This is a genomic window from Thalassotalea euphylliae, from assembly GCF_042682785.1.
In the GTDB taxonomy this organism is placed as follows: Bacteria; Pseudomonadota; Gammaproteobacteria; order Enterobacterales; family Alteromonadaceae; genus Thalassotalea_F; species Thalassotalea_F euphylliae.
In genome coordinates, this window is sequence record NZ_JBHUIB010000003.1 from 403,701 (window position 1) to 519,043 (window position 115,343).

108 protein-coding genes and 6 tRNA genes (2 of these 114 cut by a window edge) are annotated in these 115,343 nt (G+C 42.4%); 70 read left to right on the top strand and 44 right to left on the bottom strand.

Annotated features, from left to right (window positions below; all coding sequences use genetic code 11):
* Nucleotides 1-619, bottom strand: the 5' portion of a protein-coding gene (locus ACFSJY_RS09060) for a YciK family oxidoreductase (protein ID WP_386033459.1). 128 nt of this gene lie to the left of the window's left edge; 619 of the gene's 747 nt are visible here — the first part of the coding sequence; it begins with the start codon at nucleotides 617-619; the stop codon falls past the left edge of the window.
* A gap of 251 nt (nucleotides 620-870) precedes the next feature.
* On the opposite strand from ACFSJY_RS09060, the gene ACFSJY_RS09065 reads away from it, so the two are divergent.
* From ACFSJY_RS09065 to ACFSJY_RS09075, 3 genes are all read left to right on the top strand, one after another.
* Entirely contained in the window at nucleotides 871-3,294 is a 2,424-nt protein-coding gene (locus ACFSJY_RS09065; RefSeq protein WP_386033461.1) for a VolA/Pla-1 family phospholipase, read from the top strand.
* Nucleotides 3,295-3,420: 126 nt separating this feature from the next.
* Nucleotides 3,421-4,464: a protease SohB gene (gene sohB, locus ACFSJY_RS09070; protein ID WP_386034997.1), complete on the top strand. Its 1,044-nt coding sequence runs from the start codon at nucleotides 3,421-3,423 to the stop codon at nucleotides 4,462-4,464.
* A gap of 3 nt (nucleotides 4,465-4,467) precedes the next feature.
* Nucleotides 4,468-5,151 (top strand): class I SAM-dependent methyltransferase, encoded by a 684-nt coding sequence (locus ACFSJY_RS09075; RefSeq protein WP_386033463.1) that lies wholly within the window; start codon nucleotides 4,468-4,470, stop codon nucleotides 5,149-5,151.
* 23 nt (nucleotides 5,152-5,174) lie between these two features.
* Here ACFSJY_RS09075 and ACFSJY_RS09080 read toward each other — a convergent pair whose 3' ends face one another.
* On the bottom strand, nucleotides 5,175-6,482 hold the full coding sequence (locus tag ACFSJY_RS09080; protein WP_386033465.1) for a Na+/H+ antiporter NhaC family protein: 1,308 nt from the start codon (nucleotides 6,480-6,482) through the stop codon (nucleotides 5,175-5,177).
* A gap of 259 nt (nucleotides 6,483-6,741) precedes the next feature.
* On the opposite strand from ACFSJY_RS09080, the gene ACFSJY_RS09085 reads away from it, so the two are divergent.
* The 7 genes from ACFSJY_RS09085 to ACFSJY_RS09115 all read left to right on the top strand — a co-directional run bounded on the left by ACFSJY_RS09085 (nucleotide 6,742) and on the right by ACFSJY_RS09115 (nucleotide 15,051).
* Complete coding sequence (locus ACFSJY_RS09085) at nucleotides 6,742-7,362, top strand: FKBP-type peptidyl-prolyl cis-trans isomerase (protein ID WP_386033467.1); 621 nt, start codon at nucleotides 6,742-6,744, stop codon at nucleotides 7,360-7,362.
* 197 nt (nucleotides 7,363-7,559) lie between these two features.
* Nucleotides 7,560-7,988: a hypothetical protein gene (locus ACFSJY_RS09090; protein WP_386033469.1), complete on the top strand. Its 429-nt coding sequence runs from the start codon at nucleotides 7,560-7,562 to the stop codon at nucleotides 7,986-7,988.
* A 3-nt stretch (nucleotides 7,989-7,991) separates the two neighbouring features.
* Complete coding sequence (gene dapB, locus ACFSJY_RS09095; protein WP_386033471.1) at nucleotides 7,992-8,795, top strand: 4-hydroxy-tetrahydrodipicolinate reductase; 804 nt, start codon at nucleotides 7,992-7,994, stop codon at nucleotides 8,793-8,795.
* 269 nt (nucleotides 8,796-9,064) lie between these two features.
* Entirely contained in the window at nucleotides 9,065-10,192 is a 1,128-nt protein-coding gene (gene carA / locus ACFSJY_RS09100) for a glutamine-hydrolyzing carbamoyl-phosphate synthase small subunit (protein WP_386033473.1), read from the top strand.
* Nucleotides 10,193-10,212: 20 nt separating this feature from the next.
* Nucleotides 10,213-13,431, top strand: a complete 3,219-nt coding sequence (carB, locus tag ACFSJY_RS09105; protein WP_386033475.1) for a carbamoyl-phosphate synthase large subunit — start codon at nucleotides 10,213-10,215, stop codon at nucleotides 13,429-13,431.
* Nucleotides 13,432-13,573: 142 nt separating this feature from the next.
* Complete coding sequence (greA, locus tag ACFSJY_RS09110; RefSeq protein ID WP_386033477.1) at nucleotides 13,574-14,050, top strand: transcription elongation factor GreA; 477 nt, start codon at nucleotides 13,574-13,576, stop codon at nucleotides 14,048-14,050.
* A 350-nt stretch (nucleotides 14,051-14,400) separates the two neighbouring features.
* Nucleotides 14,401-15,051 (top strand): hypothetical protein, encoded by a 651-nt coding sequence (locus tag ACFSJY_RS09115; RefSeq protein ID WP_386033479.1) that lies wholly within the window; start codon nucleotides 14,401-14,403, stop codon nucleotides 15,049-15,051.
* A 56-nt stretch (nucleotides 15,052-15,107) separates the two neighbouring features.
* Here ACFSJY_RS09115 and yhbY read toward each other — a convergent pair whose 3' ends face one another.
* A complete protein-coding gene (gene yhbY, locus ACFSJY_RS09120) occupies nucleotides 15,108-15,404 on the bottom strand; it encodes a ribosome assembly RNA-binding protein YhbY (RefSeq protein WP_386033481.1) in 297 nt (98 codons plus the stop codon).
* Between the two features lie 108 nt (nucleotides 15,405-15,512).
* On the opposite strand from yhbY, the gene rlmE reads away from it, so the two are divergent.
* The 19 genes from rlmE (at nucleotide 15,513) to ACFSJY_RS09215 (ending at nucleotide 30,820) form a co-directional block, all read left to right on the top strand.
* Nucleotides 15,513-16,142 (top strand): 23S rRNA (uridine(2552)-2'-O)-methyltransferase RlmE, encoded by a 630-nt coding sequence (rlmE, locus tag ACFSJY_RS09125; protein WP_386033483.1) that lies wholly within the window; start codon nucleotides 15,513-15,515, stop codon nucleotides 16,140-16,142.
* Nucleotides 16,143-16,208: 66 nt separating this feature from the next.
* Complete coding sequence (gene ftsH / locus ACFSJY_RS09130) at nucleotides 16,209-18,149, top strand: ATP-dependent zinc metalloprotease FtsH (RefSeq protein ID WP_386033485.1); 1,941 nt, start codon at nucleotides 16,209-16,211, stop codon at nucleotides 18,147-18,149.
* 62 nt (nucleotides 18,150-18,211) lie between these two features.
* Nucleotides 18,212-19,063 (top strand): dihydropteroate synthase, encoded by an 852-nt coding sequence (gene folP / locus ACFSJY_RS09135; protein ID WP_386033487.1) that lies wholly within the window; start codon nucleotides 18,212-18,214, stop codon nucleotides 19,061-19,063.
* A 2-nt stretch (nucleotides 19,064-19,065) separates the two neighbouring features.
* A complete protein-coding gene (glmM, locus tag ACFSJY_RS09140; RefSeq protein WP_386033489.1) occupies nucleotides 19,066-20,406 on the top strand; it encodes a phosphoglucosamine mutase in 1,341 nt (446 codons plus the stop codon).
* A 99-nt stretch (nucleotides 20,407-20,505) separates the two neighbouring features.
* Entirely contained in the window at nucleotides 20,506-21,279 is a 774-nt protein-coding gene (gene tpiA / locus ACFSJY_RS09145) for a triose-phosphate isomerase (RefSeq protein WP_386033491.1), read from the top strand.
* 4 nt (nucleotides 21,280-21,283) lie between these two features.
* The gene (secG, locus tag ACFSJY_RS09150; RefSeq protein ID WP_386034999.1) at nucleotides 21,284-21,667 is read left to right on the top strand and encodes a preprotein translocase subunit SecG; all 384 of its coding nucleotides are present in this window, start codon (nucleotides 21,284-21,286) and stop codon (nucleotides 21,665-21,667) included.
* A 20-nt stretch (nucleotides 21,668-21,687) separates the two neighbouring features.
* Nucleotides 21,688-21,772: transfer RNA gene (locus ACFSJY_RS09155), tRNA-Leu, on the top strand.
* Between the two features lie 351 nt (nucleotides 21,773-22,123).
* Nucleotides 22,124-22,849, top strand: coding sequence for a hypothetical protein (locus ACFSJY_RS09160; protein ID WP_386033493.1), 726 nt, complete (start codon nucleotides 22,124-22,126; stop codon nucleotides 22,847-22,849).
* A 305-nt stretch (nucleotides 22,850-23,154) separates the two neighbouring features.
* A complete protein-coding gene (locus ACFSJY_RS09165) occupies nucleotides 23,155-23,577 on the top strand; it encodes an ATP-binding protein (protein ID WP_386033495.1) in 423 nt (140 codons plus the stop codon).
* 1 nt (nucleotide 23,578) lies between these two features.
* Nucleotides 23,579-23,905: an STAS domain-containing protein gene (locus ACFSJY_RS09170; RefSeq protein ID WP_386033497.1), complete on the top strand. Its 327-nt coding sequence runs from the start codon at nucleotides 23,579-23,581 to the stop codon at nucleotides 23,903-23,905.
* Nucleotides 23,898-24,689, top strand: coding sequence for an ABC transporter ATP-binding protein (locus ACFSJY_RS09175; RefSeq protein WP_386033499.1), 792 nt, complete (start codon nucleotides 23,898-23,900; stop codon nucleotides 24,687-24,689). The genes ACFSJY_RS09170 and ACFSJY_RS09175 overlap by 8 nt, the downstream gene beginning before the upstream one ends.
* 8 nt (nucleotides 24,690-24,697) lie before the next feature.
* Nucleotides 24,698-25,480 (top strand): MlaE family ABC transporter permease, encoded by a 783-nt coding sequence (locus ACFSJY_RS09180; RefSeq protein WP_386033502.1) that lies wholly within the window; start codon nucleotides 24,698-24,700, stop codon nucleotides 25,478-25,480.
* Nucleotides 25,481-25,495: 15 nt separating this feature from the next.
* Complete coding sequence (mlaD, locus tag ACFSJY_RS09185) at nucleotides 25,496-25,942, top strand: outer membrane lipid asymmetry maintenance protein MlaD (RefSeq protein ID WP_386033504.1); 447 nt, start codon at nucleotides 25,496-25,498, stop codon at nucleotides 25,940-25,942.
* 4 nt (nucleotides 25,943-25,946) lie between these two features.
* Nucleotides 25,947-26,534, top strand: a complete 588-nt coding sequence (locus tag ACFSJY_RS09190) for an MlaC/ttg2D family ABC transporter substrate-binding protein (RefSeq protein ID WP_386033506.1) — start codon at nucleotides 25,947-25,949, stop codon at nucleotides 26,532-26,534.
* A complete protein-coding gene (locus ACFSJY_RS09195) occupies nucleotides 26,531-27,673 on the top strand; it encodes a PP2C family protein-serine/threonine phosphatase (RefSeq protein ID WP_386033508.1) in 1,143 nt (380 codons plus the stop codon). Before ACFSJY_RS09190 ends, ACFSJY_RS09195 begins: the two co-directional genes overlap by 4 nt.
* Before the next feature lie 146 nt (nucleotides 27,674-27,819).
* A complete protein-coding gene (locus tag ACFSJY_RS09200) occupies nucleotides 27,820-29,226 on the top strand; it encodes a COG3014 family protein (protein WP_386033510.1) in 1,407 nt (468 codons plus the stop codon).
* A gap of 33 nt (nucleotides 29,227-29,259) precedes the next feature.
* Nucleotides 29,260-29,712, top strand: coding sequence for a YcfL family putative periplasmic lipoprotein (locus tag ACFSJY_RS09205; protein WP_386033512.1), 453 nt, complete (start codon nucleotides 29,260-29,262; stop codon nucleotides 29,710-29,712).
* A gap of 2 nt (nucleotides 29,713-29,714) precedes the next feature.
* A complete protein-coding gene (gene lpoB, locus ACFSJY_RS09210; RefSeq protein WP_386033514.1) occupies nucleotides 29,715-30,314 on the top strand; it encodes a penicillin-binding protein activator LpoB in 600 nt (199 codons plus the stop codon).
* Nucleotides 30,315-30,346: 32 nt separating this feature from the next.
* The gene (locus tag ACFSJY_RS09215; RefSeq protein WP_386033516.1) at nucleotides 30,347-30,820 is read left to right on the top strand and encodes an outer membrane lipoprotein; all 474 of its coding nucleotides are present in this window, start codon (nucleotides 30,347-30,349) and stop codon (nucleotides 30,818-30,820) included.
* 65 nt (nucleotides 30,821-30,885) lie between these two features.
* Here ACFSJY_RS09215 and ACFSJY_RS09220 read toward each other — a convergent pair whose 3' ends face one another.
* Nucleotides 30,886-33,858, bottom strand: a complete 2,973-nt coding sequence (locus ACFSJY_RS09220; protein ID WP_386033518.1) for a TonB-dependent receptor domain-containing protein — start codon at nucleotides 33,856-33,858, stop codon at nucleotides 30,886-30,888.
* Between the two features lie 347 nt (nucleotides 33,859-34,205).
* On the opposite strand from ACFSJY_RS09220, the gene ACFSJY_RS09225 reads away from it, so the two are divergent.
* Together ACFSJY_RS09225 and ACFSJY_RS09230 are read left to right on the top strand one after the other, a co-directional pair.
* Nucleotides 34,206-35,303 (top strand): sensor histidine kinase, encoded by a 1,098-nt coding sequence (locus ACFSJY_RS09225; protein WP_386033521.1) that lies wholly within the window; start codon nucleotides 34,206-34,208, stop codon nucleotides 35,301-35,303.
* A complete protein-coding gene (locus ACFSJY_RS09230) occupies nucleotides 35,296-36,057 on the top strand; it encodes a LytR/AlgR family response regulator transcription factor (protein WP_386033523.1) in 762 nt (253 codons plus the stop codon). Before ACFSJY_RS09225 ends, ACFSJY_RS09230 begins: the two co-directional genes overlap by 8 nt.
* Before the next feature lie 282 nt (nucleotides 36,058-36,339).
* Here the strand turns inward: ACFSJY_RS09230 and ACFSJY_RS09235 are convergent, their stop codons facing one another.
* On the bottom strand, nucleotides 36,340-36,795 hold the full coding sequence (locus ACFSJY_RS09235; RefSeq protein WP_386033525.1) for a methylglyoxal synthase: 456 nt from the start codon (nucleotides 36,793-36,795) through the stop codon (nucleotides 36,340-36,342).
* Nucleotides 36,796-36,850: 55 nt separating this feature from the next.
* On the opposite strand from ACFSJY_RS09235, the gene ACFSJY_RS09240 reads away from it, so the two are divergent.
* Together ACFSJY_RS09240 and ACFSJY_RS09245 are read left to right on the top strand one after the other, a co-directional pair.
* Entirely contained in the window at nucleotides 36,851-37,774 is a 924-nt protein-coding gene (locus tag ACFSJY_RS09240; RefSeq protein ID WP_386033527.1) for a glucosaminidase domain-containing protein, read from the top strand.
* 27 nt (nucleotides 37,775-37,801) lie between these two features.
* Nucleotides 37,802-38,833 (top strand): zinc-binding dehydrogenase, encoded by a 1,032-nt coding sequence (locus ACFSJY_RS09245; RefSeq protein WP_386033529.1) that lies wholly within the window; start codon nucleotides 37,802-37,804, stop codon nucleotides 38,831-38,833.
* A 48-nt stretch (nucleotides 38,834-38,881) separates the two neighbouring features.
* Here ACFSJY_RS09245 and ACFSJY_RS09250 read toward each other — a convergent pair whose 3' ends face one another.
* A complete protein-coding gene (locus tag ACFSJY_RS09250; protein WP_386033531.1) occupies nucleotides 38,882-39,274 on the bottom strand; it encodes a DUF1761 domain-containing protein in 393 nt (130 codons plus the stop codon).
* A 183-nt stretch (nucleotides 39,275-39,457) separates the two neighbouring features.
* Here ACFSJY_RS09250 and ACFSJY_RS09255 point away from each other — a divergent pair, with 183 nt between their 5' ends.
* The 4 genes from ACFSJY_RS09255 to ACFSJY_RS09270 all read left to right on the top strand — a co-directional run bounded on the left by ACFSJY_RS09255 (nucleotide 39,458) and on the right by ACFSJY_RS09270 (nucleotide 45,316).
* Nucleotides 39,458-40,603: an exonuclease SbcCD subunit D gene (locus ACFSJY_RS09255; protein ID WP_386033533.1), complete on the top strand. Its 1,146-nt coding sequence runs from the start codon at nucleotides 39,458-39,460 to the stop codon at nucleotides 40,601-40,603.
* A gap of 12 nt (nucleotides 40,604-40,615) precedes the next feature.
* Complete coding sequence (locus ACFSJY_RS09260) at nucleotides 40,616-43,663, top strand: AAA family ATPase (protein ID WP_386033535.1); 3,048 nt, start codon at nucleotides 40,616-40,618, stop codon at nucleotides 43,661-43,663.
* A gap of 122 nt (nucleotides 43,664-43,785) precedes the next feature.
* Nucleotides 43,786-44,673, top strand: a complete 888-nt coding sequence (locus ACFSJY_RS09265; RefSeq protein WP_386033537.1) for a DMT family transporter — start codon at nucleotides 43,786-43,788, stop codon at nucleotides 44,671-44,673.
* A gap of 160 nt (nucleotides 44,674-44,833) precedes the next feature.
* Nucleotides 44,834-45,316 (top strand): FKBP-type peptidyl-prolyl cis-trans isomerase, encoded by a 483-nt coding sequence (locus ACFSJY_RS09270; protein WP_386033539.1) that lies wholly within the window; start codon nucleotides 44,834-44,836, stop codon nucleotides 45,314-45,316.
* Nucleotides 45,317-45,419: 103 nt separating this feature from the next.
* Here the strand turns inward: ACFSJY_RS09270 and ACFSJY_RS09275 are convergent, their stop codons facing one another.
* Nucleotides 45,420-46,094, bottom strand: a complete 675-nt coding sequence (locus ACFSJY_RS09275; protein WP_386033541.1) for a hypothetical protein — start codon at nucleotides 46,092-46,094, stop codon at nucleotides 45,420-45,422.
* A 125-nt stretch (nucleotides 46,095-46,219) separates the two neighbouring features.
* On the opposite strand from ACFSJY_RS09275, the gene ACFSJY_RS09280 reads away from it, so the two are divergent.
* The 3 genes from ACFSJY_RS09280 to ACFSJY_RS09290 all read left to right on the top strand — a co-directional run bounded on the left by ACFSJY_RS09280 (nucleotide 46,220) and on the right by ACFSJY_RS09290 (nucleotide 49,785).
* Nucleotides 46,220-47,071: a LysR family transcriptional regulator gene (locus ACFSJY_RS09280; RefSeq protein WP_386033543.1), complete on the top strand. Its 852-nt coding sequence runs from the start codon at nucleotides 46,220-46,222 to the stop codon at nucleotides 47,069-47,071.
* Nucleotides 47,072-47,211: 140 nt separating this feature from the next.
* The gene (locus ACFSJY_RS09285) at nucleotides 47,212-48,510 is read left to right on the top strand and encodes a metal-dependent hydrolase family protein (RefSeq protein ID WP_386033545.1); all 1,299 of its coding nucleotides are present in this window, start codon (nucleotides 47,212-47,214) and stop codon (nucleotides 48,508-48,510) included.
* Between the two features lie 111 nt (nucleotides 48,511-48,621).
* Complete coding sequence (locus ACFSJY_RS09290; protein ID WP_386033547.1) at nucleotides 48,622-49,785, top strand: GNAT family N-acetyltransferase; 1,164 nt, start codon at nucleotides 48,622-48,624, stop codon at nucleotides 49,783-49,785.
* Here the strand turns inward: ACFSJY_RS09290 and ACFSJY_RS09295 are convergent.
* Genes ACFSJY_RS09295 through ACFSJY_RS09310 form a run of 4 tightly spaced genes read right to left on the bottom strand, consistent with a single transcriptional unit; the run spans nucleotide 49,766 to nucleotide 53,924 of the window.
* Nucleotides 49,766-50,635 (bottom strand): DMT family transporter, encoded by an 870-nt coding sequence (locus tag ACFSJY_RS09295; RefSeq protein WP_386033549.1) that lies wholly within the window; start codon nucleotides 50,633-50,635, stop codon nucleotides 49,766-49,768. The genes ACFSJY_RS09290 and ACFSJY_RS09295 overlap by 20 nt on opposite strands.
* Nucleotides 50,636-50,680: 45 nt before the next feature.
* Nucleotides 50,681-51,379 carry a tRNA (N6-threonylcarbamoyladenosine(37)-N6)-methyltransferase TrmO gene (gene tsaA / locus ACFSJY_RS09300; RefSeq protein WP_386033551.1) on the bottom strand — a complete coding sequence of 233 codons (699 nt, stop codon included), beginning with the start codon at nucleotides 51,377-51,379 and terminating at the stop codon, nucleotides 50,681-50,683.
* A gap of 3 nt (nucleotides 51,380-51,382) precedes the next feature.
* A complete protein-coding gene (gene rcsF / locus ACFSJY_RS09305) occupies nucleotides 51,383-51,787 on the bottom strand; it encodes an Rcs stress response system protein RcsF (RefSeq protein ID WP_386033553.1) in 405 nt (134 codons plus the stop codon).
* A gap of 7 nt (nucleotides 51,788-51,794) precedes the next feature.
* Entirely contained in the window at nucleotides 51,795-53,924 is a 2,130-nt protein-coding gene (locus ACFSJY_RS09310) for a cation:dicarboxylate symporter family transporter (RefSeq protein ID WP_386033555.1), read from the bottom strand.
* Nucleotides 53,925-54,099: 175 nt separating this feature from the next.
* Here ACFSJY_RS09310 and ACFSJY_RS09315 point away from each other — a divergent pair, with 175 nt between their 5' ends.
* Complete coding sequence (locus ACFSJY_RS09315) at nucleotides 54,100-54,261, top strand: DUF3012 domain-containing protein (protein ID WP_386033557.1); 162 nt, start codon at nucleotides 54,100-54,102, stop codon at nucleotides 54,259-54,261.
* Between the two features lie 44 nt (nucleotides 54,262-54,305).
* On the opposite strand, the gene ACFSJY_RS09320 is transcribed toward ACFSJY_RS09315, so the two are convergent.
* The 3 genes from ACFSJY_RS09320 to ACFSJY_RS09330 form a co-directional block, all read right to left on the bottom strand.
* The gene (locus ACFSJY_RS09320) at nucleotides 54,306-54,938 is read right to left on the bottom strand and encodes a LysE family translocator (protein ID WP_386033559.1); all 633 of its coding nucleotides are present in this window, start codon (nucleotides 54,936-54,938) and stop codon (nucleotides 54,306-54,308) included.
* Nucleotides 54,939-55,090: 152 nt separating this feature from the next.
* A complete protein-coding gene (locus ACFSJY_RS09325) occupies nucleotides 55,091-55,291 on the bottom strand; it encodes a DUF1737 domain-containing protein (protein ID WP_386033561.1) in 201 nt (66 codons plus the stop codon).
* A 41-nt stretch (nucleotides 55,292-55,332) separates the two neighbouring features.
* Nucleotides 55,333-55,923, bottom strand: a complete 591-nt coding sequence (locus ACFSJY_RS09330) for a LysE family translocator (protein WP_386033563.1) — start codon at nucleotides 55,921-55,923, stop codon at nucleotides 55,333-55,335.
* A 107-nt stretch (nucleotides 55,924-56,030) separates the two neighbouring features.
* Here ACFSJY_RS09330 and ACFSJY_RS09335 point away from each other — a divergent pair, with 107 nt between their 5' ends.
* Complete coding sequence (locus ACFSJY_RS09335) at nucleotides 56,031-56,903, top strand: LysR family transcriptional regulator (protein WP_386033565.1); 873 nt, start codon at nucleotides 56,031-56,033, stop codon at nucleotides 56,901-56,903.
* A gap of 4 nt (nucleotides 56,904-56,907) precedes the next feature.
* Here ACFSJY_RS09335 and ACFSJY_RS09340 read toward each other — a convergent pair whose 3' ends face one another.
* The 16 genes from ACFSJY_RS09340 to metG form a co-directional block, all read right to left on the bottom strand.
* On the bottom strand, nucleotides 56,908-57,942 hold the full coding sequence (locus ACFSJY_RS09340) for an alpha/beta hydrolase family protein (RefSeq protein WP_386033567.1): 1,035 nt from the start codon (nucleotides 57,940-57,942) through the stop codon (nucleotides 56,908-56,910).
* An 89-nt stretch (nucleotides 57,943-58,031) separates the two neighbouring features.
* Entirely contained in the window at nucleotides 58,032-58,919 is an 888-nt protein-coding gene (locus ACFSJY_RS09345) for a helix-turn-helix domain-containing protein (RefSeq protein ID WP_386033569.1), read from the bottom strand.
* Nucleotides 58,920-59,027: 108 nt separating this feature from the next.
* Nucleotides 59,028-60,506 carry a sensor domain-containing diguanylate cyclase gene (locus ACFSJY_RS09350; RefSeq protein ID WP_386033571.1) on the bottom strand — a complete coding sequence of 493 codons (1,479 nt, stop codon included), beginning with the start codon at nucleotides 60,504-60,506 and terminating at the stop codon, nucleotides 59,028-59,030.
* Nucleotides 60,507-60,697: 191 nt separating this feature from the next.
* A complete protein-coding gene (locus ACFSJY_RS09355; RefSeq protein WP_386033573.1) occupies nucleotides 60,698-61,237 on the bottom strand; it encodes a DUF924 family protein in 540 nt (179 codons plus the stop codon).
* Nucleotides 61,238-61,256: 19 nt separating this feature from the next.
* Nucleotides 61,257-61,850, bottom strand: coding sequence for a LysE family translocator (locus tag ACFSJY_RS09360; RefSeq protein ID WP_386033575.1), 594 nt, complete (start codon nucleotides 61,848-61,850; stop codon nucleotides 61,257-61,259).
* 3 nt (nucleotides 61,851-61,853) lie between these two features.
* Nucleotides 61,854-62,144 carry a YciI family protein gene (locus ACFSJY_RS09365; RefSeq protein ID WP_386033577.1) on the bottom strand — a complete coding sequence of 97 codons (291 nt, stop codon included), beginning with the start codon at nucleotides 62,142-62,144 and terminating at the stop codon, nucleotides 61,854-61,856.
* Between the two features lie 40 nt (nucleotides 62,145-62,184).
* Nucleotides 62,185-62,550 (bottom strand): cupin domain-containing protein, encoded by a 366-nt coding sequence (locus ACFSJY_RS09370; RefSeq protein WP_386033579.1) that lies wholly within the window; start codon nucleotides 62,548-62,550, stop codon nucleotides 62,185-62,187.
* A gap of 14 nt (nucleotides 62,551-62,564) precedes the next feature.
* The gene (locus tag ACFSJY_RS09375) at nucleotides 62,565-62,966 is read right to left on the bottom strand and encodes an NUDIX hydrolase (protein WP_386033581.1); all 402 of its coding nucleotides are present in this window, start codon (nucleotides 62,964-62,966) and stop codon (nucleotides 62,565-62,567) included.
* Nucleotides 62,967-63,127: 161 nt separating this feature from the next.
* Complete coding sequence (gene trhO, locus ACFSJY_RS09380) at nucleotides 63,128-64,111, bottom strand: oxygen-dependent tRNA uridine(34) hydroxylase TrhO (protein WP_386033583.1); 984 nt, start codon at nucleotides 64,109-64,111, stop codon at nucleotides 63,128-63,130.
* 155 nt (nucleotides 64,112-64,266) lie between these two features.
* The gene (locus ACFSJY_RS09385) at nucleotides 64,267-64,644 is read right to left on the bottom strand and encodes a VOC family protein (RefSeq protein WP_386033585.1); all 378 of its coding nucleotides are present in this window, start codon (nucleotides 64,642-64,644) and stop codon (nucleotides 64,267-64,269) included.
* 104 nt (nucleotides 64,645-64,748) lie between these two features.
* The gene (locus ACFSJY_RS09390) at nucleotides 64,749-65,372 is read right to left on the bottom strand and encodes a thiol:disulfide interchange protein DsbA/DsbL (protein WP_386033587.1); all 624 of its coding nucleotides are present in this window, start codon (nucleotides 65,370-65,372) and stop codon (nucleotides 64,749-64,751) included.
* Between the two features lie 173 nt (nucleotides 65,373-65,545).
* Entirely contained in the window at nucleotides 65,546-66,031 is a 486-nt protein-coding gene (locus ACFSJY_RS09395; RefSeq protein WP_386033589.1) for a hypothetical protein, read from the bottom strand.
* A 235-nt stretch (nucleotides 66,032-66,266) separates the two neighbouring features.
* Complete coding sequence (locus ACFSJY_RS09400) at nucleotides 66,267-66,716, bottom strand: nuclear transport factor 2 family protein (protein ID WP_386033591.1); 450 nt, start codon at nucleotides 66,714-66,716, stop codon at nucleotides 66,267-66,269.
* 33 nt (nucleotides 66,717-66,749) lie between these two features.
* Nucleotides 66,750-67,100: a GFA family protein gene (locus ACFSJY_RS09405; RefSeq protein ID WP_386033593.1), complete on the bottom strand. Its 351-nt coding sequence runs from the start codon at nucleotides 67,098-67,100 to the stop codon at nucleotides 66,750-66,752.
* Nucleotides 67,101-67,183: 83 nt separating this feature from the next.
* Nucleotides 67,184-67,615, bottom strand: a complete 432-nt coding sequence (locus tag ACFSJY_RS09410; RefSeq protein WP_386033595.1) for a hypothetical protein — start codon at nucleotides 67,613-67,615, stop codon at nucleotides 67,184-67,186.
* A gap of 115 nt (nucleotides 67,616-67,730) precedes the next feature.
* Nucleotides 67,731-69,764, bottom strand: a complete 2,034-nt coding sequence (gene metG / locus ACFSJY_RS09415; RefSeq protein ID WP_386033597.1) for a methionine--tRNA ligase — start codon at nucleotides 69,762-69,764, stop codon at nucleotides 67,731-67,733.
* A 106-nt stretch (nucleotides 69,765-69,870) separates the two neighbouring features.
* On the opposite strand from metG, the gene apbC reads away from it, so the two are divergent.
* Together apbC and dcd are read left to right on the top strand one after the other, a co-directional pair.
* Nucleotides 69,871-70,968, top strand: a complete 1,098-nt coding sequence (gene apbC / locus ACFSJY_RS09420) for an iron-sulfur cluster carrier protein ApbC (protein ID WP_386033599.1) — start codon at nucleotides 69,871-69,873, stop codon at nucleotides 70,966-70,968.
* Nucleotides 70,969-71,003: 35 nt separating this feature from the next.
* Nucleotides 71,004-71,597: a dCTP deaminase gene (dcd, locus tag ACFSJY_RS09425; protein ID WP_386033601.1), complete on the top strand. Its 594-nt coding sequence runs from the start codon at nucleotides 71,004-71,006 to the stop codon at nucleotides 71,595-71,597.
* Between the two features lie 56 nt (nucleotides 71,598-71,653).
* Here the strand turns inward: dcd and ACFSJY_RS09430 are convergent, their stop codons facing one another.
* Entirely contained in the window at nucleotides 71,654-72,586 is a 933-nt protein-coding gene (locus ACFSJY_RS09430; RefSeq protein WP_386033603.1) for a gluconeogenesis factor YvcK family protein, read from the bottom strand.
* A gap of 299 nt (nucleotides 72,587-72,885) precedes the next feature.
* On the opposite strand from ACFSJY_RS09430, the gene ACFSJY_RS09435 reads away from it, so the two are divergent.
* From ACFSJY_RS09435 to ACFSJY_RS09455, 5 genes are all read left to right on the top strand, one after another.
* Nucleotides 72,886-72,961, top strand: a tRNA-Ala gene (locus tag ACFSJY_RS09435).
* Nucleotides 72,962-73,051: 90 nt separating this feature from the next.
* Nucleotides 73,052-73,127, top strand: a tRNA-Glu gene (locus ACFSJY_RS09440).
* A 148-nt stretch (nucleotides 73,128-73,275) separates the two neighbouring features.
* Nucleotides 73,276-73,351, top strand: a tRNA-Glu gene (locus ACFSJY_RS09445).
* Between the two features lie 148 nt (nucleotides 73,352-73,499).
* A tRNA-Glu gene (locus ACFSJY_RS09450) sits at nucleotides 73,500-73,575 on the top strand.
* A gap of 148 nt (nucleotides 73,576-73,723) precedes the next feature.
* Nucleotides 73,724-73,799: transfer RNA gene (locus ACFSJY_RS09455), tRNA-Glu, on the top strand.
* A gap of 121 nt (nucleotides 73,800-73,920) precedes the next feature.
* Here the strand turns inward: ACFSJY_RS09455 and ACFSJY_RS09460 are convergent.
* The gene (locus tag ACFSJY_RS09460; RefSeq protein ID WP_386033605.1) at nucleotides 73,921-75,504 is read right to left on the bottom strand and encodes a cation:proton antiporter domain-containing protein; all 1,584 of its coding nucleotides are present in this window, start codon (nucleotides 75,502-75,504) and stop codon (nucleotides 73,921-73,923) included.
* Nucleotides 75,504-76,127, bottom strand: a complete 624-nt coding sequence (locus tag ACFSJY_RS09465; protein ID WP_386033607.1) for an arylesterase — start codon at nucleotides 76,125-76,127, stop codon at nucleotides 75,504-75,506. Before ACFSJY_RS09465 ends, ACFSJY_RS09460 begins: the two co-directional genes overlap by 1 nt.
* Between ACFSJY_RS09465 and ACFSJY_RS09470 the strand changes: the two genes are divergently transcribed.
* Both ACFSJY_RS09470 and ACFSJY_RS09475 read left to right on the top strand, forming a co-directional pair.
* Nucleotides 76,126-76,848 carry an ABC transporter ATP-binding protein gene (locus ACFSJY_RS09470; RefSeq protein ID WP_386033609.1) on the top strand — a complete coding sequence of 241 codons (723 nt, stop codon included), beginning with the start codon at nucleotides 76,126-76,128 and terminating at the stop codon, nucleotides 76,846-76,848. The two genes, ACFSJY_RS09465 and ACFSJY_RS09470, sit on opposite strands and share 2 nt — an antisense overlap.
* Nucleotides 76,841-79,342 carry an ABC transporter permease gene (locus ACFSJY_RS09475; protein ID WP_386033611.1) on the top strand — a complete coding sequence of 834 codons (2,502 nt, stop codon included), beginning with the start codon at nucleotides 76,841-76,843 and terminating at the stop codon, nucleotides 79,340-79,342. Before ACFSJY_RS09470 ends, ACFSJY_RS09475 begins: the two co-directional genes overlap by 8 nt.
* Nucleotides 79,343-79,417: 75 nt before the next feature.
* Here the strand turns inward: ACFSJY_RS09475 and ACFSJY_RS09480 are convergent, their stop codons facing one another.
* On the bottom strand, nucleotides 79,418-80,308 hold the full coding sequence (locus ACFSJY_RS09480; RefSeq protein WP_386033613.1) for a TIGR01777 family oxidoreductase: 891 nt from the start codon (nucleotides 80,306-80,308) through the stop codon (nucleotides 79,418-79,420).
* A 131-nt stretch (nucleotides 80,309-80,439) separates the two neighbouring features.
* Here ACFSJY_RS09480 and ACFSJY_RS09485 point away from each other — a divergent pair, with 131 nt between their 5' ends.
* Nucleotides 80,440-81,492 carry an AI-2E family transporter gene (locus ACFSJY_RS09485; RefSeq protein WP_386033615.1) on the top strand — a complete coding sequence of 351 codons (1,053 nt, stop codon included), beginning with the start codon at nucleotides 80,440-80,442 and terminating at the stop codon, nucleotides 81,490-81,492.
* A 128-nt stretch (nucleotides 81,493-81,620) separates the two neighbouring features.
* Here the strand turns inward: ACFSJY_RS09485 and ACFSJY_RS09490 are convergent, their stop codons facing one another.
* The 4 genes from ACFSJY_RS09490 to ACFSJY_RS09505 all read right to left on the bottom strand — a co-directional run bounded on the left by ACFSJY_RS09490 (nucleotide 81,621) and on the right by ACFSJY_RS09505 (nucleotide 83,854).
* Nucleotides 81,621-82,019: a lysozyme inhibitor LprI family protein gene (locus tag ACFSJY_RS09490; RefSeq protein ID WP_386033617.1), complete on the bottom strand. Its 399-nt coding sequence runs from the start codon at nucleotides 82,017-82,019 to the stop codon at nucleotides 81,621-81,623.
* A gap of 1 nt (nucleotide 82,020) precedes the next feature.
* Nucleotides 82,021-82,323, bottom strand: coding sequence for a YciI family protein (locus ACFSJY_RS09495; RefSeq protein ID WP_386035001.1), 303 nt, complete (start codon nucleotides 82,321-82,323; stop codon nucleotides 82,021-82,023).
* 12 nt (nucleotides 82,324-82,335) lie between these two features.
* A complete protein-coding gene (locus ACFSJY_RS09500; RefSeq protein ID WP_386033619.1) occupies nucleotides 82,336-82,896 on the bottom strand; it encodes a septation protein A in 561 nt (186 codons plus the stop codon).
* Between the two features lie 100 nt (nucleotides 82,897-82,996).
* On the bottom strand, nucleotides 82,997-83,854 hold the full coding sequence (locus ACFSJY_RS09505) for an SEL1-like repeat protein (protein WP_386033621.1): 858 nt from the start codon (nucleotides 83,852-83,854) through the stop codon (nucleotides 82,997-82,999).
* A 345-nt stretch (nucleotides 83,855-84,199) separates the two neighbouring features.
* On the opposite strand from ACFSJY_RS09505, the gene ACFSJY_RS09510 reads away from it, so the two are divergent.
* From ACFSJY_RS09510 to ACFSJY_RS09575, 14 genes are all read left to right on the top strand, one after another.
* The gene (locus tag ACFSJY_RS09510; RefSeq protein WP_386033623.1) at nucleotides 84,200-84,475 is read left to right on the top strand and encodes an STAS domain-containing protein; all 276 of its coding nucleotides are present in this window, start codon (nucleotides 84,200-84,202) and stop codon (nucleotides 84,473-84,475) included.
* 23 nt (nucleotides 84,476-84,498) lie between these two features.
* A complete protein-coding gene (locus ACFSJY_RS09515; protein WP_386033625.1) occupies nucleotides 84,499-84,861 on the top strand; it encodes a response regulator in 363 nt (120 codons plus the stop codon).
* A gap of 5 nt (nucleotides 84,862-84,866) precedes the next feature.
* A complete protein-coding gene (locus ACFSJY_RS09520) occupies nucleotides 84,867-87,101 on the top strand; it encodes a chemotaxis protein CheA (protein WP_386033627.1) in 2,235 nt (744 codons plus the stop codon).
* Nucleotides 87,101-87,631, top strand: a complete 531-nt coding sequence (locus tag ACFSJY_RS09525) for a chemotaxis protein CheW (RefSeq protein ID WP_386033629.1) — start codon at nucleotides 87,101-87,103, stop codon at nucleotides 87,629-87,631. The genes ACFSJY_RS09520 and ACFSJY_RS09525 overlap by 1 nt, the downstream gene beginning before the upstream one ends.
* A gap of 5 nt (nucleotides 87,632-87,636) precedes the next feature.
* Nucleotides 87,637-88,116, top strand: coding sequence for a chemotaxis protein CheW (locus ACFSJY_RS09530; protein ID WP_386033631.1), 480 nt, complete (start codon nucleotides 87,637-87,639; stop codon nucleotides 88,114-88,116).
* Between the two features lie 19 nt (nucleotides 88,117-88,135).
* A complete protein-coding gene (locus tag ACFSJY_RS09535) occupies nucleotides 88,136-90,892 on the top strand; it encodes a methyl-accepting chemotaxis protein (protein ID WP_386033633.1) in 2,757 nt (918 codons plus the stop codon).
* Between the two features lie 6 nt (nucleotides 90,893-90,898).
* Nucleotides 90,899-91,750, top strand: coding sequence for a CheR family methyltransferase (locus ACFSJY_RS09540; protein WP_386033635.1), 852 nt, complete (start codon nucleotides 90,899-90,901; stop codon nucleotides 91,748-91,750).
* Nucleotides 91,751-91,764: 14 nt separating this feature from the next.
* The gene (cheD, locus tag ACFSJY_RS09545) at nucleotides 91,765-92,427 is read left to right on the top strand and encodes a chemoreceptor glutamine deamidase CheD (RefSeq protein ID WP_386033637.1); all 663 of its coding nucleotides are present in this window, start codon (nucleotides 91,765-91,767) and stop codon (nucleotides 92,425-92,427) included.
* A gap of 3 nt (nucleotides 92,428-92,430) precedes the next feature.
* Entirely contained in the window at nucleotides 92,431-93,519 is a 1,089-nt protein-coding gene (locus ACFSJY_RS09550) for a protein-glutamate methylesterase/protein-glutamine glutaminase (protein ID WP_386033639.1), read from the top strand.
* Entirely contained in the window at nucleotides 93,506-94,684 is a 1,179-nt protein-coding gene (locus ACFSJY_RS09555; protein ID WP_386033641.1) for a methyl-accepting chemotaxis protein, read from the top strand. The genes ACFSJY_RS09550 and ACFSJY_RS09555 overlap by 14 nt, the downstream gene beginning before the upstream one ends.
* A 17-nt stretch (nucleotides 94,685-94,701) precedes the next feature.
* Nucleotides 94,702-95,010, top strand: a complete 309-nt coding sequence (locus ACFSJY_RS09560) for an STAS domain-containing protein (protein ID WP_386033643.1) — start codon at nucleotides 94,702-94,704, stop codon at nucleotides 95,008-95,010.
* A 3-nt stretch (nucleotides 95,011-95,013) separates the two neighbouring features.
* The gene (locus tag ACFSJY_RS09565) at nucleotides 95,014-96,741 is read left to right on the top strand and encodes an ATP-binding SpoIIE family protein phosphatase (protein WP_386033645.1); all 1,728 of its coding nucleotides are present in this window, start codon (nucleotides 95,014-95,016) and stop codon (nucleotides 96,739-96,741) included.
* Between the two features lie 514 nt (nucleotides 96,742-97,255).
* Nucleotides 97,256-102,163, top strand: a complete 4,908-nt coding sequence (locus ACFSJY_RS09570) for a response regulator (RefSeq protein ID WP_386033647.1) — start codon at nucleotides 97,256-97,258, stop codon at nucleotides 102,161-102,163.
* Between the two features lie 53 nt (nucleotides 102,164-102,216).
* Nucleotides 102,217-103,527 carry a diguanylate cyclase gene (locus ACFSJY_RS09575; RefSeq protein WP_386033649.1) on the top strand — a complete coding sequence of 437 codons (1,311 nt, stop codon included), beginning with the start codon at nucleotides 102,217-102,219 and terminating at the stop codon, nucleotides 103,525-103,527.
* A gap of 36 nt (nucleotides 103,528-103,563) precedes the next feature.
* Here ACFSJY_RS09575 and yfaE read toward each other — a convergent pair whose 3' ends face one another.
* From yfaE to ubiG, 5 genes are all read right to left on the bottom strand, one after another.
* Complete coding sequence (gene yfaE, locus ACFSJY_RS09580) at nucleotides 103,564-103,836, bottom strand: class I ribonucleotide reductase maintenance protein YfaE (RefSeq protein WP_386033651.1); 273 nt, start codon at nucleotides 103,834-103,836, stop codon at nucleotides 103,564-103,566.
* A 49-nt stretch (nucleotides 103,837-103,885) separates the two neighbouring features.
* Nucleotides 103,886-105,016 (bottom strand): class Ia ribonucleoside-diphosphate reductase subunit beta, encoded by a 1,131-nt coding sequence (gene nrdB / locus ACFSJY_RS09585; RefSeq protein ID WP_386033653.1) that lies wholly within the window; start codon nucleotides 105,014-105,016, stop codon nucleotides 103,886-103,888.
* Nucleotides 105,017-105,171: 155 nt separating this feature from the next.
* Nucleotides 105,172-107,442 (bottom strand): class 1a ribonucleoside-diphosphate reductase subunit alpha, encoded by a 2,271-nt coding sequence (gene nrdA / locus ACFSJY_RS09590; RefSeq protein WP_386033655.1) that lies wholly within the window; start codon nucleotides 107,440-107,442, stop codon nucleotides 105,172-105,174.
* Between the two features lie 412 nt (nucleotides 107,443-107,854).
* On the bottom strand, nucleotides 107,855-108,526 hold the full coding sequence (locus tag ACFSJY_RS09595) for an HAD family hydrolase (RefSeq protein ID WP_386033657.1): 672 nt from the start codon (nucleotides 108,524-108,526) through the stop codon (nucleotides 107,855-107,857).
* A 1-nt stretch (nucleotide 108,527) separates the two neighbouring features.
* Nucleotides 108,528-109,238: a bifunctional 2-polyprenyl-6-hydroxyphenol methylase/3-demethylubiquinol 3-O-methyltransferase UbiG gene (gene ubiG / locus ACFSJY_RS09600; protein WP_386033659.1), complete on the bottom strand. Its 711-nt coding sequence runs from the start codon at nucleotides 109,236-109,238 to the stop codon at nucleotides 108,528-108,530.
* A gap of 94 nt (nucleotides 109,239-109,332) precedes the next feature.
* Between ubiG and ACFSJY_RS09605 the strand changes: the two genes are divergently transcribed.
* Both ACFSJY_RS09605 and ACFSJY_RS09610 read left to right on the top strand, forming a co-directional pair.
* On the top strand, nucleotides 109,333-110,607 hold the full coding sequence (locus tag ACFSJY_RS09605; RefSeq protein WP_386033661.1) for an APC family permease: 1,275 nt from the start codon (nucleotides 109,333-109,335) through the stop codon (nucleotides 110,605-110,607).
* A 58-nt stretch (nucleotides 110,608-110,665) separates the two neighbouring features.
* The gene (locus ACFSJY_RS09610; RefSeq protein WP_386033663.1) at nucleotides 110,666-111,199 is read left to right on the top strand and encodes an Mpo1 family 2-hydroxy fatty acid dioxygenase; all 534 of its coding nucleotides are present in this window, start codon (nucleotides 110,666-110,668) and stop codon (nucleotides 111,197-111,199) included.
* A gap of 40 nt (nucleotides 111,200-111,239) precedes the next feature.
* On the opposite strand, the gene ACFSJY_RS09615 is transcribed toward ACFSJY_RS09610, so the two are convergent.
* On the bottom strand, nucleotides 111,240-111,485 hold the full coding sequence (locus ACFSJY_RS09615; RefSeq protein ID WP_386033665.1) for a TIGR02922 family protein: 246 nt from the start codon (nucleotides 111,483-111,485) through the stop codon (nucleotides 111,240-111,242).
* A gap of 393 nt (nucleotides 111,486-111,878) precedes the next feature.
* Here ACFSJY_RS09615 and gyrA point away from each other — a divergent pair, with 393 nt between their 5' ends.
* Both gyrA and serC read left to right on the top strand, forming a co-directional pair.
* Nucleotides 111,879-114,587, top strand: coding sequence for a DNA topoisomerase (ATP-hydrolyzing) subunit A (gyrA, locus tag ACFSJY_RS09620; protein WP_386033667.1), 2,709 nt, complete (start codon nucleotides 111,879-111,881; stop codon nucleotides 114,585-114,587).
* A gap of 102 nt (nucleotides 114,588-114,689) precedes the next feature.
* A protein-coding gene (gene serC, locus ACFSJY_RS09625; protein WP_386033669.1) for a 3-phosphoserine/phosphohydroxythreonine transaminase crosses the window boundary here: on the top strand, nucleotides 114,690-115,343 show its 5' portion. 435 nt of this gene lie beyond the right edge of the window; only the first 654 of its 1,089 coding nucleotides appear in the window; the start codon lies at nucleotides 114,690-114,692; its stop codon lies beyond the right edge, outside the window.

The following is a 115,343-nucleotide window of genomic DNA, read 5'->3' on the forward strand; positions in this document are numbered from 1 at the left end:
AGGCTGTTGCGCGCATTGGTGTTTTTGTGCCACCCGGATTTATCGCGTTTGTGCGCAAACCGGTATCTTCATACTCATCAGCGATGAGTTCCATCATGCTCTCAGTCGCAAATTTAGACATACTGTAAGGTCCCCAATATGCACGGCCCTTATTACCTACACCAGAAGAGGTGAAAACAAGCGAGCCTTTTGATTCGACAAGAGCAGGGATCAACGCTTGTGAGATGAGCATTTGGGCTTTTACGTTTACTTGCATTACATCGTCAAACGTTTGCTCATGTATGGTAGTAAAAGGCGTTAACTCACCTAATATTGATGCGTTGAGTAGTGCACCATCAAGTTTTCCAAACTGATCGACAATCGTATTTACCAAGTCAATATAGTTTTGCTTGGTTGCACCTTTCATATCTAGAGGAACGATAGCTGGCTCAGGGTGACCTGCTTCAACAATTTCGTCATATACTTTTTCTAGCTTGTCAACGGTGCGGCCCAGCAAGATTACGGTAGCCCCTAATTGCGCGTAGGTTTTGGCAGCTTGCTTGCCTATACCATCTCCTGCGCCTGTGACTAAAATAACTTTATTATGAAGGCTGTTTTCTTTGATTTCGTAATCGAACATTAGTAACCGATTCAATAGTTTCTTTTGCGTGGCGCAATTTTACTCTGCTCTGAAAGCAGTGACGAGTATTAATTATCAAAATTCATACTATTTATGGAAATAAGTCCATGAAATCTAAAAAAGCGCTAGCACTTGACCCCATCTTGGGGTAAGTTTAACTGGTCTAACTAGTTAACTTGGTCGTGTTACACGGCAAAGAAAATAACAGTTTTAAATATAAAAATAAGTAGACTAGTCTCTGGGGAGATATAATGAAAAAGCTAGTTCTTTGTATGGCGATCGCAGGTGCACTCGGATTAAGTGGCTGTGACGATGAAACCATAAAAGATGTTGAAAAAGACGTTGCTGAGAACGGACCAGTAACTACACCAACATCACGTGTTATTTTTGATCCAACAAATGGCGTTCTTTCAGTACCAAATGACTTACTTTTCCAAGGTACAACAGACGGCACTCTTAATTTTCCTGTTGACGACCCAACAGACTTCTCTGACCCTCTAGTTGCTGCAAGCGCGCTAGATGGCTGGTCAACGGTTCAGCCTTTCGTTTTAGATATTGATTTGCCAGAAGGCGTTAGTCTTGACGGTAATACAGTATTCAACCCTGCGTCTGTGCGCGTTTTTGAAACCGAATTTGGTGGTCCAACAGCTGCTTCTGAAGACTGCGCAACGTTACCTTCTGGTATCGCTTGTCGCGTTGTTGAAGAGCTAACATTTGGGTCTGACTTTGTCGCTCAAAAATCGGGTAACAGCATTGCAGTTGTTCCGTTGAAACCACTCAAAGCGAAAACCTCTTATATTGTTGTGTTGACGGACTCGTTGGCCGATGACCGCGGTAAAGCGATTGCGGGCTCTACAACATACGAGCTAGTGCAACAAGACGTGAATACTAAGCCTCTTGGCTCAGAAGCACAGTTGGCACTTCAATCAACAGTAAATAGTTACGAAGCAGCGGTTGCTGCTGCAGGTGTAGATCAATCTACGATTATTTACACGATGGCAATGACAACCCAGTCAACTATTGATGCATTAGGTACGTTGAAACAAGTGATGGCACAAAATGCTCAGCTTGGTAACGTACCAACTATTGGTATTGCTGACACATCTATCTCAGTATACGAAGCGCTTTTATCACAAGGTATTTCTATTCCAGCTGAACTAGAGTTCGTTTATCGCTCTGCAAATTACATGCAAGGCTCTATTACCTTGCCATACTACTTGGGTACGCCAAGTGCTGAAAACCCATTAGCACCGGTGAATGATTGGTGGAAAGCACAGTGTGATTCAGCGGTCATGTTAGCTGGTTTAGCTGCACAAAACCCTGAAGCTATTCCTTCTGATCCAGTAAGTGAATCAGACGCGTTGTGTATGGCGTTATCTGCAGCTGCCGGTTTACCAGCTCCTGGCTTGCGTGACCTAAGTGCTGCGTTCCCGCTAGATACAGAGCGTAACATCACTAAGTTTAATCCGTTACCTGCTAAACGTGCAGATATGAGCCTAACGGTTCAAGTAACAACCCCAGACTTAACGTATGCTAATGCTGTACGACCAGCATTTGGTTTACCAGCAGACTTAGTTGAGCCTGAAGGCGGTTGGCCAGTAGCTATTCTTCAACACGGCATTACGTCTAAGAAAGAAGATATGTTAGCAATTACTGGTATCTTATCTGTGATGGGTATTGCAACTGCTGCCATTGACCATCCAATTCACGGTAGTCGTGGTTTTGATTTAGATGGCGATGGTGTTGACGAACTAAATGCATCGACAGTTTCAGCTACTCACTACATGAACCTGGCGAATTTATTGACGACACGTGACAACCTTCGTCAAAGTACGATTGATACGCTTGGTTTGCGTTTTGGTCTAAACTTCGCTGGCGGTGTTGATGCTGGCGGTAACCCTATCAGCCTGAATGGCTCTCAAGTTTACTTCTTGGGTCACTCTTTAGGTGCTATCAGTGGTATCAATACAGTTGCAATGGCAAATGCACCATTAGACCCTGCAGTAGACGGTTTATTCAGAGTATCTGCAGCGTCATTAGGTATGCCGGGTGTCGGTGTTGCTAACCTACTAATGGAATCTCCTTCATTTGGTGGTTTGATCAAAGCAAACCTAACGTTGTCAGTTTCTGAAGAGTTCCAGGCCTTTGTTGCTCAAATGTATCCAGAAGGTCCGACAGAAGCTGAGTTAGTGGCAGCCTACAATCAATTCTATGCGTTACTAACGCCAGAACAGCAAGCTGAACTAGAAGGTTCATTTGCACAATTTACCTTTGCTGCGCAGTCAGTAACTGATGCTGGTGACCCAGCAAACTACGCTGGTATCATGGCAGCAACGCAAACGGCAACTCATTTGATTGAAGTCGTTGGTAATGGAATGGACAACTTGTCTGACCAAGTTATCCCTAATGTCGTGTCGACTTCACCACTTTCGGGTACGGAAGCTGCTATTGCGCTTCTTGGTTTACCTGGCGTAAGCGAAACAACGCCAGGATCAGGTGCGGTGCGTTTCGTAAATGGTCATCATAGCTCATTGCTTGACCCATCAGCACGCCCTGAGTCACCAGACCCACTGGCAAGTGCTGCAGCGACTCAAGAAATGCAATCTCAAGTAGCTACTTTCTTCGCTACAATGGGACAGCTGATTTCGGTAACTAACACTGACGTTGTTCAGTAAAAGTAATAAAAAATACACATAGATATAAAAAGCTCCCAATCGGGAGCTTTTTTTTTATGTGTTTACCCTTATATAGTGTTACAAAGGCATGAATGCCAAAGCGTTTACTACTCATTGGAGATGATGTTGGAATTTTTATACGAATACGGTTTGTTTCTCGCAAAAGCGATTACCTTTGTCGTGGCTGTAATTGCCATAGTGGCTGTAGTCGCTGGTGAAGCAATGAAACAGAAGGGCAAAAAGGGTCACCTTGAGATTGACGACTTATCAGAGCACTTTGAAGATGTAGAGCAAGAAATTGTACATGCATTGCTAAGCAAGGATGAGTTGAAAGAAAAAGAAAAAGCTGACAAAAAAGCGGAAAAGGAAAAGGCTAAAGCAGCTAAAAAACAAAAAGACGACGATAAGCCTCAAGAAAAGCCTCGTTTATTTGTCTTAGACTTTAATGGCAGCATAGATGCAAAAGAAGTTGCTGGCTTACGAGAAGAAGTATCTGCGGTACTTTCTGTTGCCACTCCAGCGGATGAAGTATTCATTCGATTGGAAAGTGGTGGCGGTATGGTGCATGGCTATGGCCTAGCATCATCTCAGTTAGATAGAATTCGCCAGAAAGAAATACCGCTAACCATTGCCGTCGACAAAGTAGCGGCAAGCGGTGGTTACATGATGGCCTGTGTGGCAAATAAAATTATTGCGGCACCGTTTTCTATTCTTGGCTCTATTGGTGTTCTTGCCCAAGTTCCCAATTTCAACAAACTGTTGAAAAAGAATGATATTGAATTTGAGCAACTTACAGCGGGCGAGTATAAGCGCACATTAACTATGTTTGGTGAAAACACTGACAAAGGGCGTGAAAAGTTCGTAGAGGAACTAGAAGAAACGCATCAATTGTTTAAAGACTTTGTTGGCGAGCGACGTCCATCATTAGATATGGATAAAGTTGCAACAGGTGAACATTGGTTCGGTACTAAAGCGCTCGAATTAGGTTTGGTTGATAAAATACAAACGAGTGATGATTATCTGTATGAAGCAGCGAAAACTCGAAAAGTTATTGCCTTGAAGTTTGAGACAAAAAAAGGCTTAGCTGAAAAACTTTCTAAAGCTGCGTCTTTGTCTTTCGACAGTATTTTGGGCAAATTGATGCAGCGTAATCGCGTATTCCCGGAGTAGTCGTTGGAAGCTGCATTTTGGCATGGGGTCTGGGAAAGAAACACGATAGGTTTCCACCAGGACTCCATTCATCCATTTTTATCTGGTGCCCTTGAAAAGCACTTACTGCAAGATAAGATAGCTAGGAAGTCTAAGTCAGATTTACAGCGCGCGGTGTTTGTTCCTTTGTGCGGGAAGTCCCTTGATATGTTTTGGTGGGCAGAGCGCGCAAAAGTGGTCGGTAATGAACTGAGCGGTATTGCTTGTCGCGATTTCTTTACTGAACAATCACTTGATTATACCTCTCATCAAGCAGGTAAGTTTACCGTATATTCCTATGAAGAAATCACGCTATATCAGGGTGATTTCTTTTCATTGAAAGCTGATGAGCTTCCCTCGTTCACCTACATTTATGACAGAGCAGCATTGATTGCTCTTCCAGAAGCAATGCAACAAGCTTATTGCGATCATTTGTCGTCATTTATTGAGGATGGAACGACGTTATATTTAATCAGTGTGGAGTTCCCAGAAGAAGAGCTCAAAGGGCCGCCATTTCCGATAGTTTCAAAAGATGTAGAGTCGCTATTTAGTGGTTTTGATATAGAATTAGTTGCGGAACGCGATGTACCTAACAAGCAGTTTGCGAGAAGGACTTTCGATGTCAGCTTTTTGAAAGAAAAGCTTTATGCAATAAAAAAGGCGCTTTAAGCGCCTTTTTTATATAGACATAATCACTTAGTTATCTTCCAAAACGCAATCAGCGCAGCGAAAAACAATATCATTGGATAAAAAGCAAATACGACAACACTTGCCGGTGAAATGCCAATCGTGGCCCCTAACAACAACGCTTGTGCACCATATGGTAAAAGGCCTTGGTTTATACATGCGAATATATCAAGCAAACTTGCGGACTCTGCTGGTGTTAGTTTGCCATCGGTAGCAAGATCTTTTGCGGTTTCACCGGTCACGATTATCGATACGGTGTTATTCGCTGTGAAAAAGTTGGCGCTAAATGCCAGAGAAGCGATACCTAGCCCAGCAGCACGTTTAGGGTTGTTCGGGCTTAAACGGCTTGCGGTTGCTTTAATTTTTGCTGTCAACGCTGCCAAGCCACCTTGCTGGCGAACCAATTCGCTTAAACCACCAATAAATAGCGCGAGAATGAACACATCCTGCACGTTGGAAAAACCTTTGTTAATGTCAGTCACTAGGGCTGTCATCTCGTAACCGTTTGTGATTAAACCAACAAAAGCCGCTAATAAAATACCGACCAATAGCACAACGAAAACGTTAATACCATACAAGGCAAGCCCTAAAATTACGATGTAAGGTAAGAGCCCAATAACGTCTATATCTTTTTCTGCTTGGTAGTCCGCGCTGCCGCCCAACAACGAAAAAATAACCAAAGATAGAATAGCTGCTGGCAGTGCAAACTTAAAGTTTACTCTGAATTTGTCTTTCATGTGTGCGCCTTGGCTACGGGTAGAGGCGATAGTTGTATCTGAAATAATCGATAAGTTGTCGCCGAAAATTGCGCCTGAAAGAATAGAGCCTGCTACAAGAGCAGGGCTTAAACCGGCAGTTTCGATAAAGCCAGCAGCAATAGGCGCTATTGCGGCAATGGTGCCAACAGATGTACCCATTGCTGTTGACAGAAAAGCAGCGACAATAAATAAGCCTGGGATAATTAAATACTCGGGGAGTATAGCTAGCCCAAGTTGGACACTAGCATCTACGCTGCCCGTTGCTTTCGCTACCACGGCAAAAGCGCCGGCTAGCAAGTAAATCAGACACATCGTAATGATATTGTTATGACCAGCACCAGCGATAAATTGTTGCACTTGCTCGTTGATGCTTGATTTCCCCATTGCAATAGCAACAACGATTGCAGGAATGATAGCTACAGATGCGGGTAGCTGGTAAAAAGCAAACTCTACGCCTTGTAAAGATAGGACAATACCTGTGCCAAGGAATAGCACCAAAAATACACCAAAAGGGATAAGACTTTTGAGCTGAGGTGCAGATGCGTTGTTAACCATGTGTTCTCTCAGTTTCTTGTTGTTATGGTGTTGTTATAACACCCAAACATAAAAATCGATAGTGATTGGCGGCATTATAAGGGGTTAATTAAAAGTGTCAATCTAGATGTTTAGATGGCTAAACTGGGTTGAAAAATTGCACAATAATCAATGAAGCGACTCTGCAGAAAGAAATACAAGTCAGTACAACTAACTACTACTTAATCGGTTGAGTCTATGCTATTCTTGCCGCCAATTTTTTAATCGAAAAGATAAGCTAATGTCAGATAACAAATTTGAATCTATCGAACAACGTGTAAGCTACGGTGTAGGTCGTCAACTAGGTGACCAGCTTCGCAATAACCCTTTTAAAGACTTCGACGTAACGGCTGTTCAAGCTGGTTTAGCAGACGCACTTGCAGGTGCTGCTAGTCAAGTTAACGATCAAGAGTTAAACGAAGCATTTGCAGTAGTGTCTAAGAAACTTCAAGAAGAAGAGCAAGCAGCAGCGAAAGTAAAAGCGGCTGAAGGCGAAGAGTTCTTAGCTAAGAATGCTGAACGTGAAGAAGTAACAGTTACAGAATCTGGCTTACAGTACGAAATTATTACGGATGCTGAAGGCGACAAGCCAACTGCGGCGTCTACTGTTCGCACACACTACCACGGTACATTCATCAATGGCGACGTTTTTGACAGTTCATACGATCGTGGACAACCTGCAGAATTCCCTGTTGGCGGAGTTATCGCTGGTTGGACTGAAGCGCTACAGTTAATGAGCGTGGGTGCAAAATGGCGTTTATACATTCCTTACAACCTAGCGTATGGCGAGCGTGGCTCACAGGGTGCTATCCCTCCGTACTCTGCGTTAGTATTTGATGTTGAGTTACTAGACATCCTTTAAATAAAAAAGCCGGGTTTTCCCGGCTTTTTTGTGCTTATAGCATAGAACTCTAGCACGTAGCTTTAGCGGTGCTATAAATAAAAATTGTGAAGCTTAGCGAACATGTTCGTTAAACCATAAAGTCGCATTGCTTCATTCGTTTTAGCCGCAACTGCTCGGCTAGCATTAAGAATATTGAAACTAGTTAAGGGGATTACTTGCAAACCGAATTAGCGGTATTGTTCAGTCAATACATCAAAGCTTTCGCCCAATGCTCTATGGCGGGCGTCAAATCTTGCTATCAAATACCTTGTGTTATGTCGACACCCGAAAAACTCTTGCTGCTAAACAATGAGAAAAGTTTTGAACAAGAATTCGAACAAATATTTTCGATGGTGAGAAGCGCTAAGCTGACAGCGTTTAAAGTAAGCGCCGCGAGTTTTGAGGAAATTAATGAAAATACAGCGTTAGTTGCAATCGATTGGGAGTTTATTGATAGCACTAATAACGTTTTTGCACAGTTTACGGCAATTTATCATTTAACAAATTCGCCAAGCGGTTTTAAAATCTTCAACGTCATTTCTCATGACGTACCGCAAGGAAATTCCTTGAATAATCCGCTAAAAATAACAATGGAGCAGGCATAACCAATGACAATTAAAGTCGCTATTTTAGGCTGTAGTGGCCGTATGGGAAGAAACTTAATTCAGGCTGCGCACGAGCATGAGCAGATAGAGCTTGTTGGTGGCACGGTAAGGCCAAGTTCTTCGTTTGTGAACTTTGATTTGGGTGAACTTGCTGGAATTGGCGCTATTGGAATTAAAACGCAAACAACAATAGACGCAGTTGAGCATGCTGATGTGTTAATCGACTTTACCAGCATTGAGTCTACACTCGAAAACCTTGCGTGGTGTAAAGCACGTAACAAAGCAATAGTTATCGGCACGACAGGATTTAGTGACGAACAGGTTAATGAAATAACAAATGCAGGGCAGTCAGCACCAGTTTTGTTAGCACCGAATACTAGTGTAGGCGTCAATTTATTGTTCAAGTTGCTAGAAATTACCGCAAAAGCAATTGGCGACTATACTGATATAGAAATTTTTGAAGCGCATCACCGCTTTAAGAAAGATGCTCCGTCAGGCACTGCAGTAAAAATGGGACAAGTTATTGCTGAAACCTTAGGCAGAGACTTAAACGAATGTGCTGTTTATGGTCGTGAAGGGATTACAGAAGAGCGTGATCCTAAAACAATCGGTTTTGCAACTGTCAGAGCAGGGGATGTGGTTGGAGAACATACGGCATTCTTTGCAGATTTGGGCGAAAGACTCGAAATCACCCATAAAGCCAGTTCGAGGATGACATTTGCGTTGGGAGCAATGCGCGCAGCGCTATGGCTAGCAAGCGCTGAAAACGGGTATTACGATATGCAAGATGTGCTTGGCTTAAAGTAAAAAGGTAAGGCTTATTGTCATAAAATACGAATAAGTAAAATTAGAAAAGGTACACTTTTGGCCGTTTAGTTAAGAAAAGGAATTAAACAGCTAATTTTCTATGATTTTACTAGACGTAAGATGAGAATGGGCGTAGAATGCGCGGAATTTGTCAAAAATTTGCATTTGCAAGCCAAAAGACGGATTACAGACCAATTTTCGCGCTTAATGAATTTGGCTAAAAATCAGCCAAAAATTGTTGAGTTTATTTTCTTCTTTCGGAGGTTAAATTGACTAAATCTGCCATTTTGGTGCTCGAAGACGGCACTATATTTAACGGCACCGCCATTGGTGCAGAAGGTGTAGCAGTTGGTGAAGTGGTGTTCAACACTTCAATGACCGGTTACCAAGAAATCCTTACTGATCCTTCCTACGCAGAACAAATAGTTACCCTCACTTATCCCCACATTGGCAATACTGGTACTAATAAAGAAGACGAAGAGTCTAGCACCATTTGGGCAAAAGGCTTGGTGATTCGTGACTTACCATTATTGGCAAGTAATTTTAGAAATGAAGAAAATTTGAGCGACTATCTAAAGCGCAATAACATTTTAGGTATTGCTGATATTGATACGCGTAAGCTGACGCGTATTTTACGTGAAAAAGGTGCTCAAAACGGCTGTATCTTAGCAGGCGACAACATTGATGAAGCCAAGGCTCTAGCTGAAGCAAAGGGGTTCCCAGGCTTAAAGGGAATGGACCTTGCAAAAGTTGTTTCAACAAAAGAACAATATGAGTGGACAGAAGGCAGTTGGCAGCTAGGCAAAGGCCATGTAACACCAGAAAACTTCGACTTTCACGTAGTTGCTTACGATTTCGGTGCGAAGCACAATATTTTACGTATGTTAGTGGATCGTGGCTGTAAGCTAACTGTAGTACCTGCGCAAACGCCTGCCGCTGATGTACTCGCCATGAACCCTGACGGGATTTTCCTTTCAAATGGTCCTGGTGACCCAGAACCATGTGATTACGCTATTGCTGCAATTCAATCATTTCTAGAAACTGATATTCCAGTGTTTGGTATTTGTTTAGGACACCAACTTCTCGGCTTAGCAAGTGGCGCTAAGACAATAAAAATGAAGTTTGGTCACCATGGTGGTAACCACCCGGTTAAAGATATTGACCGTGATGTTGTGATGATCACAGCACAGAACCATGGTTTTGCTGTTGATGAAAACAATATGTCTGACAATTTACGTGTGACACATACTTCGTTATTCGACGGCACTATCCAAGGTATTCATCGTACAGACAAGCCAGCATTCAGCTTCCAAGGTCACCCTGAAGCAAGCCCTGGTCCACATGACGCTGCGCCGTTATTTGACCACTTCATCGATTTAATAAAAGCATCTAAATAAGGTTAGGAGAGAAAAACACTATGCCAAAACGTACTGACATAAAAAGTATTCTAATCTTAGGTGCAGGCCCAATTGTAATTGGCCAAGCATGTGAGTTTGACTACTCAGGTGCTCAAGCATGTAAAGCGCTTCGTGAAGAAGGCTACCGTGTAATCTTGGTTAACTCTAACCCTGCAACTATCATGACCGACCCAGAAATGGCAGATTCGACCTACATCGAACCTATTCACTGGGAAGTTGTTCGTAAAATTATTGAGAAAGAGCGTCCAGATGCCATTCTACCGACTATGGGTGGTCAAACTGCGCTTAACTGTGCACTAGAACTTGAGTCAAATGGTGTCTTAGCCGAATTCGACGTTGAGATGATCGGTGCAACGGCTGATGCGATTGATAAAGCGGAAAACCGTGAACGTTTTGACCAAGCTATGAAGAATATTGGCTTAGAATGTCCTCGCGCTGAAATTGTTCATTCAATGGAAGAAGCGAAGGAAACAGCTAAGCGTATCGGCTTCCCATGTATTATTCGTCCATCGTTTACCATGGGGGGTACAGGTGGCGGTATCGCGTACAACCAAGAAGAGTTCGAAACTATCTGTACGCGCGGTCTAGACCTATCACCAACAAATGAATTGTTGATTGATGAGTCGCTCATCGGTTGGAAAGAGTACGAGATGGAAGTTGTTCGTGACAAAAACGACAACTGTATCATCATTTGTTCGATTGAAAACTTCGACCCAATGGGTATTCATACGGGTGACTCGATCACTGTCGCACCAGCACAAACCTTAACGGATAAAGAATACCAATTGATGCGTAACGCCTCACTTGCTGTACTTCGTGAGATTGGTGTTGAAACCGGTGGTTCAAACGTGCAGTTTGGCGTTAACCCGAAAGATGGTCGTATGGTTATCATCGAGATGAACCCACGTGTTTCTCGTTCATCGGCATTAGCATCTAAAGCAACAGGTTTCCCTATTGCGAAAGTAGCAGCAAAACTTGCTGTTGGTTTCACATTAGATGAGCTTCAGAATGACATCACAGGTGGTGCAACTCCTGCTTCATTCGAACCAACAATTGATTACGTTGTAACGAAGATTCCTCGCTTTAACTTTGAGAAGTTCGCAGGTTCTGAAGATCGCTTAACCACACAGATGAAGTCGGTTGGTGAAGTGATGGCAATTGGTCGTAATCAACAAGAGTCATTGCAAAAAGCATTGCGTGGCTTAGAAGTTGGTGCAAATGGCTTTGACCCGAAAGTCGACGTGAATGACCCTGAAGCCCGTTCTGAAATTATGCATGAGCTTCAAGAAGCTGGTGCAGACCGTATCTGGTATGTAGCTGACGCATTCCGCCTTGGTATGTCTGTTGACGACGTGTTTAATGCAACGAAAATTGACCGTTGGTTCTTAGTTCAAATTGAAGACATAGTGAATGAAGAGAAAGCATTAGCAGAAAGCGGTATGGCGGGCTTAGATGCAGCTGCACTTCGTCGCTTGAAACGCAAAGGTTTTGCTGACAAACGTTTGGCTGATGTTATTGGTGTTAACGAGTCAGAGATTCGTAAGAAGCGTCATGCTTCTGATATTCGTCCAGTTTACAAACGTGTAGATACTTGTGCAGCGGAGTTTAGCTCTGATACGGCTTACATGTATTCGACATACGATGAAGAGTGTGAGTCAGCACCTTCAGACAAAGAAAAAATCATGATTATCGGCGGTGGCCCAAACCGCATCGGTCAAGGTATCGAGTTTGATTACTGTTGTGTTCACGCTGCACTAGCAATGCGAGAAGACGGTTACGAGACAATTATGGTTAACTGTAACCCAGAAACCGTGTCTACAGACTACGATACATCAGACCGTTTATACTTTGAGCCAGTAACGTTTGAAGACGTTTTGGAAATCGTAAATGTAGAAAAACCAAAAGGCGTCATCGTACAATACGGTGGTCAAACTCCACTTAAATTGGCACGTGCGCTAGAAGCTGCTGGTGTGCCAATTATCGGTACATCTCCAGATGCCATTGACCGAGCTGAAGACCGTGAACGTTTCCAGCAAGCTGTCGATCGCTTAGGTCTTTTAACACCTCAAAACGCAACAGTAACGTCTTTAGAAGAAGCAGTTTCTGAAGCGAAGAACATCGGTTTCCCACTTGTTGTACGTCCATCTTATGTACTTGGTGGCCGCGCAATGGAAATTGTGTATGACGAGGATGACTTACGTCGTTACATGAACGAAGCGGTAAGCGTTTCGAACGACTCTCCAGTATTGCTTGATCACTTCCTAGATGACGCGGTTGAAGTTGATATTGATGCAATTTGTGACGGCGAGAATGTTGTCATTGGTGGTATCATGCAACACATTGAACAAGCAGGTGTCCACTCAGGTGACTCAGCATGTTCTTTACCTGCATACAGCCTCAGCCAGGAAGTACAAGACGTAATGCGTGAGCAAGTGACTAAACTTGCTTTTGAATTAGGCGTAATAGGCCTGATGAACACGCAAATGGCGGTAAAAGATGGCAAGGTTTACCTTATCGAAGTTAACCCGCGTGCTGCACGTACGGTTCCATTTGTATCGAAAGCAACGTCAGTACCGTTAGCAAAAGTTGCCGCTCGTGTTATGTCAGGTAAGTCTTTGGCTGAACAGGGCGTTACTAAAGAAACGATTCCACCGTTCTTCTCAGTAAAAGAAGTGGTTATTCCTTTCAACAAGTTCCACGGTTCTGACCCATTAGTAGGTCCAGAAATGCGCTCAACTGGTGAAGTTATGGGCGTAGGTGACACATTCGAAGAAGCGTACGCTAAAGCGAACCTAGGTGCTGGTGTTGTGATTCCTAAGTCGGGTCGTGCACTTATTTCTGTACGTAACAGTGATAAAGAGCGCGTAGTTGAGCTTGGTAAGCAACTTGTTGCTTTAGGTTATGAGTTAGATGCTACGCACGGTACTGCTGTTGTATTGGGTGAAGCTGGCGTTCCATGCCGCCTAGTGAATAAAGTTCACGAGGGTCGACCGCATATTCTTGACCGTATTAAGAACAGCGAATACAGCTACATTATCAACACGACGGAAGGCCGTAAGGCTATTGAAGACTCTAAAGTACTTCGTGGTGGCGCATTGCGTTACAAAGTGCCTTACACGACAACGTTAAATGCTGCATTTGCTTCTTGTCAGGCCCATGCTGCAGACGACCGTAATACCGTGACTTCAATTCAAGAGTTACACAAACGTTGTAGCTAAATATAACGTAATGATATTCGGCAAGGTGAAACTTCACTTTGTCGAATCATGACAGTTTTGTTATGCTAATAATCATTACCGTAAATTATGCATAAAGGTGGTTCATAGCCACCTTTATCTTTTTCTAGGATTAGACGTTTAGATGAACCAGTATCCAATGACCTTGCAAGGCGCTGAAGCTTTGCGTGAAGAGTTGAACGAATTAAAAACTGTAAAGCGCCCGCAAATTGTTGAAGCTATTGCTGAAGCGCGTGAGCACGGCGATTTGAAAGAGAATGCCGAATACCATGCCGCACGTGAGCAGCAGGGTTTTTGTGAAGGCCGTATTCAAGATATTGAAGGCAAGTTAGGCAATGCACAAATCATCGATGTCACGAAGATTCCTAATTCAGGGAAAGTGATCTTCGGTGTAACTGTTGGTTTGTTGAATATTGAAACTGACGAAGAAGTGACCTATCAAATTGTTGGTGATGATGAAGCGGATATTAAAAATAACCGCATTTCTGTCAACTCTCCAATTGCGCGTGGTCTAATCGGCAAGACAGTCGACTCTGAAGTAGAGATCAAGACACCAGCTGGCTTAGTGGAATATGAAATTATTTCGGTAGAGCACATTTAGAAGCCCGTTAGAGTTTCGTTAAAAAGGCGCCAATAGGCGCCTTTTTTGGGTTGTGTAATAGGGAGTCAACTGCTGACTTGTTTTTATGAGCAAGCATATATAGTCTTTTAGGTGTCAATTACCTTTAAACTAGTCGCCCTGTTGATATGCTAAAAGGACTTTTCTTATTTCTTTTCTGTTTGCCTTGTCTTGCGATGGATGTTGTCAATTACTCATCGTACGGCAGGGACAATTTACCGTATGACACTTACTATCAAGATCTTCTCAGAGCCGCACTAGAAAATTCAAAAGATAAATTCGGCGACTATCAACTTAATGGTGTCGATGTCGGAAAGTCACAAGCAAACCAAGTGAGCCTTATTAAAAATCAAAAAGTGATTAATGTTGTTTGGACAATGACGTCTAAAGAGCGAGAAAGAGAGTTGCTGCCCGTACGAGTGCCTTTATTTATGGGTCTAGGCGGCTGTAGAGTGTTTTTGATAAAGAAGGGGAATCAACCTGAATTTAACAATATTCACTCTGAACAAGCGTTGAAAAGACTATATGCCGGCCAAGGCGCTGATTGGCCAGATACTGAAATTTTAGAATTTAATGAATATAACGTTGTAAAGGCGGCCGTACATGACACGCTGTTTTCTATGTTAGAGAAAGGGCGCTTCGATTATTTTCCTCGGGCAATGCATGAGGCATTTGTCGAAGTAAATCACTTTGAGGGGTTGGCTGTTGAAGAAACTATTCTTCTTAAGTATACCGCTCCCTTTTTCTTTTTTGTGAGTAATGAAAATAAGAGACTGGCTGAGCGTTTGGAATATGGTTTGGTTAAAATGTATCAGGATGGCAGCTTTGCGCAATTTTTTGAGAGCAACCCATATAGCAGTGGAGTCTTGAGTCGTGCTGGTGATTTTAAAAGAAAAGTGTTTAACCTCAAAAACCCCTTACTTTCAAAAGAGACAAGTGAGGCACTTGAAAATCCACATTATGAAATGAACTGCGGATTGTGAGCATTAAAAAGCCACCATGATAGGTGGCTTTTTCTGTAACGACAGTTACTTGTTATTTAGATTCGTGGTAACTGAATTTTTTTATCTTCAGATTGACGATAAATAATCAATGTTTTACCGATCACTTGAATCTTAATTGCGTCAGTCTCGCGCACGATAGCCTCTACAATTAAGCCTTTCGTTTCACGGTCGTCCGTTGGGATCTTTACTTTAATAAGCTCATGGTGGCTAAGGGCTGCGTCGATTTCCGCAACGACACCTTCAGTCAAACCATTGCTGCCTAATAACACCACTGGCTTTAAATCATGTGCCAATGCTTTTAGGTGTTGGGTTTGTTTTTTGCTTAAGTTCATTAATACTTTTCGTTACAAGTTGCTTGAATAATTATATTTTACCCTTATCTAGTCTGTAATACTATGTTTAACCCACGTTAGATTGGGTGATTTTCCGAAGGAATTTACGTGAGTAAAAAAAAGCATTCGGCAAGCAGTAAACGTTGGCTTGACGAACACTTTGACGATAAATACGTTAAAAAAGCTCAAAAGCTCGGCCTCAGGTCTAGAGCTGTCTTTAAAATCGAAGAAATTAACGAAAAAGATAAATTGATCAAGCCGGGCATGAAAGTCGTAGATTTAGGAGCGGCACCCGGTGGTTGGTCTGAGTACGCGACGAAAGTTGTGGGTGATGACGGACAGGTGGTTGCTTGCGACATTCTACCGATGGATCCTATTGCCGGCGTAGACTTCTTGCAAGGTGACTTTCGGGAAGATGCAGTTCTTGACGCTTTGCTTGAGCGAATCGATGGTAAGAACATCGATGTCGTGATGTCAGACATGGCCGCTAATTTCACTGGTAATGATGCGGCAGATTCAGCGCGCAGCATGTATTTAGTAGAATTGGCACTTGATATGTGTCACCAAGTATTGAAGAAAAACGGCGCTTTCGTGGTCAAAGTATTTCAAGGAGAAGGCTTTGACCAGTTTATGAAAGATGTCAAAGCAGTCTTTAACGTAGTGAAGACCCGTAAACCAGAATCATCTCGTGCACGTTCACGGGAAGTTTATCTGGTAGCTACTGGTTTCAAATTGTAGTAAATTAACTCTTATTTATGGTCGCACCAGAATTGAAAACAGCGAGAGGTTGTTAAGTTGAGCGATATGGCTAAAAATCTTATTTTATGGTTAGTAATTGCCGTGGTATTAATGTCTGTGTTCCAGTCATTTTCACCGGGTGGCGGTAATGAACAACAAATGGACTACACCCGTTTTATACAGGATGTAAGACAAGGGGCAGTCCGTGACGCGACCGTTGACCGCAATGGCGTTATCATCGGTACAAAACGCAGTGGCGAGCAATTCAAAACCGTAATCCCTGGCGGTTACGACAGCGACCTTATCAACGATTTAGTGAAACAAGGTGTTCGTGCTAAAGGTCAATTACCTGAAGAGCCAAGCATCTTAACGTCTATTTTTATTTCTTGGTTCCCAATGTTATTGCTTATTGGTGTATGGATTTTCTTCATGCGTCAAATGCAAGGCGGTGGTGGTAAAGGCGCGATGTCTTTTGGTAAGTCAAAAGCGCGTCTATTAAGTGAAGATCAAATCAAAACAACATTTGCTGATGTCGCTGGTTGTGATGAAGCAAAAGAAGAAGTTGCTGAACTCGTTGATTACCTTCGCGATCCAACAAAATTCCAAAAACTTGGTGGTCGCATTCCATCAGGTGTCCTGATGGTAGGTCAACCTGGTACGGGTAAAACGTTGTTAGCAAAAGCGATAGCGGGTGAAGCAAAAGTTCCATTTTTCTCAATTTCAGGTTCCGACTTCGTAGAAATGTTCGTTGGTGTTGGTGCATCTCGCGTACGTGATATGTTCGAGCAAGCGAAGAAGTCTGCGCCGTGTATTATCTTTATCGACGAAATTGATGCGGTAGGTCGCCAGCGTGGCGCAGGTCTTGGCGGTGGTCATGATGAGCGTGAGCAAACGTTGAACCAAATGCTAGTTGAGATGGACGGCTTCGAAGGTAACGAAGGTGTTATCGTTATCGCGGCGACTAACCGTCCTGACGTATTAGACCCTGCGTTATTGCGTCCAGGTCGTTTTGACAGACAAGTCACCGTAGGTCTTCCTGACATTCGAGGTCGTGAACAGATTCTAAAAGTGCACATGCGTAAAGTTCCATTAGCTGACGATGTTAAAGCGTCGGTAATTGCTCGTGGTACGCCAGGTTTCTCGGGTGCTGACCTTGCTAACCTAGTGAATGAAGCTGCTCTATTTGCTGCTAGAGGCTCTCGTCGCCTCGTATCAATGGAAGAATTCGAAAAAGCAAAAGATAAGATATTGATGGGCGCAGAGCGTAAGTCAATGGTCATGAGCGAAGACGAAAAGGAAATGACAGCTTACCACGAAGCGGGTCACGCAATTGTTGGTCGTCTAGTGCCAGAGCATGATCCAGTTTATAAAGTAAGTATCATTCCTCGCGGTAGAGCGCTAGGTGTAACGATGTATTTGCCTGAGCAAGATCGTTTTAGCCATAGTAAGCAACACCTAGAAAGCAATATTTCGTCGCTATACGGTGGTCGTATTGCAGAAGAAATTATTTACGGTCCAGATAAAGTATCGACAGGTGCCTCAAACGACATTGAGCGAGCAACAAACCTTGCGCGTAAAATGGTAACGCAATGGGGTCTATCAGAAAAAATGGGGCCAATGTTGTTTGCTGAAGAAGAAGGCGAAGTGTTCCTTGGTCGTACGTCAGCTAAATCAATGCACATGTCAGATGAAACGGCAAAAGCGATTGATGATGAAATCAAAGAGTTTGTTGATCGCAACTACCAACGTGCGGAGCAAATCCTAAAAGACAATATGGATATTTTGCATGCAATGAAAGATGCGCTAATGCGTTATGAAACTATTGACGCAAACCAAATTGATGACTTAATGGCACGCCGTGAAGTACGCGCGCCAGCTGATTTTGATGATTCAAGTTCAGGTTCAACTCCAAGCGCAGGTGCCCAGTCAGAGCCAAAAGCGGAAGACAAAGAGGAAACCCCAAAAGGGCCAGACCTTGATAAGCCTAGCGAAGAGCCGGCAAAGTAAGTCAACATCATATCTAGCATAGCCCCGAACATTCGGGGCTTTCTTTTGTAAAAAGTTTATTGATGAATAATAAAATTATCCAATGTGGTAACAAGCCACTTTCTCTAGCAGTGCCACAGGTCATGGGTATTTTGAATGTCACGCCTGATTCGTTTTCAGACGGTGGGAAGTTCACAAATTTTGAACATGCACTAAAACAAGTCGAGCAAATGGTTACCGATGGCGCATCAATTATCGATATCGGTGGTGAGTCTACGAGACCAGGCGCGAAAGATGTTCCAGAGCAAGAGGAACTCGATAGGGTGGTGCCTGTTATTGAAGCTATAAGCGCACGTTTTGATACTGTCATCTCGGTTGATACCAGCAAAGCGCAAGTGATGGCTGAAGCCGTTAGAGCAGGAGCTGGCATTATTAATGACGTCAGAGCGCTCCAAAACGAAGGCTGTCTCACCGCAGCGGCTCAAACAAATGTGCCAATTTGCCTTATGCATATGCAAGGCCTTCCGCGCACAATGCAAGCAAACCCAACGTACAATGATGTAACTCAAGACATTGTTACCTTTATTGCAGAACGCATCGAGGTTTGTAAAAAGAACGGCATTGAAAAAGAGCGATTAATAGTTGATCCAGGCTTTGGTTTTGGTAAAACATTAGAACAAAACTATCGTCTTCTTAATGAATTAGCACAATTTGAAGCACTTGGCTTACCATTGTTAGTTGGTATATCTCGTAAGTCTATGATTGGAAACTTGCTTAATGCTGATGTTGAACAGCGATTAGCAGGTAGTTTAGCGGCAGCACTGATTAGCGCGCAAAAAGGTGCAAAGATTATTCGTGTTCACGATGTAAAAGCAACGGTGGATGCACTTAAAGTTTTAGCGGCTGCTGAGCAGCCAGAACTGGCAAGGGGATAAAAATGTCAGATAGAAAATATTTTGGAACAGATGGTGTTCGTGGTTTAGTGGGCAAAGCCCCTATTTCGCCTGACTTTGTTATGAAGCTAGGTTATGCGGCAGGTAAGGTCCTTGCGGCAAAAGGCACTAAAAAAGTGTTAATTGGCAAAGATACTCGCATTTCCGGGTATATGCTTGAATCTGCGCTTGAAGCTGGGTTCTCAGCCGCGGGTGTAAATATTGGCCTTCTAGGGCCAATGCCTACACCAGGTATTGCTTATTTAACGAAAACCTTCCGCGCAGAAGCGGGTATTGTAATAAGTGCATCTCACAATCCTTATTATGATAACGGTATTAAGTTTTTCTCTCAGTCTGGCGAGAAACTACCTGACGAAGTAGAGCTTGAAATTGAAGCTGAAATTGACAAAGAAATGTTGTGCGTTGATTCCGCTCAGCTAGGTAAAGCTGCGCGTATAGACGACGCCGCCGGGCGATATATTGAGTTCTGTAAAAGTAATTTCCCAAGTCAATACTCTCTCGCAGGCATGAAGCTAGTCGTCGACTGTGCGAATGGCGCTACATATCACATTGCACCCAACGTATTTAGAGAACTTGGCGCAGAAGTGATTGAAATAGCGACGAGTCCAAATGGCCTAAATATCAATGACGGCTGTGGGGCCACGTCTATGGCGCAAATTCAAGCTGCCGTTGTTGAACATGAAGCCGATATGGGGATCGCTCTCGATGGTGATGGCGACCGGCTAATGATGGTTGATCATACTGGCCAAGTTATCGACGGAGATGAAATTGTCTACGTTATCGCAAATAGCGATTTAGCTGCAGGAACGTTGCGTGGCGGTGTTGTAGGTACGTTGATGAGCAACATGGGCCTAGAACTCGCGCTTGCCGACATGGGCGTGCCATTTGCGCGCAGTAAAGTGGGCGACCGATACGTGATGGAAATGTTACAGCAAAATGGCTGGCAACTTGGTGCTGAAAATTCTGGCCACATTATTAATCTTAATCACACATCAACGGGCGACGGCATTATTGCCGCATTGAATGTGTTAACCGCTATCTGTCGTAGTGGAAAATCACTATTTGATTTACGCCAAGGCATGACAAAGCTTCCTCAGGTATTAGTCAACGTAAGGTTCCAAGGCGATACAGATCCTCTTGTTGCTGAGAATGTCGTTGCTGCTGTTCATAAGGTAAATGAAAAGCTGACAGGCAGAGGTCGCGTACTTCTGCGCAAATCGGGTACAGAACCTCTCATTCGCGTTATGGTTGAAGGACCAGATAAGGAAGAAGTAACGGCATTAGCGCAAGACATTGCAGAGGCAGTAAAAGTTGCGTGTGAGTAATCGCATGAATAATCGCCAAATAAACGCAATATAATGATAAATACTTGTAACTTAGCGGCAGGTTAGTTACTATCTCGCCGCTTTAAATGGGAACGCACTATGAAAAGACAATCAATCGTTGCAGCCAACTGGAAAATGAACGGTGGCTTTGCGTTAGTTGAGGAAATGAGTGAGCGTTTAGCGCACATTTCACTGCAAGAAAGCGTTAATGTGGTTGTGTGTCCATCGTTTCCATTTTTAAGTGCTTTAAGCCATTCATTTATTCAGCATGAGTTAGCAGATACGTTTGCAATTGGTGCCCAAAATGTGAATGAGTTTGATAGCGGTGCATACACAGGAGAAGTTTCAGCAGATATGTTGAAAGCGTGTAATGTACAATACGTTATTTTGGGGCATTCTGAGCGTCGCTCTATTTATAAAGAGACAAGCACGCAAGTCGCTCACAAAGTAAAACAAGCGCTTGAAAACGGCTTAACTCCCATCTTATGTATAGGTGAAAGTGAAGCAGAGCGCATGGCGGAGCAAACCGAGACAGTATTAGCTGCTCAGCTCCAGCCAGTAATTGATGAAGTAGGCATTTCGGCATTCGCCAACATAGTTATCGCGTACGAGCCAGTTTGGGCTATCGGTACCGGTAAAACAGCCTCGCCAGCAATGGCTCAAGAGACACATCAATTTATTAGAACGTTTTTAGCTGAGCTTGATGCGAATATCGCACAAAAAACGCCAGTGCTATACGGCGGCAGCGTAAATGCTAAAAACTGTGAAGAATTGTTTGCACAAGCTGATATAGACGGTGGTCTAATTGGCGGTGCAAGTTTGAAAGCTGACGAATTTACGGTAATTTGTTCAGCAGCAAAAGGAACAAACTAACATGTTGTATGAAATTTTAATTGTCATCTACTTGATTGTTGCAATTTGCTTGATTGGTTTAGTACTTATCCAGCAAGGCAAGGGTGCTGACATGGGCGCGTCATTTGGTGCAGGCTCATCAGCAACAATCTTCGGTTCAAGTGGTTCAGGTAACTTCTTAACTCGCGCAACAACGTGGTTAGCGATTGCATTTTTCGCTATCAGCTTAGTATTGGGTAACCTTACTGCGCAACGCACGAAGCAAGTAGACGAGTGGAATGATTTGTCGGTTCCAGCGGAACAACAAATTCCTGGCGAAGTACCTGCAGCTGCAAGCGCAGAACCTAAAGCCGCTAACGAAGATGTTCCAGCGTCAGAAGACAACAACGACAGCGACGTACCAAACTAGTCACTATCGTTAACAGTTTCGCGGATGTGGTGGAATTGGTAGACACGCCATCTTGAGGGGGTGGTGCTTAACAGCGTGCGGGTTCAAGTCCCGCCATCCGCACCAATACAAGGTTCATTAAGAACCCATAAAAACCGGAAAGCCTAATTAGAACAGGTTCTTCCGGTTTTTTTTTTTATGCCTGAAAATTTTGTGCATGTTGCGCACAATAATAAACGTGTTAAGTATCTATACTGCTCTTAACCTAAAAGAACACTTCCAAGTTTCTTTTGTCTGTAATGTGGTTTGTGAATTGCACCTGTACTGCACCAAAACCTATTTGATTGTGTTGTCACTTGCGACCGAATAACACATTTATTTCCACCCTTTACTTGTAATGCTATGCTGAACCAATAACCAATAACCAATAGCCGTTTCTGCTCTATCAATAGTGATAAGACATTGCATGCAGAGGAAATGGCAACGGCAAGTAAGGATGGCGACGTGACTGCCAATTTTAAATTCATTGTGACTATCGCAGTTTCATCTCTCATTGGTGCAGCTATTACTGCTGTTGTCCTAAGTGAAGTTTTCGACTCTAAATTGCAAAGCCAAAGTGAACGTATACAAAAGCTGACAGACCTTTTAGCTCAAGGTGCAGAAAACACCACTACGTCGTCTTGGAATATAGCGTCAAACATACCGAAAGCGTCTAGCAAACAAGACGTGAAGTTAGATAAGTTTCTTCAAAATATCGAAACAAAAATTAATGATATTGAAGTCGCCACAAGTATTGTAAAGCAAGATGTTGAGCGTTTGAGACGGATGGGAAAATCAGAAGCCCAATATCTTGAGGTTGTTGTAAGAGAAACGAAGGGTAAGGATTCAGCGTTACTGGTGTCAAATCTAGATAACAGAGAAGATATTTGCGATGCCATTGATACAGACGATTGGGAAAGTTTAAGCCATATATTACCGAATCCAATTCCTTCGCAAAGAATGAAATGTGAGGGTATCTCGATATTAGTCTATGCCATTCAAAGTGAACGGCTGAAGGCTGCGACAATCATCAGCAAACACTCTCTAATTGCTGACTTGAAGGAAGCAGAGTCAGCTGCATTCTCATACCCTTATCTCCATGGCATTATTCAACAGAGAATAATGAGTTTTAGTACACCGACGCACACAACGGAAGAAAACTAGAATAAAAAGTTGTGGGCTGAAATATTTAAAAAATCGTTTGGCTCACTCTTCCTTCGCTCCCTCATTCTCAGTATTTTTGCTCTGCAATATGCTAATTTTTCCTACCTAAAAAGTCATATTGTTAACGCGAGCTAATTTAGAACACAAAACGAAGTGTCTAAATAATAGTCGAAATATAAAATTAGCTTGGGTAGTCTATAATCAGAAAGAGGTTGTTAAATAAGCAATTTTATTTAACGTGGTACCTGTTACATAAGTAGTGGCATACGGCCTTATTGGCCGGCTGATGGTGTGATGCGGTAGAAATGAACCAATCTGATAATAATAACAATAGCTATGTCTGTTTTTCCAAAACGGAAGCACTTAAAGATATTCGAGCTTATGTGCGTGACCGTGCAAAGAGTTTTGGCTATTCCAAGGACAATGTTGATGCCATTGTTTTGGCAATAGATGAAGCATGTGCCAATGTCATTCGACATGGTTACCATTTTGACGAATGTGGCCAACTCTGTGTTGAGTCATACACAGATAAAGACGACGCCGTATTTGTTATTAAAGATACTTGTCCCAAAGTATCTGAAAAAGATTTAACACCCAAAAACGAATGTTTATCCGATCCTGGCGGTCTAGGTGTGTCATTAATGCGCACAATTATGGACTCAGTGACTTTTCTTAGCCATCAAGGCAAAGGCAATCATCTCGAATTACGTAAGAAGTTGGAACATTAGCATGGAAATAAATACTCACGAGCAGTCTGGTGCAACTGTTATTGAATTGACTGGCGAAGTTGATTTACATAACGCCAAAACGCTTAAGGCTGAATTGCTTAAGGCTGCCGGGCAAAAAAAGCCGGTGGCCGTTAATTTAGAAAAACTGACTTATATTGATAGTTCCGGAATGGCTACATTGGTTGAAGGATTTAATACCGCCAAGCAAAACAAGACTAAACTGGCGCTTATTGCCGTTAATGGTGCACCTTTACAGGTGCTAAAACTAACGCGGTTAGACAGTATTTTTCCTATGTTTGGGTCTGTCGAGGCGTTTTTGAATGACTGATAAGTTCGCGATAGAGGTCAGTGGTTTAAATGCGTTTTATGATGAACGTCAGATTCTGTTTGATATCAATTTTTCAGTTCAGCAAGGTGAAATATTGGTCATTATGGGTGGTTCAGGCTCAGGAAAAAGTACGTTATTGAATAATTTACTTGGTTTGCTGACACCTAAACAAGGCAGTATCAGTATCGACGGTGTCGACGTGATTAATGCGTCAGATAAAGACATTAAATCACTGCGACAAAAGATGGGCGTGGCCTTTCAAGGGGGGGCTTTGCTTAGCTCATTGTCTGTTGAAGATAACATAAAGCTGCCTCTACAACGCAATACAAACTTAGATGCAGCGACTATTTCAGTAATGACGCAGTTGAAGTTGGAGTTAATGAACCTTGCTGGGTTTGGCAAGCATATGCCGTCTGAACTTTCAGGAGGAATGCTTAAACGAGCGGGTCTTGCAAGGGCAGTAATCATGGATCCGAAAATTCTGTTTTTTGACGAACCATCTGCAGGACTCGACCCCATCATGTCTGTGGAGCTGGACGAACTGTTGCTTTCTCTGCGTGAAGCAATGGGCATGTCGATGATTATCGTGACGCATGAATTAGAAAGCGCGTTTAAAATCGCTGACAAAGTGCTTGTTTTATTCGAAGGAAAAATTGCTGCTTATGGCGCAGTTGACGATATCAAAAACTCAACAGATGAAAGAATTCAAAACCTTATCCATCGTCGTCCAAGAAAAGATGATATTGACGGTGATGAATACCTAAAACGGTTAACCAATGGATAGGGGGAATAATGAATATCGTTGAAAAGGTTGGCCAGTCTAGTATTAGCCGTATCGCTTTTATCGGTCTTAGCTTCACGTTTTTATTGCGTATTTTTTATAGTCTTTTTAGTAAAAACTTTCCGTTTAGAGAATTTGTTCAACAGATTATTTTTATCGGGAGTCGTTCTTTATTAGTGGTGCTTGTAGCGTCATTCTTTACGGGAATGGTTGTTGCTTTGCAGTTCTACGACACGCTAGTGCGCTTTGGCTCTGTTGATTTGCTGGGCTCTGCTGTGGCACTTAGTTTGATAAGAGAACTTGGGCCGGTAATGACAGCTTTAATGATTATTGCCCGTGTAAGCTCTGCAACGACAGCAGAAATAGGCATTATGCGAAATGAGCAGCAATTAGACGCACTAAAATGCATGGCAATAGACTCCTACCAGTATGTGTTGTTGCCTAGAGTGTTAGCTGCACTAGTGTCAGTGCCGATACTCACGGCTATATTCGATATGGTTGGTATTGCTGGTGGCTATTTTGTTGGTGTCGTTATCCAAGGTGAAAGTCCAGGCGCCTATGTGCAAGGCATTTTTGATACCGTAAACGCTAAAGATGTATTGATGGGCCAAGTTAAATCATTAGTGTTTGCACTGATCGTTATCTGGATTCCGCTCGTGTTTGGCTACTATTTGCATTTGGATAGAAAAAATTCAGGTGCTAAAGGGGTAAGTAACGCAACGACCAATGCCGTTGTTATTAGTGCAATTTTAATGCTGGTTTTTGATTACATCGTCAGCTCGCTGATGCTATAGAAAATAGGAAATTCAATGAGTAATGTAAAAATGAATTTAATCGCGGGCATATTTGTTGTGCTTGGCTTAGGTGTGCTGTTTTTTATGTCTGTCTCTATTGGAGGCTCCCAGCTGTCTGGTGAAGGTTATTACTCTGTTATCGCGAAGTTTGATAATTCATCAGGACTTAAAGAAGGTGCTTTTGTTGAAGTCTCCGGTGTAAGAGTAGGTCAAGTTGGAGATATAGAACTTGATACAGAGCGCTTTGAAGCGGTGGTAGAAATTATCTTGCCGCACAGAGTGCAAATTCCTGATGACTCAGTGGCATCTATACGCACCTCGGGAATAATAGGCGATCGTTTTATTAAACTCTCTATTGGTGGCTCTGATCTAAACTTGGAAGATGGAGAAGAGATTATTGAAACTGAATCTTCTATCAATCTTGAAGAGTTAGTCAGTAAATATATGTTTAGTGAGGAATAGTGTTATGAAGTCTTTTGTATTGGGCGTTGTATTCTTGTTAGTTTCTGGGCTTTCTAACGCTGCACAAACACCCACAAAAGTTGTAGAGGCGGCGGTAAGCGACATTATTGCTATTGCCGGTAATAAAGCGTTGGGTCAGGAAGAAAAAGTTGAAGGCTTGAATAAAGCAATAGACACGTATGTTGATATAAATGCGTCTGGCGCTCGTGTGTTAGCCAAGTATGCTAGAGGTGCGGATAAAGAGGAACTGAAGACATTCTTAGGTTTATATAAACAGGTTTTAATTAACACTTATTCGGTCCTCCTTGAGAAATATGAGAATGAAGAAGTACTGTTTGATGATGAGCAAATTAAAAAAGAGAAGTATGCAACCGTGGATACAACAGTGATTTCAGGGGACAAAAAAATTCCTGTCAGTTATCGCTTAATTTTTCGTAAGGATGAATGGAAGATTTATGATTTCGTGGCAGAAGGTATTTCTATGACTCGCTCTTTTGCACAGCAATATCAAAAGATTTTGAAGAAGGATGGTATTGGTGGTCTCAATACAGTCATTACAGAAAAGTTGAATGAACCTAAAGAGGCTTCATGAGTTTAGATAATGAGTTCATCGAACTTTGTCACGAATTAAATGACATTGTTCAGCGTCGAATTGCTTATTTAGTTACCTTCAACGGTATAGGTCGACACTCAATATTTGATATAACCGCGAAAGAATTAGTTGATGTTAGTTTTAACTCAAGACTAGCACGAATGCAGTTTCCAAGTGAGTTTGGTACTGAAGTTGATCAACTTGTCGAGTTACCTTTCGATGTTAGCACCTATTGGTTTGCCAATATATCAACGGAAGAATATAACGTTTACATTGCGCTTTGCAAAAGCCACGCGCCCACAGAACAAGATGCACTAACGCTATATTACAAATTGCGTTGGTTAGCACAGCGGTTTATCTCAGAGAAACTTATCGCGCGAATTCGTAAAGCGAATATGTGGATTGAAAGTGAATTTGAAGACATTGCAAAAATTCAATCTAATTTATTGCCCAATGCGAATAACAAGATAAACGGTATCGACTACGCTTACCTTTACCAAGCAATGAATGGCGCGGGCGGCGATTATATTGATATCGTCAATTTCACTCAGCACCCAGAAAAGCCAGATGACTTCGGTGTGATTGTCGCGGATGTTGCCGGACACGGTGCTGCCGCGTCTGTTGAAGCCGCTATGGTTGATGCAATCTTAAGAACATATCGACCCGCCGACCCAACACATGGGCCTTCAGAAGTACTGAACTATATCAATACACATTTCTTTACCCGTAAAGAGCGTGGTCGCTTTATTACCATCAACATATTTCGTTATTTTGCTGAATCTGAAACGTTGCTTTATGCGAATGCGGGGCACCCACCAGCGTATATCGTCCGAGGCGATGAATTGATTGTGCTTGATAATGGTGGTATCCCTCTGGGTGTCATGCGCGAAGCAACATGGGACTCCTATACCTGCAAGATTGAACCTGGCGATTTGATATTTGTGTATACCGATGCAGTGGTAGAAGCGAAAAATATAGACAACGACATTTTTGATTTTGATAAACTCGAAACGCTTCTTTACCAAGAAAATGGTTCGCCTAGAGCGCTTATCGATAGAGTGTTTCATTCTTTGATGTCGCATACACAGTCAGATCAATTTGATGATGACTTAACCCTGTGCGCCATTCGTTTTAACTAGCACTCTTTTTGACCGTTTATTACGATTCTTTACAACAATATACTTATGTTTTCTCGATGGTTGCACTATAGTTACCATGTTCATTAACCATTCATTAACACCTTAATAAACTCAAGGTATTCCATAGATAAGGACTGTTGTTGTTAATGCCGCAATACGTAAAAAAAGGCTTAGTGTTTTGTTTTGCCGCCCTGTTGTCCGGTTGTGCGTCTCTTCAATTAAATAACTTATTTTCTGACTACGCGACAAGTCAGCAGCCTGTGCGTCAGGCGCTGACTGCAGGAGATATTGACGGTGCGCAAGCTAAAGCCGACAAACCCAAGCCGGGGAATACCAATTACCAACTCGCGTTATTGGAACAAGGTCGTTTAGCATTCTTGGCACAGGACTTTAAGCAAAGCCAATGGTGGTTTGATCAAAGTTACCAAGCGCTAGAGCAGGAGAGAGCTAAAGCAAAAGTCAGACTGGGTAAAGGGGTTGAAAAGTTTAATACCCTAGTCACTAACGATAACGCTATTAGCTATCAGCCTCCAGCGTATGAGCAAAGCATGATGCACAGCTACCAAGCATTAAATTATGCGTTTAAGGGGGACTTGGAAGGAGCGTTAGTTGAAGTTCGTCGTGCAAATTTCATTCAAGAACAAGCATTGAAAAGCTATGAAAGTGAACTTCTTGAGGCGAGTAATGAAGCTGGTATCGATCCGAGCTACATCAACAACGCCGCGGCAACACTAAACTCACGCATTGGTGACGTTAAAAATGGTTTTCAAAACGCTTATACGTTTTATTTATCTGGTGTTCTGTATGAAGCAGCAGGCCAACTGAATGATGCTTATATTGATTATAAACGTGCTGTAGAAATCTATCCTGATAACGAGTATTTGCAGAGAGATATATTAAGGTTAGGTTCAGAGTTAGGTATGCAAACTGACCTTGAAACATTTAAGAAACAGTTCAGCGTTAACGCAAAGAGATTTGGGGCAGATGAAGGGCAATTGGTTGTTATCTATGAGCAAGGCTTGATAGACGCCAAAGTAGAAAAGTCACTTAGGCTGCCTATATTTACTAGTGGTAATGATATGCGTTTTTATAGTGTTGCTATTCCGTCTTATGAGGTTAGTAATTTTGTAGAAAAGCCTTTGCTACTTGAACAGAATACTGAAATTTTGGAGACGCAGCCCATTGTTAATTTGCAAGCTTTGGTCGCCAAACAACTACAAGATAGTATGACTGGCATGCTGTCGAGGCAAGTTTTACGGTTGGTAGCGAAAGAACAAGTAAGGCGCAAGCTAAGCAAAGAAGGTGGCGATGTCGGCAATATTTTAGCTGGTCTCTACTCGATAGCGTCTGAACGCGCAGATACTCGCAGTTGGTTAACGTTACCGAGTGACGTCCAAGTGATGAGAACTAGTTTTAAGGCAGGAACACATTCAATCAAACTTGGTGGGAGCACCATACCAGCGACAGATATTCAAATTAAGGCTGGTAAAATTACACTGATGTTAGTGACGCAAGTCGGTCAACTGTCACACGTTAACACCGTGACACTTTAACGCAAGGTAGCATAGAGAGAACAGGAAAAAACAATGGCGCATAATTTCAAAAAAATAGGTACGGGGTTTTTATTAGCCGCTTGCCTTGCCGCATGTAGCAGCCCACCTCCGATAACCGCAGGCATTGGCGTGAGTGCGAGGCTAGTCGATCAGCAATTGCTGTCTGAGTCAACGTTTGACAATGAAGAGTTAGCTGAGTTGCTCGCCATTACCTCTGTGAAAGGCAAGCAGACCAACGGCTTCCTTCAAGGTAATGTGCAACTGAAAAATAAAGACGGGTACACCCAAACATTGCAGTATCAGTTCACTTGGTTTGATGAACAAGGCTACATAGTTGAAGCTGAATCACAAGCTTGGAAGCCGCTAGAACTGCATGGGGGCCAAGAGAAAAGTTTAGTAGGGATTGCGCCTTCTCCACAGGCGAAATCATTTAAGTTTTATGTGCGAGAAGCCCACAAACGGGCATATGAATTTGACGGGAACTAATTATGAAGAAGACACTTTTTATCGCATCAGCAATTTCAATAGCATTACTAGCAGGTTGTTCTAGCAAGCAAGTGGTAAGTTATGGCGACGCTACTGCTGTTGAAACCACTGATATCAACTTTGGCTCAACGGATTTACAAAAAGTAGCGAATGAAATGACTGATTCATTGATCGCCTCACCGGTGATTGGTTCGCTGACGCAAAATAAACGCCCAGTTGTTTTTGTTGAGCGCATCAAAAATAAAACCAGTGAACATATTGATACTGAGTCAATTACTGATTCAATTTCAACAAAGGTATTGCGTTCGGGCAAATTCCGCTTTGTTGACATGTCTCGTGTTGAGTCAGTTAAAAAGCAGCTACAGTTTCAACAAGAAGGCGGTTTGGTTGATCCAACCAAAGCTATACAGTTTGGTAAGCAGATAGGTGCTGAATACATGCTATACGGCAACTTGTCTAGCATTGTAAAAGCCAATGCTGACAAGAAAGACGTATATTATAAATTCACAATGCGTTTAATGGATTTAGAAAGCGGTATTATCGAATGGGCCGATGAAACGGAAATACGTAAAACGCGTGAAAAAGCCAGTGTGGGCTGGTAACAAGCTACTTTTGGTAGATTAAGGAGTCACTGATGAAACTGGTACCTTTATTTTTTCTGTGCTTAATAACGGGGTTTATGACCCATTCAACTGCTGCTGATTATGAGCGCAACAAAGCGGTACCTGTTCAGCAAGTGCTCTTTGGTCATGTAACTTCGGTACGTCAGATCACCGAACGAGAGATTATTGAAGATCGTGCAAACGGCTGGGAGCTTTTTGGTGGGGCATTAATTGGTGGTGTACTAGGTAATCAAATAGGCGACGGTAGTGGTCGTGATATAGCGACTGTGCTCGGTAGTATCATTGGTGCAGCAGTGGTTGATAAAAAAGGGCGTAAATCAGAAGTCCGTGAGTTACACCTTGTTGAGCTTATGATCCGCACCGAGCAGGGCGATGACTATATGGTGGTTCAAGACTATGACAGACGCATGCTGTTTAGCAGAGGTGATGACGTCCGTATGGTGTATTTAGCCAATGGTACGGTGAGAATCGACAAACAATATTAGGTGCTTGTTGTTTACATACAAACAAAAAAGCGAGCGTAAAGCTCGCTTTTTTATTATGTAGAATACTAGAAAGTAAACTTAACGCTTGCTTTGAATATTCTGCCCAGTGCGCTGTATGTGCTTGGGAAGGTGTTACCTGAATTGAAAGCCGTAGAGCCAGCTTCACCGCCAACAACGGGTGGATCTTCTTCCGTAATGTTGTCTATGCCAAAGGTTAACTTGGTATTTTCACCCAGGTTATAGCTAGCGAATAGATCGATGTAGTCATACGAGTCTATCGATCTGAACTCTTCAAATGATCCCTCTGCTTGGACTTCTTCCATATCGATCGAGCTCAAGTGGCGCCAAAGTAGTGATACTGTTAGGTCATCCATGTTCCAGCTAACACGCTGATTCCAAGTGGTTTCAGGTGTAGGTGAACAGTTATTTCCGTACATACCTAAACAATCAATAATCGGTAAAACCTCAGAAGACTGCCTTTCATTGGTCAAGTAATGGTTTACATTGGTGGCAAAATTAAGTTCGCCCCAATCTTCCATACCGACATTGAAATATAGTCCAATCTCTAAACCTTCTGCACGGCGATAACTTAGGTTGGTGGTGTAAGTCTGAATACCTGCACCAGAAATAGTTAAGTCGCCGCCAATACGAACGATTTTTTCACACTCGCTAGTGACACCGAAGGTATAACACGCATCTAACGTTTGCTGAGCTGTAAAGGTGCCGATCGTATTGTCAACTTCAATGTCGTAGTAATCAACTGACAGTTCAAGGTTGAGTAAATCATCATTGGTATAAACAAAGCCGGCAGTGAATGTATCTGCTTCCTCTGCTTCAGGCAATTGCTCTGGGTTTGTGCCCTGGAAGGCGTTGACTTGCCCAGAAATTACGTCTTGCACTTTACCAACTTGTGCATCTGTCATTCCCGTAGAAATACACAGCTCACGTAGGCGAGCATCAATGTTGCCAGCATTTGCTACTGAACATGGGTCTAGCAAAGCGTTGCTCAACCCCGTTACGACAGGTGCTGCTATTTCACCAACGTTTGGCGCGCGTGTAGCTGCTTGATCCATAACGCGAATGAGTAAGTCCTCAACAGGTCGCCAGCTTAAACCAATTTTCCATGTGTCGTTGCTACCAACTGAGTCATAGTCTGCACTACGGTATGCAAACTCTAAGTCCAGAGTTTCCGCCATGAACTGGCCATCAAATATCGGTAAGACACCTTCGAAGAACAGCTCTTCAACTTTGAAGCCACCTTTAATTGGTAAAGTGTTACCGCCAGCGCCACCTAAACAGCTCGAGGGCGCTTCTTTAAGGCACTCATCAGGAATGGTTTCACCCGTTTCACGGCGATGCTCGTAGCCCAAGCTAAGGCTCATTGGCACACCAGCAGTAGGTAGCTCTATAAAGTTAAGCGGGCCACTAACACTTGCTGTAAACACTTCCTGTTCATATTCTTGTTTGATTAACGCAGTAGCAGATGAGTACGCTGCAGCTTCAGGTGTAATTGTGCCGAAACCACCAAAAAGATCGATTGGAACACAGGTTGCGTCACCACCTTTACAGGTAACACCGTCAGTACTGTCGAGTGCTTTTTGGATGTTCTTAACGTTGGTGTAACCCGCACTTATATTGGTACGGTTTGATTCACCATATTGGAAAGAAATATCGTATTCCCAATCGTCGTATAAGACACCTTCGATACCTGCGACTAACTGAAATAGTTGTGTTTCATAGTTTGTCGAGCGTGGTCCAAGTTCGAGCGTGCGGCGGCGAAGCTGAACTAACAGGTAGTCTTCTTGGTCAACAACACCATTGCCATTCATGTCTTGCCAGTTCTCTACGCCATTATTTAAAAGGTCGTCTTCACGTGCTTGGTTGGCACGTTCGAGAATCCAGCCAAGTGCTTGATCACTAATAAACGGGTTAGCAAGCGGGATATTAAAGGTTTCTCCAAAGGTCCCTGAAGGAGCAACTTGTTGTTTAACTTGAGTATTATTAAACATCGCTGTGGCATAAACGGTATGCTCTTCTGCCACATCATAATGTGCAATCGTCGTTGCGCCGTATCGTTCTTGTGGCGTTTGGTAGAAATTATAGGGGTTGAAATTAAAGCGGCTACAGTCATCGCCAAGTGTTCTGTCTTCACGGAACTGGCCGTTAACCCCTGCGCCTACAATAGCAAACCTTGTTGGCATTGATGTCGTAGAGCCACCACCACTTTCAAAAGTGGTTACGTCTGGACCACCACAGTTTTCGTGTGGAGGTACCGGACCTTCACCATTAAGAAATTCTTCATAGCCGCCTCCAGACGCGGTTGCTATACCTAAAACACCCAGAGGGCGGTCGCCAAGCATGACTGGTTTGCGATCAGTCCAATTCATTGAAATAGCGACATTACCTCGGCCTTCATCTAGGCTAGAGCCTAGTGTTAAGGCTAGACTGTCTGTTTCACCATCGCCTTCTTCTGTTTCTGAGTAATTGTAGAGGAACTCTACGCCCTCAAAATTATTCTTCATAACAAAGTTTACAGCACCAGCAATAGCATCTGAGCCGTAAACTGCGGATGCACCACCTGTGACTACATCAATGCTCTCAACCAGTGAAACAGGTACAGAGGCTGTATCAACCACACCGTTGAAATTGAATGGGATCATACGTCTGCCATTCATGAGCACTAACGTACGTTGCGTCCCTAAGGCTCTTAAGTTGACGGTTGCAGCACCAGCCGTACCATTGTTTACACTGGCACCATCGCCAGGAATGGTAGAAGGCAGATTTCTAAGAACTTCTTCTATTTGTGGCGTCTGCAACATTTCAATTTCTTGTGCGCCGACAGACATTATTGGGCTTGCAGAAACCGCGCCTGGTCGTCGAATACGACTGCCGGTTACCGCGATACGTTCTATATCTTCTTCGACTTGTTGCTCTGACTCTTGAGCAAATGCTTGGTTTGGAATATATGCTGCGCTTGCGCTAACACCAAATAACAACGCAAACTGAACAGCACTGGTCAGTTTTGACTTGTTAAACATGAGATTCTCCCTGTTTAGTTATAATCATGATGTTCCTCTTGCGAACATGACTGCTTCCTATGCAGCAAAGAGATGAACCATGGTCAACTTACTCCTGCGAGAAGGTGCCGACATTAGCAAATACGCCAATGGCTGAATTTGTGGGATAACAGGACAGTAGCCATAGTTAAACGGCTAAAAGTACCGTTTTTACTGGCGTTTAAGGGAAAAGAGGTGTTTTTATGTTATTGATTTATATTGAAAAATGTATTTGCAACAGTTGGAGCTAGCAGGGCATTATAGGCAAAAGTTGCAATTTTTTATGAATTATCAGAATAATGCTCCATAGACATGTGGTGCCTTTGGTTATGTTTAAATCGTTAATAGAAAATTTGCCATCGCGTTATTTTTGGCTTGGCAATATCGTATTTTGGTTACTGCTCAACTCACTTGCTGCGACCAATAGTTATCGGATGAATTTGCACTTCAACCGACAGGTGGATTGGTTAGATGTTTGGCTTGAGTATTTGCCTTGGTGGGGCAATTGGGCGTTAATTGCTCCTCTTATCATCGCCAGCACGCAAATGATTTCATTTGACGGGAACAGTTTGCATAAATTTATCGCTAAAACGCTAGCGGTTATGATGGTCTTTTTCTGTTTTTATTGGAGCTTAACTATCGTTGAGGTGTCACTTATTTCAGAAGGCACATTGTCAATTTCAGCATTACGTGAGTCATTTGCGCAACTTATGTTGAGCCCATTACACATGGACTTTCTTGTCTATATTGCAGTGCTATGTTCAGGGTATTCGTATACGTATTACACGCGTTCACGTCAACAAAGTAAACGTAACAGAGAGCTGAGCGAACAACTATTGCAGGTAGAACTACAATCGTTGAAATCTCAACTGAATCCACATTTTTTGTTTAACACGCTAAATACCATTGCAAGCTTGATTCGTTTGGACAATAAACCGAATGCGATTAAAGCGTTAAGCGAGCTGAGCTCGATGCTAAGAAAAGTTCTTGAAAATCAACGTCACCAGCTGATTTCGTTAAAACAAGAAATGGAATTTATTGAAAGCTATCTAATTATTCAACGGATGAGATTCGAGAATAAATTAACGACGCAGGTCAACGTAGATCCGAATTGTTTAACTTTGGATGTTCCTTTCATGTTGCTTCAACCTTTGGTCGAAAATGCGGTTCAGCATGGCTCACAGTTGGAAAGCAATAAGAATGAGTTGCGTCTAGATGTTTACTGCCAAGATGATTACTTGCACGTAAAACTGATCAACAAAATACCTGAAAAAGATGAACATCAGGGCTTTGGAATTGGCTTAAGCAATTGTCGAAAACGCTTAGAAAAGCTGTATGAATATGATTTTCAATTAACATTAACCCCCATGGATAACGGATATTTTGAAACCTATCTATGCCTACCGATAGGAGTATTGGATGCTTAAAGTACTGGTTGCTGACGATGAATCGTTGGCCAGAGAAACAATAAAATTATTGTTAAAAGATCAGAAAGACATTGGTGAAGTATTTGAAGCCGAAGATGGCAACCAGGTACTTGACGTGTTTAAAACAACCAAGCCAGATATTGTTTTTCTCGATATTCAAATGCCCGGAAAAACTGGGATAGAATTAGCAGAAGAGCTACCAAATGACACGGTGATCATTTTTGCAACGGCCTATGATCAATTTGCCATTACTGCCTTTGAGCTAAATGCGATAGGGTATTTGTTGAAACCATTTGATGATGACAAGTTTTATGCGGCACTGAATCGTGCACGTAAAGAACTAGCAGGCAACAGGTCGAGTGATTTTAAGAAAGTAGGGCAGCTCATTCAGCATATGGTTGATGAACAGGATAAACCATACAAGAGTCGCCTTGTAGTAAAAGATCCGGGCCGTATTCGGTTGGTGGATGTGGAACAAATAAACTATATCGCAGGCGCGGGTAATTACGCTGAAGTGCATTTGTTTGAAACCAAACCCGTGCTTCATCGTGAAACGCTGACAAGCCTAGAAAATCAGCTCGACCCGAAAGTCTTTGTGCGTATCCATCGTTCAACTATTGTCAGACGAAGCAGTGTCAGTGAGTTACGTTCTAATGAAAATGGTGATTACACGGTCGTGCTTAAGTCCGGTGAAAACTTAACGTTGTCTCGCAGAAATAAGTCGAAGTTAGATGAATTATTGGGTGACAGTTAACCAATAGAGCGATAAGCACAGTATTTAGGCATAAAAAAAGGGGGATAAACGTCATCCCCCATAGTCATCATTTGTGCTTTCATTGACAGATCAAAACACAATACTACATGCCTCAATTGTCATCGAATATATGGATCCAGAGAGTATTTAAATTCATATATTGTTCTGACATTTTTAGTATGGCAAACACTCGCCCTCCTTAAAAAGATGCCTTGGGACAAATTGAAAGATATATGGGATAAGTGGCATCTTCAGCACGAAATGTATCCAAACATGTCGCGTTTAGGTTCGTTTTGCTAAGTAACTGTCATAGTCTGGAATTGATCTTTCGTAACTTTGGTCAAACAAGGAAGAGTTGATCAACAAGTCTGCACTCGCTTGATTACATGCCACGGGAATGTTCCAAACTGCAGCTAGTCTTAGTAACGCTTTTACATCTGGATCGTGAGGTTGTGCTTCTAAAGGGTCCCAAAAAAATATCAACATATCGATTGATTGCTCGGTAATCAGCGCACCAATTTGCTGATCGCCACCTAGCGGACCGCTGATTAATGCTTCAATCGCTAAGCCCGTCTTTTGTTGAATGAGCGCACCTGTTGTGCCTGTTGCATAAAGCTTATGCTGGTTTAGCTTGTCTTGATATTTTTTACACCAGTCGATGAGATTGGCTTTCATGTTGTCGTGAGCAACTAAAGCAATAGATTTTATTTTGTTCGAATTAATGTTTTTATATTGCATACGCTAAACTCCTAATACTTAAATAGAATATATCTGCTTTTAGTTGGCATTGCTTATGAAACTTCACTTAAAACATATCGCGCTTACTTTTATTGCACTCTGTTTATTCGCTTGTAGTCCTAGTAAAGATGAAGAGCAGGTAAAGCAAACGCTTAAGCCAACACAGATTGTACATATTAAGTCGCTTGATGATCTCACTGACTTATTTGACAAGTATCAATACAACTCTGAAGCATGGACGCAAGGTAGCCGTGCAGTACCACGATTAACATTTGATGGTGTTACTGAACGATGGCAAAAAGGGTCGAAAAACCTGCCTGTCGATGAGAAAAAGCAAGTGTTTTTTCGTTTGATGGCTCCTCTTATTTTAATGTCGAATGAAGAGATCCTTGCTGAACGCGAATTGGCGAAAAATGCCCCGTTGTCTTCTGAACCATTAAAGCAGTTGGCCATAAAGTATAAGGTCATTGAAAAAGGGAGTCAGAGCGCGGGGTTGGGCGCAGATGAAAGGTCACAGCTATTAAATCGCATAGATATTGTGCCGCCATCACTGGCGCTTGCCCAAGCAGCTGAAGAGAGTGGGTGGGCTACGTCGCGTTTCACCGTTGAAGGCAATGCCTTTTTTGGCCAATGGGATTTTAGTGGCCAAGGTATGATCCCCAAACAACAACGAAAAGAACTTGGTAATTATGGTTTGGCTCGATTTGATACGCCGTTTGATTCAGTCAAAGGGTATATGTTCAACATTAATACAGGCCATGCTTATCAAAAACTTCGCGATAAAAGAGCCGGACTTAGGCAACAACATCAAGCGATTACAGGACTTGGTTTGGTAGAGACATTAGATAAATACTCGGAGCGAGGACAGGCATATATCGACGGTATCAGTGAATTGATCACCTACAACAATCTAGAGCCCGTTGATGAAGCATACCTTGTCGGCGACCATATCATCCAATTAGTCGCAGATAGTGAATAAACAATTAACAACAAGAAAAATAGTCACATGGAAAAAATGAATAAAGGTTTTAGCTTAAAGTTACTTGATAACATGGAAGCACTCTCGTCAGAGCGGATCACTCTCGTTGAAAAGGAGGTTCCTGAACTTAAGCGCGGGCAAGTACTTATCAAAATGTTAGCGACACCTGTAAACCCGTCAGATTTAGTATACTTGATGGGAAAATACGGACTCCCGCCACAAGACGGTGCTTATGTAGGGTTTGAAGGCTGTGGCATTGTTGTAAAAGCAAATGCGGGGCTATATGGCAAATGGCTTGAAGGAAAGCGCGTCGCTATTTCGGCACAACCAAGCATTGATGGTGTTTGGGCAAAATATGCCATCACCAAAGCTAACTTTTGCTTGCCTCTAAGGGACGACATTCCAGATGAACAAGCTGCAACCATCATTGTAAATCCGTGCACATCAGTGTGTATGGTTGAGAGAGCTAAAGCGTTAGGCGCTAAGGCTATCGTCATTAATGCAGCAGCCAGTCAAGTGGGCAAAGGGGTTATCCGTTACGCAAAGCAGGAAGGACTCGCCACCATCGCTACTGTGCGCAGTCAAAGCAATGTCGCTGTATTAAATGAGTTGGGTGCAGATGAGGTGTTATTAACAACAGCGGAAGATTTTCAAGTGAATTTGAAACTTGCCTGTAAAAACCATCGCGCATCTGTCTTACTCGATGCTGTTGCATGTCAGGATACCCCACTGGTATTAAAAAATATGCCTAAAGGGTCGACGGCTATTGTTTATGGTCGATTAACTGAAACGCATGACCCTCTGGGCGGTATGTTTAGTGTTGCTGATGTAATTTTCAGAGATATTCGAATTGAGGGATTTTGGCTGGCAACCTATATCGGGAATGCCAAGCCTTGGCAGGTCTATCGATTAAGTAAAAAAGTTCAGAAGCTTTTTGCCGATGGCATTTTCGAAACGGATATATATAAAACCGTGGGCTTTGAGGACTTCTATCAAGCTATCGATCACTATGCTGAACATAAAAGTGACGGGAAGGTGATACTTAAACCGAACGGTTAGCATTTAATGGCTAACTGTTGATGTCGTATTTAAAGAGCATTATTCGGCTTAGTGCCACAGCCCTAGTACTAACCCATAAAGTAAAAACTGCCCTAGGTGATAGCCGCCATCAATAAGTAATAACTTGAGTGACTTATGACTAAATTGGTAGTTAATTGCAAAACTGGTTGCCACCAGTGCAAACCCAACGAGTAAGGCGTGATGTATTGCAAACAACAACGTAGGCTCGGGACCCAGCAACAATGCGAATCCAAATGCAGAAATTAGCGCAAATAAAAAAGACAAACCGAATACTTGAGTAGGATGTTCAGCTTGAGATTCGTCGAAGCCTGACTCTTCAACCCAAGCTTGCCCAAAGAGTACAGGTGAATACCAAAGTCCACCTAATATAAAGCTCGTTATTGCTGCGACGAAAATTGCGAGAAAATTTAACGCTTCCATGGCTGTATAGCCTCATTGTTATATTATAACCATTCCCTTTAAGGTAGTCGCTAAGTGACTGTTTCGTCAACAAGTCTTACGATTCTTTACAAAGCAAATATGTGTAAAAAATAGATAAAAGTAAATTGTGTTTTATGTAAAACATTTCGGTAGAATTAGCGAAAAAGATTACAAAGCGTTTGCATGAAATTCCTGCACACTTCTGACTGGCATTTAGGTCGTCAATTTCACAATGTTTCGCTGCTTGAAGACCAAAAAGCGGTGCTTGAACAATTAACCGATTACATTGAACAACATCAGGTTGATGCTGTTGTTGTAGCCGGTGATATTTATGATCGCTCCGTGCCACCGACAGCGGCAATCGAACTGCTAAATACCGTAGTAAATCGAATCTGCAACGAACTCAAAACACCTATGATCTTGATCTCGGGCAACCATGATGGCGCTGAACGCTTAGGTTTTGGCGCAGAACAAATGAAGCAGTCAGGTTTAAACATCATTAGTAACTTTGAGGATATGGTTAACCCTGTTGTCATCAAAACTAAAGATGCTGGCGAAGTGGCGTTTTATGGTATGCCATATAACGACCCAGAACAGGTGCGGTTTGCATTTGGCGTAGCAGCGTCCAGTCACGATGATGCACATAAACATCTTACTGAAAAAATTGCAGAACAGTTTACTGACAATCAACGAAACATCTTGATAAGCCATTGCTTTGTTGATGGAGCGATAGAATCTGATTCAGAGCGCCCGCTGTCAATTGGGGGCTCGGATAGAGTAAGTCATGAACACTTCACTGATTTTGACTATGTTGCGCTTGGCCATCTGCACCAACCACAGAAAAAAGGTGAAGACTTTATTCGCTACTCTGGCTCACTGATGAAATATAGTTTTGGCGAGCAACACCAAAAAAAAGGGGTAACGTTAGTTGAAATCAATAAGCAAGGTTTTGTTAGTGCAGAACATATCGATTTAACAGCGCCGCATCAAATGCGCATTATTGAAGGTGAGCTTGAAGCGGTGATTGAAGCAGGAAAAACAGATCCTAATAACGAAGATTATCTATTAGTCCGCTTGATGGACAAACACGCTATTTTAAACCCCATGGAGAAACTCCGCGCTGTCTATCCAAATGTTCTTCATTTGGAAAAGCCTGGTATGCTTATCGGTATTGAGCAAGAAATGGCTCAGGCCAAACTTGCCAGAAGTGAAATTGACATGTTCAGAGACTTCTTTTTAGAAGCGCAAGACAGCGAATTGTCGCCAGAGCAAGACCAAGCTATCGGCGATATTATTAAACAACTTTCCTCCCACACTTCAGTGCAGTAAACAGAGCGTTCAATGAAACCTATCAGCCTATCTATGCAAGCATTCGGACCGTTTGCGCAAACAGAGACCATTCACTTTGAAAAATTGGGCAGTAATCCGCTTTTTCTTATTAATGGTCCTACAGGCTCTGGTAAAACGTCGATACTTGATGCCATTTGTTTTGCACTGTATGGCGAAACAACGGGGAATGAGCGCCAAGGTATTCAAATGCGATGTGACATGGCGTCGCCAGAGTTGCCAACGGAGGTCACCCTTGTGTTTTCACTGCACGGGAAAACATATCGCGTAACTCGCTCACCTGAGCAAGAAGCACCTAAAGCCCGCGGCGAAGGCATGACACTGAAGAAACACAGTGCATTTCTATATGATGTTTCAACACAAGAGTTGCTTATCACCAGCAAAACCGGACAAGTAAAAAGCGAAGTGGCCAATATCATCGGCTTAAGTGAAACGCAATTTCGACAGGTCATGGTGTTGCCACAAGGAAAGTTTAGAGAGTTGTTATTGGCTTCATCCAAAGAGCGTGAAGAGATTTTTGGCCAACTGTTCCAAACAGACATATACAAAAAAATAGAATTTGCATTAAAAGACAAAGCGAGTCAAATCAGTAAGGAAAAGAACGAGTTCGACAACCAGATTAGAGGTGCATTGCAAGTAGCAGAGGTTTCATCCCAAGCCGAATTGATGTCAAAACATGAGGTGTTATCACAACAATTCAATACCGCCAAATCAGCCGAACAAAATGCGTTAGAGCAGTTGAACTTAGTAAAAACTAACCGCCAAAAAGCAGAAGTGTTATCTCAAAGTTTTAGGCAAAAAGAACAAGCACAACAAGCATTAATGCAACACAAGCAAGGGGTAGAAAGAGTAAAAGAATTTGAACGGCGCTTGGACTTATCAAAACATGCGAACAAATTGACATTACCCTTTGCTAACGTTCAGGCTGCAACAAAACAAGTTGAAGATCTTTCACAAAAAATAACGCAACTGGTTGTTGGTGTGCAAACTGCAACAGTATCAGAAAAAGAAAAAGCAGAGGCGTTAAAACTTGCCAAACTTGAGGAAGCTACACTTCCTCAATTGAGAGAACGACTTTATTCGTTAGAGGGCCTGAAAGGACAGTTTGCTGAAAAAATAAGCCTTGAAAAAGCCATTGCAGAAGGCAAAAAGCTGCAAATACAACACGAGCAAACATTCACAAAGTATCAAGCCTTTAAAGAGCAGCTTGCTGCTGAAGCAACCCAAGCACAACAAGCGCTAGAGCAGGCGAAAATCGATGTCGCTAAAATATCTGCCATTCAGGCTGAAATTCAACAAAAGCAGCGGTTGGTTCAAGATTTAGAGCGGTTTGCGGCGTTACAACAAACATTGCATCAACAAAATGCTCAAGTGGCTGGAAAGCAAGACTTGGTAAACCAAGCCCAACATCATTTACAGCAAATGGTTAATCATGCAGATACGCTTGAGCTCAGTTGGCACAACGCGCAAGCCGCGGTGCTAGCCCAGCGTTTGCAACAAGGGCAAGCGTGCCCGGTTTGTGGTAGTCATGAACATCCTATGCCCGCTACATTTGCAGGCGAGCAAGTCACGAAAGAACAGGTACAGTTTGCTCGTAATCAGGCGTTAGACGCTCAATCCAGCCTACACAAGGTGTCGAGTGAACTTGAGCAACACAACGTATTGATAGCGCAATACCAGCAACAGCTGAATCAGCTTGGTAGCGAGTTAGGGGAACGCGCTCAATTACCAAGCGGTGACATTCAGTCAGAAATAGCAATACTAAGTCAGCAATCACAGAGTTTGCAGTTGATCAATGTTGAACAAATGACTGAACACGTCAACAGACTTCACGAGCGTTGTGCAGATGGTGAGAGTAAAATTATTGCTTTACAGAATCAAATAGCCGTAAACGATTCAACAGTATTGGCAAATAACGCGCAATTAGCCAAGGTTATTGCTGCACTGGGTAACGAATTTCATGAGCTTATTCAACTGGAGCAAGCAATCGCCTTAATTGCCAAAAACATTGAGGGTGTCGTCAACGGGTTAGATACCGCCAATGCATCATATCAACAAGCGCTAATTGCTAAGACGCAGGCTGAAAATGAACTCAATACGCATCAGCAACTGCTTAATGACGCACAAGAAAAGCACGAGCAAATGCAAAATGAATGGCAAAACTCGTTGCAAGGCAGTGTATTTGAAGACGAATCCCATTTCATACAAAACAAGGCTTCTGAACAAGACCAGCACGTATGGCAACAAGAAGTTGAAGCTTTCAAGCAAAAACAGACTCAGCTAGAGCAAACATTAGCTGACTTAAATTTGGCGTTACAGGACAAAATAAAACCTGATTTGTCAGCGATAACAGATCAACTTACCCATGCCCAACAAACTTATGATATAGAGCGCCAAAAGCTTGATAATGCGCGCTCACTAATGGAAAAAATAGAGAGCGTTCGCAAACAAATAATCGGCTTGCATGAGAAAAATGCCAAGTTAGAAGCTGATTATAAAGTGTTTGGTACCTTATATGACGTTGCTAGCGGCAAAACAGGAAGTCGCATTAGCTTACACCGTTTTGTGCTGGGAGTGTTGCTAGACGATGTGCTTATTCAGGCGTCCCAACGACTATCTTTGATGAGTAAAGGCCGCTACATGCTTGCACGTAAAACTGAGGGCTTCAAAGGGGCTGCAGGCAGAGGGTTAGACTTAATGGTTGAAGACGGTTATACCGGCAAATCAAGAGATGTTGCAACGCTATCGGGTGGTGAATCTTTTATGGCTGCACTAGCCCTAGCTCTAGGGCTTTCTGATGTTGTCCAGTCATACAGTGGCGGTATTCGGTTGGACACTTTATTTATTGATGAAGGCTTTGGCAGTTTAGATCCAGAATCACTCGATCTTGCGGTTCAAACACTTGTGGATTTGCAACAAACAGGGCGAATGATCGGTGTAATCTCTCACGTGTCTGAACTTAAAGAGCAAATGGCGCAACGTATCGATGTAACACCTTCACGACATGGCTCTACCGTATCTATCACAAGTTTAACTTCGTAGGCGCAAGAAATCAGTGTCTGGCATTACACAGTTATTGATTTGTGTAATGCCAGTGATAACGTTTTATCATTGGTTTCGTGGCTATCCTGTGCGTAAAATTGGCTCTCAACAGAGGAACTCGCATGGATACATGGATAGCGTTCACATTGCTTGCAGCTTTTATGCAAGCCATACGTACAGCAGGCCAAAAACAACTTTCAACGCATTTATCATCGATAGCTACAGCAGGTGTTCGTTATATATTTGCGCTTCCTTTTGCTTGGTTATATTTGTTTTGGGCACTTGAACATTATCAAGTTCAATTACCTCGGCTAAATAGCACTTTTCTCCAATATGCAATGATTGCCAGCTTTGCTCAGTTAATTGGCACGGCGTGCTTAGTTGTAGCTTTCCAATATCGAAACTTTGCTGTAGCAACTAGCCTCGCGAAAACAGAGGCCATACAGGTGGCTATTATCGGCGCACTCTTGTTTGCTGCACCACTTAGTGGCTTCGGTTGGCTGTCTGTTATCTTGGGCGTGGTCGGCGTCATACTTGTTTCTAAAGTAAAGTTTTCAGTACGCGACATCTTTATGAATCCCGGTGCTGGATACGGTTTAGCGTCAGGCTTAGGTCTTGCTATAACAACCTTGCTGATAAGAGAGTCTAACTTGGTGCTAAACACCCATCCCATGGTTGCAGCAGCAGTAACCTTAGTGTTTTTGATTACCGCACAGTCTCTTCTGTCTATTGCCTATCTTTTGCTAAAAGACAGCAAACAGCTGGGTTATATGTTGGTGAATTGGCGCTTAGCGCTGTTTGTCGGCATCACCAGTTTGTTGGGGTCCATTGGTTGGTTTACTGCAGTTAGCTATCAAACGGCTGCTTACGTTAAAGCGTTAGGCCAAGTAGAGTTTTTTATTACCCTGATCTTAACGTATCGCCTGTTCAAAGAATCTATCTCAGTGAAAGAAATCGTGGGCATGATGCTCATTGTAGTCAGTGTTGTTGTGCTTTTATTGTTGGCATAGCGAACAGTGAGTCCGTTTTATAATCAAGTGTCTTGATGTACTGCAGCTTCGAGTTTGTTTGCTAAGCGGCGTTTACCATTGACCAACGATATCTGCTACACTGCGCTCACTTTTAATGTAGGCGCGTAACTTTTTGCGCTATAGATAACCGAAAAAACTTATGCAAATTTCAAAAGATAAAGTCGTTCAGTTTCACTACACAATGACCGATCAGTCGGGTGAAGAAATTGAGAGCTCTGTAAATGGCGACCCAATGGCATACCTTCATGGGCACAACAACATGATTGTAGGTGTAGAAAACGCGTTAAGCGAGAAAGTGGCAGGTGATAAATTTACTATCACGCTAGAGCCAAAAGATGCTTATGGCGAGCGTCAAGAAGACGCTATACAAAGAATCCCAGTCAAGCATTTGCAGGGTGCGAAAGTATGGAAGCCCGGCATGGTTGCTGTGGTTCACACGGAGCAAGGCCACCGTCAAGTAACGGTGTTAAAAGCAGGCCGCTTCATGGTGACGTGTGACTTAAACCCACCGTTGGCAGGCAAAACGTTAACGTTTGATATTGAAGTTGTTGATGTGCGAGATGCGACAGAAGAAGAAATAGAGCACGGTCACGCACACGGCGTTGGTGGTCATCAGCACTAATTGCAGCTAGCTTACTGTATCAAAGCCGCTCTTCTGTTTGCTTTAATGTGAAATGGAAGAGCGGCTTTATAATTTTTACATTTAGAAAATATTTATCATCCTATTACTGAAAATCTTTCGTTTCTAGGTAAAGCTGTTTCTGCCATGTAAGTGGCATATCAATTGTTTCTAACACCGCTTTATTCAACTGCACGCCAGATGTTGTAATGGTTGTTGAAGAAAGCGCATCAAGCGTCTTTTTCTTGAGCCAAACAATGTGATCAAAGCTTGGGTTAGCTGCGATCTTGTGGATCGCTAACACATTTTGTTCATCAAGCTCTATTAATTGATACGTGCCATTTTCCTGCTGTTTTGAGGCGTCAGCAATCATTAGCGGGTTATCAACCACGAATAATGATTCCGCAATCTGTGTTTTTCCACCGCGCTCAAAGTGACCTGCAACAACACTTGCATTGAACGACTTTAACGTCCCGTCAATCAGCGCTACCAAGTCAAATTTTTCAGGCACAATACTAACCAGTTGATTGTTTTCTAACAGATTTAATGTTGTTTTTTCGCTTTTTTGATCAACTTTCGTTGTGAAAATAATCTGATGGTCGTGCATCGAATTTTGAAGCGGCATATGGGAAGCAATGATCCATTGGTCGACTTTCATGAGCGCCATGCCATGTGTACCAAAACGAGAGTGGTGTTCGTGATTTGCACTCAGCACTGACATTGAAATTAACAGGTTAATAAATAAAGCGCTAAGTAGTATTCGAGAAAAAAGTAATGGCATTGATAGGATCCTTGGTGAAATTTGTTTCTAGTTTAGCGCATCATAAATGTGGAATCGTTTGCAATAAGTCAATATTGATTCCAAAATGGAAATGGTTATTGTAATTAAGCCATACAGCCTGAAACATGAATACAGACGACCTAGAAAAGTTTATTTCATTGGCGCAAAGCCAAAATATGCAGCAGTCAGCTGCAGAGTTTGATGTTACGCCCAGTGCAATGTCAAAGGCACTCAGGCGTATTGAACTGCTACTATCGACACAGCTGTTTCTCAGAAGTGGTAAGCAACTTATTCTCAATGCTCATGGACGTCGCTTTTTGCCTTATGCACTAGCAGCAGTTAAGCAAATAGATGAAGCGCAATCCCTGATCGGCAATTTGACGAAAGACAAAATCAAGGTAGTTGGTCCATCAATTTTATTGAGTAAGTGGGCCAGTGTAACGACAAGGGAGCTGCTGAATGCTAGAACATCCAATATTAGTTTCGAAAGTTTTTACGAGCAGCAATCACTTGAATCTTTGTTGCAGGGCAACGCAGATATTGCCATCGTTACGCGCGAAATAGAGCATCAAATACCTGATATGCTGCACACACAGGTGTTGGGTGAATTTCAACAGGTATTTGCGGTTGGTAAAACGCACGCAATTGTGGGTGAATGCAGTGAAATAGGTGCTGACCAATTAGCAGAATTAGATTTCGCCGTGCCTGAACGTTCTCCTTTTTGCGGTGAGCAACGAGGTAGGGGGTGTGACGGTTGGTTAGGAACGCTACCCGAACGCAAAATGCCGATAACCGTTAATGATCATAATGTACTCCTTCAACTCATTAAAACCGGTGGCTTTGTAGCTATCGTGCCAGACTATTGGGCGAGGGAGCACCAATTAGTCATACTTCCTGTGGTGGCAGAAGCCTTACCTGAAAAAGAGGACGTGATTGCTGTAGCCTGGCAGCAACATTGGCTAGATGCGTTATGCTGACAGATACCGTTGTGAAACAGCTATGAAGTCGTGAAGCGATAAGTTGCAGCAATATTAGGTTCGGTGCAATTGCGCTTTTGGTCTAACCTGTTAAGGTAAATCAAAACTATAAAAACACGAAAATCACTTAAGGAAGCAACATGAAGTCGATGATCAAACCTTTCTCTTCAATTGCACTCGCACTTTCTACTCTTCTCTCTAGCCAAGCCATTGCTGAAACGCAAGTTATACATGCAGGTGAACTGCTGGCTATTCCCGGTGAATCGCCTCTTAAGAAGCACTCGGTAATCGTTGAAAACGGCAAAATTATCGCCGTTAAAAAAGGCTTCGTTAATGTAGAAAAATACGGCAAAGAAGCGAAGCTTGTCGACTTGTCATCATCTTTTGTTATGCCAGGCTTTATGGATATGCATGTGCATTTGCATGGTGAATTGGGACCCAATAACCATAAAGAAACCGTACAAATGTCTGATGCTGATGTAGCGATGAAAAGCGTACTGTTTGCAAAACGAACGCTAATGTCTGGCATAACGACAGTTCGTGATTTGGGTAACCAACCAGAGCAAATGTTTGCCTTACGTGACGGTATTAACAAGGGCTGGATTGACGGCCCTCGTATCATTGCTGGTACAGCGGTAACCATTACCGGCGGTCATATGGATGTTGACGGTATGTCACCAGACTTATTGACAATGAAAACCCCAAAAACAGTGTGTGATGGTGTTGATGAATGTCGTAAAGCGACTCGATATGCCATTAAATACGGCGCTGATGCGATAAAAATAGCGTCAACTGGTGGTGTGTTATCAGATACGACAACGGGTACTGGTCAACAAATGACTGATGATGAAATGAAGGAAATTGTTGAAACAGCGCATGGACTAGGACGAAAAGTTGCGAGCCATGCTCATGCGGCTGAAGGTATAAATGCTGCGCTTCGCGCCGGAGTAGATAGTATTGAACATGGCAGCTACTCAAATGAAGAGAGCATTAAGCTCTTTAAAGAGACAGGGGCTTTCTTGGTGCCCACTTTGCTTGCTGGCGAAACCGTGGTAGGTATGGCGAAAACATCTAACTTTATGTCTGAGCCTATCAAGGAGAAAGCTATTCGAGTAGGTGCTGATATGCTAGCGAACTTTAAACGCTCTTATGAGGCAGGAGTCAAAATTGCTTTTGGTACAGATAGTGGCGTGTCAAAGCATGGCACTAACATGAAAGAAGCTATTTTGATGCAACAAGCTGGTATGACAAACGCTGATGTTCTCAAAGCAGCTACACTCAATGCCGCTGAGCTCGCTGGTATGAGCAAAACCTTAGGTACGTTAGAGGTGGGTAAGCATGCAGATATTATTGCCACTGATGGCAGTCCATTAGCAGATATTCAAGAATTAATGGATGTCGATTTTGTCATGAAAGGTGGCAAGGTGTATAAACAATAGCGAACGACTAAACGTATACAAAGCCATGCTTGCGCATGGCTTTTTTGTGCATAACAATAAGCATTTAGCGCTAAATAAGCTAATACGGTAAAGGCAATACGCAGATTATTCATGAGTTTAACGCACCAGTTTCATCAATCCATCGAGACAATTTCTCCGAGCCAATGGAATACGTGCTTTGGCACTCAGCATCCATTTACAAGGTATGAGTTTCTCGCTGCGCTGGAGGTGTCAGGTTGTGTTTCAGGCGATACCGGCTGGCAGCCATTCCACTTAGTGATCAGTAATGCAGAAGATGAAGTTGTAGCGGCCATGCCTTGTTATGTAAAAGGGCACTCCTACGGCGAATATTTATTTGATTGGAGCTGGGCACAAGCCTATGAACAGCATGGTATTGAGTATTACCCTAAGCTGCTGGGGGCAGTGCCTTTTACACCTGTTGGCGCGAATCGCATAGGTTTCGCAACAGATAGTAAAGCGATACAAGCTGAAATTTTGACTTATGTTACATCGCTCTTCGCTCGATATGCCGAGGCTAATCATCTTCAGACGATTCAATTGTTATTTTTAACCAAAGCGCAACAAAACCAAATGCGTGACCATGGATGGATAACGCGCAGAGACGTGCAATATCATTGGTTTAATCGAAACTATGCATCGTTTCAGGACTTTACTGCGACACTGACGGCACGCAAGCGAAAGTCGTTACTGAAAGAGCGAAAAAAAGTTGAACAAAACGAAATTACGATCAAGCGTATTGCAGGTGAACAAGCGAGTGCTGAAGACTGGCATCAATTCCACCAGTTCTATGTGTCCACCTACCAAAAGCGGTCCGGCCATTTTGGCTATTTGAACAAATCATTCTTTAGGGAAATAGGTAAGTCGATGCATAGTCAGACGACGCTGGTATTCGCATATCACAATGACGTGTTGATAGCTGGGGCACTGTTTTTCCATGATAATGAACATTTGTATGGACGATACTGGGGATGCTTAGCTGAGTTTGATTTTTTGCATTTCGAGCTTTGTTATTATCAAGGTATTGAGCTCTGTATTGAAAAAGGGTTGTCCAGTTTTAATGCTGGCGCTCAAGGGCAGCACAAAATAAAACGAGGCTTTGAACCTGTTTATGTATACGGGAGCTACCAAGTATTCCACCCAAGTTTTGTGGGGGCTATTGAACGTTTTATTGAGCAGGAATATTTACTTACTGAGGAACATTTTATGGCAGCGCAATCAGCACTGCCATACAAAGTTATCGACGACGGCCAATAAACCCGGTTGTCAGTCCAACCCCTGTTAGAATGGAGCCACAACCAGCGATAATAGTTAGTGTTATGGCTTCGTCCAAGAAAATACTGCCCCACATTAAACCAAATACAGGAATTAAATAAGTCACAGATATCGCTTTTGTCGGCCCAACATCGGCTATCAAGCGAAAGAAGATAATGTAGGCCAGACCTGTACACAGCACCCCTAAAACGACAACAACCAGCCACGCCATACCCGAAGGCATTGTATTGGGTAAGAAGAAAAGCCCGAGCGGAAGCAGCATCGCTGCAGAACTAATTTGACTGCCTGCGGCAAGTGCCAGAGGCTTAATGTCACTCATGTATTGCTTGGTATAATTTGCAGCAATAGCATAACAAAACGTTGCAGCTAGACATGCTAAAGCTGGCAAAAATGTACTTTGCGCATCGGCTGCAAGCCTATCTGACATGAGTACATAAACACCGATAAAACCGAGTGCTAGGCCAATCATCGCCAAAGGCGTAATCTTGTCTTTTAACCAAAAGAAAGCGACGATAGCGCCAAATATAGGGGTTGTCGCATTTAGTACAGACGTGACCCCTGCTGATAAACTTAATACCGCATACGCAAACAAGGCGAAGGGGATTGCTGTGTTGAATGCTCCCATAATAAACACCTGATGCCAGCGACCATGCAGTTGTGAATGTTGTTTTTTGAGTACCATAAATGGCGTGAGAAATAGCGCAGCAGTGAGTGTTCTAAGTGCCATAAATAGCAAAGGCCCAAACTCTGGGCTACCTATGCGCATGAAAAGAAAACTCGCGCCCCATATGGCTGCCAAAAGCATTAGTTCGGCAAATGATTTAGATGACATGCAAGAATTTCCTTATTGGTCTAGCACATTGGAAAATGAAACCGCTTATTCAATAGCAAGTACTTTGACTCTTGTGAGTGACATAAACGCGAAAGTAACATTCACGTCAAACAAGCGCATGCCGTACGTTTTTTCATCTGGTTTTCCTTGTCGGTAAGCAGGTCGCGGGTCTTGAGTAAGTACCTGCTGTATCATCTCAAAAAGTGGCTCGGCGTGGGCTTTTGCTCGCAGTTCTGCTTTCTCTTCAAACAAAACTGTCAACGCATTTTTGGGCGCCTCATCAGCAAATCCTGAATCTGCATGACTAATGGAGTCTGAATAGCCAATGTATGGCTTTATGTCCACCACAGGAGTTTGGTCAAGCAAATCTAGTCCTGAGATGTGCAGCCTTGCCCCTTGAGTGGTCAATTCAATATTTTCGAGTGCTACAACTGACATACCAATACCGTTAGGCCGGAATGTTGAACGCGTTGCAAGCACCCCTATTTTTTTGTTTCCGCCTAACCTTGGTGGTTTTACTTTCGTTTTCCAACCATGTGGCAAGGTTTGATGAAACATGAACAGTACCCAAATATGGCTGAACCCTTCAAGGCCTTGCACCATATCCTGGCCATCTTGACCACAATTGATGTCGATAAATCCTTTGGCGGCTGTGACCAAGCCAGGTTGACGGGGAATGGCAAATTTCTCTTTGTATGGAGAATGAACGATGCCAAGCGTAGAGACAGTAAATTTACTCTGCATCAGTTATTTTTCTTGACCAGTTTGCTCAACTTGATAAGCCTTGCCATAGCAAATTACACTGGCGTGGCAATGTTTAGTTTTATCTTCAATTTCTGCGCAACCACTAAAAACAATAGCATTTGCCCCCAATTGATACGCTGCTCTTCGCGCTTCTGTCCTTGCTTCGATCGGGTCTGGAGCAGCAAGGTGGGCTTTTGCTTGGCAATTCTCGCCTTCAACTGCACCAATGAACTGATATTTGCCTATAAAGTTTTGTTCAGACTCATAAATAGCGACACGAGAAGGTGAAAAATAGTGCTCAAAATTTTCACGATCTAAATTGGTATTTACGGTACTTATTTTGGCGCAGCCAACAATTGCACCTGTTATAAATAGTGCTGATAAAATGCTAATATTTTTAGTTGTCATATGGGAATTATTCTATATTTACTCTGATCGCCGACTCTGGTGACTGGCCTTCAATCCAATAGCGGAAAAGCTCATCTAGTCTACCACTTTGCTTTTTCATATCGATCCAATTTCGCATAAATAGTTCAAATGCAAGGTCATTTTTATTAATTGGAAAAGCCATATAAATTGGTTTTAAAGCGGGTTTAGGTACCACTACCGTATATTCTGGATACAACAATGACCAGCCAGAAAGCGCTGCGGCACCAAATAGCATGGCGTCGATGTGTTGGTAGTTTTCCCTAAAAAATAAGCGTGGTGTCGATATCTCCCAAGCTTTACCGTTTACAAAGACGCGTTCGACCTCATCTCGATAGAACAAGGTTTCGGGAATACCTATGATTAAATCTTCACGCGCGACGACTTTTTGCCAATCGGTGAACTCTGCGCGCCTTCTGTGCTTTACTAAGAAGGCAATTGACTGTTCACTGTATGGCACGGTCATCGAGAAGCGTTTCATATTGTCAGGGATAACAGGTATGCCAGAAGTCATGTCCAAATAACCGGAAGACAGAAGGGGCTCTGCCTGTTCATGAAGGATTTTGACGAACTCAATATCAACTTCTAAATCGCCTGCCAGCATATTGATGATCTCAATATCTAAACCAACAAGGTTACCTTCTTTGTTTTGGAAGGAGTAAGGTAAATCATCAATGAAATACCCAACACGCAAAAAGCCCCTACGCTTAATTCGTGTTAGCACGTCGGTAAAGGGTTGTTGGGTTTGGCCATTCGCATTCGGCTTCTCTAATTTGGTGGCATTAACTCGTTCGTATAGTAAATCTCTATCGATGAATTTTTCATACCCCTTGTACTGTAAGCTAAGCTTGTTAAAGCCATGTTGTACGCCGAAAAATACCGACGCAAAAACAATAGGAAGCACAAGTAAATTGCGAATAACGTAATTGGTTTTAAAGACGATTCGGCCACTAATATGCGAAACCACCAATAATACGAAGCAACTAGCGAAACTCACAGATAACAACGAGCTTAATCGGCCGACAACAAGGTTTTCTGCAACTAAGAACAAATCAAACATGTTGCTGGCGACATTGAATAAGTCTAATAGTGCAGGTACAGCAATAGTTGTCGTGCCGAACAGCTGAGGAATTCCTACGAAAATCAGTTTGAAGTACTCATTATTTCCAATGTATGCACCTGAAAACCAAGCAGCGAATAAGGTAAATACCAAGCCTAATAACTTACCACCAACCGGTAAACTAAAGGTGATAGGCACTAAAATATTGGCGACTTTGTCTGAGTCTTTATCTATATGAATACGCTCGGCAATTAAGGCTTTTGTCTTTTCTATAATGATAGGGATTACGGCGAAAAAGCTACCTGTCGCAAAGGCCGTTATCATAGCTTCTCGACATACCTTAATGACTGAGCGATAACGAAATGGTGTGATAGTTGCCACAATCGTGGGAAACACCACAAAAGCAAGCAAAATGGTGAGTACAGCAGAGGCTACAATATATACACTCAACGCTTCAAGTTGACTCATATCAAGCGTTGCAAGTGCACGATAGCCTATACAAAATACACCAATAGGTGCTAGTTTCATGACGATGCCGCTAATATTACCAATAGCGGATTGTAAGTTTGTTAGTACCGCAAGCGTGTGACGCTTACCTCGAACGGTCATTAACCCAACACCAACAAAAACGCTAAACACGACAACGGAAGGAATCACTGCATTAGCAAATGCATTGAATGGATTTGCGGGAATAAAAAGCTTTACTAAGTCAAATTCAGCTTCTGTTTTAATGGTACTTGCACTATAGAAAGACGCGTTTTTCCAATCAGGGAATGAGATTGGCGTCATCAAAATAAAGGTAACCGAAACAAGGGTCAAAATAAGGACAAGAATTATACTGGCTTTGACGGTCGACTTTGCCTTGCCGGGTGTGAGTGAACCGATACCGGTTATCAATGACAAACAAATATAGGGTAAAGCTGTCATTTGTAGAAGCATGACGAACCCATCTGCGACGCTATTAATTGCTTGATAGGGTTGTGCAACATAATGACCTGCTGCCAGTCCAAGCAACATGCCAATAAGGATTTTTACCGATAAAGGGATTTTATTGAGCAAAAGCACACCTTTTTTATTGTCCGAGTGGGTCAGCTAACTCGCTTATTCTACTACATTTTTTATTATAGCCACTAATGTCGTATTGGTTTGTAATTATGCGTAAATGAGAGCTGGGCTATACAAACGCTACCCCAACCGTATAATGCTGCCACTATTTAAAATATCAGGAAGTATAATGAAAAAAGTTTTAATCGCTTTTATGGCTGTATTCACACTTGCAGCATGTGCCCCGGAAGTTGGTAGTGAAAAATGGTGTGCAGCGATGAAAGAGAAACCTAAAGGCGACTGGACTGCAAACGAAGCGTCAGACTACGCTAAGCATTGCGTATTTAACTAATAAAAAGGCCTCGTTTGAGGCCTTTTTATTAGTCAGAAAACGGATTACTTACTTGCAGCTAGCCGAGCGGCTAAACCAATAAAAATGATACCGAGTAACCCGTCAATATGACGTCCTAGTTTAAGCTTGCTTCCCATTATCTGTCCAAAGGAACTAAAAGCAACGGCGAAGCCAATGTTTATTAGCATCACAAAAGTACTTAGGATTAACCCTAGCGCTATTGTTTGCAGTGAGAGATTGCCAACGTTTGATGTAAACTGTGGTAAGAACAGGCTAAAAAACAGCAATGCTTTAGGGTTTAACAAATTATTAAAGAAGCCGCGTGATATCAATTTTACGTAGCCAACATTGTCCATTTGCTTTTCAGGCTTAATCTCATTGTTGTTGTCAAACCAGTTTCTTAGCATTTTTATGCCTAAATAACTCAAATACAATGCACCCGCTATTTTTATCGCATAAGCAAATACGGGGGCGGTTTGCATGAGCTGACCCAAACCCAACGCGACAAGAATGGTTTGCAGAACACCTGCACCGAAAACGCCAATAGCAATCATTAAACCCGCTCTCACGCCTTTAGTTGCAGAATAAGTTGAAATAAGAACAAGGTCAGGTCCAGGGGAAATGGCTAAAAAGATAATAGCCGTAAAAAACACGGGTAATATGGACGTGTCTATCATAGAAATCCTTTCAGTATGAGACTTTTAGGCGCTTAATTACGCATCTAACATTTTACCAAGATTAAGCGTGTGCGCACTTTATTTGAAAGCTATTTTAGAGCGTTGTGTTAAGAAAGGCACCATACATTTGAGTGCCTTCGCTAATACGTCGTTTAGTATGCAGTTAAATCAATATCTTGATGAAATGTCTGCCCAGGAACTTCTTTAATTAAGGCTTGCCCTGCGATAGTGGTTTCACCGTTGTATGTTAGGGTGGGGTTGCCCTGTAGCGTCCAACCTTGATTGAGCAACGTCGAAATTCGCATACAAAACGTTGCATCATCGGGGCCAGTGATAAATCGATAGAGTTGCATTCAAATAATCCTTTTCTTAGCAGTAAACGAATCGATGGGCACTATTGCACCAGCAGTATTACCCCCAGTACACACAACGAAATACCCATAACTTTATTGAATAACCTGACATGTTTCGGTGTGCTAATCCATATTTTTATGCGCTTACCAAGTAATGCCCAGCTAGCAATGCCAACGAAACAGATAACGAAGTAAATCGAGAGAAATTGAGCAAGCCTAATGTGAGATGTATAAACGCTAAATGCTGAGCAACCGGCAAGGCAGGCTACCCATGCTTTTGGATTAAGCCATTGCATTAGCCAGCCTTGCAAAAAGGTCGGCTTATTGTGCTGACTTGTCGTGTCATCTAGAGCAGCAGTCTCAGAGTAGACCTTAAAGCCTATGTAGAAAATATAAGCGCATCCTATATATTTCAGTGAATCAACAATTACAGGAAAGCTTTCATTGGTTGCGCCTATACCTAACCCGATGAGAAGCAACAGACTGATAAAGCCTAATGTGGCACCTGTAACAAACTTTAGTGAAGGCATAAAACCATGGTTAAGGCCGCTCGCTAGCGCTAAGAAGTTTACTGGGCCGGGACTTACCGACATTGAAACAGAAAAAACAGCCATTGAAATTAATATCGACATATCAACATTTCCTTAATTGAGTAGGTGTGGATATTGTTGAAGATTGTTGTTTGTATGAATAGATGCTTTAATTTGATTTCATAATTCCAAAAAATGGAACAATTGGAATGATTAACGAATTAAAAGCTATGGCTATTTTTGCCGAAGTGGTCAAGCAAGGCTCATTTCGAAAAGCGGCAAACGTTGTTGGTTTGTCACCGTCCGTGGTGAGTTATCATGTTGCACAGCTTGAGGCCAAAGTCGGCAGTGCATTGTTGTACCGCTCAACGAGAAGCTTAACGCTGAGCCATGATGGAGAGTCTTTCTATCAGCAAGTGTTAAAGATGCTTGATGCTGCCAATGGTGCCATAAGTATGCTGTCACATAATCAGGATGAGCCGACAGGCAAATTAAAGATTTCTTTACCGACGGCACTGAGTCGTTCTGACACCAATAAACGTATTGCCGATTTCGCATTAACTTACCCTAAAATAGAGCTCGACATAGAATACTCTGATACACGAAAAAACATTATTGATGAGGGCGTAGACCTCACCATCCGGGCAGGTGAGCTGGCGGATAGCGAGCTCAAGTCGACGAAAATCGGCGCTATCGAACGTGTGTTGGTTTGCTCACCTAAGTTTTACAAAAAACAGGCGGTGCCCGAACACCCTGAAGACTTGATTACATGGCCATGGCTCAAGCTTGCTCAGCTACCCAATAAAAGGACATTCTTGTTTGATGGTATGCCGTTAAGTATTTCTTTTGACAGCACCGTTACGGTTAATAGTGTCGAAGCTATTTATCAATTTTGCCTTAGCGGCCTTGGTTTAGCTGTGCTCAGTAAATCACAAGTTGCAAGTAATTTAGCGGATAAAACGCTGCTTCATGTTATTCCTGACTGGGAAGTAGAAGCATTACCTTTATCTGCCATTTGGACTAAGAATACGGCGGATAATAGTAATACAAAACTGTTGCTGTCTTTCTTAAAAGACGGCTGAGCGTTTAGCCCAAGCCGTTTTTATAAATAAAACCAAAAATATGTACCAGTATTTGTTTTTGAATAACGTCTCTGTTTACGCCATCACGGTCTTTACATAAAGGCACACCATTAGCTTTTCGATCAGCATTACAGCTATCTATGTAGATGAAGTGACCAGCTCCTTGTTCAATGCCGACAAGCGTAGCGCGTTGAATGTGGTCAGCATAGTATTTAGCATGTGTTATGTATGGCAAAAAGTCATTGTTTACTGAACCTATCACTAACGTTGGGACGTCTATTTGGGCAAGGCTTTGCTCATTTACCGCATGACCTAGTGCAGGATCGAGCGCTATTACTCCGCCGATACGAGGGTCTTGCATTTGCCTTTGAAGTAACCCAATTTTTCGCATCATGTCCTGAGTTAGTGGTTTGGAACGACCTTTTTTGCTGTATTGACAGCCTTTATCATTATTTGCTTTGTCTGAGCGGCAATAGGCTTCAGATTTGCCTGATTCCAATGTGGCACCGGCTAACGCTAAAGAAGTAAAACCGCCAGAGGAATGACCAACCATAATAAGTTTGTCTAGCGCGAGGGAACGGTTGAATAACCCGTCATTGGATAAGCTGTCTATGACGAAACTTACATCTTGTGGTCGCTGCCAAAAGCGTGAGGCTGTGCTCGGGTCAATGCTTTCTGTGCCATAAACCCAAGACTCACCGAAATGAGCAACGCCTGCAACCACCCACCCTTGTGAGGCAAGGGCATATCCAAGCCAATTCATTTCCCTTGGAGAGCCAAAAGCACCATGTGAAATTATTGCGATTCGATTGGGAGTTTGTTGTGGCGTTAAACACATCTTTGCATGACAGCTATTTTCGCTGGATTGATACCAAAACTTAACCTTTGCAGGGCGATTCAATTGTTGATTAAAAAAGTCAATTTCTTTTGTTGATAATTCTGCTGCTATGCTCGAGAAAGCATTCAAGCTTGCCACCAGCAAAACGATAAAAGTGCGTAAACGTTGGATATAGGTGCTCTGTAAATTCATCAGTACCATGGTTAATCTTCCTTAAATTTATTATGCGTTGACTATATATGTAGTCAGCAGAGAGCGCTGTGCAGAAAGTGCGTTTTTAGTAAAACAACCTAAGTTGCTTCTGTGTGGCTTTCGTCTATCGCAAAATAGAGTTTGGTTTCAAGCCTTTCTGGTGGTGTATCTAAAGGACTATTTACATACCGCTGAACAATTTGCTGATCTTTTAACGCGATATCATTAGGTAGCACCCATTGCGAGTAAACTTGAGAAATGGTTTGCCACATACTGTCGTGAGAACCTAAATGTGTGAAACAGGCCCATTTTCCCGCTTGCCATTCAAATGTTTGTAAGGTGTGGAAATGTTGATCAAGTCCATTTATAAAACCAGCGAAAAAATTGCTTTCCGATTGTGCACCAACCCAAGGGTTGTCAACTGCGACGCCTATAGGCTGCAGTGCATCAAAACTCATTTTTTCTGCAATAGTCGCGAGGCGGCCGTATAGTTGACCGGCTAACGCAGAAAAAGACTGTTCGCTAAATCCTTTGCCATAAAGACCTAAAATTGTTTGTTTTGGCAATGTTTCGAGAACTGGAATAACTGGCGTTTCGGCAAATAGTTTTTTAGGTGGTAAATTACCAGCTCGCTCATTACTGGGCTGTTTGCCTTGCATGACATCCGTTGGTGTCAGGGAAAAGTGCTTTTTGAACGCTCGGGTAAAGGACGACGGGGAGTCGTAACCGATACTTAGTGCTACGTCGATGATATTGTGGTTGCCTGTCTTAATATGATTAAGCGCCTTTTCTAGTTTATGTCGCTGAATAAATTCCCCTAACTGGTAACCTGTAGCAGCAAAAAATAGACGGTTAAAATGATACTTCGAAAATCCCGTGTGACTCGCTAGTGCATCTAAGCTGATTGCTTTGTCACTATTGTCATAAATATATTGTGCAACTTGGCTGATTATCTTCGTATTTTTGTGATTTTTTGTACGATTCACTTTTGTCTCAACTATCGTTATTGTTTTACTTTTCGCGTGAAAATGAGAGCTCTTACATTGTAGAGTTGGAGGTCACAGTATATCGCTGCTCACAGGGACTCTTTTTACTCAATGCTGACTGAATTTAACCTGATTTCGACCAGAACCTTTAGCGTCGTACAACGCTTTATCTGCCCGCTTTAACATCGATTCAATATCCGTATCGTTTGCTGTCAATTCGCTTATACCGATACTTACTGTGTAGGTAATATTTGTTGATTCGTAAACCAGGTGCTGTGCTTCGATATCATGACGGATCCTTTCGGCATAACTATGAGCACTATCTGCATCTGTTAGAGGAAGAAATACGACGAATTCCTCACCACCAATTCTGCCACAAATATCTGAATCCCTGCTGTGTCTGGTCAAGGTGTTTGCAACGGCACATATAACCTTGTCACCAGTTGCGTGACCATGCTGATCATTAATGCTTTTAAAATTATCTAAATCCAATAAAAGTAATGCGCATGATACGGGGTGCCGCGTGTATTGCCCAAATTGTTGATTAACCGTTTTGAAAAAACCTCGGCGGTTGTAGATTTGCGTCAAAGGGTCTGTCAGAGACAGTGCTAGCGCTTCTTGTCTCGCTTGCTCTAATTCTTTTGTTCGCTCTTCGACTTTATGTTCTAGTATTGAGGTTAGCTGATTCTGTTCTTTTCGTCGCTGTATAAAGACCGCTTGAACCAGCAGCATTGCGGACAGGGTAAACAAAAAGAAATATTGCATAGAAACTTCTGCTGTTTCTGGATGATGCTGGAAGAAATAGCCTTTACCTTGATTACTGCCTATCCACGCAAGAAAAAATATTAACACATTCATGCAACATGTTGATGTTGGGGAGAGTTTAATAGCGGAATAAAGCAGTGGAAAAAGTAACAGTGCCGGTTGCAAAATAGGGTGGGAATATTCCGCATAAGATGGACCAAACACTAGATAACAAATAATGACAATAATCATCGTCACTATCATTACCGGACAGAGTTTTTCCAACGTAAATTTATGAGGCCATCCTTGCCACAAAAAGTAAAGCGCTGGCGCTATGACAATAGCGGCTAGCGCGTTACTGATAGTCCAGTTCAAAATACCCATGTACAAACCATCGAACCATGAAAGGCCGACTACGTAATAGATACCAACACCGAACAAAGCTGATACTAGGCCAATAGCTATACAGGCTACAATGAATATGTTGGCTAGCCCTGCCACACTGGTTAATAGATTCTGTTGCAGTAGTTTTTTATTGATGACCCAATACGCACAAAGAGCAGCTAGAGTATTTCCTGCTGTGGTTGACGCATTAATGATCAAATGTTGAAGTGCGAATGGATCTTGTCCGACAAGGTGAAAATGGTAGGTAACGACTAAAAACGTGCCAATGGCAATACCTATCCACGCGTTTCTGCCAAAAATCATGACGCCTGCTAAAGCAACACCTGCTGGCGGCCAAGCAGCTAATGTTTTCAGGACTTGCATGGTAAAAACAGCAAGAACGAAGTAGGTTACACATATGATGGCATTGTACTGCCATGGCTTAAACGCAGTGTTCATTGCTTCCTGCTTCTAGGTAATAGTGCGTTTCTCGTTGTACAGCTTAATCAATTGGAAACTTATGTATGCCTAAATTATTATATCTTTTTATATGAAACAAGCAGTTAGTTATCTGATATGTTTTCTCTCCACAGCTTCTATTGTACGGTAATTGTACCTGTGTAAGCGTATTTAAAGTAATTAAAATCGCCTTAAAAGCTTGAGCCGGGCTCTTTCAAGAAGGCCTGCTCTTCAGAGGTAGATTGTCTACCTAATATTGAATTGCGATGTGGGTAACGACCAAAACGTTCGATAATCGCTTGGTGCTGCAATTCGAAAGATAGATTATTCTCGTTTCCTAATTCTTTGTAGAGTTTTACAGCTTCCTTGTGAATGATGACAGACTCGCTATGCATGAAGGGTAGATAAAAGAAGCCGCGTTGTTGTTCAGACACTTCTTTGTCATACGATTTACTGATTGCTTGTTGAGCTAATGCTAAAGCGAGTGGATCAGCAGCAAAAGACTTAGCTGTGTCTCGATAAATATTACGAGAAAACTGATCAAGTACAATCACTTCCGCAAGGCTGCCAAGCGCGGTTTCACGCCACCTAAACAATTCGCCTTGCATAGCTTGGCGGTGAAGCTGTGCAAATCGATTTGTGATTTGCATGTCTAATTTATTGTCTTTTATCCACCACTGCTGTGGTGTTAATTCTTCGAACCAGTAGTGGATGACGTCGATTGCTTGCATAGAGCTCTCCAAATGTGGGTCAGCTAAGTAAAGCATACAGCACAGCAATAACCATCACGATTGCAAATGTGCATCTGACGATTTTAGCTTGCTTTGGTTTGGTAAAAATTGGCCGAAGCGTACTGCCGAGGCAAAGCCATACGATATCTACGACGGTCGCGACCAGAAAACAAATGATGCCAGTCGCGAAGTAGCCGAACAACGAACTATCAAATGGCAGCAGATATTGAGAAAAAAGTGCTAAGAATGCTGCATAAGCTTTGGGGTTGAGAAGATTTAGGATAAAACCATCTTTAAAGCTTGGCGCTCTGTCTGCTTCAACATTTGAATTAACGGGAGCCGAAGCAATTTTGTAGGCTACATAAACCATGTAAGTTGCCCCTATGATTTGGCAGGCGAGTCTTACCTGTGGGAATGCAGCAAATAGGGCCGCGAGTCCTGCAGATGCGCCGACAATTGCGCATGCAAGACCGAGTAAAATACCAAAGAGAAAGGGTGTACCACGCTTGATGCCAAATGTAGCTCCTGTTGCCGCAAGCGCCAATGGTGCTGGACCCGGAGAGCCCAGTAGCAGGGCAGTTGCTGTAATTAGAGTCAGTAATGCTTCTATCATTATTTATTCTTCTAGCAGTGAACCTAAGTGAGGCGCAACTTTTGTTGGCACAAACTCAGTGATTTCATAGTCGGCGATATTGGCCTTGTGAAAAGGATCTAAGGAGAGAATCTCTTCTAATAGCTCACGCGATTTGGTTTGTGCGAGTATAATTCCGCCGGTTCTAGGGACCTTTCGGCCTGAAGCAATAAAGTTGCCGTCAGCATATTGTTGCTTGAGAAAATCGAGGTGAGCAGGCAAGTGTCTATCCACCTGGTTGAGTTCAACTTTATACGTTAGCGATATAATAAACATCCTTGGTCCTTGCTAAAGCTTGTAATTAATGCGCTGTTATTTATATCCAACAATCATTATCTGCCGTCAATTTCCCACCCGCTTGACCTGTGTTAACAACACCTCGCGGTTCAATTAACAAAATTTGGCACTCTGATTGAGCAACTGGTTTGTGCTCTACGCCTTTAGGGACGACAAACATCTCACCTGTGTTTAACTGAATGACACGGTCTCGCAAATGAATGGCTAAACTACCATTCATTACGATAAATACTTCATCGGTATCTTCATGAGTGTGCCATACAAATTCGCCCTCAACTTTTGCCAGTTTAAGTTGATAATTGTTCATTTCTGCAATTACCTTAGGTGACCAATGCTTGGAAAATTGGCTAAATTTCTCGTTGAAGTTAATGACATCGTTTGGCATAAATAAACTCGCCTCTATTCGTTGATTAGTCCTTGTTGGTAGAGCCAATCAAAAACTTTGACTGACGCTATAGAAGTTTCATGTCGTTGTGTGTATCCAAGATAGGTTATTTCTTCTATTTCTGCTGCGGGTGAAGCATTACCCGTATATTCGGCAAAATAGCATGTCATTTTAACTTTGGTACCGTCGTCTTTACCGTCAGCTGGGGCAAGGAAAGTATCTGCATAGGTAATAGTTTCGGGTATAAGCGCTACAGATATTTCTTCATCTATTTCTCGAATAAGCGCCTGTTCGTCATTTTCGCCTGGATCGCGTTTGCCACCAGGGATATAAAACAGTGATTTATTCTTAGAACGGGCACATAAAAGTTTATTGTTCTTGATATAAAGCCACGCAAGCTTATCGATAGTTTTCAATGGATATGTCCTTAAAGGGAATTAGTAATAATGCAGGGCATCCTTGTCAGCTGCTTCAAATTTTACCCTGTAAGTTTTTCAAAAAGCGAATAAATTTTAGAAACAGTGAAAATAAAAAAGGCACCGAATGGTGCCTTTTGGGGTAAAATTTCTTTGTTTAACTACTTAGCTGCTGCTGCCTTTTGTGCTTCAATACGCGCTTTCTTTTGCGCTTTTCTTTGTTCCAATATTTTAGCCGCATCTGAACCTACGTGTGTTTCACCGCGCTCTTTTGCTAGTTGCATTTGACGCTCGCGTTCAGCATAACGTGCGCGCTGCTCTTCAGTCGTTTTGTCAAAACAGTGATGACAGCTGACACCTTTTTCGTATTCAGGTTTCTCTTTGTCTTCTTCTAGTATGGGCATACGGCATGCATGACATTGATCGTATTTGCCTGCTTCTAGGCTGTGGTCTACCGTAACGCGATCGTCAAAGACAAAGCATTCGCCTTTCCACATGGTTTCTTCTGCTGGAACATCTTCCAAATACTGCAAGATACCACCTTCAAGGTGATACACTTCCTCAAACCCTTGCTCTTTCATGTAAGCAGTCGACTTTTCACAACGAATACCGCCAGTACAAAACATGGCGACTTTTTTGTGTTTTGTCGGATCCATGTTTTCTTTAGCCCAAGCGGGGAATTCACGGAATGTTTTCGTGTCTGGGTCAACGGCGTTTTCGAAAGTACCGATTTGCACTTCGTAATCATTGCGGGTATCAACAACAAATACCTCGGGATCTGAGATTAACGCGTTCCAATCTTTTGGCTTAACGTAAGTACCGACAACGTGGCGAGGATCGATGCCTTCAACACCCATGGTGACTATTTCATTTTTGAGTTTAACTTTAGTGCGTTTAAACGGTTTTTCTTCTGTAAACGATTCTTTGTAAGAAATGTCTTTAAGGCGAGCGTCCGCTTTTAACCACATTAATAAGGCATCAATGCCTTCACGAGAACCTGCAACTGTCCCGTTAATGCCTTCTTTGGCTAAAAGCAAGGTACCGCAGATGTGGTTGTCTTCCATTGTTTTTAGCAATTTAGGACGGATAGCTTCAAAATCTTCAAGCGCAACAAATTTGTACATTGCGCAAACAACGTAAGTCATGTGTTTTCCTTTTACTGGCCGGAACGTAAAACCGGTGCAAGAGTGATAAATTGATACTGCAGTAGGGATAGCCTGACGCAGCGGACGCTATTATATGGATTTAGGCATAAAATGCAAAAAAGCGGCAATCGCCGCTCTTTTATTTGTTAACTTTTCTACAGTTTATGCAGCGCGCATATCTTATTCCCTGACGGGTCACGTAAATAAGCTAAGTACAACTTCATACCTGCTCCTTCACGAATACCTGGTGCATCTTCACAGGTCGTTCCCCCATTTTCTAAGCCCGCAGCGTGCCAAGCATCTGCAATTTCAGGTGTTTTTGCTGCGAAACCTATTGTTGTTCCGTTGCCATGACTGGCATCTTCGCCATCAATTGGTTTGGTCAGCGCGAATATGCCTGTTTCGGTGAAGTAAAAACAGCGACCTTTTTCATCAATTACCCCTTCAGGGTGGCCCATTGCACCGAGTACGGCATCGTAAAATTTTTTAGACGCTTGAATATCGTTAGCGCCAATCATGATATGACTAAACATAAAATTCTCTTTTGTTGTTATTAATTGCAGTGTTGTACGTTAGCAACAACTTCACGGTTGTGCGAATAGTGTTACGTAACAAGTCATGAACTAGACCGGCTCATTTATGCTTTCTTTTCCAATAAATGTTGAATTAATGCTTTGTATTGGGCAATGCTTTTAATGTCATTAGTTAATGGGCGGTATTTCCCGTTTACGATAAGCGTTGGTACCGTTCTTACCCCTTGTGCTCGAAGTTGTTCGGTATTCTTTTTCATTTTGTTTGCCAGTGCATTGACGGAAAAGCTATTAAACACCTTATCGAATTTTTCATTATCAATACCATTAACTAAAAATAAGTTGCGAATGTCACTCTCTTTATCAAACGTTGCTCTGTCGACATGAATGTATTTAAAAATAGCACCAACTATTTTGTCTTTTTCACCGAGACGATCCGCAGTAATAATGGCTTTAGTTAAGGCATGTTCAATGTCGGGTTGTTGTCCGGGCATACTGTCAACATGGTTTTTATTAAAAGCGACTCCTTGCGGTAAGGTTGCGGCAACCTCGTTCATGAATGGCTCTTGCTTGAAGCAATGTGGGCAATAAAATGAAAAGTACTCCCTTACCTCTTGCTTATCTGATATTGGATTAGCCAATACTTGATAGTGCTTTCCTTCAATAAATTCACTCGCGAATACAGGGATGGCAGAAATCGTTAAGGTGATCGCCATTAGGATATTTTTCATAAAAAACTTCCGTATTTAGGTTAACTATATTTATGTAAGCTACTGAAGCAGCGAATATTTAGTCAGCTAACTTAGGAAAAAGTTCAGGAAGAGGTTATTAGACGATAAAGTGTTTTATAGGGGCGGCATCTGCGGTGGAGAGTATAGAGCCGCCACTATGGACAGTTTTACTGTTATACTGAACTGCCTTTACAGCGAGCTTTGTGCTCAATTCGATTGTTAATCCATGGCGCTTCGAGTTCCGTTGTTACGATCTCTGATACACGAATACCTGTGTCAGATTCTTGAATCCATAAATGAACTAAATGGCCTTCTACTCGACGATTTGGCATGTAGCTTGTGCCAGGTGCCAAATTCACTTTAAAGTTTGCGTAAGCTCTTCGAAGCGCCATTGGTCGGTCTTGATCTCGAATGAGTACTTTCAACCAGAGATTATGTTTTCCCGCTTCATACTGGCGTGGCTGCGCCCATTCTTCTGGTTGTTGGTTATGACACATAAGGTAAATACGTTCGTAATTATCGTCAGCCTCTGAGCTTGTTATGTTCTCGAATCTAAAATGATCGTCTTTAACGGTGTGTTTGACCAAAGGGAAGGTGCTACATGCTGACAGAACAAGTGCCATACCAGCACAAGCCAGTAATGTGGTAGGTCGTCTCATTTTGAAGTCCTTATTCACAATTAACAGGGTTTACGCAGGCAATCTCCAATTGCCTGTATCGCAAGCTACTTATGCTTAAAGGAAGTTACTAGCCATAAGCGTTAAATAAAAATGTTGCTCGCGCTATAGCAGTATAGTTGTGTATAGCTACATCAACAATTTTAGTGATTAATTTGATACTAGCTGCAGAGAAAGAGCGAATCATTTACTGGCTTGGTTGGCTAGACGCCCTTTTTTAGTCTTCGCGACCAATGTAGGCTCTGACACTTGTTATTTTGCCATCACTATTAAAAGTAACAACATCTGTCACATAGAGCACTTCTGTGCTGTTTACGGTAATTTTAAGCTCGCCAGCAACAGCGTTGGCTGACTCGAAGGTTCTTAGTATTTCGATGACAATAGATTCAGATGACTGGAAGTTTTTTTGAGTTTCTCTAATTGCTTCAGTCTTTCCTTTTACCGATATTTTCCAATCGCGCAACAGGATATCATCTGCAAACATACTCGCGACGCTATTTATGTCCATATTTTCATAGCTTTCTAAGTAGTATTGAAACTTGTTTAGGTTACTCGGTTGTTCCTTGTTGTTTTTTACTGTGTTTGCACTAATAGGGAAGTGCCAGAAGGTAATAAACATCAGTAATACTGGGAACATCCATTTTGTATTAAAAATTGCGTTGTTCATGCGTTATCTCCTTATTTAGCCGCTTTAGAGAAATTAAAGCGCGTTTTTTCCATCAAACTGCAGTGTAGTCAAACTTCTCGAGTCTATGTTCTCTACACAACCCAAATTAACCCTAAATGTTCCCGGCTCATATGTTGTATCGTGAAATGGGTAAATACCGCAGCTTCTGCAAAAGTAATGATTAACATCTTTATCCCCCCATCGGTATGTAGACAAATTCTGTTTGCCACTTAACAGAGAAAATTGCTCGGGTGAATAGGTAGATTTAGACATAATTGCGTTTTTACGAATGCAAATTGAGCAATTACATTGAAGGGCTTCTAGATTACTGTCTTCAAATTCAAATTGAATGTCGCCACAGTGGCATTGTCCTTTGTATTTCACTGGTATCTCCGTAATTTAGGTTGCTGTATATTTGTACAGTATCAGGTTTTGTCGAATTTACAACAGCGAATATGTTTAACGCTCTAGTTTTGCTGGTTAAGCCTGTGCCCTATACCTAGCGCTAATCCTGTCATTAGCCAAGCGATACCGACTAACAACACAATGTCGGTGACTTTTTCTGGATGGCGCAGCCACAGTTGAATAGGTAATAAACCGCGAACAATACAAAGTGTTGTTATGGTGTATATGCCGAGTTTTAACAAGGGAACTTTGCCTATAATTTTAGCGGCAGATAATGCATAGCAAGCGACTAAAATGAATAATGAAGAGATAAATATGTTACCCAAAGGGGCTAGCCATGTGCTGTCTTTTGCTGATTGGATAATCTTTGGTGGTGCCATTTGGATTGCATAACATTCTGGCCCAAAGTACAAACACGATAAGTGTGTAATTGCGGTCGCAGAAGAAATACATGCGACAGAGACAAGTAGCGCGTTAGCAATTGTTTTCTTCATAGTGCTATTCCCTTAGCGAGTTGTTTAAAGTGTCTATTGTAAATAGTAGGGGGTGATAATCCCTATAAAAAAGCCTGTCAAATTGACAGGCTTTGCAAACAACAAATGTGGTCGTTTATTTTACACGCATACCAGGTTGGGCGCCGTCTTCTGGATTGAGTATCCATAAATCTTTTCCGCCAGGACCCGCAGCAAGCACCATACCTTCAGACATACCAAAACGCATCTTACGAGGCGCTAGGTTAGCTACCATAACAGTTAGCTTACCCTCTAAGTCTTCTGGTTGGTACGCTGATTTGATACCCGCAAAGACTTGGCGAGTTTCACCGCCAAGATCTAGCTCTAAACGAAGTAGTTTATCCGCTTTCTCTACATGTTCTGCTTTTACTATTTTAGCAATACGTAGGTCAATTTTCGCAAAGTCATCAAACTGAATCTCCGGCGCAATTGGGTCATCAGCTAAAGGACCAGAAGGCGCGGACTTTTGTGCATTGTCGGTTGCTAAAGATTCTTTAGAAGCGTCAATCATGTCGTTGATTTTATCCATCTCAATACGTTGCATTAGTGCTTTGAACTTATTGATTTTGTGATCTTTAAGTAGCGTTTTATGGCCTTCCCACACCAACTCATCATTCAAGAAGCCTTCAGTTTTCTCTGCAAGTGCAGGTAATACAGGCTTCAAATACGTCATCAAGATGCGGAATAGATTAATACCCAGCGAGCAAATATCTTGAACTTCTTGTTGCTTGGACTCATCCTTCACTAACTGCCAAGGCTCTTTAACGGCAATGTATTCATTGACCTTATCTGCAAGCGCCATAATTTCGCGCATTGCCTTACCAAATTCGCGGGCTTCGTATAGCTCAGCTAGTCTGTCGCCGGCTGCCATTACTTCGTCGGCTAGTGCTTGGTCATCCACGTTGCTTGAAAGCATACCGTCGAAGCGTTTAGTGATAAAACTTGCGCAACGAGAAGCAATATTGACGACTTTACCGACTAAGTCTGAATTTACACGCTGTGCGAAGTCTTCCAAGTTAAGGTCTAGATCATCAATACGGTTTGTTAACTTGGCTGCATAGTAGTAACGCAAGTATTCTGGGCTTAAATGGTCGAGGTAGGTACGGCCTTTGATAAACGTACCTTTTGACTTAGACATTTTCGCGCCATTAACTGTTACAAAGCCGTGAGCGTATACTGAGGTAGGTTTACGATAGCCAGCACCTTCTAGCATTGCAGGCCAGAATAAGCTGTGGAAGTAAATAATGTCTTTACCGATGAAATGGTACAGTTCGGCATCAGAGTTTTCATTCCAGTATGTATCGAAGTCGATATTTTCTCGATCACAAAGATTTTTAAAACTCCCCATGTAACCAATAGGGGCGTCAAGCCATACATAGAAAAATTTACCTGGCGCGTTAGGAATCTCAAAGCCAAAATATGGCGCATCACGGCTGATGTCCCATTGTTGTAACCCTGATTCAAACCACTCATTCAGTTTGTTAGCCATTTCTTCCTGAAGTGAACCACCAGTCGTCCAGTCTTTAAGCATTTGCTCAAACGCTGGCAAATCAAAGAAGTAATGTTCTGAATCACGTAGTACTGGAGTAGAACCAGAAACAACAGAGCGTGGATTGATGACTTCAGTAGGTGAATAAGTCGCACCACAGTTGTCACAGCTGTCGCCGTTTTCGTCTTCACTGCCGCATTTAGGGCAAGTTCCTTTTACGAAACGGTCAGGCAAGAACATGCCTTTCTCTTCGTCGTAAAGTTGAGAAATTGTGCGTGTTTTGATGTGACCAGCCGCGTGTAGCTTGTTGTAAATCTCACTAGCAAACTCGCGGTTTTCATCGCTGTGCGTTGAGTGATAGTTATCGAAACTGATCAAGAAATCGTTAAAATCAGCCATGTGCTCTTCACGCACACCATCAATCATTTGTTCTGGAGTGATACCTAACTCTTGCGCTTTCAGCATAATAGGCGTGCCATGTGCATCGTCAGCACACACAAAGTAAGTTTCGTTGCCGCGCATGCGTTGGAAGCGGACCCAAATATCGGTTTGGATATGTTCAAGCAGGTGACCAAGGTGGATAGAGCCGTTTGCATACGGCAAAGCACAGGTAACTAAAATTTTACGTTTTTCTTGTGACATTTGTTTTAGATATTCGTGTATAAACACTTTTAGGTGGTAATCAATGGCGCAATAGTACAGAATTTAATGGTTATTTTCATTAAAATTTCTGGCCTACACTTAATTAATGTTCAGTCAATTTTTCTCCCGAGATAAATCTATTTCCGACGATGTTCAGCAACTCATAAAAGAAGCACTGAATAGTTATCGTTCTGAGAGTTTTCCAAACGGCATTTTACCCTTAGTGTCGGCATTCACAGTTGAAACAAATAAACAGGGTATTTTAGTGACGGTTAGTTTGCCATTTCCGTGTCGAGGCGAACTGGCAGAGCTAGCTGAACAATTGTCGGCTTCACTAGAACAGTCAGTGATGATAAATGTTGATATTGATGTGAAAGCGGTTAGGAGTCATTCAATAGCAAACGTGAAAAACATTGTTGCGGTTGCTTCTGGCAAAGGTGGGGTGGGTAAGTCTACAACAACGGTTAATCTAGCCGCAGCGCTTGTAGCTGAGGGGGCCAATGTCGGTATACTAGACGCCGATATATACGGGCCGTCTATTCCACTGATGATAGGTGCGGGTGATGAAAAGCCTGGGTCTACAGATGGTAAGACCATGTTACCGATAGTGGCGAATGATATTGCTGCAATGTCTATCGGCTTTTTGGTGCCAGATAGTGATGCTGCGGTATGGCGAGGTCCTATGGCGAGTACCGCGTTTTCACAGTTACTTAATGAAACGGCATGGCCAGAGTTGGACTACTTGCTGATTGATATGCCGCCCGGTACTGGTGATATTCAGTTGACGCTCTCACAAAAAGTACCGGTTGCGGGAGCTGTCATTGTGACAACGCCTCAAGATATAGCGCTTGCTGATGCTCAGAAAGGAATCGCTATGTTCGATAAAGTGAAAGTACCAGTGATAGGTGTTGTTGAGAACATGAGTTATCACCTTTGTGAAAACTGTGGTCACCATAGTCATGTATTCGGTCAAGATGGCGGCAAGGATATTGCGGATATGAACAGTGTCGCATTACTTGGCCAATTGCCACTTGATGTCAGTATTAGAACCAATGCAGATTTGGGTGACTTTTCATATATTCGCCAAGCCAATAGTGACATTGGCGCACAGTACCGTAAAATAGCGCGCAACTTGGTGAGCAATGTATATCATCATTTAGATGCGCGTAGCCCAACTAATGCCAATATCGTTATTGAAAATTAACGATGCTAATAAAAACCAAAAGGTAAACGAATACCATGAGATTATGTGACAAGGATATACAAGCGTGTATCGATGAGGGGAAAATCGCGATTAGCCCGATGCCCGAAGATGGTGCCATTTCGGGGGTAAGTGTTGATATTCGCCTCGGCAATGAGTTTCGGGTATTTAAAAATAATACGGCTCCCTACATTGACTTAAGTGGTCCTAGGGAAGAAGTTCAGCAACAAATGAACGCAGTGATGAGTGATGAAATTATCATCCCTGACGGCGAAGCCTTTTTTCTTCACCCTGGTGAACTAGCACTCGCAGTAACGTTTGAATCGGTGACACTACCAGCTGATATCGTTGGTTGGTTAGATGGTCGTTCATCTCTTGCACGTCTTGGTCTAATGGTACATGTTACGGCGCACCGAATTGATCCGGGCTGGTCTGGTCAAATCGTTTTAGAGTTCTACAACAGTGGTAAGTTGCCGTTAGCGTTACGCCCTAAAATGAAAATAGCGGCGCTGAACTTTGAAACCATGTCAGGTAAAGCGGACAAACCATACAACAAAAGAGATGACGCTAAATATAAAGGACAAATGGGCGCAGTTGCTAGCCGGATTAGCCAAGACGATACTTCAGCTTAATTTTGCAGTCACAGCGGCTTATTCTGAACCTTAGTTGAATATATGATAGCCAATGCTTAGTCAGCATTGGCTATTTTTAAAGGAGAGTTGGTTTCGTTGATAGGTGGCACATCGGCTATACATTGATGAAGCGCTTCGACCAACTTTGCTTTGTCGTGATGATGGGCAACGTCATCGCATGACATATTATGGTATATGACACGCACTTTTTCTGATGTAACATCACGATGGTGGCTGATGACGCTATCCACCGGCAAACACCCTATATTTTCCTCAATCCATGCTAGCTTTTCATCGAGTGTTAATGTTGCAGCAGGACTGTTTTCCTTCACAATATTTTCTACAAACACGCAATGACCTTTGCGCCTCTTCAATGCTTTTGCAATATCTCGCACCAGAAGTGGCGGCACAACACTGGTTAAGAAGCTGCCAGGACCTAAAATAATTAAGTCGGCGTTGTCTATGGCAGTGACACATTGGTCTGGCGTCTTGACCAAAGGCGCAAGCATCAAATTCTTGGGCATGATAGGCATATCGTCAACAGACAACTCTCCTACACGACATCGGCCTTCGGGATAAAAGGCCATGAGGTCAGTAGGGGACTCAGACATCGGAAGAACAGGTGTCTTAACGCGAAGAATTCGCCTAACAAGTTTTATTGATTCTAACGGCCTTGACTGAATCTGACCTAAGCCATAGAGAATAAGGTTACCTAAGTTGTGACCACCCAGTTCATCTTCACCATCAAATCGATAGTTAAATAACTGGCTGCCAACACTACTGTCGTCAACGAGCTCGGTTAAACAGTTTCTTAAATCACCCCAAGCGATAGAAGAGCTTCGTTTTCTGAGCCGACCTGTTGAGCCACCATTGTCAGTTGTTGTGACAATCCCTGTTAACTGATCCTGCATAAAAGAAAGCGTGGAAAGTACGCGACCTAGACCGTGGCCGCCACCAATGGCAACAATATTTAATTTTTTTAGTTGCATATATTCGGTAATTTCTTAACCAATTAGTTAAACTTTACTCATAAACCCTTAAAAAATAAAGTGAACGAGGGTAAGAGATCGGAGAAGAGAACAATTATATAGAAGTTGTGCTTCAATACACTCATCTAAATGATTGATTATGTAAAAAATAGTCAAATCGAATACTTACTGAACGAACAGCTAGAAGTTTCCGAAAAATTACGATTATTTTTAAATTAATGGTTGACACTCACTAGGTGGCTGCCTAAAATGCGCCTCGCTTTCGACGAGTACTAGGTCGCTCTGAGAAAGACAGCTGGGGGGCTATAGCTCAGCTGGGAGAGCGCTTCGCTGGCAGCGAAGAGGTCTGCGGTTCGATCCCGCATAGCTCCACCATCAGTGCTACCGCATTGGTAAGAATTCTAGTGATGAGACTGATGTCTCGCACTGAAATAACGATTAAGTTGTTCGTTATTTTATTTCAGTGTCCCGTTCGTCTAGAGGCCTAGGACTCCGCCCTTTCACGGCGGCAACAGGGGTTCGAATCCCCTACGGGATGCCACATTTTGGGAGTTGCCATCTAGGTCTGGTAACTGACCAAGTTAGCGAAAGCTAGCTGAAAAGTTTAAAGATGTAAGGTTAGTTCGCGGAATTAGCTTTACACTAAAACAAGAGGCTTTGTGAAAGCAGAGTGTCTGAAAAGTTTTAGTGTCCCGTTCGTCTAGAGGCCTAGGACTCCGCCCTTTCACGGCGGCAACAGGGGTTCGAATCCCCTACGGGATGCCACATTTTGGGAGTTACCATCTAGGTCTGGTAACTGACCAAGTTAGCGAAAGCTAGCTGAAAAGTTTAAAGATGTAAGGTTAGTTCGCGGAATTAGCTTTACACTAAAACAAGAGGCTTTGTGAAAGCAGAGTGTCTGAAAAGTTTTAGTGTCCCGTTCGTCTAGAGGCCTAGGACTCCGCCCTTTCACGGCGGCAACAGGGGTTCGAATCCCCTACGGGATGCCACATTTTGGGAGTTACCATCTAGGTCTGGTAACTGACCAAGTTAGCGAAAGCTAGCTGAAAAGTTTAAAGATGTAAGGTTAGTTCTCGGAATTAGCTTTACACTAAAACAAGAGGCTTTGTGAAAGCAGAGTATCTGAAAAGTTTTAGTGTCCCGTTCGTCTAGAGGCCTAGGACTCCGCCCTTTCACGGCGGCAACAGGGGTTCGAATCCCCTACGGGATGCCACATACAAAAAGCCGGCTTTATGCCGGCTTTTTTCTTTTCTTTATTTTATGTTTATGCTGCGCCATCCCTTCTGTAACATTGTTCTAACGCACTTGTTATGTTGTGACAGAAGAAACCAAGGCTATGCCTTGGCTTCCTGTTGAGAGGACATCATGGCTAGGCTCTCTTCGGCAAAACCAACACCAGCTTCGTGGTAGAAGTTAAATACTTTGTTAATACCTAGTTCTTCTAATTGTTCACGTTCGTCGTCAAACCGCGCAATAGCGGCTATTTGGCCCTGATAGTTCGCAAGGCGCAATTGATGAGTAATATTTATGGTGTCTTTTACGGAGGGGACAGCAATCATGACCAATTTCAGCTTGTCTAAATCAATCGTTTCCCAAAAATCTCGAGACTCTGCATCACCGCAAAACGCTTGCACATGTTCTGTTGTTAACCAATCTACTTTAGCCCGTTCAGCATCAAGTCCCCAAACCTTCTTGCCCACTTGTTGAGCAATAGCGTTGTAGGCACCCATGCCGACACGGCCCATACCAACGACGACGATTGGCGCATCACAAGGCTGTTTGAATACGTCTTCTTCCAAACGTGAACTGCGCTCGTACTTAATAAGTTTCGGCTTGTTCTCCATGAACAAGTGTTCAGCAAAGCGGTAGACTACATTGGTTAACACAAATGAAATCGATACAGCGAGCGCTAGTATCACTAACCACTCTTTTGATAGCCAACCAGACTGTACACTGATAGACGAAACAATGAGTCCAAATTCACTAAAGTTAGTCAGAACCATAGAGGTTAAAAAAGCCGAGCGAGCTTTCAGTTTCAGTGCACTAAACAATAAGTAAAACATCACAAATTTTACTGGTAGCATCAAGCAAATGAGTAGGGCAATGCCCAGCATTTCCAGTGTCGGTAGCGCAGTAAAGCCGATAAGCAAGAAAAAGCCGATCAAGAATAAATCTTTAAAGTTAAGAAGTGATTTGTTTATTTCACTTGCTTTTGGATGGGCTGCCAAAAACATACCTGCAAGCAATGCACCTAAATCACCTTTTATTTTAACGAGTTCGAATAGCTCATAGGCGCCTAAAGCGATGAAAAAACCGGTTAGTGGTATTAACTCACCGTGCCCTACAGTGTTTATTAAGCGATAAATTAGGGGTTTCAGTACGAATGCGAGAACTAACCCAAACGCCCAGTAGCTAGGAATTTTTCCTGTTGCTGCAACCAGAAAGATAACGGCAACGATGTCTTGCATAACAAGGATACCAATAGCTAATTTACCATGACGTGTGCGCATTTCACCGTGATCTTCCATCAGTTTAACGACACAGACTGTGCTACTGAAACTTAATGCGAAGGCGACAAGTAACCCGGAAGACGTCGTTAAATCTGCAAAATAGGCGAGCCCTGTTATCGCCAATAGCTTGATCACGGCGAAGCAAAGCACTATCCAAAGCGTGCTGTGTCCTAGGGCACCTTGCCAGACTTCCGACTTAGTTAAATCACCAATATTTAGCTTCAAGCCAATCGTAAATAGCATCAATGTGATGCCTAAGTTAGCAAGCGTTGTTAAACTGGCGTCAGCCTCAAGACCTAAAAAGTGCAGGACAAAACCTGCAATCAGATAGCCGATAGACGGTGGTAGAGAAATAACTTTTGCGCTTAAACCACATATAAACGCAAATAAAATCCAGATGAATTCCATTAGCTTCCCTTAATCATGTTGGCTGTAGCTTCTGCCATAATATCTACAATCAAAGGCTGTGCTTTAACATTCGGATGAATACCATCGGACTGCATATTGTTCGTATCGATTGCAACGGTATTTAAGAAAAAAGGCATAAGCGGTACCTGTGCTTGTTGCGATACATCAACAAAGACTTGCTCGAACAGTTTGTTATAACGCGGTCCATAATTTGGCGGAATTCTTATCGCCATTAGATGAACTTTGATGCCTTCTGCTTTAGCTAAGCCAATTATTTGTAACAAATTATTCTTTATTAAGTCAGCCGGAAAGCCTCTAAGACCGTCATTACCTCCCAATTCAATTAACAAATAGTCGAATTTTTCTTTCGATAGAATTCCAGGTAAGCGAGATAAACCGCCTGCTGTGGTCTCACCACTTATGCTAGCATTGATGATCTCGTAACCAGCGTTATTCGTTTTTAATTGCTGATTAAGTAAATAAACCCAGCCTTGGTTTTGTTTCATTCCGTAACTTGCACTTAGGCTATCACCCAGTAATAAAATACGTGACACAGCATTTGCGTTGAAACAAAAAGCAAGCAATAAAGCGGTTAACATTAATTTGGAAGTGCATTTAAACATGAAGTTAGAATCCGACATTATTTTAAAAGTCACAGACTTAGCGAAATCTGTATCGTTGGAAAATGATATTTTAGACCTATTGTCAGACATAAATCTAGCGGTAAGCGCTGGTGAAACATTAGCCATAGTTGGAGCGTCTGGTTCTGGCAAAACAACATTACTCTCTTTGCTGGCTGGTTTAGACGTACCAAGTAGCGGTTCGATTGAGCTTAAGGGTCACTCATTACAAAAATTGGATGAAGAGGCGCGCAGCGCAGTGCGTGCGCAACATGTAGGGTTTATCTTTCAACAGTTTTTGTTAGTAAACAGTTTAACAGCGCTTGAAAATGTGATGCTACCTGCGGAGTTAGCAAACATGGCAAATGCAGAAGAGCGTGCCATAGAATTGTTAAAGCAAGTGGGTTTACCTGATCGCATTAACCATTTCCCTTCACAAATGTCAGGAGGAGAGCAACAGCGTGTTGCAATTGCTCGTGCATTTATCACTAGTCCTGACATTTTATTTGCTGATGAACCTACGGGTAATCTCGATAGTAAAACAGGGCGCCATATTACAGAACTGCTGTTCGATTTGAACAAAGAGAATGGCACAACACTGATTCTCGTTACTCATGATGAAAAACTAGCAGACCGTTGTCACCGTAAAGTGGTTGTCGATAGTGGCCGAATTGTCGATGAGCAATCTGCAGAGGTTGAGACATTGAGGACTGTTAATGAGTAACAATGTCTGGATAAAGCAATCACTCAGATTACTCAGCCACGAGTTACGTCGTGGTGAGTTAACCATTATTTTTCTCGCTATTGTGTTGGCTGTTGCCACGGTATTCTCGCTATCAGGCTTTTCACATCAAATACAAGCAGCGATTCTTAACAAAAGTACCAGTTTCATTGCTGCAGACTGGGTTTATAGCTCCCCGAGACCAATTGATACAGCCATCATTGAGCGTAGCGAAGGACTAGGTATCAAATCTGCACAAAAGCTAGAAATGAGCTCTATGGTCTTCGCCAATGGAAAACTGCAATTGTCAGAAATTAACGCAGTAGGCGACCAATATCCTTTACGAGGAGAAATGCTCGTTAAAGATGCTAGCGGTATAATTTCAGTAAGCAAAGCGCCGAAACCTGGTGACATATGGGTAGAACAAAAGCTGCTTAATATCCTTGGCGTTGGCATTGGTGACACTGTTGAAGTGGGGATGGCGGTACTAAGAATAGCGGGCGTTGTTACCCAAATACCCGATGCATCTTTTAGTGTCTTTACTTCTGGACCTGAGTTATTCCTAAACATCGATGATATGCCTAAAACAGAGCTTATCCAGCCGGGCAGTCGATTGGGGTACAAGGTTTTGTTTGCAGGCGATGCTGATGTGATGGCTGAGTTCGACGAGTGGGTCGAGCCGCAAGTTAAAGAGACAGAGCGCTGGTATGACATCCAATCTAGCCGTTCTGCGTTATCTTCTTCATTAGATGCAGCCGAGCAGTACTTGTCTCTTGCAAGCATGTTGGGCATTGTTCTGGCAGCGGTTGCTGTGGCGGTAGCAAGTCGTCGATATGGCCAGCGTCATCAACCTATGGTTGCTGTGTTTAAAGCGATGGGGGCAAGTCAGAAGCACATTACGGCATTATACTGTCTACATTGGGGGCTGTTATCTGCTCTATCTATTGTTGTTGGTCTCGTTATTGGCTTCGGTTTGCAGCAAGTCGGTTTAAATGCGATGCAAGACTATTTGGAGATATCGGCTAAAGCATCGATGACCATGCCACTATTGGTCGCAATCGCGACGGGAGTGCTATGCGCTATAGCTTTCGCTATTGCTCCACTTAAGCAACTGGTGACCATCAAGCCACTCGCTGTAATCAGAGGTTTTAAACACGATACTTTCCACTGGCTTCAGCTTGTGCCGGCTATTATTGCTCTATACCTCTTACTCTATATGTTCAGCCAAAACTGGTTGCTTAGCGTTGTGTTGCTGCTAGGTGCCGCTATAGTGTCAGCAATTTTGCTAGTGCTTGGCCAAGTGTTTGTGAGCGCTGGCCGAAGTGTTGGTAGCAAGTCTGGCAAGGCACTTCATTTAGCGTTTGCAAATTTAAAACGTCGGGCACAGGAAAACAGTGTTCAGCTGGTCAGCTTTACAATCGCCATTAAGTTGTTGTTGCTTATTGTGGTTATTCGTAGTGATTTAATCAGTGATTGGCAATCCCAATTACCTGACAATACAGCCAACCGCTTTCTGGTGAATATAAGCCAGCAGCAGGTTGATGACGTTAACCGTTTCATGGAAGCGCAGAATATTCCAGGCAGTGGTTTGTATCCCGTTGTTCGAGGCCGACTTGTCGCCATCAATGACGACTCTGTTACTAAAGAAGTGACAAAAGAAGAAGACAAAGAGCCTGAAAGCCAGCGCCGTGGAATAGGGCGTGAACTTAATTTAACTTGGCGTAATCAGTTGCCAGAGGGTAATGAAATATTAAGTGGGCAATGGTTCTCTCGCGATGATACACGTCCGCAGGTCTCTATTGAAGAGGGGGTTGCGCAGCGACTCAACGTGGTGGTAGGCGATAAGCTTACTTTTCAACTTGGCAGTGAAGATTTTACCGTTGATGTGACCAGTGTTCGCAAGGTTGACTGGCAGTCGTTACAGCCAAACTTCTTCATGGTTTTTAACGAATTCGTATTACAAGATTTCCCTGCAACTTATATTTCCTCGCACTTTGTTGCGCCGGAAAAAGTACAAGCGTTTAATCAGTTTTTAGCGCAGTATCCAACAATATCGATGATTGATGTGGAAGCGCTAATTAATCAACTTCGTAGCGTCATTGAACAAGTGTCTCTGGCGGTGGAGTTTATACTGGTGCTCGTTGTTATCGCAGGGACACTTGTATTGATTGCCCAAGTGCAAGCAAGTATGGAGGAGCGTGAGCGAGAAATCGCGATTCTTCGGACTTTAGGTGCAAAAGGAAGTTTACTCAAAAATAGCGTGTTGCTGGAGTTTATCTGTCTTGGGCTAGTTGCGGGCTTGATGGCCGGAATGGCGATGGAAATAGCCGTATTCTTTATTCAAACTCAAGTATTTAAAATGGAGGCGAGTTTTCATCTTGAATACTGGGGCATTGGTATGGTTTCAGGTGCGGCATTTGTTGGCATTATGGGAATGATCAGTTGCTGGCGTCTGCTCAATATGTCGAGCGTTACGTTAATTCGTAGGACAATGTAATCATAACAAAGAGCTCGGAGTCACACCGAGCTCTGCTCTATTCACTCTCTTGATTTACCACGAAAGTACTTTTGCTTAAGGCGCAAGAATTTGCGTAAGTGCAGGCTTTAATGTTGGAAAACGAAACGTGTAGCCGGCGCGTTCAAGTTTGCTTGGAATCACGTGTTGTCCAAAGGTAAGCAAGTCAGCGCCTTCGCCAAGCATAACCCGCATAAATGCACCTGGGACAGATAAAAAGCGAGGCTTTTTAAGGGCTTGTGACAGGGTATCTGTAAATTCTCGGTTTGAAACAGGTTTCGGGGCAGTTAAATTTACAGGCCCCTCTATTTCACTATGATCCGCTATAAAGTCGATAGCGTTGACCATATCATCTATATGAATCCATGACATGTACTGTCGTCCATCACCAATGACAGCGGCTAAGCCAAACTTTGCCGGCGGTACCATTTGGTCGAGTGCACCACCACGGTTACTGAGTACTATTCCTGTTCTAAGTAGACATACGCGGGTAGTCTTTTTCGCTTTACTGGCAGCTTGCTCCCACTGCTTGCATAATTGATGGCTAAACTCCGGGTAAGGGGAGTCGAACGATTCATTTATACTTATGTCACTTTGCCTACCGTAGTAGCCAATGGCTGAACCAGAAATAAAAACGGAAGGTGGCTTTTCTGAGTTGTTAAATAATGTGGTGAGTGTTTGCGTTACAAATACCCGGCTTTGCAGTAGCGCATTTTTTCTTGCTGTTGACCAGCGCTTACCAAAGATTGGCTCACCTTGTAGATTTATCACAATGTCAAAATCATCAAGGTTTTGTAAATTAGATAAGTTATCAATGATTGACACTGTTTTAGGCAGTTCTGCTGTTGCAGGGTTACGGCACAGCGCCGTAAATTGATATTTATGTTGAAACGCTGATATAAATGCTCTGCCAATAAGGCCTGTCGCACCTGTAATAAGAATTCGCATACTTTCTTGCACTGGTTTTTAGCCTTTTTTACGAAGCGTTGTTAGGTAAAGTTTAGCCCAGTATAAGAATTCGTTGCTTTTTTAAGGTAATAACAACAAGATAGCCAAGTCGTTTTTTTCGTGGATGGATTATGGGATTAAAGGAATCTTCATCTGGCATTTTAAAAGGCATGGTGGTTATGGCCGCGCTTTTTGTTGTTTTTGCTGGGATAAAAGCTGCATCAAATATGTTGGTGCCATTTCTCTTGTCGGTATTTATTGCGATTATTTGTAATCCAATAGTCGTGAAAGCGAGTGAGTATAAAATTCCAAAGGGAATTTCAGTCTTATTTGTTATCGCGATGTTTTTATCGATAGCATTGTCAATTGCAGGCTTGGTTGGTAACTCGCTCAATGAACTTTCACAATTATTGCCGCAATACCGTGCTCAATTAAATGAAGAGTTTGCATGGCTAACAACTAAACTTGCTGAATACAACATTGCTGTGTCTAGCGCGCTAATCATGGAATACTTTGATCCGGGCGCGGCTATGGGGCTTGCTGCCAACATGCTTAGTGGCCTTGGTGGTGTAATGGCTAACTTGTTTTTGATTGTAATCACTGTGATTTTCTTGCTGTTCGAGGCATCTTCATTGTCGAATAAACTGCATGTCGCGCTAGATGATCCTGAAATGCGTCTCAATCAAATTGATCGCTTTTTGACTTCAGTTAATAACTACATCGCGATAAAAACGGTTGTTAGTATTGGAACAGGAGCCCTTGTTTCATTAATGCTGTACATCATCGGATTAGACTTCTTTTTGTTATGGGGTGTGCTGGCTTTCTTACTCAACTACATTCCCAATATCGGTTCAATAATTGCAGCTGTACCGGCAATGTCTCTAGCAGTATTGCAGTTAGGACCAGCGGCAGCAGGGGGGATTGGTTTAGGCTATCTAGCGATTAACACCGTGATGGGCAATGTCGTTGAACCTCGTTACTTAGGTAAGGGGCTTGGCTTGTCAACGTTGGTGGTGTTCCTGTCATTAATTTTCTGGGGATGGTTATTGGGTACGGTCGGTATGCTGTTGTCAGTGCCGCTTACCATGATAATCAAGATTGGTTTAGAAAGCTCTCAGGATGGACGCTGGCTTGCAGTTATGTTGTCGAGCGAAGAAGAAGTCGAGCGACAGATTCAATCCTAATTCATCGACGTTAAAACACAGAAAAATGCTGTAGTGTTGAGCAATACGAGGTACAGTAAAAAAAGGCTGATGAACATCAGCCTTTTTTATGAATGTTACAACAGAGTGTTGAATAATGTTTTGTAGCCTTACTGACTCAGCGCGCTTAGCTCTTCAATGCGCATTTGGCTAACAGTGATATAACATTTCTTGTATGCAGGACCTGCACCAGTGCCTGGGGAAATTGCTAGATACTGCCAGCGGCAGTTATTCTCACGATAGGTAATGAAATTTGATTGCGAACGCTTAAACATATTAAGGGCTGCTTTTCTTCCCGTTTGGATTGCGATTTCTTCTAATATGAAGGTTTGGTTATTGACCCATGTTTGCAATTCTCTGTCTACTGCCTCTTTTACACCATCCAAACATCGAGAATACTCGACATTGTCTGTCATACTTTCTTCACAAGACTCAATCGATTTGGCTTGTGATAATGGCGTTGTTGCGGCGCAGAATAGTAGAAGGGTAGCGGGCAGTAAATACTTCATATTAAGCTGGTAACACCTTTTTATATGGTTTGACGATTACCTTAGCGTAAACTCCAGCATCAACATACGGATCAACATCTGCCCACGCTTGAGCGCTTTCAAGTGAGTTAAACTTGGCAACAACCAAAGAGCCTGTAAAGCCAGCTTCACCTGGATTTTCAGCGTCAATTGCGGGACAAGGGCCTGCAACTAGCAAACGCCCCTCTGATTGCAAAGCTCGCAATCTATCTAAGTGTGCTTCACGTACAGGCATACGCAGCGATAGGCTGTTTTCAACATCTTCACTGTAAATCATGTAATACATCATAATTCGATACTACTCTTCGGTATTCAATTCTTTTTTGTCTTCATCGTCTGGGAGATGTTTACTTAGTGCCATTATTGAACCAATGGCAAAAACAAACGTTAATCCCATTAGGCCAAACACTTTGAAGTTTACCCAAACTTCTTGGCTGAAATTGAATGCTATATATACATTCAATGCACCACAAAATGCAAAGAAGGCAGCCCAGCTTAAATTCAGTTTAGCCCAGATAGCATCTGGCAATTCTATTGCTTCACCCATTAACTGTTTGATGATGTTTTTACCAAATACGTAATGACTGACGAGCAATGCTACGGCGAAAAATTCGTTAATAATGGTGACTTTCCATTTTAGAAAAGCATCATCTTGCAAGAAAATAGTTAACCCACCGAAGCCGGCTATTAAACCAAAAATAATCCAGTTTTTTGCTGGTACTTTTCGTGTGGTTGCATAGAGGTAAATGATGTGAAGCAAAGAACCTACAATAAGAACTGCTGTTGCCGCGTAGATATCGTAAAGCTTGTATACGACAAAGAACAAAACTAGCGGAACATACTCAAAAAATGCGTGCATAATTCATCGGTGTTTAAATCAGTGGATTCTGATTTTACTGAAAGCAATGATTATATCCAAGCAAATTGGTCAACTATTTTATCACACAATTAAGGAGTGATTAGCTAATTAGAGATTCACTCAGCTTTAGTGCTTGTTTATACATCTCAGGTTCAGCGGTTTGGTACGCTGAGACTTTGTCTTTAGCTTGCAATAAGTCAGCCTCAGCTGCTTTTATAAGCCATGCTAGGCCGCTCAATGGATCTTGCTCAACGCCCTCTGCTAGAAAGTAAGCTCGTCCAAGCGCTCCCATAGATTTATTGCAACCTTGCTTTGCAGCTTCCATGAAGAGTGGAATAGCTTCATCGAAGTTTTCAGTTGTTCTCAGTAAAATTGCCTCTTGATGCACCGCCTCGAGATCATTTTCAGCAGAGCTCTCTTTGACGGTTATTGTGATGTCTTTATTGGGGCGACAGTCATCTTTAGCAGGGACGCTCCCTTGAGCTGCAATGTCTTCGGTAATATTATCTTCAGAGCTGTTCTTGTCGACAGCCGTTTCGTTTGAATCTCCCTTCAACGCAGCAGGCTGAGTAATAGCTTGGTTTTCTGAATATTCTGCAGAGATATCCAATACGTCATCAGCTGTTTTTTTTGCGCTTAGAAAAGTCGTAATGACAGCATCATATCGGTTGTTAAGTTGCTCGATAGTTTGCTGCTGTTGAGCCACTTGTTGCTTGTAGTGGGCTATATCTGCTTCAAGCCTAGCAATAGTTGCTTGTTGTTGGTTGTGTAATTGATGATGAGCATCTTTCAAATTGTTGACATGCTCTAAGTGTGAAGCATCTAATCTTGCCTGTTGCTTTTCGTTATATTGCTCAAACCGGTTTAACACCGCTTTGATTGATTGTTCGTAGTTTGATTTCATTTTCTCAAACCAACGAAAAACTTGACTGGGTGCTTTTACATTTTCTGCTGACATACCTGTACCATTGCAAGATAAATGATGTTCATTATCAGCTTAATGATTCATCGACACTAAATCAATTTGAACACAACTAAATTCGAAAAATGAACTACTTGGTTTTGACTAATAAAAATTTTTGTCTACCTTTTAGAATATAACCAGAGCGGTAGTAGGGATATTAACGGACGTCTACCGCTCAAAAGCTAAGCAGTTTTGTAAAATTGGTGGTTTTTTCGCGTTAAAAAGATGTAAATCGCTGAAAAAAAATAAATTGTTACGCGGCGGATCTTGATTGGAAATGAGATTGGTTATATTTTCAGGATCTGTTGTCTAAGTTCGTTAGGTTAGAAAGGGAAGGCAATGTTCCACTTACCCGAAGAATTAACTATCGCAAAAGCGGAAGCTTTCAAATCATCGTTATTTGACTATATGTCAGATAATGACAACATCGAAATTGAAGACGCTAATGTAGTGAAAATCGACACCATCGGTTGTCAATTACTATTAGCCATGGTTACCCACCTTGCTGCACAAAATAAAACAATAACGTGGCACTGTACTTCTAGCTTGATCAAGGACAGCCTGAATAAACTTGGCATTAATGAGCCGATTTTATCTCAGTATTTAGAAAATTAAGCTTTTTAATTAAGGAAAACTTTATGGCCAAAGTGCTTGTAGTAGATGACTCGAATTCAATCCGAGATATGGTAAGTTTCACCCTCAAGGGGGCGGGTTACGAAACGGATGAGGCTGCCAATGGGCAGGAAGGGTTAGCAAAAGCCAGTGGTGGTAATTTTGATTTAGTAATTACAGACGTAAATATGCCAATTATGGACGGTATTACGCTCTGCCAAGAAATGAGAAAATTGCCTGCGTATAAATTCACACCTATCTTGATGCTTACAACGGAAAGCTCGACAGATATGAAAATGAAGGGTAAAGAGGCAGGTGCGACTGGCTGGTTAGTAAAACCATTTAACCCAGACAAACTTCTTTCGACGATCAAACGTGTGATTCGGTAAGTAAGATGAGCGTCGATTTATCTCAATTCATTCCAACTTTTCTAGAGGAAAGTTATGAAGGCTTAGAGTTAATGGAATCTAGCTTGCTCAATTTTGAGCAGGGCGATGAAGAAACGGTTAATTCAATATTTAGAGCTGCACATTCAATTAAAGGGGGCGCGGGCACTTTTGGTTTTGGCCATGTGACTGAGTTCACACATCTTGTAGAAACATTGTTGGATGAACTGAGAGACGGTCGACGCACTATTGATACTGAGCAAGTTGAAGTGTTGCTCGAGTCTGTTGATTGTATTCGCCTAATGATAGATGCGATTCAGGAAGAGTCGACATACGATGAAGCTAAAATCGCAGACACGTCAGACAAACTAGAAACCATTCTCAATAATAGTAACAATGAAACGGGCCAGACTAGTTCTAACACCGATGAACAGACTGCACCCGAAGCAGTCGAAAAGGCATCTGCAGCCGCGCGACAAGTTTGGCATATCGAATTTGTTCCAGAGCATCATCTGGTTCAAACGGGCAATGATCCACTGTTACTTTTTAGCGCCCTTGAAGATTTAGGTACTCTTGAGGTTAAAGCGAGTGCAAATTATTTACCGTCTTTGACGGAAATGGATGTTGAAGAATTATATTTGCGTTGGACACTAGAGCTGACTGCTGAAGGTATAACTGAAGACGATATTCGTGAAGTGTTTGAGTGGGTCGAAGATGAATGCCAACTGTCGATTTCGCTAGCTGAAAACAACTTACCTTTGGATGATGCAAACACGACAGAAACATTCAATGAACAAATTCCGGCTACGGAGTTCGACAGTGCCGCTCTGAAACAAGCTATCGAACACATTGAGCCACCTGTTGAGGCAGCAATTGCGCCTAAAGCGCTTCATGAAACAGCACCAGAAAATTCAGAAAAGGCGATAGCAGAAGAAGTGGTGACAACTCCACAGTCCGCAATAGTGTCCAAGCCGACGCCTAAGTCTGCCGACAAGGCGCCGGTAAAAGCGAAAGGCGAAAGTGGCTCTATTCGAGTGGGCGTCGATAAGGTTGATACTTTGATTAATCTTGTCGGTGAGTTAGTGATAACACAAAGCATGCTATCTGAGCTGGGCAATGATTTTGACCTATCAAAAGTAGAAAAGTTGACGGCAGGGCTTGAGCAGTTATTACAAAATACCAAAGAGCTTCAAGAGAGCGTGATGCGTATTCGAATGCTCCCAATAAGCTTTGCATTTAATCGCTTTCCACGCCTTATTCATGATTTAGCGAAGAAAACAGGCAAAGATATTGAGTTGGTTATTCACGGTGAAAATACAGAACTTGATAAAACGGTCATGGAGCAGATAGGCGATCCACTTGTTCACTTGGTGCGCAATGCAGTCGACCATGGGATCGAGTCAGCCGAAAAACGTATTGCTGCTGGCAAGCCAGCACAAGGAACTATTTGGCTAGATGCCTATCACCAAGGCGGCAATATTGTTATTGAAATTAAAGATAATGGCGGTGGTATCAACCGAGAAGCTGTGTTTAATAAAGCGGTAGAAAAGGGACTTATTGAACCTTCAGCAAGTTTGACCGATACGCAAGTATTTGAACTTATCTTCGAACCCGGGTTTTCAACCGCGAAGGAAATCAGCGACATCTCGGGGCGTGGCGTTGGGATGGATGTTGTTAAGAAAAACATTCAGTCTCTTGGTGGGCGCATTCAAGTTGATTCAATTCCTGGAGAGGGAAGTACGTTTAAAGTTAACCTGCCACTTACGTTAGCTATTCTTGATGGTCAGCTGGTTCGCGTCGGAGAGGAAGTGTTCATTATTCCGTTGATTACTATAGTGGAGTCACTTCAGGCGAAAGCAGACCTGATTAACCGGGTATCGGGTGACATGATGTTGTATCGGTTGAGAGAAGATAATGTGCCCGTTATTCCGATATATCAGTTGTTCAATTTACCTGCACAAAACCAAGAGGTCGATAATTCATTATTGGTTGTTGTCGAATCGGACGGACAAAAGGTTGGCTTAATGGTTGATGATTTACTTGCCCAGCAACAAGTCGTGATTAAGAGTTTGAAAGATAACTATCAAGAAGTCGGGGGAATTTCTGGTGCAACAATATTAGGTGACGGCTCCGTAGCAATGATTTTAGATATTCCTGGCATCATTGACATGGCACTGACCAGCGCACGAGAAAAACAGAATAGGTTGAGAGTAGTAAATTCTGAAGAAGGGGCTTTGGCTTAATGAACATTCAAGCGTTAGCGCAGCAGATCCCTGTTGAAGGTGAATATTCCCTAGAAGGCGTCGATTTTATTACAAGCGGTGATCAGTACCTGACATTTATGCTAGACACTGAACAATACGCGGTTGATATTTTATGTGTTGAAGAAATTCGAAGCTGGGAAAAGCCAACCCGCATCCCAAATGCGCCTGATTATGTAAAAGGTGTAATCAACATGCGCGGGGTAATTGTTCCAATTATTGATTTACGCGCTAAGTTTGGCATTGGTGTAGCAGATTACAACGAAACCACAGTGGTTATTGTACTCCGCTATGAGTCGCCGACGCATAGCCGAACCATAGGGTTCGTTGTTGATGCCGTTTCTGACGTATTAAACGCTGAAGAAGATGAAGTGCGAGAATCGCCTGCTTTTGGTGGCGTAATTCCGCATCATTTTGTTAATGGTTTAGTCAATGTTGGAGAAGGGGTCGTAACTCTATTGAACCTCGAAGCGCTTCAAGAAATTGAACCGCATACAGCCGGCTTGGGGTAGCAGTAATGGAACAAGAATATTTGACGTTTATTTTGAATGGCGAAGAGTACGGAGTTGATATTCTTTGTGTTCAGGAAATAAGAGTGCTTTCGTCAGTCACTGAACTGCCGAATAAGCCTAGCTATTTGAAAGGCGTTATTAATTTACGTGGTGTGATTATACCGATTGTTGATTTGAGGCAGCGCTTCGGGCAGGACGCCTTGGCATACAATGATAAAACAGTCACGATTATCCTTCGGAGTCTAGACCCCAGCAGCCCAATGGTGGTAGGCATTATCGTTGATGCAGTTTCAGAGGTTTATAAATTTGAACCGAGCAGCGTACGTCAGCCTCCAGCCCTAGGTAACCAGGTAGATCGTTGTTTTCTAAAAGGTTTAGCGTCAGTAGAGAGCAAATTGATTATGTTACTTGATACCGAGTCGTTACTAAATCAAGAAGAATTATTTACCGTGGAGCAACAGCCGGAATTTGAAGTAGAGGCATAAACTTTTAGCGAGGATTGCTATGACACCAAAGCAAATACAAACGATCAAGGATAGTTGGGCGATTGTAAAGTCGACTGTGCCTAATGCCGGCGAAGTATTCTATCAACATTTATTTGCTTTAGACCCCCAACTACAATCCCTATTCACGTCAGATATCGCTAAGCAAGCCGACAAGCTGGTATCGATGCTAGACGTTGCTATCAGCATCAGCGAAAACTCAGAAAAGCTCGATAGTGCATTAAGCGAATTGGGACAGAGACATATTCAATACGGAGTAAAACCCCAGCATTATGACACGGTTGGGAATGCTCTCATTCAAACATTAGAACAAGCCTTAGATAAGCAGTTCACTTTGGCTGTAAAACGCGCATGGTTGGCATTCTATCGTCACGTGGCGAAGACAATGCAAAGCGGCGCCGAAGCAGAGCACGAAGGCTCAGCAGTTATGGAGGCACAAATGAATATAGCAGAGCATGTACAGGATGATTTAGCTGTTAGGCTTCAAGGCGCTCTCGATCAGTCACTCACCGCATTTATGATGATTGATAGAGACTTTAACGTTACCTATGTTAATCAAGCGACAATGAAGCTCCTAGAAAAACATGAAGCCGTTTTTCAAATGAAATGGCCTGAATTTAGAGCGGAAAAATCATCCATAATCGGCTCATGCATCGATATGTTTCATGTTAAGCCAGAACACCAGAGAAAGTTGCTAGCAGATCCGAGTAATTTGCCATACCAGACTGATATCCAAATTGAATTTCTGACTATTGAATTAAACGTTACGGCAATAAATGATGCCGAAGGCAACTATATTGGTAACTCTCTCGAATGGCAGGACGTTACCGAGGTAAGGCAGCAAGAAAACAAAGCTGTGCAACTGCAAGGTGCTGTCGATCAGTCCAATACGCCGAGTATGTTTATTGACCGTGACTTTAATATTACCTACGCAAACAAAGCAACATTCACATTGTTGAAAAAACATGAGCAAACATTTGCAGAAAAATGGCCAGGTTTTAAAGCATCTGAAGAGCAGTTAATAGGATCTTGCATTGATATGTTTCATGTCAATCCAGACCACCAACGTAATTTGCTGGCCGATCCCAGTAATTTGCCATGGAAAACAGATATTAAAATCGCTGATTTAACCTTTGAATTAAATGTCACAGCGATTAATGATGCGCAAGGAAATTACATAGGTAATGCTTTGGAATGGCAGGATGTCACAGAGGCTAGAAACAAAGCCATACAGGTAGGGAGATTGATGTCTGCCGTGGAGGGCATGACAACTAACTTAATGATGGCTGACACTAAAGGGAACATCGTTTATGCGAACCCTTCAGTTTTAAATATGTTAAGACGGCGAGAAGTGGAACTTCAGAAATCTCTACCAGCGTTCAAAGTTGATACGATTGTTGGCAGTAATTTCGACATCTTCCATAAAAATCCAGCACATCAGCAAAATTTACTGGGAAATCCTGACAATTTACCTTATAACACGGAAATTTCGGTTGGCGGCCTGGTTTTTGAATTGATTGCGATTGCATTAAAAGATGACGATGGAAACCATGTCGGTAACGCAGTTCAATGGCTCGATTTAACTGAACAAAAAGATGCGCAAGGTCAAGTAGAGGGCTTAATCAACGCAGCGATTAATGGCGAACTTGAGCAGCGAATAGACACAGCAACATACGAAGGTTTCATGCATAACCTTGGAAACAGTATTAATAGCTTAATGGATGCTGTTGTAGAGCCATTAAACGATGCTATTCGAGTTGCTCAATCTTTGGCTGAAGGTCAGTTGACCAATACGATGAATGGTGATTACGCTGGTCAATTTTTAGCGTTAGCTGACGCCATGAATGGCTCAATAGAGAACCTCAGTAATATGGTTGAGGAAATTCGAAATGCCTCAACAAATGTGTTTGATTCTGCAAGAGAAATTGCAGAAGGGAACAATGAGTTGAGTCATCGAACGGAATCACAAGCGTCGAGCTTGGAAGAAACGGCATCGGCAATGGAAGAGTTAGCCAGTACGGTACAACAAAATGCAGAGAATGCCTCTGAGGCAAGTAAGTTGTCTAGCACAGTTGTTGAACGTGCGATTAATGGTGGAGATGTCGTTAAAAGTGCCATTACTGCGATGGCTGACATTAATAAATCGAGCAAAAAAATTGCAGATATTATCGGAGTAATTGACGAAATTGCTTTTCAAACCAATTTGTTGGCTTTGAATGCGGCGGTTGAAGCGGCAAGAGCAGGAGAGCAAGGACGAGGTTTTGCTGTGGTAGCTGCTGAAGTAAGAAACTTAGCACAGCGCTCAGCGGGCGCTGCGAAAGAAATCAAAGGCTTGATTAATGACAGTGTTGAAGCTGTAGGACAAGGCACTAAGCTTGTCGATGAAACAGGCCAAACGTTTGACTTACTTGTTTCTTCGATAGAAGAAGTGGGCAACATGATCCGTGATATAGATAGTGCAGGAAAAGAGCAGTCGGCGGGGATTGGAGAGGTCAGCCAAGCAGTCAGTCAGATGGACGAAATGACGCAGCAAAATGCTGCATTGGTAGAAGAAGCTGCCGCGTCGAGTAAATCAATGGAAGAACAGTCACAAGCTCTCCTTGAGCAAGTCGCATTTTTTAATAATGGTGATACCCAGGAGAATGTTATGACTCGGAATGTTGGTGTACTGGGTAAACAAACTCAGCCGTTGCGGCCGGTAAGCATTAAAACACCAAGAACCAGTGTTAAGTCCGATGATGAGTGGCAAGAGTTTTAAGCGTTAATGATAGAAGTAAGGGATCGTTCGCACACGTTAAATAGTCGAGATTTTAAGTTTATTTGCGATTACGTATACGATGCTGCCGGTATTGTGTTGGGTGAAGCAAAACGTGAAATGGTATATCGACGATTGACTCGTGTTGTTCGTGAACGGAAATTGGAAACATTCGCCGAATATTGCCAAATATTGCGAAGCAACCCAGAAGGTGAAAAGACGTACTTTATTAACGCGATAACAACTAATTTAACGAGCTTTTACAGAGAAAAGCATCATTTTGACTACTTGCTGAGTAAAGAGTTTCCAACACTTTTACAAAAAAACAAAGACAGTAAGCGGTTACGCTTTTGGTCATCGGCTAGTTCTACGGGGGAAGAGCCGTATAGTTTGGCTATAACCGCGCATCAAGCATTCAAACATGTTCTCAGTGTGTGGGATGTTAAGATTTTGGCGACAGACATCGACAGTAACGTGCTCGCTCATGCGAAAGCCGGAATATATGATTCGCAGCGTATCGAAGATGTGCCGCAACATTTACAAAAGGCTTATTTTCAAAAAGGTGCTGGGGCTAACCAAAACAAAGTGAAAGTAAATGATACGGCCAAATCATTGATTACTTTTAAAGAGCTGAATTTACTGCATGATTGGCCTATGAATGGCCCTTTCGACGTAATCTTTTGCAGAAATGTGATTATCTATTTTGATAAGCCTACGCAGCAAGATTTGTTTGAAAGATACTATGAGATGTTAGCGCCTGGTGGGCTTCTAATGCTAGGTCATAGTGAGAACCTGGGGCAGTTTCAACAGTATTTTGAGAATGTCGGACGTACGATATTCAGAAAGCCGTTTGACACGTAATCGTTGGAGCTAGGATGGTTTTAAAGCATCAACATGCAGAAGTAAAAAGTGTTATTGGGCAATGTTTACCTGAATTTACTCATGTGAATCATTATTGGGATAAGCAGCGCAATTGTGTCGTAGCAAAAATACTACCTGGCGAGTTTTACGCGACGTTTGATGATGTCGCAATATCGACTACCTTGGGTTCTTGTATCGCAGCCTGTATCTGGGATGAGCAGATGGGGATAGGTGGGATGAATCACTTTATGCTTCCTATTACTGATAAAGAGTTACATGAAGTTGACTGGGGACAAAGAGGCTTAGCCAGTGATGCCACACGTTATGGTAATTTTGCCATGGAGCATTTGATCAATACGTTATTGAAAAACGGAGCACTTAAGCGAAATCTAAAAGCCAAAGTGTTTGGTGGCGGAAAAGTCTTAAAGAAGATGTCTGATGTCGGTGAACGTAACATTGATTTTGTGTTTCGCTATTTATCAACAGAGGGTATTGACGTTGTAAAACAAGATGTGGGTTTGATATATCCGAGAAAGGTTATTTTTGAACCATTAACAGGTCGAGCGTTCGTAAAGCGTTTGGATAACTTGCACAATGACACAATTGTTAAACGCGAAACTGACTACCGAAGCCGGATTGACCAAGAGACGGTTGAAGGCGATGTGGAACTTTTTTGATTTATGAATAAAATCAAAGTATTAATTGTAGATGATTCGTCTCTTATACGCGGCGTCATCAGAGAGGTGCTAAGTATAGAACCTGCAATTGAGGTTGTCGGTGAAGCAGGTGATCCTTACGAAGCACGAAGCTTGATAAAGCAACTGAATCCAGACGTACTTACGCTTGATGTGGAAATGCCGAAAATGGATGGCATTACATTTTTAAGTAATTTGATGCGGCTACGTCCAATGCCAGTAGTGATGTTATCAACATTAACAACGAAGGGCGCCGATATTACTTTAGAGGCCTTAGCATTGGGCGCAGTAGACTTTATTGCCAAGCCCAGCTTTGACGTTTTAGTAGCCAATAAAAAACGATTTCAAGAAATACTTGTTGAAAAGGTGAAATCGGCGGGGGAGGTCGATCAAAAAAACTATCAACTAGCTAGTGCTGTTAAGAAAAATGCTAGTGTAGATGTCCTAAGCTTTGATGGCGTGAAACGTAAAAATCATTTGATTGCGATAGGAGCCTCAACGGGTGGGACAGAAGCTATTGCACAAATTCTAAAGTGTATGCCTGCTAATTGTCCGCCTATTGCGATAGCGCAGCATATCCCAGAAAAATTCAGCGAGCGTTTTGCTGCACGACTTGATGGTATATGTGAAATCTCGGTGACAGAGGCTAAGCATGGGCAACGGATAAAAGCAGGTGTTGCATACATAGCACCAGGCGGTAAACATTTAAAAATTGCTAATAAATCCGGTGTGTTGTATACAACATTGGATGACGGTGACAAAGTCAACTTGCACAAACCGGCCGTAGATGTACTTTTCAAATCACTGGTTGAGCATGCTGGAAATATACAGGCAGTGCTATTAACCGGTATGGGACAAGATGGAGCCTTAGGCATGTTAGAGTTAAAAAATAATGGTGCGAGAACCATTATTCAGGATAAAACAACAAGTTTGGTATGGGGAATGCCAGGGCGGGCGCATCAGTTGGGTGCGTATACGGATGAGATGCCACTTATGGATATTTCGTCTCAACTGCTTGAATTCGCAACCTTAGCCAAAGCAGAAATGAAGGAGGCCTTAAATGGCAGAGCATAAGGACAAGCTGCTGCTTGGAGCAATCGTAAGTGGGTTGCTAGCTATTGTTACGTTATTCGCCGTTGATTTACTTTTCATACCCATGCTTTTTATGGTGGTTAGCACAGCAAGTGCAGCGTTTGTTTTCTATAGTCAACAACAAACAGTTTCTCAAACGAGCCAACCAGACAATGTCCCATCATCGATCGAAAGCGAAGTGGCGGCTACCATTGATGAGATTAACAAACTGCTTGAGAGTGAAGTCGACATTATCAAGCAAGAGCACATGCGTGTTACTGAGCTAGTACGTGACGCTGTAAGTGGTATCTCAAATAGTTTTAAAACAATGCAGGATTTAGTGTCTGAGCAACAGGGGATGATAAACCATGTGCTGGACCGTAATCAGCATATTGGTGACGAAGAACATACGTCATTAGAGTCCTTTATTGTCGACTCAAACAAAACCCTAGAGGATTTTGTCAGCGTAATAATCAATACCAGTAAACAAAGCTTGAAAACCATGTCTTACACAGATGAAATGGTGAAAAAATTTGATGGTATATTTTCTTTGCTAGAACAAGTAGAAAGTCTAGCTAGCCAGACAAATTTACTTGCGTTGAATGCGGCAATTGAAGCTGCTCGGGCAGGCGATGCTGGACGAGGTTTTGCGGTAGTAGCCAATGAAGTGAGAAGCTTGTCAGTTAGCTCAACAGATTTGAATAACGATATTCGAAGTGAGGTGTCGTCAGCACAGCAAACCATTGCTAATTTGCGAGAATCGGTTGAGGTTATGGCATCAGCAGATATGACACCTACTTTACGTGCTAAAGATAAAGTAGCTGTGATGATGGAACATGTGGGCGACGTTAACACGCAAACTAAAGAAGCGGTAGAGAAACTCGCGCACATATCACCACAAATTAGCGATACGGCATCTTTAGGTGTTAGGTCTTTACAGTTCGAAGATTTGACATATCAATCATTAGATTCTTTAAATATTAATATAGAGAACTTACTTTTACTTGGTGAGCAGTTAGCCTCTGTTGGTGAAAACGGAGATATGCTTGAAAAACTTGAAGCTATTCAATCACATTGTAAAGCGCTTAAGTCTAAGTCTCAGCAGAAAGATCAATTTCGCAGTGTTTCGCAGTCGTCTATGGACGAAGGTGAAGTTGAACTGTTTTAGTATGGAGAGTTATAAAAATGTCAGTTAAAAAAACAGTCAGTGATAACCAGCGAACCGTTACTCTTACCATCGAAGATAGGTTTGACTTTTCATTGCATCAACTTTTCCGTGATGCCTATGTAAATGTTGAAGTCGCCGGCGCTAAATTTGTGTTAGATCTTTCACGGACTTCATATATGGACAGTTCGGCATTAGGCATGATTTTACTGTTACGTGATCATGCAGAAAAGCTTAAAGGTTCGGTTATTATTCGTCACCCCAGTGACTCAGTTGCAAAAATTTTGGAAATAGCACAATTTCATAGATTGATGGCGATTGAGTGCTAATAAATGGCAGAGTTTGATAGTACCAAAGGTAGCAAGCTAGCACTGGTCGTTGACGACTCTGTCATGCAGTGCAAAGTACTTAGTGTGCTGCTCAAAGAAGAAGGCTATCGCGTATTTACGGCAAACGACGGTATGCGTGGTGTAGACATGTACATCAAATACCAACCTGATTTGGTGCTAATGGACATCAATATGCCGGTCATGAATGGCTACCAGGCGGCGAGAGAAATCAAAGCACTGTCGGCTAATACACTAGCTCCTTTGATATTTATTACCAGTATGGATTCAGACCAGTCTTTCATAGAAGCGATTGAAGCCGGTGGTGATGGCATTTTAGTGCGTCCATTCTCTCCTGAGGTTTTTAAAGCAAAAATAAAGTCTATTCAGCGTATTAGTGATTTGTATGCGCAAGTAAAAACCCTTCAACAAAGTCAGCAAAAGGACGCTGAACTCGCAGAGCAACTAATGTCTGGTGTTATCGAGTCTCGGAACTTTGCGCTAGACAAAATAGGTATTGTGAAAAAGCCCGCAACATTGTTTAGCGGCGATATTCAATTAACCGCGCAGTGTCCCAACGGCGACGTAAACGTTATGTTAGGCGACTTTACCGGTCATGGGTTACGTTCATCGGTAGGCGCAATTCCACTTGCAGAAACCTTTAGAGCAATGACAAAAAAAGGTTTTACGCTGTTTGAAATAGTCAGCCAAGTAAATCGGCAATTATATGATTTGTTACCTGCTGATCTCTTTTTAGCGGCCTCTTTCGTCAGTATCTCAAGTCATGATGACACTGCATATATTTTCAATGCGGGCTTACCAGAAACATATATTTATGATGAGCAAGGTGAGATAAAACAGAAAATTGACTCTTCTCATCCTCCGTTAGGTGTTGTGCCAAGTTTGATCTCAGGCAGCCGAATGGCAGTTTATAGTGTCGAGCAAACAGACAGAGTTGTGTTGTTGAGTGACGGTATCATCGAAGCACGCAGTGAAAGCGGTGAAATGTATGGTATTGAGCGCTTTGAGCAAGCAGCGAAACTTGGTGTTATCAACAACGATATAGCGTCTGCAGTAATAGGAGATGTCGAAGAGTTTTGTCAAAACACGCCACAAGAAGATGATATCTCGCTTATTGATGTACCGTGTAACATATGGGCAAAAGAACATCATACCGCTAAAAAATCATTGTCGGTTGAAATTGGAGAAGGCGTCTATGAACGCTCTTCGACAGGCTCTATTTGGCGTTGGAGAATGAAACTAACAGGCAATAAATTAGCGAAGGTTAATCCTATCCCTATCGCTATGAGCTGTGTACATGAACTAGAGTGTCCAGATGACAAATGGCAGAACCTTTTTACGGTGTTGACGGAATTATACGTGAATGCTTTAGAGCATGGCGTGCTTGGCTTAGATTCGAGCATCAAACAGCAGGCTGAAGGTTTTGCACTTTATTTTCAAGAACGAGAAAAACGTTTACAGCAATTGGAATCTGGGGCGGTAGATCTCTCTCTAGCTTATTATCGAGATGAACACCATGGTCGAATGGTCGTCGAAGTTATCGATAGTGGAGATGGCTTTGACTTTGATGCGTTTAGAGCCAGTATGGCTGTGCAAGAGGGCGAGGAAAATCGATTACATGGCCGCGGTATTATGCTTGTTTCTCAATTGTGTAAGCAACTTGAATACAAGAATGGTGGAAGCCATGTTCGGGCTGAATACGTGGTGAGTTAATTCTAATACTACGTCACAAAAGTGATTACGAATTACCAAGCCCGCTAAGTACACAATGCTAGCGGGCTTTTCGTTACATATACGCCCACTTTACGTTGTTTGCGATAAGCAACGCTCTTTCTCAACCGATAAGTTCTATTCTTACTTGAAGAATCTAACTTTATGGTCGATAGTTGAATTTACTATATGACTAAAACTTCTTTAAAGTGAATGACTTGTGATTCGTTAGCTGTTCCCAAAAACGTTAATGTTGACTCCATGTTGGAGTCGAGCAAGTCTCTTTATTCCTCACGCAATCCGCACTTTTTTAATCTAAACAAAAATATACAACTCAACTGTTCTCCTTCTACTCAAGAACTTTGTTGTTATTTAACGCTTTTTTTTGACAATAAAGGTACAAAATGTGGGCAATTCGGTAGAGACATTTTTCTAATGTTCAGGGTAATATAAGTATGCTAGCAATAATAATTATCACCACTAGCGTAACAAGCCGAAGCGAATAGAGAGACGTCATTTGTTCAATATAAGTAAAACAACAAAGGTATCAAAATACGTACTGTTTATTGGTGTGATAACGTTTAGTTTTGCGCCACTTCTATTAAATTTTGCAGGAGTAGATTTTACTTCTCCGACACCACGGTTAACAGGGTCTCATCTATCTTTTGGTGAAATTCATCATGCGTTAATTGAGTGGACAGCAGTAACATTGGCAATGTGTATTGCTGTGCTGTCAATTTTTCATTTTATCAAGAACAATGATATCTCCGTGCCTTTTATTGGTATTTCATTGTTGTGTGCTGGAGCTATGGATGCCTTTCATACGCTAGCAGCTACACAAGTAGTCACTGCACGCTCACCGCAAGAAGATTTCATCCCTTTTACATGGGCAATATCACGCTTTTTTAATGCAGGCATTATGTTGGTTGCTGTCACAGCAGTGATAGTGCTTAGTAATAACAAAGGCTCAATGAAGAAGTTAACCCAAAAAGGCCGCTTTGGGTTGCTGGCGAAAATGGCAATAGCGCTGCTCTGTATAACGTTATACATCATGTATTTGGTGGCGAGTAATGAAAGCTTGCCCAAAACCATATTTCCCGATGCACTGATTACCCGCCCTTTTGACGCTATACCGCTTGCTTTATTTTTGTGTTGTGGCATCGCGTATTGGATTTGGTATCAACGTCAAAAAAGAGTACTTCGATTCGCATTGTTATTGAGCATTTTGCCAGAAGTCATGACACAACTTCATATGGTGTTTGGCTCAACAGCATTGTATGACAACCATTTTAACATCGCCCACTTTATCAAAGTCGTAGCCTATGGCGTTATCCTAGTCGGTGTGATCATAGATACTATGCTTGTCGATTACCGAGGATATCGAGCAAGTGACTTGTTTACGCCTGTGGGTGAACAGTCTGAAGCTAGAGTTAAACAGTCGGTCAGAGGATTTTGGTCGCTCAAATATAAACTGCCACTAGCAAGCTTCTTTGTAGCATTTTTTGTCGCGACGGTTGTCACCGTAACAATTTACTATGAAGTAAATCAGGTGCTTAAAGAAAGCTCTGAGCAGGCATTGACCGAAAAGTCACAAGTTATTGATACGTTGGTACAAGATTTTGTCGACCAACACAACCAGACCGGTTATGTATTAGCCAATGCTCCTACCATTAAGGAATACACGCGAGAGTTTTTACTTGGTAACAACATTCTTGAGCCGTTTAAAGAGCGCGTGGTCAATGTTCTGACTCTTGTCGGTCAGGATAGAAAGATTTATGACCAAATAGTATTGCTGTCTAATGACTCTCGAGTCCTTGCAATAAATCGCCAAGAAGGTGATGAACGGCTCCATGAATTTATACGGTCAGAGCATTTTAAATGGCATGCGTCCAATGAGTCAGTTGAAAATAATGCTAAATTGTTTGATTCAATTCTTGCTAACGGTGAGAGCGAAAAGTACATAGTGTTTTTTCAGCAAGTAAAGCAAGAAACACAAACCATAGCTGCGCTAGCGATTGCGGTAAAATTATCTAGTTTGAACAGACTTATAGCGACCATGTTACATGATGGGGAGCAATTGTACCTTGAGGATATGACTGGTAAAGCGCTATACAGTGCTAATAATGTCCAGTTAAAGGGCGAGCAGGTGGCTCTTTTTGATGCAGCATATACCCAATTTAAAAACGCTCATAGTGAATATGGTGATATCGGATATGTAGATGTTGGTGATAAAACGGCGGTCGTTAAAATCAGTCAGGTTGATTTTGACAACATTGGAAAGTACCACCCTTATCGCTTAGTGCTTATGCAACAGGGGGGCACGTTATTTTCATCGATAGACAATATGGAACAGCGCTCAATTGTGTTGGGGTTAGCGTTAGCTATCCTTACCCTTGGTCTTGCTATTTTTGCTTCTCAGCGTTTGATACAACCATTGTTAAGAATGATGGAGAGTATTCGACATTATGAGAAAACGGGGCGCGTGCTTCAGTTACCGATCAATACTGCTGATGAAACAGGCAAACTAGCAAAAAGTTTTGAAAGCCTGCTGTCAAATGTAGAGCAGCATAAAATGTCGATGCGTCTGGCGATTGAGGATGCTGAAACATCTTCAGCGAAGTTACAGTCAATTTTAAACTCTATTGTTGATGCTGTCGTCAGTATAGACGAGCAAGGAAGAGTGTTGTCGTTCAACAAGTCCGCTGAGGACATGTTTGGGTTCAGTGAAAAAGAAGTACTGAATAAGCATATCGGTATGCTGTTGCCACAACCCTTTTCTAATGAAGAACGTGATTTCCTGAAAGATTACTTTAATTCAAGGGATTACAAATTAACTAACCTTGCTAGGGATTTGCCCGCTCAGAGAAAAGAAGGTGAAGTTTTCCCTGTCTCGTTAAGTGTTGCTGAAGTGAATACCGGAGAGTCGGTGACGTATACGGCATTGATACGTGACAACACGTATAGCCAAATATTGGAGTCGCAACGTAAATCAGCATTGAAAGAAGCAAAGGATATGGCGTGGCGACTCGATTTCGCGCTATCAGCACCACAAATAGGGGTATGGGAATACAATAACGAGACAGAGCGTGTATCGTGGGACAAGCGAATGTATCGCTTGTATGGTTATACGATTGACGAAGCGCCATTGCCAGAGTTGGTATGGATGAAAGCCGTACATCCTGATGATATAAAGTCTCTACAATTGAAAATTCAGCACTCGTTGGACACCGGCGACGACTTTAATCATGTATTTCGTGTAGTACACCCAAACAAGCAGATTTGCTATTTAGAGTCACATGCTAAAACGATATTCGAACAAGACGGACAATTTAAACGCATTGTTGGAACGAGTTGGGATATCACAGAGCAGCGTTTATTGCATGATTTAAAACAACAAGCGCTTGATATGGCGCAAGAGTCGCTAAGGTTAAAGTCAGAATTTCTTGCGAGTATGAGTCATGAAATACGAACACCAATGAATGGTGTTCTTGGCATGTTGGGACTGCTCGACAAAACCACCCTCGACCAAACACAACAACATTACCTGAGGCTAGCCAGCTCCAGTGCGTATTCATTGCTAAATTTGATCAACGATATTTTAGATTTTTCTAAAGTAGAAGCGGGCAAACTAGATTTAGAGGCTATAGATTTCAACCTATTAAGCCAGCTAAGCGAAGTGGTTGAGTCATTTGCGTTAAAAGCGCAGGAAAAGAACGTAGAGTTAATACTGGATACGACTAAAATTAGCATGCCTATGGTTAAGGGCGATCCCACTCGCTTCCGCCAAATTCTTAACAACCTTATTGGCAATGCATTGAAGTTTACTGAACAAGGTGAGGTTACTGTTCGTGGTGAGTTAGCCATCAGAAATGAGCAGCTTATTTTTACATGTGTGGTTAAAGATAGTGGGATTGGTATAGCTGCAGACAAAATAGACTCCCTGTTTGATAGTTTTACCCAAGTAGATGCCAGCACAACACGCAAATATGGTGGAACAGGGCTGGGTCTTGCTATTGTTAAGCAACTAATTGGCCTAATGGGCGGTCAAATCAAGGTAGAGAGCAAAGAAGGGCATGGCAGTTCATTCTTCTTTTCTTTGTGCTTAGCTAAAAGTGATGTTGAACATACAGTATTACCAAGTAGAGACTTGCAAGGGCGCAATATATTAATTGTCGATGACAATGAGACCAATATTAATGTGCTTGCGGGTCAGCTAAGCCATTGGGGGGCAAATGTCACAGCAGCATTAAATGCAAAAGAAGCCCTGAATAAAGTGCGGGCGTCTGAATCCCCCTTGTTTGATGTAGCGATTCTCGATATGCAGATGCCAGAAATGGACGGTGTGGCGCTCGGTAAATTGTTGCAGCGAGAGCCTAGGGCAAGCATCACGAAGTTGATCATGATGACTGCCATTGGCGATTTCAATAAAGCGTCTTATTACACCGAACTTGGCTTTAGTGCTTACTTCCCTAAACCTGTCACCCCATCAGATCTTCACAGCGCTCTAATGTTGGCATTGGACAGCGAAAAGATTATTGTCGCAGAAAGCGATGATACAGAAGTTGTCGACGCAGAAGAGAAGCCGATAAGCAAAAGTAGTCAATCATATTCAGCGATTAAAATTCTGCTTGTGGAAGACAACAGAGTCAATCAAGCTGTTGTTCAAGGAGTACTTGGCAATGTTGGCGCCAAAGCGGATGTTGCCGGTAATGGGGTTGAAGCGCTTTCAGCATTGAATAATGATCAGGGCACTGGCAAGTATGACGTAGTGTTGATGGATTGCCAGATGCCAGAAATGGATGGCTATCAAGCGACTAAAGCGATTAGACGTGGCGAAGCGGGCGAAGATTACAAAGATATCCCTATTATTGCGATGACGGCCAATGCGATGAAAGGTGATGAAGAAAAATGTCTTGCTGCAGGAATGTCTGATTATATGTCAAAGCCTGTAGAGTCAGAGCAACTTTATCAAAAATTGCTACAATGGACTGGAAAGGTAAGCTCTCCCATTGAGCGGGACTCAGACGATAAAAATGAACCAAAAGAAAAAACTAAGTCAAAAGAGCCTATAAACCAATCTTGGGATTTTGATGGTGTGCTTAAAAGAGTGAGAGGAAACGAAGCGTTGATCAATAGTTTAATAAAGCTATTTATCGACGAGTCGACAAGTCAGCACGAAGCGCTTTTAACAGCCATTAAAGAAGAAAATAAAGAGGCAATAGTTGCTAACGCGCATAAAATGAAAGGAAGCGCTAGAAATTTAGGCGGGATTGCATTGGCAAACTGCAGTGGTGATATTGAATCTCTCGCCAAGAAGAATAATATAAGCGATATACAAAAACAGCTAAATCAATATGAAGTTGCTTACCAGCAGTTCATTAAAGATATTTCTGAGTATCTCGCAAACGCTGAAAAAAGTGGATAGTCGTAAAACAAGCTGGCTTTATACTTTTATAAGCCGCTTAATTAGGAAAGTGTATGCAAACAATATTGGCGGTAGATGACGCCCAAGACACATTATTACTACTTGAATTTGATTTACAGGCGGAAGGCTATGAAGTCATCAAGGCGTCTGATGGTCAAGATGCGTTAGCAATATTAGAAGAAAAAGACATTGATTTGGTGTTACTCGATCTTTATATGCCAGGTCTGAGCGGTTTGGACACTTTACGTAAACTACGAGCAAACAGTGAACATATAAACGTCCCTGTCATCATGTTATCTGCATCTGACGATGAAGATGAAATAGTGGAAGCGTTGGAATTAGGTGCACATGACTATGTGACCAAACCTTACATCGCTAAAGTATTGTTAGCGCGTATCCGCAACGCTTTGCGCTTGAGAGAAAAAACGTTAAAGCTAGAAAATGTTGCAAAAACAGATTTTCTTACGGGGTTGATAAACCGTGGTGAATTTGAACATCTATCTCAAAAAGCAATCAGCCAAATGTCTCGCAACAACGAAAATATTGTTATTGCTATGTTAGATATTGATCACTTTAAAAAGGTGAATGACACATACGGACATGAAGCTGGTGATCAGGTACTGAAGGCGTTTGCACGCATCTTGGAGCAGTGTTTTAGAGATTATGATGTTGTTGGTCGAGTTGGTGGTGAAGAGTTTGCCGTATGTATGCCAAATATAGGTCAGCATGATGCAATTTCAGCATGTGAACGCTTAAGACGACTGGTTGAAAGAGAGACGATAACAACTGCTGATGGGCAAAACATCTCTATTACAACAAGTGTTGGTGTTGCATCAGCGCAACACGTTGATGGCAAGCATGATTTTACTTATTTAATGAGCTTAGCGGATCAGTTTTTATACCAAGCGAAAGAGCAATCTCGTAACAGAGTTGTCAGTCACCGTTTTGTTGATACTCATGACGCTGACATTGATGTGACACCAATAGTGACTGAGGATTTGGCTGAACAGGGTAGTTTAGTAGGTATTGATTATCAGGTAGGCGTCAATAACGTGCTAGGTGATGACAATTTGTTCATGGAAATCTTAAAGATGTTTTATGATGATCATCATCAAGACAGCGATAACATTCAACAAGCAATTAACGGACAGGACCAAGCGCGTATTAAACATCTTGTGCATACCCTCAAGGGCGTGGCTTGTTCTATCGGTGCGATGCAGTTGTTTGAAAAGTGTAAGGCACTAGATACAGCGGTTAATGAGGTGAATACTGGCACTTATCAAAGCTTATTCGATAATGTGTCGTTTGAATTAAACCGGGTAGTAGAAGGGATTCGAAAAGAGCTTGATATAGGCGAAAGGTAGTTCCTTTCGCTTTATTCTGCGGCTATTTAGTTAAGGTTATTCGACACTGATATCTATATCTGTTGTTGGTATACAACAACAAGATAGCACTTCACCATCACCCACAAATGCCAGCGGTTCGCCTTGAGGGTAGTTCACTTGGCCTTTATTTAATTTGACACGACATGCGCCACAAAACCCGTCGCGACAGTGGAAATGAACTTCTATGTTTTGTGACTCGAGGCACTCAAGTAACGAACTATGTTTGTCGGTAAAGATAACGTGTTGGCCATTTGCCAACACGTTTTTGCAGAGCTGATTGTCACTCACTTAACTAAACCTGTCCATAAATAGCGATAGACAACCAGTTAATTGCAGCTTATAAATCGAAATCGTCAAAGTCGTCAGCAGATACAGCGGAATCAACTTGACCGACTAGGTAGCTAGAAATCTCAGTTTCTTGAGGCGCTACTTGCACGTTATCACTGACAAGATATGCGTTCATCCAAGGCAGAGGGTTGCTCTTAATATTGAACGGTGCTTCATAGCCGATAGCGGCCATGCGCTGATTGGAAATGTACTCAATGTACTGATTCAATATTTCAGCATTTAGTCCAATCATAGAGCCATCTTTGAATAGGTATTGCGCCCATTCTTTTTCTTGTTCAACAACGTCTAAGAAAATTTGGCGACCTTCTTCGTGAAGTTGCTCAGCTATTTCTTTCATCTCCGGGTCGTCATTTCCTGACTGCCAATTGTTAAGAATGTGCTGTGTACCGGTTAAGTGAAGTGCTTCGTCGCGCGCAATCAATTTAATAATCTTTGCGTTACCTTCAAGCAGCTCACGCTCTGCAAAAGCAAAAGAGCAAGCGAAACTAACGTAGAAGCGAATGGCTTCAAGTGCGTTTACCGAGCAGATAGCTAAGAACAAGCGTTCTTTCAACTTACGCTTGCTTACTTCTATTGTTTTACCTTCAACGTCGTACTCACCTTCACCTTGAGCTTGTAAAAGCTGTGTCGTGATAATAACGTCGTCAAAGTACTTAGCAATGCTCGATGCACGCTTAAGAATCGCTGGGTTTACCACGATATCGTCAAATACTTCACCAGGCTCAGTGAAGAGGTTACGCAGAATATGCGTATATGAGCGAGAGTGAATAGTTTCGCTAAATGCCCATGTTTCTATCCAAGTCTCAAGTTCTGGAAGTGACACGAGTGGTAATAGAACAGCATTAACCGAACGTGCTGCCATACTATCAAGCAAGGTTTGGTATTTCAGGTTAGAAATAAAGATGTGCTTTTCTGAGCTTGTTAAGCCTTGCCAGTCGGCACGGTCTTTTGACACGTCTACTTCTTCAGGTCGCCAGAAAAAGCTTAGCTGTTTTTCGATAAGCTTTTCAAACGCAACGTAACGTTGTTGGTCGTAACGGGCAACGTTTACGCTATTCCCTAAAAACATTGGCTCTAATAGCGCATTAGTAGGGTTTTGATTAAAAGTAGTGTAAGTCATTCAATTGCTCCCAAACGCACTGGCCCAATGCCAGCGCAGTGCTTTGTATTGCCTATCGTTGACGTTCTTATTTGGCAATTTCAAAACGGTTTATACGTCAGAGCCGCAATATTTCGTAGAAATATGCGGCTCAATAAATCAACTTGTAAGTACGGTTAAATCTTACAAGCGCCGCCTTCACAACCCTCATCAACTGGTTCTTGAGAGTCGTCAGCGCCATCACGTGTGTTGTGGTAGTACAAGGTTTTTACGCCTAGCTTATAGGCAGCCAGCAAGTCTTTGATAATTTGCTTCACTGGTACCTTGCCACCTTCGTAACGTGAAGGGTCGTAATTGGTATTCGCAGAAATCGTTTGGTCGATAAATTTCTGCATGATACCTACTAGTTCAAGGTATCCGTCGTTACTTGGAATATTCCATAGCAATTCATAGTTATCTTTCAAGCGTTTGTATTCTGGTACAACCTGCTTTAAAACACCGTCTTTACTAGCTTTAATACTGATTAAACCACGAGGTGGTTCAATACCATTTGTTGCATTTGAAATCTGTGATGATGTCTCTGAAGGCATTAATGCCGACAGGGTAGAGTTACGAACACCATACTCTTTAATGCTTTCACGCAAAGCTTCCCAGTCAAGGTGTAATTTCTCACCAGTAACTTGGTCAACCTCTTTCTTGTATGTATCAATTGGTAAGATACCTTTGCTTAACTTAGTTTCGTTAAACAATGGGCATGCGCCTTGCTCTTTCGCTAACTGATTAGACGCCTTCAATAGGTAGTATTGAATCGCTTCAAATGTGCGGTGTGTTAGGTTGTTCGCACTACCATTTGAATAGTAAACACCATTTTTCGCTAGGTAGTATGCATAGTTAATCACACCTATACCTAATGTACGACGTCCCATTGTTGCTGTGTGAGCCGCAGGTACAGGGTAGTCTTGGTAATCTAGTAGATTATCTAGCGCACGAACGGCTAAGTCTGCTAAGCCTTCAAGCTCGTCTAGATTGTCGATCGCCCCTAAGTTGAATGCTGACAATGTGCACAGTGCAATTTCACCATTCGGATCGTTTACGTCTTCAAATGGTTTAGTCGGCAATGCAATTTCTAAACATAAGTTAGATTGACGAATAGGAGCAACTGACGGGTCAAATGGACTGTGTGTGTTACAGTGGTCAACATTTTGCAGGTAAATACGACCAGTGCTTGCGCGCTCTTGCGCAAACAGACTGAACAATTCAATAGCTTTTATACGCTTTTTGCGGATTGATTCGTCTTGTTCGTATTTTACATACAGCTCTTCAAATTTATCTTGGTCTTCAAAGAACGCATCATATAAACCAGGTACATCGCTTGGGCTGAACAAGGTAATAAAATCACCTTTAATTAAGCGTTGGTACATAAGCTTGTTAAACTGGACGCCATAATCCAAGTGACGTACACGGTTTTCTTCAACGCCTCGGTTGTTCTTAAGAACGAGCAAGCTTTCTACCTCTAAATGCCACAGCGGGTAGAATAGTGTAGCCGCGCCGCCACGAACACCACCTTGTGAACAGCTTTTTACGGCCGTTTGGAAATGTTTGTAGAAAGGGATACAACCCGTATGGAAGGCTTCACCATCTCGAATCGCGCTACCCAAAGCGCGAATGCGACCCGCGTTAATACCAATACCAGCACGTTGCGATACATATTTTACAATAGCAGATGACGTTGCATTGATAGAGTCTAAACTGTCATCACACTCGATTAATACACAAGAAGAGAATTGACGCGTAGGCGTGCGAACACCCGCCATAATTGGCGTAGGTAATGAAATCTTGAAGGTTGAAATCGCGTTGTAAAAACCTTCTACATATTCTAAGCGATTCTCTTTCGGGTATTTCGCGAATAAACATGCTGCGACAAGGATGTATAGAAATTGCGCGCTCTCGTAAATTTCGCCAGTAACGCGGTTTTGAACGAGGTATTTACCTTCAAGTTGTTTTACGGCAGCGTAGCTGAAGTTCAAGTCACGGCTGTGGTCAAGAAATGACTCCATGTGTTCAAGCTCTTCTTTGGTGTAGTCAGCTAGGATATGCTGATCGTACTTGCCCATTTCCACCATTTTCACAACATGGTCGTAAAGCTTAGGCGGCTCAAATTGACCGTATGCTTTTTTACGCAAATGGAATATAGCCAAGTGCGCAGCTAAGTATTGGTAATCAGGAGATTCTTCAGAAATTAAGTCAGCTGCCGCTTTAATAATCGTCTCATGAATGTCTTCGGTTTTAATACCGTCATAAAATTGGATGTGAGACTTTAGTTCAACTTGTGAGACTGATACGTCATCAAGGCCTTCCGCGGCCCAGGCAATCACTTTATGAATTTTTTCTAAGTCGATTGCTTCTTTTTCACCATTCCGTTTAGTTACAAAAAGTTTGCTATTCATGAAAGACCTTGAGTTTTCTTTATTGTTCTAATTATTTCGGGAGTAGATATTGCGGCTGTGTTGCAGTTCACAGGTGAGGAGATATTTTCCTGTAGTGTGTGATTGAACATTCGATGCACAATATATTGGGTTTTGAAAATTTATAATCACAAGATAATGAGGTTGAGGGGGTATTGCAAGTGCTAAAATTTGGGATGATTATTTAATAATCTGCACCAAAATTGACCAGTTAGTAGTGACTAACGTAGTAATGCTTTTTTCGTTTGAATTTATAAAAGATCAACGCTTTTTTTCAAACAAATTACATCCATAGAATTATTTTTTACTATAAATAATGATTGATATTCATAAAAAGAATATGAGGTCCGATCTCTAAATAATTCAACCAGTTAGCTTTGTGTTTATAAAGTAATCAATTGCTTAGGTAACGCAAAACGTCCATTGGATGCGCGATGATCTCATCGGCGAGCCATGTGCTTAACTCTTCACTTTCAGGGATATAACCCCAAGCTGCTACTAAAGATAACATGTTCGCTGCATTTCCAGCTTGAATATCTCGGGGAGCATCGCCTACGTAGACACATTGTTCAGCAATGATATCTGCGTTGTTAGCGGCAACAATCAAGGGCTCTGGATGAGGTTTGCGTGTGTTAAGTGAGTCGCCGCCCAAGACAGCTTTGGCTGAATCAAAACATGTGTAGTTTGGCAGTAGCTTTTCCGTTAACCCAATAGGCTTGTTTGTGACTATACCCCAATTAATGTTTTTATCGTCGAGTGTTTTAAGCAGTTCAATAACGCCATCATATGGACGGGTGTGTGTGGCAATATTGTCCTCGTAAAAGCACAAAAACTCTTTTCTTAGTGCCTCGTAGTCATATTGCGCGAGCTGCTCTGAAAACCCTAACTCTAGTAGGCCTTTCGCGCCGTCAGATGCAACAGGGAGGTAGCGTTCCCGTTCTACCGCTGCTAAACCGTGTTTTTCTAATACGTAATTCAGTGCATGACCCAAGTCGTCAGCGGTATCTAGCAGTGTGCCGTCTAAATCAAACAACACACCTTTGTATGTATGAGACGAGCGTGTCATCTTAGGCAACCTTTTTGCAGCATAATATGTAATTCACATCCAAACCGGGGGCTAGTTTATGGTTTTCCGTGATCGGATTGTAATGAATGCCCGTAGCATCGACACATTTTAACCCTGTAGATTCAGCCCAGGAAATAAGTTGAGAGGGTCTTATAAACTTGTCGTGATCATGAGTGCCGTCAGGAACAAGCTTAAATACTTTCTCCGCAGCTAAAATGGCGAGTAAATAAGACTTCATCGTTTTGTTAAGTGTGGAAAAAAACACATAACCACCAGGCTTTACCATATCACTACACGCTTGAACTATTGAGCTTGGATCCGGCACGTGTTCCAACATTTCCATGCAAGTAACAATATCAAACGTCGCGTTATTTTCTGCCGCTTTCTGCTCTACTGGTATACGTTGGTATTCAACCTCAACGCCAGACTCTAGAGCATGAAGTTTAGCCACATTTAAAGGTTCTTCACCCATATCAATACCGGTAACTTTAGCCCCAAGTTTGGCAAGGCTCTCTGCTAAAATACCGCCTCCACAGCCAACATCGATAATGCTCTTGCCAAACAGCTCTTCACAATGTTGTAAGATAAATTGCTGTCGTAGCGGGTTAATCTGATGGAGAGGCTTAAAATCGCCGGTTAAATCCCACCATTGGTGGGCCACTTTTTCAAATTTGGCGATTTCATCAGGGTTAACATTCAGAGAATTAGACATTGTATTACGGTGTCAGAAATGATTAAGTGGCGACGATTCTAAACCAATAATAAATGCTCGCCTAGTAGCAAAGAACAAGAACAAGAGTAAATTCATGTCTGAAAACAACCTGTCTAGAGCTATTGGCAAGCTCGGTATCGCGGCATTAGCCATCAACGGTCTTATTGGTGCGGGTATTTTTGCTTTGCCAGCGTCGGCTGCTGCATTAAGCGGCTCATGGAGCCCTTGGGCATTTATCGTCTGTGCCTTGTTGATGTCACTCGTTATTTTGAGTTTTGCTCAACTTTCGCGTGGGTTTGATGAAACCGGCGGGCCAGTCGCATATACGCAGAAAGCCTTTGGCAATCATGTTGCATTCCAAACCACTTGGTTGCTATACGTGGGCAGGCTTACAGCACTCGCTGCCAATACAAATGCTTTGCTACTTTATATCTCTTTTTTCTTGCCAGAGATTAAAGAAGGTCTTTGGCATGCCATTTCATCACTCTTTGTTTTGACGTTGCTACTGTTGATTAACCTAAGAAATGTCGGACAAGCCATGTCGGTGATTCAAGGCATCACTATACTTAAACTCCTGCCATTGATTGCGTTCATCCTCGTTGGCATGAGCTTTTGGGATAACGATATAGTGTTTGCCTTTAATAGCGAAGATCTTGGTCAATTTGACGTGAGTTTATTGCTTATCGTGTATGCCTTTATAGGTTTCGAAGGGGCGCTTGTGCCAGCAGGGGAAAGTGAAAACCCTAAGAAAAATATTGGCTATGCCTTAATAACAACATTAGTTGTTACTGCTGTGATGTACTTTTTAATTCAAAGTATTTCGTTGTCGGTTTTACCAGACTTGTCTGATTCAACAACACCGCTGGCAGACGCAGCAACTGTCATGGTGGGCAGTGTTGGAGCAGTAATCATCACAATAGCAGCGATAGTGTCGATATGGGGAAATTTAACAACCGTCGTGTTTACGGCACCACGTATGACTTATGCGCTGGCAAAAGAGCAAAACTTACCGAAGTGGTTTGGTGAGCTATCAGAAACGCATCATGTTCCCCAAAATGCTATTTCTTTCTTGGTTATTGTTGCTGCAGTGCTGGCTGTCACTGGAAGCTTTGTTTGGTTGGCCATTATTAGTTCATTGGCGCGCTTGATTGGTTATTTTATCTCGATAGCGGCACTGATTAAATTGCGACCAGAATATGTGCAGCAGAATGTGTGGTTTTTACCATTCGGGATTTTGGTGCCATGCTCAGCACTTGCTGTGTGTTTATGGTTAGCTTTCCAGGCAAGCGCAAGTGTATGGATGTTCACGTTACTATTTGCTGGGGTTGGCAGTGCTATGTTTATAGTGACTAAACGCAAGCTAGATTGATTTTCTCCCACTCTTCGTTAAGATGAGAGTGGGTTAACTGACAAGATGTAAGATAACAATGAAAAATATCATCGAACAATTATCAAATTACAAAAGCGTGCATTTGAATCACAGTAATATCAAAACACACTTTGTTGGCATTCCTCTTATTATCTGGTCAGTAGCGTTATTATTGAATTTAATTCAATTTGAATTCGTGCTTGATGATGGCGCTATTCATATTGGATTAGCATCGATAATTGGTGTGGCTATACTCGGTTATTATGTTGCGCTCCATAGACCGCTTGCTCTGATGATTGCTTTGTTATTTGGTCCGCTCATATACAGCACAACGTTTTTTGTCGATATGCAATATGCATGGGCACTAGCGGTAGGGGCTTTTGTAGTAGGCTGGGTTTTTCAATTCATTGGCCATGCGTACGAGAAAGCAAAGCCGGCATTTGTCGATGATTTGAATCAATTGTTAATAGGGCCACTGTTTTTAATTGCCGAGATATACTTCTCTCTTGGCTTTGATAAAAAAATGGAAAAAACCGTTTTTGAAAAAGCGGTAGAAAAACGAAAACTATTTGAACAAGCAAAGCGTGCCTAAGCACGCTTTTTCCTGCTTAACTCAAATCGCTAGGTGTATACTAATAGCTCAATGCCTGAATAGAGTCACTTGGGAAGAAGTGAGCTGACGTTAGCCTGTCACCAATTTTATTTAGAATATCAACTTTACCCTCACAAACGGCAATGACCTGCTTGTCTTCTTTAAACGCATTGGGAAGAACAACGCGACCACTGTCGCTACAACGATAATTTCCTATATGATGCTTAAGTTGTAGATCATTATCGTCAAAATAAAACACGGTTACTTGTTGGTGTTTCGATGGCATCGGAATATTCCTTCTTCTACACAACTAGCGCTAAGTGTAGACGTTTTTTTGAACAGCGTCTGTAGAAGTTTGTTTTCAATTGTAACTGCACTTGTTACAAAAAATGACCGGCTGAGAAAAATATCTGATTAATCCGTGAGCAGTTTTGTTGGTGGATATTTGACCAGAAATTAAGCGCGGTAAATTTGGCGAAATGACTCACATTTAACTGTATGAAAAATAAAGGATTAAATAAGGTTTCTTGGAAGTGTAATAATCCCTTGAAAAACGAGGGGTATCCATGCAAAATGAACCGCTATATAGCGATTCTGCGCCCCTTGCTTTCAAGGTCAAAAGCAGCGCTTTATTAAAATAATAACGTCGAATTTCTAATTACAGGGATACCATCGATTTATGTCCGATCTGGCAAAAGAAATCGTTCCTATTAATATCGAGGACGAGCTAAAAGCTTCGTACCTAGATTACGCTATGAGCGTAATTGTTGGCCGCGCACTTCCTGATGTGCGTGATGGCCTTAAGCCTGTGCATAGACGTGTGCTATTTGCACAAAATGTATTAGGCAATGATTGGAACAAACCTTACAAAAAATCAGCACGTGTTGTTGGTGACGTAATCGGTAAATATCACCCGCACGGTGATACAGCAGTATACGATACCATCGTTCGATTAGCCCAAGATTTCTCTATGCGCTACATGCTTGTAGACGGCCAGGGTAACTTTGGTTCAGTAGATGGTGATTCTGCGGCAGCAATGCGTTACACCGAAATTCGCATGAATAAGATCTCGCATTCTATTCTTGCTGATTTGGACAAAGAAACTGTCGATTTCGTACCTAACTACGACGGTACAGAGCAAATTCCAGCAGTAATGCCAACACGTATTCCTAACTTGTTAGTGAACGGTGCATCAGGTATTGCTGTGGGTATGGCGACTAACATCCCGCCACACAATTTAACTGAAGTCATCAATGGCTGTTTAGCACTGATTGATAACGGCGAGCTCACAATTGACGAGCTGCTTGAGTACATTCCAGGCCCGGATTTCCCAACAGCGGGTATTATCAGTGGTAAGTCAGGTATCATCGAAGCATACAAAACAGGTCGCGGTAAAATCAAAATCCGTGCGCGTGCTGAGATTGAGGTAGACGACAAGACGGGTAAAGAAACCATCGTCGTTAATGAATTGCCTTACCAAGTTAACAAAGCCCGCCTTATAGAAAAAATGGCTGAGCTGGTTAAAGAAAAGCGCTTAGAGGGTATTTCTGCACTTCGTGATGAGTCTGATAAAGACGGTATGCGCATGGTCATCGAGGTTAAACGTGGTGACGTGGGTGAAGTTGTTCTAAATAACTTATACAAACTAACTCAAATGCAAGTGTCTTTCGGTTTGAATATGGTTGCCTTGACTGAAGGTCAGCCTAAGTTATTCAACTTGAAAGAAATGCTTGAAGCATTCCTACTTCACCGTCGTGAAGTTGTAACACGCCGTACAATTTACGAACTGCGTAAAGCGCGAGACAGAGCTCATATCCTAGAGGGCTTATCGATTGCCTTAGCCAATATTGACCCTGTGATTGAGCTCGTAAAAAGCTCAAGCAACCGTCGAGAAGCTGAAGAAAAGCTTGTAGCGCAAGGTTGGGAGTTAGGCAATGTTAGTGGCATGCTAGAAACAGCTGGCACTGACGCTGCACGACCTGAATGGTTAGAGCCAGAATATGGTATTCGTGACGGGTTATACTACCTAACTCCTGAGCAAGCGAAAGCGATTGTAGATCTACAGTTGTACAAGCTATCAGGTATGGAACACGAAAAGATTCTAAACGAGTACAAAGAGTTATTAGACTTGATTGCGGAATTACTGCACATTCTTAGCTCACCAGCGCGTTTGATGGAAGTCATAAAAGAAGAGCTTGAAGCGATTCGTGATGAGTTTGGAGACGAGCGTCGTACTGAAATTACCAATGCGTCTCATGATATCTCACTTGAAGACCTTATTAATGAAGAAGACGTAGTAGTAACGCTCTCTCATGAAGGCTATGTCAAGTATCAAGCGTTAACTGACTATGAAGCACAACGTCGCGGCGGTAAAGGTAAAGCGGCAACTAAGATGAAAGAAGAAGACTTCATCGAGCGCTTATTGGTTGCTAATACTCACGACACCATTTTGTGTTTCTCAAACCGCGGTAAGTTGTACTGGTTGAAGGTATACCAATTACCGTTGGCAAGTCGTACTGCGCGTGGTCGCCCAATTGTAAACTTATTACCACTTGAGGCAGATGAACGCATTACAGCTATTTTACCTGTGCGTGAGTACGAAGATGACAAATACATCATCATGGCAACCGCATCAGGTACGGTGAAGAAAACGGCATTAAAAGCATACTCTAATCAGCGTGCCAACGGTATTATCGCGCTTAACTTACGTGACGATGATACGTTAATTGGTGTTGATATTACTAACGGTGATAACGACATCATGTTGTTCTCAGATGAAGGTAAAGTGGTTCGCTTTAACGAGAAAAAACGTGATAGCGAAACTGGTGAAATAAAAATTGATCCAGAAACCGGCGAGCAGCAATGGGCGTTAAAACCAATTGGTCGTACTGCTACTGGTGTTCGTGGTATGAAGTTAGAAGGGGAGCAACGAGTTGTTTCTCTGATCGTGCCGAAGAACGACGGTCCAATTTTAACGGTTACTGAAAATGGTTACGGTAAGCGCACTGCGCTAGAAGAGTACCCAGCGAAGAGCCGTGCAACCAAAGGTGTTGTTTCAATCAAAGTGAGCGAGCGCAACGGTAAAGTTGTTGGTGCCGTTCAAGTTGAAGAGAACGACGAGATCATGATGATCACTGACAACGGTACACTAGTGCGTACTCGTGTTAACGAGGTAAGCGTTATTGGACGTAATACCCAAGGTGTTCGCTTGATTCGTACTGTCGAAGATGAGCATGTAGTAGCTTTACAACGCATTGATGAAATCGAAGAAGATGAGTCATTTGTTGAAGGTGAAGTCGTTGAAGGTGCTGTAGGCGAAGCAAACGCTGAAACGTCTGAAAATGCGGAAGCTCCATCTTCAGAAGAGTCGCTCGGTGATGACGAATAAGTAGATCCGCAGGCGATTGAAATGGGCGGGTTATCCGCCCATTTTTGTTTGCACGATTTAATTTTTTTAGAATATTTTTCTCTGCTCGTAGGAAATAGATAGATGTCAGGAATATTTAACTTTTGTGCGGGCCCGGCTATGTTACCGGCCCCTGTTATGCAAAAAGCGCAAGCTGAACTGGTCAATTGGCAAGCTCATGGTTGCTCGGTGATGGAGTTGAGTCATCGCAGCAAGTCGTTTATGGCGGTTGCTGAGCATGCAGAAGCATCATTGCGTTCTTTAATGAATATTCCTGACAACTATAAAGTGCTTTTTATGCATGGAGGCGGACGCGGTCAGTTTTCTGCAGTGCCATTTAATCTGTTACCTGTTGGTGGTAAAGCTGATTATGTTGTTACGGGGTCTTGGTCAAAAGCTGCTGCCAAAGAAGCAAATAATTTCGGTGAAATCAATGTGATTGAACCGGTCAGTGACGTTGATGGCAAGAAGACAGTTACTGACTCTTCAAAGTGGCCACTCTCAAGTGACAGTGCTTATGTGCATTATTGTCCAAACGAAACAGTTGACGGTATCGAAATTTTTGATGTTCCAGAAACACACGGAGTGCCAATAGTCGCTGATATGTCATCAACGATTTTATCTCGTCATATTGACGTCAGTAAGTTTGGCCTAATTTACGCGGGTGCACAAAAAAATATCGGGCCATCGGGCCTTACCATTGTTATTGTCCGTGAAGACTTGTTAGGCAACGCAAGA

Coding starts and splice junctions, on each gene's coding strand:
- ACFSJY_RS09465 (WP_386033607.1), bottom strand. CDS start 76,127: ATGTTTAAATGCACTTCCAAATTAATGTTAACCGCTTTATTGCTTGCT.
- ACFSJY_RS09270 (WP_386033539.1), top strand. CDS start 44,834: ATGCAAATTTCAAAAGATAAAGTCGTTCAGTTTCACTACACAATGACC.
- ACFSJY_RS09395 (WP_386033589.1), bottom strand. CDS start 66,031: ATGAGACGACCTACCACATTACTGGCTTGTGCTGGTATGGCACTTGTT.
- cheD (WP_386033637.1), top strand. CDS start 91,765: ATGGTTTTAAAGCATCAACATGCAGAAGTAAAAAGTGTTATTGGGCAA.
- ACFSJY_RS09355 (WP_386033573.1), bottom strand. CDS start 61,237: ATGCAAGCAATCGACGTCATCCACTACTGGTTCGAAGAATTAACACCA.
- ACFSJY_RS09410 (WP_386033595.1), bottom strand. CDS start 67,615: ATGAAGAAAACAATTGCTAACGCGCTACTTGTCTCTGTCGCATGTATT.
- ACFSJY_RS09250 (WP_386033531.1), bottom strand. CDS start 39,274: ATGGAAGCGTTAAATTTTCTCGCAATTTTCGTCGCAGCAATAACGAGC.
- ACFSJY_RS09175 (WP_386033499.1), top strand. CDS start 23,898: ATGACTGATAAGTTCGCGATAGAGGTCAGTGGTTTAAATGCGTTTTAT.
- ACFSJY_RS09510 (WP_386033623.1), top strand. CDS start 84,200: ATGTTCCACTTACCCGAAGAATTAACTATCGCAAAAGCGGAAGCTTTC.
- ACFSJY_RS09255 (WP_386033533.1), top strand. CDS start 39,458: ATGAAATTCCTGCACACTTCTGACTGGCATTTAGGTCGTCAATTTCAC.
- ftsH (WP_386033485.1), top strand. CDS start 16,209: ATGGCTAAAAATCTTATTTTATGGTTAGTAATTGCCGTGGTATTAATG.
- ACFSJY_RS09240 (WP_386033527.1), top strand. CDS start 36,851: ATGAAACTTCACTTAAAACATATCGCGCTTACTTTTATTGCACTCTGT.
- ACFSJY_RS09540 (WP_386033635.1), top strand. CDS start 90,899: ATGATAGAAGTAAGGGATCGTTCGCACACGTTAAATAGTCGAGATTTT.
- mlaD (WP_386033504.1), top strand. CDS start 25,496: ATGAGTAATGTAAAAATGAATTTAATCGCGGGCATATTTGTTGTGCTT.
- ACFSJY_RS09490 (WP_386033617.1), bottom strand. CDS start 82,019: ATGAAGTATTTACTGCCCGCTACCCTTCTACTATTCTGCGCCGCAACA.
- ACFSJY_RS09470 (WP_386033609.1), top strand. CDS start 76,126: ATGAAGTTAGAATCCGACATTATTTTAAAAGTCACAGACTTAGCGAAA.
- ubiG (WP_386033659.1), bottom strand. CDS start 109,238: ATGTCTAATTCTCTGAATGTTAACCCTGATGAAATCGCCAAATTTGAA.
- ACFSJY_RS09485 (WP_386033615.1), top strand. CDS start 80,440: ATGGGATTAAAGGAATCTTCATCTGGCATTTTAAAAGGCATGGTGGTT.
- ACFSJY_RS09065 (WP_386033461.1), top strand. CDS start 871: ATGAAAAAGCTAGTTCTTTGTATGGCGATCGCAGGTGCACTCGGATTA.
- ACFSJY_RS09360 (WP_386033575.1), bottom strand. CDS start 61,850: ATGATAGAAGCATTACTGACTCTAATTACAGCAACTGCCCTGCTACTG.
- ACFSJY_RS09370 (WP_386033579.1), bottom strand. CDS start 62,550: ATGCCAAACGATGTCATTAACTTCAACGAGAAATTTAGCCAATTTTCC.
- lpoB (WP_386033514.1), top strand. CDS start 29,715: ATGAAGAAGACACTTTTTATCGCATCAGCAATTTCAATAGCATTACTA.
- ACFSJY_RS09195 (WP_386033508.1), top strand. CDS start 26,531: ATGAGTTTAGATAATGAGTTCATCGAACTTTGTCACGAATTAAATGAC.
- ACFSJY_RS09525 (WP_386033629.1), top strand. CDS start 87,101: ATGAACATTCAAGCGTTAGCGCAGCAGATCCCTGTTGAAGGTGAATAT.
- ACFSJY_RS09495 (WP_386035001.1), bottom strand. CDS start 82,323: ATGTATTACATGATTTACAGTGAAGATGTTGAAAACAGCCTATCGCTG.
- folP (WP_386033487.1), top strand. CDS start 18,212: ATGAATAATAAAATTATCCAATGTGGTAACAAGCCACTTTCTCTAGCA.
- ACFSJY_RS09235 (WP_386033525.1), bottom strand. CDS start 36,795: ATGCAATATAAAAACATTAATTCGAACAAAATAAAATCTATTGCTTTA.
- ACFSJY_RS09335 (WP_386033565.1), top strand. CDS start 56,031: ATGATTAACGAATTAAAAGCTATGGCTATTTTTGCCGAAGTGGTCAAG.
- ACFSJY_RS09615 (WP_386033665.1), bottom strand. CDS start 111,485: ATGCCATCGAAACACCAACAAGTAACCGTGTTTTATTTTGACGATAAT.
- yhbY (WP_386033481.1), bottom strand. CDS start 15,404: ATGAACTTAAGCAAAAAACAAACCCAACACCTAAAAGCATTGGCACAT.
- ACFSJY_RS09595 (WP_386033657.1), bottom strand. CDS start 108,526: ATGACACGCTCGTCTCATACATACAAAGGTGTGTTGTTTGATTTAGAC.
- ACFSJY_RS09555 (WP_386033641.1), top strand. CDS start 93,506: ATGGCAGAGCATAAGGACAAGCTGCTGCTTGGAGCAATCGTAAGTGGG.
- rcsF (WP_386033553.1), bottom strand. CDS start 51,787: ATGACAACTAAAAATATTAGCATTTTATCAGCACTATTTATAACAGGT.
- ACFSJY_RS09200 (WP_386033510.1), top strand. CDS start 27,820: ATGCCGCAATACGTAAAAAAAGGCTTAGTGTTTTGTTTTGCCGCCCTG.
- ACFSJY_RS09280 (WP_386033543.1), top strand. CDS start 46,220: ATGAATACAGACGACCTAGAAAAGTTTATTTCATTGGCGCAAAGCCAA.
- ACFSJY_RS09190 (WP_386033506.1), top strand. CDS start 25,947: ATGAAGTCTTTTGTATTGGGCGTTGTATTCTTGTTAGTTTCTGGGCTT.
- ACFSJY_RS09180 (WP_386033502.1), top strand. CDS start 24,698: ATGAATATCGTTGAAAAGGTTGGCCAGTCTAGTATTAGCCGTATCGCT.
- ACFSJY_RS09385 (WP_386033585.1), bottom strand. CDS start 64,644: ATGTTTAGTCATATCATGATTGGCGCTAACGATATTCAAGCGTCTAAA.
- ACFSJY_RS09610 (WP_386033663.1), top strand. CDS start 110,666: ATGAAAAATATCATCGAACAATTATCAAATTACAAAAGCGTGCATTTG.
- ACFSJY_RS09245 (WP_386033529.1), top strand. CDS start 37,802: ATGGAAAAAATGAATAAAGGTTTTAGCTTAAAGTTACTTGATAACATG.
- ACFSJY_RS09220 (WP_386033518.1), bottom strand. CDS start 33,858: ATGTTTAACAAGTCAAAACTGACCAGTGCTGTTCAGTTTGCGTTGTTA.
- dapB (WP_386033471.1), top strand. CDS start 7,992: ATGACAATTAAAGTCGCTATTTTAGGCTGTAGTGGCCGTATGGGAAGA.
- nrdA (WP_386033655.1), bottom strand. CDS start 107,442: ATGAATAGCAAACTTTTTGTAACTAAACGGAATGGTGAAAAAGAAGCA.
- ACFSJY_RS09225 (WP_386033521.1), top strand. CDS start 34,206: ATGTTTAAATCGTTAATAGAAAATTTGCCATCGCGTTATTTTTGGCTT.
- metG (WP_386033597.1), bottom strand. CDS start 69,764: ATGTCACAAGAAAAACGTAAAATTTTAGTTACCTGTGCTTTGCCGTAT.
- ACFSJY_RS09430 (WP_386033603.1), bottom strand. CDS start 72,586: ATGCAACTAAAAAAATTAAATATTGTTGCCATTGGTGGCGGCCACGGT.
- ACFSJY_RS09160 (WP_386033493.1), top strand. CDS start 22,124: ATGGCAACGGCAAGTAAGGATGGCGACGTGACTGCCAATTTTAAATTC.
- ACFSJY_RS09400 (WP_386033591.1), bottom strand. CDS start 66,716: ATGAACAACGCAATTTTTAATACAAAATGGATGTTCCCAGTATTACTG.
- ACFSJY_RS09530 (WP_386033631.1), top strand. CDS start 87,637: ATGGAACAAGAATATTTGACGTTTATTTTGAATGGCGAAGAGTACGGA.
- ACFSJY_RS09285 (WP_386033545.1), top strand. CDS start 47,212: ATGAAGTCGATGATCAAACCTTTCTCTTCAATTGCACTCGCACTTTCT.
- trhO (WP_386033583.1), bottom strand. CDS start 64,111: ATGACTTACGTTGTTTGCGCAATGTACAAATTTGTTGCGCTTGAAGAT.
- carB (WP_386033475.1), top strand. CDS start 10,213: ATGCCAAAACGTACTGACATAAAAAGTATTCTAATCTTAGGTGCAGGC.
- ACFSJY_RS09170 (WP_386033497.1), top strand. CDS start 23,579: ATGGAAATAAATACTCACGAGCAGTCTGGTGCAACTGTTATTGAATTG.
- ACFSJY_RS09295 (WP_386033549.1), bottom strand. CDS start 50,635: ATGTCATCTAAATCATTTGCCGAACTAATGCTTTTGGCAGCCATATGG.
- ACFSJY_RS09230 (WP_386033523.1), top strand. CDS start 35,296: ATGCTTAAAGTACTGGTTGCTGACGATGAATCGTTGGCCAGAGAAACA.
- ACFSJY_RS09215 (WP_386033516.1), top strand. CDS start 30,347: ATGAAACTGGTACCTTTATTTTTTCTGTGCTTAATAACGGGGTTTATG.
- ACFSJY_RS09535 (WP_386033633.1), top strand. CDS start 88,136: ATGACACCAAAGCAAATACAAACGATCAAGGATAGTTGGGCGATTGTA.
- ACFSJY_RS09315 (WP_386033557.1), top strand. CDS start 54,100: ATGAAAAAAGTTTTAATCGCTTTTATGGCTGTATTCACACTTGCAGCA.
- nrdB (WP_386033653.1), bottom strand. CDS start 105,016: ATGACTTACACTACTTTTAATCAAAACCCTACTAATGCGCTATTAGAG.
- ACFSJY_RS09330 (WP_386033563.1), bottom strand. CDS start 55,923: ATGTCGATATTAATTTCAATGGCTGTTTTTTCTGTTTCAATGTCGGTA.
- tpiA (WP_386033491.1), top strand. CDS start 20,506: ATGAAAAGACAATCAATCGTTGCAGCCAACTGGAAAATGAACGGTGGC.
- ACFSJY_RS09290 (WP_386033547.1), top strand. CDS start 48,622: ATGAGTTTAACGCACCAGTTTCATCAATCCATCGAGACAATTTCTCCG.
- ACFSJY_RS09350 (WP_386033571.1), bottom strand. CDS start 60,506: ATGAACACTGCGTTTAAGCCATGGCAGTACAATGCCATCATATGTGTA.
- ACFSJY_RS09340 (WP_386033567.1), bottom strand. CDS start 57,942: ATGGTACTGATGAATTTACAGAGCACCTATATCCAACGTTTACGCACT.
- ACFSJY_RS09460 (WP_386033605.1), bottom strand. CDS start 75,504: ATGGAATTCATCTGGATTTTATTTGCGTTTATATGTGGTTTAAGCGCA.
- greA (WP_386033477.1), top strand. CDS start 13,574: ATGAACCAGTATCCAATGACCTTGCAAGGCGCTGAAGCTTTGCGTGAA.
- ACFSJY_RS09265 (WP_386033537.1), top strand. CDS start 43,786: ATGGATACATGGATAGCGTTCACATTGCTTGCAGCTTTTATGCAAGCC.
- ACFSJY_RS09505 (WP_386033621.1), bottom strand. CDS start 83,854: ATGTCAGCAGAAAATGTAAAAGCACCCAGTCAAGTTTTTCGTTGGTTT.
- ACFSJY_RS09575 (WP_386033649.1), top strand. CDS start 102,217: ATGCAAACAATATTGGCGGTAGATGACGCCCAAGACACATTATTACTA.
- glmM (WP_386033489.1), top strand. CDS start 19,066: ATGTCAGATAGAAAATATTTTGGAACAGATGGTGTTCGTGGTTTAGTG.
- ACFSJY_RS09260 (WP_386033535.1), top strand. CDS start 40,616: ATGAAACCTATCAGCCTATCTATGCAAGCATTCGGACCGTTTGCGCAA.
- apbC (WP_386033599.1), top strand. CDS start 69,871: ATGTTCAGTCAATTTTTCTCCCGAGATAAATCTATTTCCGACGATGTT.
- ACFSJY_RS09390 (WP_386033587.1), bottom strand. CDS start 65,372: ATGAAAAATATCCTAATGGCGATCACCTTAACGATTTCTGCCATCCCT.
- ACFSJY_RS09560 (WP_386033643.1), top strand. CDS start 94,702: ATGTCAGTTAAAAAAACAGTCAGTGATAACCAGCGAACCGTTACTCTT.
- tsaA (WP_386033551.1), bottom strand. CDS start 51,379: ATGCAGAGTAAATTTACTGTCTCTACGCTTGGCATCGTTCATTCTCCA.
- ACFSJY_RS09165 (WP_386033495.1), top strand. CDS start 23,155: ATGAACCAATCTGATAATAATAACAATAGCTATGTCTGTTTTTCCAAA.
- ACFSJY_RS09565 (WP_386033645.1), top strand. CDS start 95,014: ATGGCAGAGTTTGATAGTACCAAAGGTAGCAAGCTAGCACTGGTCGTT.
- dcd (WP_386033601.1), top strand. CDS start 71,004: ATGAGATTATGTGACAAGGATATACAAGCGTGTATCGATGAGGGGAAA.
- ACFSJY_RS09365 (WP_386033577.1), bottom strand. CDS start 62,144: ATGTTTATTATATCGCTAACGTATAAAGTTGAACTCAACCAGGTGGAT.
- ACFSJY_RS09480 (WP_386033613.1), bottom strand. CDS start 80,308: ATGCGAATTCTTATTACAGGTGCGACAGGCCTTATTGGCAGAGCATTT.
- ACFSJY_RS09320 (WP_386033559.1), bottom strand. CDS start 54,938: ATGATAGACACGTCCATATTACCCGTGTTTTTTACGGCTATTATCTTT.
- ACFSJY_RS09275 (WP_386033541.1), bottom strand. CDS start 46,094: ATGCCATTACTTTTTTCTCGAATACTACTTAGCGCTTTATTTATTAAC.
- ACFSJY_RS09475 (WP_386033611.1), top strand. CDS start 76,841: ATGAGTAACAATGTCTGGATAAAGCAATCACTCAGATTACTCAGCCAC.
- ACFSJY_RS09205 (WP_386033512.1), top strand. CDS start 29,260: ATGGCGCATAATTTCAAAAAAATAGGTACGGGGTTTTTATTAGCCGCT.
- ACFSJY_RS09515 (WP_386033625.1), top strand. CDS start 84,499: ATGGCCAAAGTGCTTGTAGTAGATGACTCGAATTCAATCCGAGATATG.
- ACFSJY_RS09325 (WP_386033561.1), bottom strand. CDS start 55,291: ATGCAACTCTATCGATTTATCACTGGCCCCGATGATGCAACGTTTTGT.
- ACFSJY_RS09520 (WP_386033627.1), top strand. CDS start 84,867: ATGAGCGTCGATTTATCTCAATTCATTCCAACTTTTCTAGAGGAAAGT.
- ACFSJY_RS09080 (WP_386033465.1), bottom strand. CDS start 6,482: ATGGTTAACAACGCATCTGCACCTCAGCTCAAAAGTCTTATCCCTTTT.
- gyrA (WP_386033667.1), top strand. CDS start 111,879: ATGTCCGATCTGGCAAAAGAAATCGTTCCTATTAATATCGAGGACGAG.
- ACFSJY_RS09085 (WP_386033467.1), top strand. CDS start 6,742: ATGTCAGATAACAAATTTGAATCTATCGAACAACGTGTAAGCTACGGT.
- ACFSJY_RS09550 (WP_386033639.1), top strand. CDS start 92,431: ATGAATAAAATCAAAGTATTAATTGTAGATGATTCGTCTCTTATACGC.
- ACFSJY_RS09605 (WP_386033661.1), top strand. CDS start 109,333: ATGTCTGAAAACAACCTGTCTAGAGCTATTGGCAAGCTCGGTATCGCG.
- ACFSJY_RS09500 (WP_386033619.1), bottom strand. CDS start 82,896: ATGCACGCATTTTTTGAGTATGTTCCGCTAGTTTTGTTCTTTGTCGTA.